Source organism: Clostridium sp. L2-50 (assembly GCF_000154245.1).
Lineage (GTDB): Bacteria > Bacillota > Clostridia > Lachnospirales > Lachnospiraceae > Coprococcus.
The window spans coordinates 57,672-173,014 of sequence record NZ_DS480312.1 but is presented as its reverse complement, the minus strand read 5'-3'; the positions used below and the strand labels follow the sequence as shown (position 1 = coordinate 173,014).

The 115,343-nt window shown below is 39.2% G+C and carries 99 protein-coding genes, 4 pseudogenes and 1 other annotated feature (2 of these 104 cut by a window edge); of the genes and pseudogenes, 88 read left to right on the top strand and 15 right to left on the bottom strand.

What is annotated here, in order from left to right:
* The 14 genes and pseudogenes from CLOL250_RS00950 to CLOL250_RS00880 all read left to right on the top strand — a co-directional run.
* Positions 1–193: the 3' end of a metal-dependent transcriptional regulator gene (locus tag CLOL250_RS00950; protein ID WP_044944563.1), read on the top strand. The gene continues 236 nt to the left of window position 1, outside the view; 193 of the gene's 429 nt are visible here — the last part of the coding sequence; its start codon lies beyond the left edge, outside the window; the stop codon is at positions 191–193.
* A 30-nt stretch (positions 194–223) separates the two neighbouring features.
* Entirely contained in the window at positions 224–943 is a 720-nt protein-coding gene (locus CLOL250_RS00945; RefSeq protein ID WP_008400022.1) for a winged helix-turn-helix transcriptional regulator, read from the top strand.
* A 272-nt stretch (positions 944–1,215) separates the two neighbouring features.
* On the top strand, positions 1,216–1,656 hold the full coding sequence (locus CLOL250_RS00940) for an ECF-type sigma factor (RefSeq protein ID WP_008400020.1): 441 nt from the start codon (positions 1,216–1,218) through the stop codon (positions 1,654–1,656).
* A 56-nt stretch (positions 1,657–1,712) separates the two neighbouring features.
* Complete coding sequence (locus tag CLOL250_RS00935; RefSeq protein WP_008400019.1) at positions 1,713–2,213, top strand: DUF3846 domain-containing protein; 501 nt, start codon at positions 1,713–1,715, stop codon at positions 2,211–2,213.
* Between the two features lie 525 nt (positions 2,214–2,738).
* Positions 2,739–3,464, top strand: coding sequence for a DUF4240 domain-containing protein (locus CLOL250_RS00930; protein WP_008400018.1), 726 nt, complete (start codon positions 2,739–2,741; stop codon positions 3,462–3,464).
* A 21-nt stretch (positions 3,465–3,485) separates the two neighbouring features.
* Entirely contained in the window at positions 3,486–5,462 is a 1,977-nt protein-coding gene (locus tag CLOL250_RS00925) for an ATP-dependent DNA helicase (RefSeq protein WP_008400017.1), read from the top strand.
* Between the two features lie 169 nt (positions 5,463–5,631).
* Positions 5,632–6,750: a tyrosine-type recombinase/integrase gene (locus CLOL250_RS00920; RefSeq protein ID WP_008400015.1), complete on the top strand. Its 1,119-nt coding sequence runs from the start codon at positions 5,632–5,634 to the stop codon at positions 6,748–6,750.
* Between the two features lie 12 nt (positions 6,751–6,762).
* The gene (locus CLOL250_RS00915; protein WP_008400013.1) at positions 6,763–8,514 is read left to right on the top strand and encodes a tyrosine-type recombinase/integrase; all 1,752 of its coding nucleotides are present in this window, start codon (positions 6,763–6,765) and stop codon (positions 8,512–8,514) included.
* On the top strand, positions 8,507–10,024 hold the full coding sequence (locus tag CLOL250_RS00910) for a tyrosine-type recombinase/integrase (protein ID WP_008400012.1): 1,518 nt from the start codon (positions 8,507–8,509) through the stop codon (positions 10,022–10,024). Before CLOL250_RS00915 ends, CLOL250_RS00910 begins: the two co-directional genes overlap by 8 nt.
* Entirely contained in the window at positions 9,990–10,373 is a 384-nt protein-coding gene (locus CLOL250_RS00905) for a DUF6262 family protein (protein ID WP_008400010.1), read from the top strand. Before CLOL250_RS00910 ends, CLOL250_RS00905 begins: the two co-directional genes overlap by 35 nt.
* A gap of 286 nt (positions 10,374–10,659) precedes the next feature.
* Positions 10,660–11,082: a cupin domain-containing protein gene (locus CLOL250_RS00900; RefSeq protein ID WP_008400007.1), complete on the top strand. Its 423-nt coding sequence runs from the start codon at positions 10,660–10,662 to the stop codon at positions 11,080–11,082.
* A gap of 25 nt (positions 11,083–11,107) precedes the next feature.
* Positions 11,108–11,822 (top strand): annotated as a pseudogene (locus CLOL250_RS14350) (carboxymuconolactone decarboxylase family protein).
* A gap of 16 nt (positions 11,823–11,838) precedes the next feature.
* Positions 11,839–12,153, top strand: a pseudogene (locus CLOL250_RS00885) (carboxymuconolactone decarboxylase family protein); the annotation flags it as partial.
* 23 nt (positions 12,154–12,176) lie between these two features.
* Positions 12,177–12,614, top strand: coding sequence for a DUF3783 domain-containing protein (locus CLOL250_RS00880; protein ID WP_008400001.1), 438 nt, complete (start codon positions 12,177–12,179; stop codon positions 12,612–12,614).
* A gap of 92 nt (positions 12,615–12,706) precedes the next feature.
* Here CLOL250_RS00880 and aguA read toward each other — a convergent pair whose 3' ends face one another.
* The 4 genes from aguA to CLOL250_RS00860 form a co-directional block, all read right to left on the bottom strand.
* A complete protein-coding gene (gene aguA / locus CLOL250_RS00875) occupies positions 12,707–13,804 on the bottom strand; it encodes an agmatine deiminase (RefSeq protein ID WP_008399991.1) in 1,098 nt (365 codons plus the stop codon).
* A gap of 205 nt (positions 13,805–14,009) precedes the next feature.
* Positions 14,010–15,302 carry a serpin family protein gene (locus CLOL250_RS00870; RefSeq protein ID WP_044944559.1) on the bottom strand — a complete coding sequence of 431 codons (1,293 nt, stop codon included), beginning with the start codon at positions 15,300–15,302 and terminating at the stop codon, positions 14,010–14,012.
* Positions 15,303–15,468: 166 nt separating this feature from the next.
* Positions 15,469–16,089, bottom strand: a complete 621-nt coding sequence (locus CLOL250_RS13195; protein WP_008399983.1) for a hypothetical protein — start codon at positions 16,087–16,089, stop codon at positions 15,469–15,471.
* Positions 16,073–16,561 (bottom strand): RNA polymerase sigma factor, encoded by a 489-nt coding sequence (locus CLOL250_RS00860; protein ID WP_021944800.1) that lies wholly within the window; start codon positions 16,559–16,561, stop codon positions 16,073–16,075. Before CLOL250_RS00860 ends, CLOL250_RS13195 begins: the two co-directional genes overlap by 17 nt.
* A gap of 160 nt (positions 16,562–16,721) precedes the next feature.
* On the opposite strand from CLOL250_RS00860, the gene crcB reads away from it, so the two are divergent.
* The 17 genes from crcB to CLOL250_RS00775 all read left to right on the top strand — a co-directional run bounded on the left by crcB (position 16,722) and on the right by CLOL250_RS00775 (position 36,391).
* Positions 16,722–17,084, top strand: coding sequence for a fluoride efflux transporter CrcB (gene crcB, locus CLOL250_RS00855; RefSeq protein ID WP_008399981.1), 363 nt, complete (start codon positions 16,722–16,724; stop codon positions 17,082–17,084).
* A 42-nt stretch (positions 17,085–17,126) separates the two neighbouring features.
* Positions 17,127–18,335: a M20 metallopeptidase family protein gene (locus CLOL250_RS00850; RefSeq protein WP_008399980.1), complete on the top strand. Its 1,209-nt coding sequence runs from the start codon at positions 17,127–17,129 to the stop codon at positions 18,333–18,335.
* 544 nt (positions 18,336–18,879) lie between these two features.
* Positions 18,880–19,368 (top strand): pyridoxamine 5'-phosphate oxidase family protein, encoded by a 489-nt coding sequence (locus tag CLOL250_RS00845; RefSeq protein WP_274922216.1) that lies wholly within the window; start codon positions 18,880–18,882, stop codon positions 19,366–19,368.
* A gap of 160 nt (positions 19,369–19,528) precedes the next feature.
* Positions 19,529–20,011, top strand: a complete 483-nt coding sequence (locus CLOL250_RS00840; protein WP_008399977.1) for an HD domain-containing protein — start codon at positions 19,529–19,531, stop codon at positions 20,009–20,011.
* A 508-nt stretch (positions 20,012–20,519) separates the two neighbouring features.
* Positions 20,520–21,926, top strand: a complete 1,407-nt coding sequence (locus CLOL250_RS00835; RefSeq protein ID WP_008399976.1) for an amidophosphoribosyltransferase — start codon at positions 20,520–20,522, stop codon at positions 21,924–21,926.
* Between the two features lie 87 nt (positions 21,927–22,013).
* Positions 22,014–22,278, top strand: a binding site (T-box leader).
* A gap of 133 nt (positions 22,279–22,411) precedes the next feature.
* Positions 22,412–24,133 carry a carbon starvation CstA family protein gene (locus tag CLOL250_RS00830; protein WP_008399974.1) on the top strand — a complete coding sequence of 574 codons (1,722 nt, stop codon included), beginning with the start codon at positions 22,412–22,414 and terminating at the stop codon, positions 24,131–24,133.
* A gap of 619 nt (positions 24,134–24,752) precedes the next feature.
* Entirely contained in the window at positions 24,753–25,316 is a 564-nt protein-coding gene (locus tag CLOL250_RS00825) for a hypothetical protein (protein WP_049941071.1), read from the top strand.
* 315 nt (positions 25,317–25,631) lie between these two features.
* On the top strand, positions 25,632–26,018 hold the full coding sequence (locus CLOL250_RS00820) for a MerR family transcriptional regulator (RefSeq protein WP_044944722.1): 387 nt from the start codon (positions 25,632–25,634) through the stop codon (positions 26,016–26,018).
* A gap of 5 nt (positions 26,019–26,023) precedes the next feature.
* Positions 26,024–27,778, top strand: coding sequence for a 1-deoxy-D-xylulose-5-phosphate synthase (locus tag CLOL250_RS00815; RefSeq protein ID WP_008399968.1), 1,755 nt, complete (start codon positions 26,024–26,026; stop codon positions 27,776–27,778).
* A gap of 343 nt (positions 27,779–28,121) precedes the next feature.
* A complete protein-coding gene (gene ahpC, locus CLOL250_RS00810; protein WP_044944556.1) occupies positions 28,122–28,685 on the top strand; it encodes an alkyl hydroperoxide reductase subunit C in 564 nt (187 codons plus the stop codon).
* A 2-nt stretch (positions 28,686–28,687) separates the two neighbouring features.
* Complete coding sequence (locus CLOL250_RS00805) at positions 28,688–30,433, top strand: FAD-dependent oxidoreductase (protein WP_008399966.1); 1,746 nt, start codon at positions 28,688–28,690, stop codon at positions 30,431–30,433.
* Positions 30,434–30,605: 172 nt separating this feature from the next.
* Positions 30,606–30,953, top strand: coding sequence for a type II toxin-antitoxin system RelE/ParE family toxin (locus tag CLOL250_RS00800; RefSeq protein ID WP_008399964.1), 348 nt, complete (start codon positions 30,606–30,608; stop codon positions 30,951–30,953).
* A gap of 5 nt (positions 30,954–30,958) precedes the next feature.
* The gene (locus tag CLOL250_RS00795; protein ID WP_021944812.1) at positions 30,959–31,270 is read left to right on the top strand and encodes a helix-turn-helix domain-containing protein; all 312 of its coding nucleotides are present in this window, start codon (positions 30,959–30,961) and stop codon (positions 31,268–31,270) included.
* 449 nt (positions 31,271–31,719) lie between these two features.
* A complete protein-coding gene (locus CLOL250_RS00790; protein WP_044944551.1) occupies positions 31,720–32,388 on the top strand; it encodes a response regulator transcription factor in 669 nt (222 codons plus the stop codon).
* A 180-nt stretch (positions 32,389–32,568) separates the two neighbouring features.
* Complete coding sequence (locus CLOL250_RS00785) at positions 32,569–34,068, top strand: sensor histidine kinase (protein ID WP_008399960.1); 1,500 nt, start codon at positions 32,569–32,571, stop codon at positions 34,066–34,068.
* A 23-nt stretch (positions 34,069–34,091) separates the two neighbouring features.
* Complete coding sequence (locus CLOL250_RS00780) at positions 34,092–35,108, top strand: LysR family transcriptional regulator (RefSeq protein WP_008399958.1); 1,017 nt, start codon at positions 34,092–34,094, stop codon at positions 35,106–35,108.
* Positions 35,109–35,275: 167 nt separating this feature from the next.
* A complete protein-coding gene (locus tag CLOL250_RS00775; RefSeq protein WP_044944719.1) occupies positions 35,276–36,391 on the top strand; it encodes a 5-methyltetrahydropteroyltriglutamate--homocysteine S-methyltransferase in 1,116 nt (371 codons plus the stop codon).
* 165 nt (positions 36,392–36,556) lie between these two features.
* Here the strand turns inward: CLOL250_RS00775 and CLOL250_RS00770 are convergent, their stop codons facing one another.
* Positions 36,557–37,885, bottom strand: coding sequence for a sodium-dependent transporter (locus CLOL250_RS00770; RefSeq protein WP_008399956.1), 1,329 nt, complete (start codon positions 37,883–37,885; stop codon positions 36,557–36,559).
* 219 nt (positions 37,886–38,104) lie between these two features.
* On the opposite strand from CLOL250_RS00770, the gene CLOL250_RS00765 reads away from it, so the two are divergent.
* Genes CLOL250_RS00765 through sufU form a run of 6 tightly spaced genes read left to right on the top strand, consistent with a single transcriptional unit; the run spans position 38,105 to position 43,462 of the window.
* Entirely contained in the window at positions 38,105–38,530 is a 426-nt protein-coding gene (locus CLOL250_RS00765; RefSeq protein ID WP_021943695.1) for an RrF2 family transcriptional regulator, read from the top strand.
* 23 nt (positions 38,531–38,553) lie between these two features.
* On the top strand, positions 38,554–39,315 hold the full coding sequence (gene sufC / locus CLOL250_RS00760; RefSeq protein ID WP_008399954.1) for a Fe-S cluster assembly ATPase SufC: 762 nt from the start codon (positions 38,554–38,556) through the stop codon (positions 39,313–39,315).
* A gap of 25 nt (positions 39,316–39,340) precedes the next feature.
* Positions 39,341–40,747, top strand: a complete 1,407-nt coding sequence (sufB, locus tag CLOL250_RS00755; RefSeq protein ID WP_008399953.1) for a Fe-S cluster assembly protein SufB — start codon at positions 39,341–39,343, stop codon at positions 40,745–40,747.
* Positions 40,748–40,760: 13 nt separating this feature from the next.
* Positions 40,761–41,852: a SufB/SufD family protein gene (locus CLOL250_RS00750; RefSeq protein WP_008399951.1), complete on the top strand. Its 1,092-nt coding sequence runs from the start codon at positions 40,761–40,763 to the stop codon at positions 41,850–41,852.
* Positions 41,833–43,050 (top strand): aminotransferase class V-fold PLP-dependent enzyme, encoded by a 1,218-nt coding sequence (locus tag CLOL250_RS00745; RefSeq protein WP_008399948.1) that lies wholly within the window; start codon positions 41,833–41,835, stop codon positions 43,048–43,050. The genes CLOL250_RS00750 and CLOL250_RS00745 overlap by 20 nt, the downstream gene beginning before the upstream one ends.
* Positions 43,040–43,462, top strand: coding sequence for a Fe-S cluster assembly sulfur transfer protein SufU (sufU, locus tag CLOL250_RS00740; protein WP_008399947.1), 423 nt, complete (start codon positions 43,040–43,042; stop codon positions 43,460–43,462). Before CLOL250_RS00745 ends, sufU begins: the two co-directional genes overlap by 11 nt.
* 557 nt (positions 43,463–44,019) lie before the next feature.
* On the opposite strand, the gene CLOL250_RS00735 is transcribed toward sufU, so the two are convergent.
* The 4 genes from CLOL250_RS00735 to CLOL250_RS00720 all read right to left on the bottom strand — a co-directional run bounded on the left by CLOL250_RS00735 (position 44,020) and on the right by CLOL250_RS00720 (position 47,463).
* The gene (locus CLOL250_RS00735; protein WP_008399945.1) at positions 44,020–44,844 is read right to left on the bottom strand and encodes an amino acid ABC transporter ATP-binding protein; all 825 of its coding nucleotides are present in this window, start codon (positions 44,842–44,844) and stop codon (positions 44,020–44,022) included.
* Positions 44,828–45,559, bottom strand: coding sequence for an amino acid ABC transporter permease (locus CLOL250_RS00730; RefSeq protein WP_008399944.1), 732 nt, complete (start codon positions 45,557–45,559; stop codon positions 44,828–44,830). The genes CLOL250_RS00735 and CLOL250_RS00730 overlap by 17 nt, the downstream gene beginning before the upstream one ends.
* 44 nt (positions 45,560–45,603) lie before the next feature.
* A complete protein-coding gene (locus tag CLOL250_RS00725; RefSeq protein WP_044944546.1) occupies positions 45,604–46,476 on the bottom strand; it encodes a transporter substrate-binding domain-containing protein in 873 nt (290 codons plus the stop codon).
* Positions 46,477–46,584: 108 nt separating this feature from the next.
* Positions 46,585–47,463: a YitT family protein gene (locus CLOL250_RS00720; protein WP_044944542.1), complete on the bottom strand. Its 879-nt coding sequence runs from the start codon at positions 47,461–47,463 to the stop codon at positions 46,585–46,587.
* A 246-nt stretch (positions 47,464–47,709) separates the two neighbouring features.
* Between CLOL250_RS00720 and CLOL250_RS00715 the strand changes: the two genes are divergently transcribed.
* From CLOL250_RS00715 to CLOL250_RS13595, 3 genes are all read left to right on the top strand, one after another.
* Positions 47,710–48,933 (top strand): SLC13 family permease, encoded by a 1,224-nt coding sequence (locus CLOL250_RS00715; RefSeq protein ID WP_008399937.1) that lies wholly within the window; start codon positions 47,710–47,712, stop codon positions 48,931–48,933.
* Positions 48,934–49,682: 749 nt separating this feature from the next.
* Positions 49,683–50,447, top strand: a complete 765-nt coding sequence (locus CLOL250_RS00710) for a LytR/AlgR family response regulator transcription factor (RefSeq protein ID WP_008399935.1) — start codon at positions 49,683–49,685, stop codon at positions 50,445–50,447.
* Between the two features lie 2 nt (positions 50,448–50,449).
* Positions 50,450–51,775, top strand: coding sequence for a sensor histidine kinase (locus tag CLOL250_RS13595; RefSeq protein WP_084770623.1), 1,326 nt, complete (start codon positions 50,450–50,452; stop codon positions 51,773–51,775).
* Positions 51,776–51,884: 109 nt separating this feature from the next.
* Here the strand turns inward: CLOL250_RS13595 and CLOL250_RS00700 are convergent, their stop codons facing one another.
* Both CLOL250_RS00700 and CLOL250_RS00695 read right to left on the bottom strand, forming a co-directional pair.
* Complete coding sequence (locus tag CLOL250_RS00700) at positions 51,885–52,817, bottom strand: DDE-type integrase/transposase/recombinase (RefSeq protein WP_044944537.1); 933 nt, start codon at positions 52,815–52,817, stop codon at positions 51,885–51,887.
* 201 nt (positions 52,818–53,018) lie between these two features.
* Positions 53,019–53,552: a hypothetical protein gene (locus CLOL250_RS00695; protein ID WP_008399932.1), complete on the bottom strand. Its 534-nt coding sequence runs from the start codon at positions 53,550–53,552 to the stop codon at positions 53,019–53,021.
* A 470-nt stretch (positions 53,553–54,022) separates the two neighbouring features.
* Here CLOL250_RS00695 and CLOL250_RS00690 point away from each other — a divergent pair, with 470 nt between their 5' ends.
* From CLOL250_RS00690 to CLOL250_RS14005, 23 genes and pseudogenes are all read left to right on the top strand, one after another.
* A complete protein-coding gene (locus CLOL250_RS00690; RefSeq protein ID WP_008399929.1) occupies positions 54,023–55,549 on the top strand; it encodes a Y-family DNA polymerase in 1,527 nt (508 codons plus the stop codon).
* Between the two features lie 15 nt (positions 55,550–55,564).
* A complete protein-coding gene (locus CLOL250_RS00685; RefSeq protein WP_008399925.1) occupies positions 55,565–55,999 on the top strand; it encodes a hypothetical protein in 435 nt (144 codons plus the stop codon).
* Between the two features lie 157 nt (positions 56,000–56,156).
* Complete coding sequence (locus tag CLOL250_RS00680; protein ID WP_044944533.1) at positions 56,157–57,044, top strand: sulfide/dihydroorotate dehydrogenase-like FAD/NAD-binding protein; 888 nt, start codon at positions 56,157–56,159, stop codon at positions 57,042–57,044.
* Positions 57,044–58,432, top strand: coding sequence for an NADPH-dependent glutamate synthase (gene gltA / locus CLOL250_RS00675; protein ID WP_008399923.1), 1,389 nt, complete (start codon positions 57,044–57,046; stop codon positions 58,430–58,432). Before CLOL250_RS00680 ends, gltA begins: the two co-directional genes overlap by 1 nt.
* A gap of 200 nt (positions 58,433–58,632) precedes the next feature.
* Positions 58,633–59,241 (top strand): HD domain-containing protein, encoded by a 609-nt coding sequence (locus CLOL250_RS00670; RefSeq protein ID WP_008399922.1) that lies wholly within the window; start codon positions 58,633–58,635, stop codon positions 59,239–59,241.
* A 221-nt stretch (positions 59,242–59,462) separates the two neighbouring features.
* A complete protein-coding gene (gdhA, locus tag CLOL250_RS00665; RefSeq protein ID WP_008399921.1) occupies positions 59,463–60,809 on the top strand; it encodes an NADP-specific glutamate dehydrogenase in 1,347 nt (448 codons plus the stop codon).
* A 316-nt stretch (positions 60,810–61,125) separates the two neighbouring features.
* Complete coding sequence (locus tag CLOL250_RS00660; RefSeq protein ID WP_008399912.1) at positions 61,126–61,719, top strand: hypothetical protein; 594 nt, start codon at positions 61,126–61,128, stop codon at positions 61,717–61,719.
* A 137-nt stretch (positions 61,720–61,856) separates the two neighbouring features.
* Positions 61,857–62,297, top strand: a complete 441-nt coding sequence (locus CLOL250_RS00655; RefSeq protein WP_008399910.1) for a Fur family transcriptional regulator — start codon at positions 61,857–61,859, stop codon at positions 62,295–62,297.
* 124 nt (positions 62,298–62,421) lie between these two features.
* On the top strand, positions 62,422–63,558 hold the full coding sequence (locus CLOL250_RS00650) for a putative manganese transporter (RefSeq protein WP_147554341.1): 1,137 nt from the start codon (positions 62,422–62,424) through the stop codon (positions 63,556–63,558).
* 27 nt (positions 63,559–63,585) lie between these two features.
* The gene (ymfI, locus tag CLOL250_RS00645) at positions 63,586–64,320 is read left to right on the top strand and encodes an elongation factor P 5-aminopentanone reductase (protein ID WP_008399907.1); all 735 of its coding nucleotides are present in this window, start codon (positions 63,586–63,588) and stop codon (positions 64,318–64,320) included.
* Positions 64,321–64,421: 101 nt separating this feature from the next.
* The gene (locus CLOL250_RS00640; RefSeq protein WP_008399905.1) at positions 64,422–64,664 is read left to right on the top strand and encodes a hypothetical protein; all 243 of its coding nucleotides are present in this window, start codon (positions 64,422–64,424) and stop codon (positions 64,662–64,664) included.
* A 483-nt stretch (positions 64,665–65,147) separates the two neighbouring features.
* Positions 65,148–65,705 carry a LytR C-terminal domain-containing protein gene (locus tag CLOL250_RS00635; protein WP_008399899.1) on the top strand — a complete coding sequence of 186 codons (558 nt, stop codon included), beginning with the start codon at positions 65,148–65,150 and terminating at the stop codon, positions 65,703–65,705.
* A gap of 230 nt (positions 65,706–65,935) precedes the next feature.
* Positions 65,936–66,799, top strand: coding sequence for a YitT family protein (locus CLOL250_RS00630; RefSeq protein ID WP_044944531.1), 864 nt, complete (start codon positions 65,936–65,938; stop codon positions 66,797–66,799).
* 197 nt (positions 66,800–66,996) lie between these two features.
* On the top strand, positions 66,997–68,109 hold the full coding sequence (locus tag CLOL250_RS00625) for an ABC transporter ATP-binding protein (protein WP_008399896.1): 1,113 nt from the start codon (positions 66,997–66,999) through the stop codon (positions 68,107–68,109).
* Positions 68,110–68,317: 208 nt separating this feature from the next.
* Positions 68,318–69,406: a PucR family transcriptional regulator gene (locus CLOL250_RS00620; protein WP_021943137.1), complete on the top strand. Its 1,089-nt coding sequence runs from the start codon at positions 68,318–68,320 to the stop codon at positions 69,404–69,406.
* A gap of 128 nt (positions 69,407–69,534) precedes the next feature.
* A complete protein-coding gene (gene ftsE / locus CLOL250_RS00615; RefSeq protein ID WP_008399894.1) occupies positions 69,535–70,221 on the top strand; it encodes a cell division ATP-binding protein FtsE in 687 nt (228 codons plus the stop codon).
* On the top strand, positions 70,211–71,119 hold the full coding sequence (gene ftsX, locus CLOL250_RS00610; RefSeq protein WP_008399892.1) for a permease-like cell division protein FtsX: 909 nt from the start codon (positions 70,211–70,213) through the stop codon (positions 71,117–71,119). Before ftsE ends, ftsX begins: the two co-directional genes overlap by 11 nt.
* A gap of 15 nt (positions 71,120–71,134) precedes the next feature.
* A complete protein-coding gene (locus tag CLOL250_RS00605) occupies positions 71,135–72,358 on the top strand; it encodes a murein hydrolase activator EnvC family protein (protein WP_119962515.1) in 1,224 nt (407 codons plus the stop codon).
* A gap of 248 nt (positions 72,359–72,606) precedes the next feature.
* A complete protein-coding gene (locus CLOL250_RS00600) occupies positions 72,607–73,854 on the top strand; it encodes a S41 family peptidase (protein ID WP_008399890.1) in 1,248 nt (415 codons plus the stop codon).
* 314 nt (positions 73,855–74,168) lie between these two features.
* Positions 74,169–75,710 carry a glutamine-hydrolyzing GMP synthase gene (gene guaA / locus CLOL250_RS00595; RefSeq protein ID WP_044944527.1) on the top strand — a complete coding sequence of 514 codons (1,542 nt, stop codon included), beginning with the start codon at positions 74,169–74,171 and terminating at the stop codon, positions 75,708–75,710.
* A 226-nt stretch (positions 75,711–75,936) separates the two neighbouring features.
* Positions 75,937–76,047 (top strand): annotated as a pseudogene (locus CLOL250_RS14010) (transposase); the annotation flags it as partial.
* Between the two features lie 462 nt (positions 76,048–76,509).
* On the top strand, positions 76,510–77,898 hold the full coding sequence (locus CLOL250_RS00580; protein ID WP_008399886.1) for a hypothetical protein: 1,389 nt from the start codon (positions 76,510–76,512) through the stop codon (positions 77,896–77,898).
* A 503-nt stretch (positions 77,899–78,401) separates the two neighbouring features.
* Positions 78,402–78,572, top strand: coding sequence for a hypothetical protein (locus CLOL250_RS14005; protein ID WP_274922215.1), 171 nt, complete (start codon positions 78,402–78,404; stop codon positions 78,570–78,572).
* Here the strand turns inward: CLOL250_RS14005 and CLOL250_RS00570 are convergent.
* Both CLOL250_RS00570 and CLOL250_RS00565 read right to left on the bottom strand, forming a co-directional pair.
* Positions 78,567–78,794: a hypothetical protein gene (locus CLOL250_RS00570; RefSeq protein ID WP_008399884.1), complete on the bottom strand. Its 228-nt coding sequence runs from the start codon at positions 78,792–78,794 to the stop codon at positions 78,567–78,569. The genes CLOL250_RS14005 and CLOL250_RS00570 overlap by 6 nt on opposite strands.
* Complete coding sequence (locus tag CLOL250_RS00565; RefSeq protein ID WP_044944526.1) at positions 78,787–80,169, bottom strand: IS30 family transposase; 1,383 nt, start codon at positions 80,167–80,169, stop codon at positions 78,787–78,789. Before CLOL250_RS00565 ends, CLOL250_RS00570 begins: the two co-directional genes overlap by 8 nt.
* Before the next feature lie 278 nt (positions 80,170–80,447).
* Here CLOL250_RS00565 and CLOL250_RS00560 point away from each other — a divergent pair, with 278 nt between their 5' ends.
* The 12 genes from CLOL250_RS00560 (at position 80,448) to CLOL250_RS00505 (ending at position 104,688) form a co-directional block, all read left to right on the top strand.
* Positions 80,448–80,717: a helix-turn-helix domain-containing protein gene (locus tag CLOL250_RS00560; protein ID WP_008399880.1), complete on the top strand. Its 270-nt coding sequence runs from the start codon at positions 80,448–80,450 to the stop codon at positions 80,715–80,717.
* Positions 80,718–80,732: 15 nt separating this feature from the next.
* Entirely contained in the window at positions 80,733–82,004 is a 1,272-nt protein-coding gene (locus CLOL250_RS00555; RefSeq protein WP_008399877.1) for a DNA cytosine methyltransferase, read from the top strand.
* 17 nt (positions 82,005–82,021) lie between these two features.
* On the top strand, positions 82,022–84,610 hold the full coding sequence (gene drmD, locus CLOL250_RS00550) for a DISARM system SNF2-like helicase DrmD (protein ID WP_008399876.1): 2,589 nt from the start codon (positions 82,022–82,024) through the stop codon (positions 84,608–84,610).
* A gap of 9 nt (positions 84,611–84,619) precedes the next feature.
* Positions 84,620–86,140: a site-specific DNA-methyltransferase gene (locus tag CLOL250_RS00545; protein WP_008399875.1), complete on the top strand. Its 1,521-nt coding sequence runs from the start codon at positions 84,620–84,622 to the stop codon at positions 86,138–86,140.
* On the top strand, positions 86,140–88,872 hold the full coding sequence (locus CLOL250_RS00540) for a DEAD/DEAH box helicase family protein (protein WP_008399873.1): 2,733 nt from the start codon (positions 86,140–86,142) through the stop codon (positions 88,870–88,872). Before CLOL250_RS00545 ends, CLOL250_RS00540 begins: the two co-directional genes overlap by 1 nt.
* Positions 88,873–88,885: 13 nt before the next feature.
* Entirely contained in the window at positions 88,886–92,353 is a 3,468-nt protein-coding gene (drmA, locus tag CLOL250_RS00535; RefSeq protein ID WP_008399872.1) for a DISARM system helicase DrmA, read from the top strand.
* Positions 92,353–94,116 carry a DUF1998 domain-containing protein gene (drmB, locus tag CLOL250_RS00530; RefSeq protein ID WP_008399870.1) on the top strand — a complete coding sequence of 588 codons (1,764 nt, stop codon included), beginning with the start codon at positions 92,353–92,355 and terminating at the stop codon, positions 94,114–94,116. The genes drmA and drmB overlap by 1 nt, the downstream gene beginning before the upstream one ends.
* Complete coding sequence (locus tag CLOL250_RS00525; protein WP_008399868.1) at positions 94,098–94,790, top strand: phospholipase D-like domain-containing protein; 693 nt, start codon at positions 94,098–94,100, stop codon at positions 94,788–94,790. Before drmB ends, CLOL250_RS00525 begins: the two co-directional genes overlap by 19 nt.
* A 212-nt stretch (positions 94,791–95,002) precedes the next feature.
* Complete coding sequence (locus tag CLOL250_RS00520) at positions 95,003–100,843, top strand: NACHT domain-containing protein (RefSeq protein ID WP_008399866.1); 5,841 nt, start codon at positions 95,003–95,005, stop codon at positions 100,841–100,843.
* Positions 100,844–101,010: 167 nt separating this feature from the next.
* Entirely contained in the window at positions 101,011–102,669 is a 1,659-nt protein-coding gene (locus CLOL250_RS00515; RefSeq protein ID WP_147554340.1) for an RNA-binding domain-containing protein, read from the top strand.
* A gap of 226 nt (positions 102,670–102,895) precedes the next feature.
* Complete coding sequence (locus CLOL250_RS00510) at positions 102,896–103,939, top strand: hypothetical protein (RefSeq protein WP_044944524.1); 1,044 nt, start codon at positions 102,896–102,898, stop codon at positions 103,937–103,939.
* A 23-nt stretch (positions 103,940–103,962) separates the two neighbouring features.
* Entirely contained in the window at positions 103,963–104,688 is a 726-nt protein-coding gene (locus CLOL250_RS00505; protein WP_049941070.1) for a hypothetical protein, read from the top strand.
* 55 nt (positions 104,689–104,743) lie between these two features.
* Here the strand turns inward: CLOL250_RS00505 and CLOL250_RS00500 are convergent, their stop codons facing one another.
* Both CLOL250_RS00500 and CLOL250_RS00495 read right to left on the bottom strand, forming a co-directional pair.
* The gene (locus tag CLOL250_RS00500; RefSeq protein WP_008399862.1) at positions 104,744–104,995 is read right to left on the bottom strand and encodes a hypothetical protein; all 252 of its coding nucleotides are present in this window, start codon (positions 104,993–104,995) and stop codon (positions 104,744–104,746) included.
* Positions 104,985–105,368, bottom strand: a complete 384-nt coding sequence (locus tag CLOL250_RS00495) for a plasmid mobilization protein (protein ID WP_008399861.1) — start codon at positions 105,366–105,368, stop codon at positions 104,985–104,987. Before CLOL250_RS00495 ends, CLOL250_RS00500 begins: the two co-directional genes overlap by 11 nt.
* 558 nt (positions 105,369–105,926) lie before the next feature.
* Between CLOL250_RS00495 and CLOL250_RS00490 the strand changes: the two genes are divergently transcribed.
* The 13 genes and pseudogenes from CLOL250_RS00490 to CLOL250_RS00440 form a co-directional block, all read left to right on the top strand.
* Positions 105,927–106,646 (top strand): response regulator transcription factor, encoded by a 720-nt coding sequence (locus tag CLOL250_RS00490; protein WP_008399859.1) that lies wholly within the window; start codon positions 105,927–105,929, stop codon positions 106,644–106,646.
* 96 nt (positions 106,647–106,742) lie between these two features.
* Complete coding sequence (locus CLOL250_RS00485; protein WP_446714945.1) at positions 106,743–107,651, top strand: ABC transporter ATP-binding protein; 909 nt, start codon at positions 106,743–106,745, stop codon at positions 107,649–107,651.
* Entirely contained in the window at positions 107,644–108,489 is an 846-nt protein-coding gene (locus tag CLOL250_RS00480; protein WP_008399857.1) for an ABC transporter permease, read from the top strand. The genes CLOL250_RS00485 and CLOL250_RS00480 overlap by 8 nt, the downstream gene beginning before the upstream one ends.
* 111 nt (positions 108,490–108,600) lie before the next feature.
* Complete coding sequence (locus CLOL250_RS00475) at positions 108,601–109,401, top strand: sensor histidine kinase (RefSeq protein ID WP_342413202.1); 801 nt, start codon at positions 108,601–108,603, stop codon at positions 109,399–109,401.
* Positions 109,402–109,568: 167 nt separating this feature from the next.
* The gene (locus CLOL250_RS13855) at positions 109,569–109,706 is read left to right on the top strand and encodes a hypothetical protein (protein WP_008399855.1); all 138 of its coding nucleotides are present in this window, start codon (positions 109,569–109,571) and stop codon (positions 109,704–109,706) included.
* Positions 109,707–109,998: 292 nt separating this feature from the next.
* Positions 109,999–111,204, top strand: a complete 1,206-nt coding sequence (locus CLOL250_RS00470) for an AAA family ATPase (RefSeq protein WP_274922214.1) — start codon at positions 109,999–110,001, stop codon at positions 111,202–111,204.
* Positions 111,194–111,823 carry a hypothetical protein gene (locus CLOL250_RS00465; protein ID WP_008399853.1) on the top strand — a complete coding sequence of 210 codons (630 nt, stop codon included), beginning with the start codon at positions 111,194–111,196 and terminating at the stop codon, positions 111,821–111,823. The genes CLOL250_RS00470 and CLOL250_RS00465 overlap by 11 nt, the downstream gene beginning before the upstream one ends.
* Positions 111,824–111,849: 26 nt before the next feature.
* The gene (locus CLOL250_RS00460) at positions 111,850–112,743 is read left to right on the top strand and encodes a macro domain-containing protein (RefSeq protein ID WP_008399852.1); all 894 of its coding nucleotides are present in this window, start codon (positions 111,850–111,852) and stop codon (positions 112,741–112,743) included.
* 150 nt (positions 112,744–112,893) lie between these two features.
* Positions 112,894–113,172 (top strand): annotated as a pseudogene (locus tag CLOL250_RS14345) (TIR domain-containing protein); the annotation flags it as partial.
* A gap of 21 nt (positions 113,173–113,193) precedes the next feature.
* Positions 113,194–113,823: a hypothetical protein gene (locus CLOL250_RS00455; RefSeq protein ID WP_207665980.1), complete on the top strand. Its 630-nt coding sequence runs from the start codon at positions 113,194–113,196 to the stop codon at positions 113,821–113,823.
* Between the two features lie 56 nt (positions 113,824–113,879).
* On the top strand, positions 113,880–114,434 hold the full coding sequence (locus CLOL250_RS00450) for a TIR domain-containing protein (protein WP_008399848.1): 555 nt from the start codon (positions 113,880–113,882) through the stop codon (positions 114,432–114,434).
* 480 nt (positions 114,435–114,914) lie between these two features.
* On the top strand, positions 114,915–115,298 hold the full coding sequence (locus CLOL250_RS00445; RefSeq protein ID WP_044944522.1) for a C-GCAxxG-C-C family protein: 384 nt from the start codon (positions 114,915–114,917) through the stop codon (positions 115,296–115,298).
* A 23-nt stretch (positions 115,299–115,321) separates the two neighbouring features.
* Positions 115,322–115,343, top strand: partial view of a hypothetical protein gene (locus CLOL250_RS00440; RefSeq protein ID WP_008399845.1) — the start only. 1,688 nt of this gene lie beyond the right edge of the window; only the first 22 of its 1,710 coding nucleotides appear in the window; it begins with the start codon at positions 115,322–115,324; its stop codon lies off the right edge, out of view.

Here is a 115,343-nt window from a genome sequence, read left to right as displayed (position 1 = left end):
CGAACGCCATTGCTTTTTTACTTATCAACTTATAGCCGTTGGAGTTAATCCACAAACTGCAGAAGTGGATGCTTGTCGCATGGAACATGCAGTCAGTGATGAAAGTTTTCAAAAACTGAAAGAGCATGCGATGAGAGGGATTGCTGCACAAAAAATTGACAATACATTTGATAATTTTCCTGTGAAGAAATAGAAAATGTTGCTTTGCTAAAATAGATTAAATATGAAAGACACAAAATACAAGATATTAGCATATTTTGACAATCAATCATATCGAAAACTATTCAATGAGGTAAACTCAGATTATGCAGAAAATCTACAAATTTTACTGCATAATTTGAGTTTATTTTCTTATGATGTGCTTATAATAGGAGTGATCCTTTATAAAGAGAACATAAGTAATATTATATCTGCTATTAGAAAAATAACGCAGATACCAATTATTATTTTGACGGATGCTTCCTCTTTATTGTGTATGTCATGGAAAAAAGAATTAATATACGCTGGTGCAGATTGTGTAATGGATATAAATAGCACTATAGAAGAAGTAGATCTGCAGATTTTTTCATTGGCACGACGAAATAATAAACAAAAAATAACTCAAAAGCAATCCGAAACGATGATTGATAAGGGAAAACTTGTAATGGATCATAAGAAACATAAAGTATTTTGGAATAATGTAGCGTTACATTTAACACGACAAGAATATAATTTTTTATACTTATTAGCGGTGACACCGATGAGAGTATACACATTTGAACAGATTTACCAGCTCGTATGGAAAGATTATTCTGTTGGTGATATTAAAAATATCATCTGGTGTCTGGTAAAGCGATTGAGAAAAAAGTTGAATGTCGTTGAAGACGGTGCCGGGAATTGCATTGTCAGTGTCAGGGATATAGGTTACAAATTTGAATTGAATAATGAAAACGAACAGCAGTAAGGCGAATAATCCGTAAAAAGATTGTTCGTCTTATTTTATTTGTGCTGGAAAGAAGGTGATAAAAATTGACCGTCAATTGACAGGTTTCTGACCGTTAACTGACAGGTGCATCCGATACACTGTGCCTTTGTAAAGATATGATTACAAAGGAGATCCGTGTTTGCAGGGAAACAGCAGAGATGCCGGACATTCCTGTGGACAGGAAGAACGAGCCAGATCACCGCCACACTCCGATTTGATTTCACAAAAATTCAGATCGGAGGAAAAGATAAGTGGCTTATAACAAAGCAAAAGAAGAATATAGATGGAACCAGTGGAAAGCAGAGGAAGAGAAGATCCTGCGTGAACAGGGCGTGGATGAAGAGACGATCCAGAAGCTTCGGGAGTATGACTGGGACGATTTCAATGCAGAGCGGAGATTCCGGGAACACCAGACCTCGCTTCTGGACTGTATGGAACTGCTCCTGGAAGAAAAAGAAACCAAAGAGTCCCAGCCGGAGAGCGTAGAAGCCCTGCTGGATACCGTGGAGAACGAAGAACTGCTTCAGATCCTGTTATCAACTGATAAGAAAACTCTTCAGATGATTGTCCTGAAGATGATGGGATATGCACCAAAAGAGATCAGTCATCACATGGAACTGCCGGAGCAGACTGTTTATACAAGACTGCGGAGGTTACGGGAGAAAATCAAAAAGTCCATGAAATTTGAATAAAACAAAAGGCTCTCATCGGCTGATTATCAGAACGAATAGACAGGAGGATTGATACGATGGATGAGAAAGAAGTGTCCGAAATGCAGGAAGAAATGATGATGGTACTGGTAGTCGAGCCGATGAAAGCACCCTATGTCAAAAGCATCCCCAATGAGCTGGAAGATCTGCAGCAGGCAGTAGGCGGTGACATTGAGATGACTTATCCGTTTGAGGATGAGGTTGGAATTCTTTTAAACGGCAATGGAAAATTTGAGGGGTTGCCGTTAAATCGGGCATTGTACGATGACCGAGGACAGGTCTATGATGCCATTGCCGGAACATTCCTTGTGGTAGGACTGACAGAAGATGATTTTACTTCGCTGACACCGGAGCAGATTGAAAAGTTTAAAGAAAAATATCAGTCACCGGAAGTTTTCACCCTGTTTAACGGGGAACTTCATGTGATGAAGATGCCACCGCAGGAACAAAAAGAGCAGAAGGAAAGTCGGAAGAAGGATGCACAGCAGAAGAATCCGGCAAAAGGAAAAAAGAAAAACAGATCCGGGGAAGCACGATAAAAAATTTTTCTGTGAAGTGAATAAAAAAATACACTGCCATCGGCTAGTAAGCAGAGGGACATCCCTCGGCTGTTCTTTGGCAAGTGAATATCGGCACTACAGGTACGTTCCCAACCGTAGAAGCGTGACAGTATGAGCGCCATGATTAAGTATAGGGTAAAGATTCTTAGACTTGGAGCGAGAAAGCATAGCTGTGAATAAGGCGGTGGCAGCCTTTCGCCAGGATCACGGACGGGGGATAATGATACACGTTACCAGCCAGAGAGCGGAAGATGGACTCCGGGTTGTAATCAGAAAGACCCCTAGGACATCTGTGAGCGGCGGCAGGCCAGCCGCCCGCCTGTAGTGTCCCCTTTCCCAGAAGAAATACAGGGATAGTTCCGGGGGTGCGAGGTCAAATGCGGAACAGCAAGATAAAAAAGAAATCAATGAAGAAGTGTGTCGTTGATATCAGATACCATGCGGCTGTGGGAGACTACAGCCGTATTCTTGTGGTATTAACGTCACATCAAGGGGAGAGAACAGATGGAAGAAACAAAAAGAAGTGGAATGAGCAAGGATCAATTCTGGAATCTGATTGAAAAAGCAAAGGAAGTGTGCGGCACCGATCTGGATGCTTCGGCAGTGTGGATCAAGCAGCAGCTCTTCTATATGACACCGGAGGATGTCCTCCAATTCCACAATCTTGTTTACAGTTACCGGGATGTGGCTTATAAGTACGGCTTATGGACAGCGGCAGGTATTATGATGGAAGCAGGGTGCAGTGATGACAGTTTTTCCGATTTTCGGATGTGGCTGATCGCCCAGGGAAAAGAAGTTTATCTGAATGCCTTAAAAGATCCGGATTCCCTTTCCGGCGTGACTCCGTATGGGTACTGTAGTTTTGAAGCGTTGGGATACATCTCATCGCAGGTCTACAGTGCCATGAAAGGGAAAAATATCTATCAGGACAGTACGGCAAGAATGCAGATGGAATGTTATGAGCAGGTGATCCGGGATGTTGTGTACCATCCCATGATCGAGTATCCGCTGGAATTACCGGAAGCAATGGTGGTATATCCGAAACTCTGTGAATGCCATTTGTCCGAGCAGGTAAGGAAAGCTCCTCAGAAAGTAAGGACATGGAATGTTTCCCGGACGGATATCCGAAGGATGATGGCAAGAGGGAATGCTGCCATAAAGAAAATGCAGGAACAGGGACAGAATACACCGGAAGCGACCAGACCCGTCCGTAAGGGTACGGTAAGATAAGCTTTCTGGCAAGGAGAAGTAATGTGTTATAAAAATGAATATCAGAAAAGGGCACATGGCGAAGTGGAACAGATCTTTCGGGAGCTTCTCCCGAAAGCCGGGCTTCATGTAAGGGAAGAACAGATCCGTCTCTGCCATGAAATGCTGGATGCCCTTATGAAAAATGAAATCACGCTCTGTGATGCAGGAGTCGGCATCGGAAAGACCTATGCCTATCTGACAGCCTGCATCCTGATGCGGAAATATAGTGTACTGCATTCCGGTTATTCGGGATGTGACAGGCGGTCTGTAGTGGTATCCACTTCCAGTATCGCCTTACAGAAAGCCATCATAGAGGAATATGTTCCTTTCTTATCGGACGTACTGTTAAAAGCAGATCTGCTTCAGGGAGAGTTAAAAGCGGTCGTCCGCAAGGGAAAGGAACATTTTGTATGCGATTACAGGCTGGCCCAGAGATTAGAGGCAGTCCGGGACAAGAATAAAAATCAGGCACAGATGGAGGCATTGAAGTCCCTCCGGCATAACTTTGATTTAGATTCCGTACATAACCTGAGCGGTTTTGACCGCAGGCTGGTGTGCGTACCGAAATTCTGCCCCAGGGAATGTCCGGGGAAAGCAGGATGCCGTTATCAGAAGCATCTGGATATTTCCAGGAAAGAGGATATTTTTTTACAGATTTGCAATCACAATTATCTTCTGGCAGATGCCATGCACCGGGCAAATGGGTACCGTCCGCTTCTGGCAGATTACAGGGCTCTGGTCGTGGATGAGGCCCATAAACTCCCGGAAGCCGCCAGCCAGATGTATGGAAGAAGCATTGGAAGGGAAGATGTGCAGGAGATTGCTTACTTTTTAGTCAGAGAGCATAAAGGCACGGATGGAAAACGGCTGCTGGAAGGGGTTTCCGCTCTTCAGATGGAGATTCGAAAGCACCGGAAAGATGGCATCGAGGACATGGCTGGAAAAGAAAGTTTTTATTTTCCGCCGGGAGCTGGCACAGCCTTAGCCCAGATGCAGGAAAGACTTCAGCTTATGATCAAAAGGCTCGCCGGGAATATTCCTTACTGGACTTTCCGGCGGCTGGAAGAGATGGAAGAGCTGTTCGGCTGGTTTTTAAAGAACGACAAACGGTATATTTTGTTTTTACAGCAGGACAGCCGGGGACATTTAACCTTTATGGCAGTCAACCGGGAGATCCCGAAGTATCTGGACGCCACCTTATGGAGCCGGGGATTTCCGGCAATCTTAACCAGCGGCACCTTAAAAGCCGGGAACGGTTTTGCAAGGACCAGACAGATGACCGGGCTGGAAAAAGAAACAGGTGTCCGGGAGTGTGTGGCAGAATCCCCATTCTGCTACCAGGAGAACTGTCTGCTTTACATCCCGGAGCATTTAAAACCAAGAAAAAAGGGGAGCCGGGAAGAGGCCGAGCAGCTTGCCGGGCAGATCCGTGATCTGGTGTGTTCCACTTACGGGCATACGCTGGTACTGTTCACATCTTATACCCTGATGGGAAATGTGCAGCAGCTTTTGCGGGATCAGATCCCGTTTCCGATGGTGCAGGTATGGAGAAACTCCCAGGAAGAGATCGCCCGGTTTAAGAAGATGGAGAATGCCGTGTTGTTCGCAGCCGGCTCCTGCTGGGAGGGTGTGGACTTTCCGGGTGACATGGTATCGTCCCTGATTATCGTAAAACTACCGTTTTCTGTTCCGGACCCTATCCATGAAGCCCAGAGGGAGCAGTACCGATCGCTAAAATCCTACATCCAGACCATCGTGGTGCCAGATATGCAGAAGAAGTTGCGTCAGGGATTTGGCCGGGCAATTCGCACGGAGCAGGACACCTGCGTTGTGTCTATTTTAGATCACCGTGCCACGAAAAAAGGCAGGTATCGGAGTGATGTTCTGGAAGCACTGCCAAAGTGCCAGATGGCAGAACGGATCGAAGAAGTAGAAGATTTTATCCGAAGCCGGAAAGTGGAGCGTTACTACAGCTGAGAGCATCCGTGGCGTTGTTGGTTCTGCCCAGATCCGGGTAGCAGACAGGACAAAAAGTTTAGTGGTATTTCAGGGGCGGTTTGGAGCGAATTGGTAGTATTGGTGATAGCTTTATCGGCATGAGTTGGGTATACTGTGTATAGCGTTAGAGGAAAGGAAGTGAGCAGAAATGAGAAGATATGAGCTGGAAACAGAAAGAGAAGGCTCCACCGTTTATTTCTTTATCAGAGATGTGGAAACACTGGATATCGTCCTGCTTCCAACCAAATATCTGATGCACAAGATACGGAGGAAATGTTCACCGAATACGGTGCGGCGCTCCGCACTTGCAATCCTGTACTATCTGGAATACATCCATGAAAAGAAAAAGGAATTGACAGACGTATATCAAATGCCTTATGTTGAACAGACAAATCACTTTGTGGAATTTTTATACTGGCTGAAAGCCGGGAAGCATACCAGAGATAAAAATCACAGATCTCCAAACAATGGAACCTGCAACGCATACTTAAGAGATGTGTTCAGGTTCTATCTTTTTATAGAAGAAGAGTACCAGCAGTTCGGGGAGCTGAAAGTCCTGTCCTATAATTATTTTGTAGCCGTGGATGCAGTAGGCGTAAAGAAAAGCATACGATCAAAGAGTTTCAAAGGCTATTTAAAAGAGGAAGAGCATAAGGCGAGAGCAGCAAAGAAAGATGAAATTGTGGAAATCTTGAAAGCGTGTACCAATATAAGAGATCGGCTTCTCATGCTGCTTCTGGCAGAGACAGGCTACCGAATCGGTGAGATCTTAGGAATTGATTACAGTAAGGACATTGATTATCAGAACCACATAATCCGGGTATATTTCCGTGAGGACAATGAAAATGGAGCGAGAGCAAAGAATGCAGAATACCGAAGTGCGAAGATCAGCAAAGATACCTTCGGCTTTTTAAATCTGTATATCGCAGAGTACCGAAAACTACTTCAGCACCAGACAAGCCTGTTTGTGAATATTTCCGGGGATAATATCGGAAAACCAATGAACGTGGAAGCAGTATACTCTATGCTAAAAAGAATGGATAAGAAAACAGGGATTAAGATCACGCCTCATATGCTCCGGCATTACTTTGGAAATGAGCGGAGAAAAGCAGGATGGTCGCTGGAACTGATACAGCTGGCCTATGGACACCGCCACATCCAGACAACCATCAATTATCTGGACATTGTGGATGATGAACTGCTGGATGCCAGCCAGGAATTCTACGAGAAACACTCCTCCCTGTATGGGATTGAGGAATTGCTATAGGAGGTGGTTTTTATGCCTGCGTTTTTACAGTCTTTTATAGAGGCAGAACAAGAACGGAGCAGGCGGATTGAGCAGCTACGAAAAGAAATCCGGGAGTTTGCAAAAGAGGAAGCAGGAAGTTCCATTACAGAACAGATTCTGCTGTTTCTGGCAGATGAGATGGTAGAACATCTTTCGGAAATAGATTATGAACTGCGAATGAAATTTGAATTATATATAACACCGCTGATAAAGCGAAATTACATTTACCGATATACCGGAACGTTCGACCGGATACGGCAGGCGTACATCCGGGAACGGATGAAAACTCCGGCTGGACAGAGGGAATGTGAATGGAAATATAAAAATGAAATACTTTTTGTTCCATACCACTCAGATCCTGTAATCGTAAAGAGTGTGGAAACGGTACGGTGTCGGAGTAACATGGTCTGGAATTTTAAAGCGGCAGCCAGTGAGAAACTGAAACGTCAGATTTTTACCGTGCTGGAATATATTCTGGAGAATTATGAAATTTCCAGACTGAGGGAATATAAACTGACCGGGTTACAGCTTTTTTACGAATTTTGCATCCGGGAGCAGATTACAGATATCCAGCTTCTGGAGCTGGAACAGGAAACAGCATTTCAGGACTACCTGAAGCAGAAAGTCGAGAAAGAGCAACGGCGAAAACGACTGAAGAGCATTGTGGAAACTGCCCGTAAAGTGATTTTTATAGAAACTGATGAAACAAGATGGGATGCTACCATCTGGTATTTAGAGCGGTTTCGTATTGCCAAAGAAAGAATAAACCAGAGTGACAGTATAGAAAAAATATCATTTCAGGAAGTTCTACAGCCCAAGAATCGATTGCTGCTTCAGGAATATATGAAGTACGAAATTGGAATCGGAGAACTGGCGCTCAGTACGGTGTACGAAAGATTCCGAACCATTCGAAATTTTTTGCAGGAGATCAGCGAACTGGAAGTTACCAAGTGTGATGCCAGCCTGATTGATGTATATTTAAAGAATTTGCAGAATGGTGCTATGGGAGCAAAGACATTTAATACCAATGTTTCGGGAATACAGTTTTTTATGAAATTTCTGGAAGTAAAGGGGTATATAAAAAAGGTTCCGTTTTATGCATCGTATTACTTGGAAAAACAGATCCCAGTCCACCATGACAGAAGTGTGGAAGAGGATGTGTATATGGAAATTATCCAAAACCTCTCACAGTTTCCTGAACACCTGAGAATGATGTTTTTACATCTCTGGTGTGTGGGACTCCGGATCAGTGAGGTCTGCACCTTAAAAGGGGATGCGTATTATATCCAGAATGGTGACTGCTGGATGAAGGTCTACCAGGTGAAAATGAAAAATTATAAAAGGGTTCCCATTCCGGTAACATTGTATCGTCTGATGCAGGTTTATCTGAAAAAACACCCTACCGAAAAAGAAGCATACATTTTTCGGAATCGGAAAGGTGGAGCATTTTCCAAAAGCACCTTCATGGGGCAGATGAAAAAATACTGCTCCCAGATAGGCATACAGAATGGAGAATATATTTTTAAGTCTCATGATTACCGACATACCGTAGCAACCAATTTTTATGAGCATGGCGTATCAATCCAAAGCATCCGGGACTATCTGGGACATATGTTTGAGGAAATGACCATGCAGTATATAGATTATATGCCAAGAAAAATTGCTAAAGAAAATGACGCATACTTTGAGGAAGAGGAAAACAGCCTGCTTGCCTGTATGCAGAAAGGAGAGAAGCATGGATAATAAACTGAAATTCCAACAACTGGAATGTTATAAGCTGGCTACCGATGAGCAAAAGGAAAAGCTGAATAAGGAACAATATTTTGATCTGGATAAACTGCCGGGAAACCAGCTTCAGACAGAATTTGTCGAATACATTTACTACCGTGGAACGCAGGTATCCATCCTGACCATAAAAAGGGAAAGGCATTATTTTAACAGCTTATGTGAATTTTTTCAGAAGTCATCCCATCAGGAAAACAGCCTGCTTGACAGAGAAAAAGACTTCTGGATAAAGCAGTTGAAAATGTGGATGATACAAAACGGTAGGGCTTTGACGAAGCATAAAGTGACGAACATTCAGACTGAATCGGTGGAAAAAGCTGCCCTGATCCGGTATTTTGAAAGCCTTCTGGAATTTACACTGGACCGATCAGAAACCAATGAGCTGGCAAAGGATATCTGGCATCTGGAAAGGCTTCCGCTTATCCTGCGGACAAATCCGATTGTCAACCATAAGACACTAAATTTCAGAGGAATCCGGCAACCAGATATTCGGGAAGAAGTAAAAAAAGCAATTTACCATCATCTGAAAACCGAAGCCCTTGGCAGTATAAAACGTGAACTGTCCGCCATGAATAAATTTTCAAAGTATTTGGATGAAAAGCATTCCAAGATCAGCACCTGCGAAGAGATTGACCGGGAGATCATAGAACAATTTTTAATCAACATCAAGGTAGAATCAAACGGAGGGAATGGCATCCGGGATGACCTGCTAAAGCTTCGAAATGTGCTGGAAACAATCGGAAAAATTTATGATTTTCCACATCTTACAAAACTGTTTTTAAAATCTGATTTTCCGCCAGAACGGAAAGCAGAATTCAAATCTTATTCGGACAGTGAGCTGAAAAGACTGAATGCCCAGATTGTAAAAATGGAAGAGCAGATAGCAAGGGCAATGATCATCCACCAGATGCTTGGAACCAGAATTTCCGACACGCTGACCTTGCGGAAAGACTGCCTTTATAAACATGACCGTCAGGATATGATTATCATATACCAGCCGAAAACAAGAAGATATGAAAAACCGATCAGCCGGGAGCTGGCACAGCTGATTGGAAAGGCAGTCAGTTATGCAAATGAGCATTATCCTGAAAGCATTTATATCTTTGCGGACGAGAACAAACCGGAGAGACCAATCAGTTACCAAACCTTGCAGGATAAAGTGCTTCGAATGATCTATGAAAAAGATATCCGAGATGACAGCGGGAAATTATTCGGATTTGGAACGCATATGTTCCGGCACTGTTATGGGGTAAAGCTGACAGAACTCCATGTGGATGATTGGACCATAGCAAAGCTCCTGGGTCATAAAGGAGTGAAAAGCGTCCAGTACTACCGGAAAATGAGCAATCAGCGACTGGCAGATGAGACAAGGGAAGTAAGAAATCTTATGTCACAGATTATCTTAGCAAATCTGGACGGATGGGGAGAAGAATATGAGCAAATACGACAAGATTCTGGAATTGAATAAAAGAAAGAGCGAAGAAAAAGTGGAACGGGCAGTCCTGACAATACGGACAATGGTGTTGGAGAGAGAAAAGGTGTCCGTACCAGCACTGATGCAAAAGACTGGTTTATCTAGAGGATTCTTTTACAAGAATCCGATTGTAAGAGGTGAGATTGATGCAGCAATGGAACAGCAGGCTGGTATGGTGGATCCAAGGAGAAACATTATCAGTCAGGCGATGGAAGCGGAAATGAATCTGCTCCGGCAACAGCTACAGAAACTGAAAAGCGAAAATGAGAATCTAATAAAGGAAAACCAGAAGTTAAAAAAAGCACTATCCAAGAAAGAGTTGAATCTTATCAAACAGATTTAAGCTATATCATAATGCAAAGTAGGTCTGCCAGAATACAGCAGATCTGTTTTGCATTGTGATATAGAAACAGATTATGCTTAAAAGGCATTAAGCAACCCATAATAATGGGTATTGGACATAGAAAGCAATATGGGAGTATGATGATACCGATAAGAAATAGAGTGTACCTGAAATGCAAACTGTCACAGAAAAATTATGAACTTTATGTAAAAAGTTGCAAAATCTATTGACCTAGAGCTTACTTCAGGTTGTACCATAAAATAAAAAGAGCAAGGAGGAATTTTTTATGGATATCGAACAGATGAAAAAAGACTTAGGTGGAGGTAACGTATTTCCAATCGGTGAAGAAAACGTAGCATTCGCAAAGTATTTTACAGGTGAATGCTATTTGAATATGCTTACAACAGAGAGAGTACCAGTTGGTCTGGTTACTTTCGCTCCGGGAACAATCAATGCATACCACATCCATCATAAAGGTGGACAGATCCTTCTGGTTACTGGTGGAAGAGGATGGTACCAGGAAGAAGGAAAACCAGCTCGTGAATTGAAAGCTGGAGATGTAGTAAATATTTCACCAGAAGTAAAACACTGGCACGGGGCAGCGAAAGACAGCTGGTTCCAGCATCTGGCTGTTGAAGTTCCAGCAGAGGGAGCTTCCAACGAATGGCTGGAGTTTTTACCGGAAGAAGAGTATAACAAATTACCATAAATAAGAAAGATGGAGGTTTGATATCATGGCAAAGATCACACAGATAGCAGGAAGAAATGCTCTGGGAACATTTGCACCAGATTTTGCACATTTTAACGATGACATTCTTTTCGGAGAGAACTGGAATAACGAAGATATTGATTTAAAAACAAGAAGTATCATCACAGTTGTAGCACTGATGGCACAGGGAATCACAGATTCCTCTTTGAAATTCCATTTACAGAATGCAAAGGATCATGGGGTAACACAGAAAGAGATCGCAGCAATCATCACTCACGTAGCATTCTATGCAGGCTGGCCAAAAGGCTGGGCAGTCTTTAATCTTGCAAAAGAGGTTTGGAATGAGGACGAAGCAGAGAAATAACCTGGCAGAAACTGCTCGTCATGAAAGGGTCGCACAAAACACAGACGTGTATGCCGTTAAAGCCCGTAACTATAAGGGATTGCGGAGGGGTAGTCCAGTTTTATGCCGTAACAATTGGCATATCCATCACGCAACAAAGGGCGGTGGACAGCTTCTGATCTGCACAGCCGGAGAGGGCTGGTATCAGGAAGAAGGAAAAGAGGCAGTCAGTCTTGCACCGGGAACTGTAATTACGATTCCGGCAGAGGTAAAGCACTGGCATGGTGCAAAGAAGGATAGCTGGTTTTCCCATATCGCAGTAGAAGTACCGGGGGAGAATTGCAGTAATGAATGGTGCGAACCGATTACAGATGAAGAATATAATAAGTTAGCATAGGAAAGGTGGATCTATCATGGCAGTAAAGCAGACAGCAGGAAGAACACAGCTTGGAGAATTTGCTCCAAAGTTTGCAGAATTAAATGATGATGTATTATTTGGTGAGGTATGGAGCAGAGAAGATAAACTGTCCCTCAGAGACAGATCTCTTGTAACCGTAGTTGCATTGATGGCGCAGGGACTTACAGACGAATCTTTTCGTTATCACCTGATGAGTGCAAAGGCAAATGGAATCACGCAGGAAGAAATTGCTGAGATCGTTACACATGCAGCATTTTACTGTGGATGGCCAAAGGCATGGGCAGTATTCCGTATGGCAAAAGAAGTCTGGGCAGAAGATAAGTAGGAGACGGCATGGAAAAGTTAGTATTAATACATGTAGATGACATCGAATATCACAAGATACAGAATATTGCGAGCCGGATGAAGATCACTGTAGACCGGATACCGGAAGAAATAGTGACAGCGAATTATAAGTTGGGCGAGCTTGTAAATGGAGTCTATAAAAACACCGCAGATACGATAGATGGAACTGGTCGGGAACAGGAAAATGTGACAGGACATTCTTCAGAGACAGGGGCGGTGAACGCACAGGCAAAGAGCCGTGCAGACAGCTTAATTCTGGTATGCAATCTGAAAGAAAAACGGCTGGATAAGATGTTGTTTGAGCTTCGTCATGCTGAGGTGAAGGTTATGTATAAAGCCATTCTGACACCAAGCAATCAGAACTGGACAGTTCCGATGCTGATGCAGGAGCTTTGCAGAGAAAGATTTGCAATGATGAGAAAGTAAAAAAGAATCGTACAGGGATGAATTTGATTCTCCTGTACGATTATTTTTTATAATACGATTTTAATGTTTGCAGATAAAGTTTCATGCGTCGTTTATGCTTTTGGCTGCTGCTGGGTGATACAGTGGATGTTACCGCCGCCGTAAGCAATTTCTTCGGTACGGACACCGACAACCTTACGTTCCGGGAACATGGACTGCACCTGACGGATTGCAAGAGCGTCATTTTCGTCACCGTACTGTGGCAGGATGATGCCGCCATTTACGATCAGGAAATTCAGATAAGAGGCGATCGCAAGGTCACCGGTTTTTCTTGGAGCGCTTCCGGGAACTGCATCGACTGTTTCCATGCCCTTCAGATAAACCGGAGCTTGGGTTGTACAGAGCTTATGGACGATCAGCTTCCTGCCTTTGGCATCTACAGCATTTGACAGGGTGTGGTAAGCGGCCTGTGCTTCTTTATAGAATGGGTCAGTCGGATCATCCGTATAGATGCAGGCAACTTCACCGGGACGGACGAAGCAGGCGACATCATCGATATGTCCATTTGTCTCGTCGGGATCGATGCCGTCCTTGATCCAGATGATCGTATCGACATTCAGATAATCTTTTAATTTCTGCTCGATCTGAGCTTTTGTGAGATGAGGATTTCTTCCCTTTGACAGCAGGCACATCTCGGTGGTGATCAGTGTACCTTCTCCATCGACATGAAAAGAGCCGCCCTCTAATACGAAATCATCGGTTCGGTAAGAATCAATCTGTTCCAGTTCGCAGATCTTGGATGCGATCTGATCATCCTTATCCCATGGAAAATACAATCCGTCGACCAGTCCGCCCCAGGCATTGAAGGACCAGTCACAGGCGCGGATTTCGCCTTTATCATTTATCAGAAAAGATGGTCCCATATCTCTGCACCATGCATCGTTGCTGCTCATTTCAATGATCCGTACGCCGGCAGGCAGCATGGCTTTTGCATGTTCATATTGTGCGGCAGATACGCACATTGTAACAGGTTCGAATTCTGAGATTGCAGCAGCTACATTTGCAAATGTTTTTTGTGCCGGTTTCGCACCGGCTCTCCAGTTGTCGGTTCGTTCCGGCCAGATCATAAAGATCTGCTTTTGTTCTTCAAATTCTCCCGGCATACGGAAACCGTCAGCCTTTGGGGTCGAGTTTGTAATAAGTTTCGCCATTCCTGTATCCTCCTTGTATCGTAAATAAAATATCCATAGCGTGTTTGAAAAATCATCTCTTGCAGGCAGGAGATTTTTCAGTCTTATATTTGATAAAACAAAAAACGGAGCAACTCATTTTCTGAATTGCTCCGTTGCATGTGTCTGTATTTATTTCTTATTACGATAGCACAGAGATTATTGAAAATCAATATGGAATTGGATCTTACAGATCATTTACCCGTCCCATGAACAGGATCATTCCGGTATCCTGATCTTCAATGACATAGACAAATGGCTGGTCAACGATGAAGTTATAGGTTTCTTCCGGTGGCATCATAGCAGTTTCCTTTATTATGATATCCGTCTCCGCGGCAGCCTTTGTTCCGTTTTCATCAACGATCACTTTTGCTTTGTGAGAAACGGAAGATACCGCGATGCCATCTGCGATCTTTGAGAAATCAGCAAAAGCATATGCAGACCGGATTCCAAGTCTGTTCAGGATATCATCCAGACCGTTGATACTCTGTTCATCTGTGAATTTTGGAAGTTGAATGGTCTCTATCTCAGGAGAATCAGCATTATCCAGAGAGTCGATAAGTGCCTGTTTCTCATCACTGCTTAAAGCATCGAACAGGTTGGTGATCGTATCGCCTTCTTTAGATGGAAGGAATACTTTCATTACAACAGAATCACCATCGTAAGGAAGTACGATTCCTTTTATCGATCCGTTATCCGCATAAGAGAATCGTTCATCGTACAGATGCATCATTGGTACGGTAGAATCTCCGCTGGTTCCGTGGAAAGTATCATCGTATGTGTTATCCTCTGTAAATGGTGTCTGCCATTTTCCTTCAAAGTAAACTGCATTAATGAGCATCATAACAGTATTTGTCGGAAGTTCATTCATGATGGATGGGATCATCTGATTTGTATGTTCATTTACCCAGTTGTTTACATCCTTCACAACCTGATCGGCATGATCCGTAAAATCGGCTTCATATATCTCACCATGGTAATAGGTCTTGGCCGGAAGCAGAAAATCATCTGAGATATTAGACGCCCAGTCTTTTCCGGTGGTCATCCAGATGGAATTTGCAGTATTTACATATGTCTGCTTGGACCAGTCTTTGTTCAGATAGCTTTGCATTTCTGTATTCCAGGTTGAAAGATCTTTGATGCCAAGTGTTGATTCCAGTTCCGTTTTCGTTTCGCCCCCGGCACCCTGATCGAGCATGGACAGTGCGCTGGAAATACTGTAAGGGGAATAAAAACAGTTGCTGTCTTTTGGAAGTGCATCATACAGGTCAAATGCAAAATTGTTGACACCGTTTTTAAGTTCCTCATAGGAATCGACGGGCGCCGGTTTTGCTCCGACTGCGATGTCACTTCCGAGTTCCTTTGATGCTAAAAGTTTTTGTTTGGTGACGCTGCCGCCATTATTATCTGCGTTTCCGCATCCTGCAAGACTTGTGCACAGACATGCACCAAGTAATAAGCTGATTATCTGTTTATTCATAAAAAATCCTCCATTTCTTTCGTGGTTAGATATGAATAATACTAACATATATCAGTGAATAAGAATATTCAAAAATATATATAGTCTTATCAATGTCCGGTTTATTTGCTTCTTTAATTTACATACGAAAGAAAATGGAGGATTTATGGAATTATTTTAAAAATTTTTATTCTTCGGTCACGGAATAGGTGGCAGCTTCATCTGATAAGGATTCCGCATCTACACCGAGATCTTTTTCCGCATTTACAAACCATGCCGGAGTATCGGAAGATACATTCATGTTGTTGAAGATATAAGTACCATCTGCATCAAACAGATATTCGGCATAGCCATAATCATCGGCAGTTCCGCCTATGACGATCACATGTGTGATATGATCGGCATCCGTGTAATCATATCGGAAGTAGGTATCTGTACTGCATTTGTCTGTGATATCGGTCTGCTGTCCGTTCAGGGTGAAATACAGTCTTCCGGCTTTCGCGGTGACATAGGTTTGATCGGTTGATTCGATACGGAAAGACATGGTAGCGTCTTCTGCATCGCATTCGACCTTCGTACCATTTGCAGTAGAGAATACCTTATGCACCCAGGTGCTTCCGGTTGCTGCCAGACAGATGCCATTTGACAGACAGAAGATGGCTGCCAGTCCGGCAACTGCGTAGGAAAGTCTGCGTGTGATCGTGTGGATCCGCAGCTTCTTTGAGCGTTCCGGGGTGATGTTGATGACTGCATCTGAGTGGATCATGTCAAATGTTTTCTTATAGCGTTCTTTATTCTGATTGTTCATAGTCCCAAGCCTCCTTTAGGGTGTCGCGAAGCACGGTACGTCCGCGGTTTAACCGGACCTTTACGTTGCTTTCGCTGATCTTTAGAATGTCTGCAATTTCCTTAATGGAATAGTCTTCATAATAAAACAGATGGATCACTGTCCGGTATTTTTCCGGCAGCTTCATGACTGTTTCAAATAATTCCTGGCTTTCAGTATCAGAAAAATTCAGTTGTTCCATATAATCTTCCAATGATGTCCGGTTCCTGTGCCAGAAGGTGCGAAGCATATTTTTTGACTGATTGATCGTAACCCGGATCAGCCATGCCCGGATATGCATTTCATCGTTAAAATCCACGGCACCTGAATGATAGCGTAGAAATGTTTCCTGAACAACATCTTCGGCATCCTCCCGGTTCTGACAAATGGAAAATGCAATGCGGAACAGATTGTCCTGATACATTTGTATAACAGTTTGTGTTGGTAATCGCATAGTCACATCCTCTTTTCTTGTGTTAAAAGGCCTTTCAATAATAACACAATTCATCCGGTTTAAAGGTTACAAAAATACAAAATTATACTTGCATAAAATTTGTATTGTTTTATCATTTGATAGTGTAGGTATGAAATGACAGAAAGAGAGAAAAGATAAAATGGTAAAATGTTTGTTAGTTGGCGTTGGAGGCGGCATAGGTGCAATTCTTCGATATTTGATTGGTTTAATACCGGTGGGAGCACAAAACAACTTTCCGATAAAAACATTATTGATTAATGTAATAGGAGCATTTGTTATTGGCTTAATTTCTGTGTTGGCAGAAAAGTATCAGGTATCACCACTTCTGGTTTTGACATTAAAGACGGGAGTGTGCGGTGGATTTACGACGTTTTCTACATTTGCACTGGAAACAGATCAATTAATACAGAGCGGGAATTACGGATTTACGATACTTTATATAGGATTAAGTGTGATATTAAGTGTTGCTGCGGTATTTGCTGCACAAATACTTATGAAGTAACGATGAAACGATGAAGATTTATGGGAATAGAGGGCTGACGATATGGATAAGAGAGAGCAATATATAGATAAACAGATTATAGAGCAAATAATGGAACTGCGAAAGCAGCTCCACCGGATCCCGGAGCATTCCATGCAGGAAGTAAAGACAAAACAGTTGCTGATGGATTTCTTAAAATCGCATACAGCATTAGAGATCGTAGATTGTGGGGCATGGTTTTATGCGGTGAAAAGAGCATATGATCGGGTAACCACAGAAAATGATAAAACATTCCATGTGAGTGAAGTGGCTGTGGAAATACCAGAGCAAATGACGGAATATAAGCCACCGATTGCATTCCGGGCAGATATGGATGCGGTATGTGGCAAAGATGGAAAGCCGGGACATTTCTGTGGACATGATGGACACAGCAGTGTGCTATGTGGACTTGGCTTGTATCTGGACAGCAGAAAAGATCCGTTGGCACAGGATGTATATCTGATCTTCCAGCCGGCAGAGGAGATTGGAAAGGGTGCAGAGCTTTGCAGAAGCCTGATCAAAGAAAAGCATATCGGAGAAATCTATGGCTTTCATAATATACCGGGGAAGCCGCTTGGAACGGTACTTGTGAAGGATGGAACATTTGCATGTGCTTCAACGGGCTTAGAGATCCACATGACAGGAACGCCGAGCCATGCAGCATATCCGGAAGCTGGCAGAAATCCTGGATATGCACTTGCCGGACTTCTGCTTCAGATTGAAGAACTGACAAAGCAGTTTAATGAGACGAAGGGATTTGTCCGCATGACTTTGATTGGGATGAAACTTGGAAGTGAGAACTACGGTGTAGCGGCATCGGACGGGTATCTGAGACTTACCGTTCGAAGCGGAGGTGAACAGGTATTTCGTGAGTATCTGGCAGAGATCCGTAAGCTGGCAGAGGTTATGGCACAGAAGGAAGCTCTGGAACTTTCGATAAAGGAGATTGAACGGTTTCCATCTACGGATAATCATGCGGAACAGGTGCAGAAGATCCGGGCGTGTGCGGCTTCTCACCAGATTCCATATATAGAGCTGCCTGAGCCGATGCGCTGGTCGGAGGACTTTGGCTGGTACTTGCAGGAGACAAAGGGCGCATTTTTCGGCATTGGTGATGGAGAGGATTATGTCCAGCTTCACACGGAACATTTTGAATTTCCCGATTCCATACTTGAAACCGCAGTTACTATGTTTGCCGGGTTGTGTGTTGACATAAAAGAGGGGGAATGTTAATATAATATCAAAAGATGCTACCGATAGACGGTTAGCCTTGATAATGTTTTGGTCACAAAAAGGACCGCTCACAGTTTACCGGGCTGGGCGGTTTTTTTGTGCCTATTTATTGCTCTTAGAACCAACGGTATAACCAAGAGCAAAGCAAGTAATGCATAAGCTGATAATGGCTATAAAAAGCTCCGTTGTAAGCATAAGCACCGACCTCCTCAACAGATTTCCATAAATGGATTTCTATGTAAACACAGGCTATAACTCCTGTGGAGAAGACTGACCGCCTACCGAATAGGGTAGCACCGTGATTATTATATCAAACAAATGTTCTGCATGCAACTTTAAATAATTATAAATGCTCACTTGTCAGATAACATAAAGCTGGTATATAATGAAAAAAGAGCAGAGAGGTTCGACGATGTGCGAATTCTCTGTTTTTTTACTTTATAGGAAAGTACGCCCTATTCATAAGTCTATTGTTGATGATTGAGGGATGGGAAATAAGTCTTTAATAATAATTTAAGCCCAATGTGGCTAAAAGGAGAACATAATGAACAGACCAATGAGAAGACAAAAACGTGAAGTTACAGATCCGGTGAAGATCGAGCAGATCATAAAGAAAGCAGGCGTGGTTCATCTTGGGATGGTGGATGAGGGAAAGGCATACATCGTTCCATTGCATTATGGATATATTTATAAGGATGGAGGACTTACGTTATATATGCATGGCGCAACGGAAGGACGCAAATATGACGTGATCGCAGCTAATCCAAATGTATTTATCGAGATTGATACAGATATGGTACTGACCGGTGGTGGTGAAGTTCCATGTGAATATGGTGCATATTATGCTTGCGTGATGGGTGAAGGAACTGCCAGTATTCTGACCGATGTTGATGAGAAGGTTATGGGACTGGAGCTTCTTATGAAGAACCAGACAGGGAGAGATTTTATCATTACAGAGTCAATGACAAAATCAGTAAATGTGATCAAAGTTGTTATTCCCGAATTATCGGTAAAAATGAATCAAAAAAAATGAAAAGAACATTAAGAAAAAGTAATAGTTTACCACATATAAATTGTGCTATCATGGGTAAGAATAAATAGCCGGTTTGAGAAAAAAGCAAGGAATTGGAAAATAGTTGGCAGTAGTTGAATGATGTAAGAGACAGAGATTAGGGAATTCAGGAGAATCCAAAATGGAAGCGAATCGTATCGAAGAAAAAATATATAAATATGGTGCGGATATCCTGGCATCAGAGGGTATGCAGAAAGAAAAAACATTTGTGCAACATGGTTCAATAACCTGTTACGATCATTCCCTGCGGGTGGCGGAGAAAAGTCTGGAGCTTGCAGAGAAATGTTCCGCATATATTGATGAACGGTCGCTGGTGCGTGGAGCACTGCTTCATGATTATTTCTTGTATGACTGGCATGAGAAGGATGGCGGACATCGGCTGCATGGTTTTTTTCATGCAGAACGAGCCTTGCATAATGCCAGACGGGATTTCAATTTGAACTTCATTGAGCGGGATATCATCCGAAAGCATATGTTCCCACTCAACATAACACCTCCAAAGTTCCGGGAGAGCTGGATCGTAACATGGGCGGATAAGTTGTGTGCCGCCGAAGAAACCACCAGAGCCCTTCGCCTTGCCTTTACAAAAACTGCCCGTGGCTGATCATAATACAGCATGCTATATATAGCTATAAAATAACATTGCGCTCGATAAAAAAAGAACAATATCATACACATTTTTATAAGCTGTTTGCAGCCCGATAAATGTATGATGTTGTCTTTTTTTTATTACGTTTTTTGATAGAAATTATTGATTTATGTAAGTACATCCTATAAAATAAAAAAGGTTTTGTAAAAAACGAAGATTTATCACAATAAAAATAGAATCGAATATAACGATATAGGGAAGCGTGAGACAGGCGGTTTTATCTGATTTCTATATGTAGACAGAGCGTATTTCATCTATATTTTTCTGTAACAGACCTCTTTTTACGCCGGTCCTTAGCGATCTGCGATTAGCAGAGAGCTTAGTACCGTTGCGTAAAAATAGAACGCAAGTGTTTTGTGGAAGAAAGAATATAGAGGGAATTCGCTCGTCCGTATTGGAAATAAAACCGCCGTCCGTAGGCGTTATATCGGTTCAGGAGTTTTAGAAAAGCGAGGAAAAGGCAATGGGCGGATTTTTTGGCGTAGCATCAAAGCAGGATTGTGTATTTGATTTGTTCTTTGGTATCGACTACCATTCACATCTGGGAACAAGACGAGGCGGAATGGCAGTATATGGAGAAGACGGATTTAATCGTGCGATCCACAATATTGAGAATGCACCATTTCGTACAAAATTTGACAAAGATGTTCAGGAAATGAGTGGTCATATGGGAATCGGATGTATCTCTGATTACGAACCGCAGCCATTGATCGTACGTTCTCATCATGGCACTTATGCACTTACAACAGTCAGTAAGATTAATAACACAGGTGAACTTACAAAGAAGCTGTTCGAGAATGGACATTCCCACTTCTTAGAAATGAGCGGCGGCGATATCAATGCAACGGAGCTGATCGCAGCACTGATCAATCAGAAGGAAAATCTGATCGAAGGAATTCAGTTTGCGCTTGATTCTATCGATGGTTCTGTATCCATTCTGTTGATGAATCAGGCGGGAATCTATGCAGCCCGTGACAAATACGGCAGAACTCCGGTTGTCATCGGTAAGAAAGAAGATGCCTATTGTATAACCTTTGAGAATTTTGCATATAAAAATCTTGGATATAAGGACTATAAGGAACTTGGACCGGGAGAGATCGCTGTCGTGACAGACAAGAACTGTATCACGTTGGTCAATCCGAATAAAGAAATGAAGATCTGTACCTTCCTCTGGGTATATTATGGTTATCCATCCAGTTCCTATGAGGGCACAAGTGTAGAGCAGATGCGGTATAATTGTGGTAAGGCGATGGCGAAGCGTGATAATGTAAAGCCGGATATCGTAGCCGGGGTACCGGATTCCGGTATTGCTCATGCAATCGGCTACGCAAATGAATCAGGAATCCCATTTTCCAGACCATTTATCAAATATACACCGACCTGGCCACGTTCCTTCATGCCAACGATCCAGAGTAAGAGAAATCTGATCGCAAAGATGAAGCTGTTAGCAGTGGATGAGCTGATCCGTGATAAGAGCCTTCTGCTGATCGATGATTCGATCGTACGTGGAACCCAGCTTCGTGAAACAACTGAATTCTTATATGAGAGTGGTGCGAAGGAAGTACATATCCGTCCGGCCTGCCCTCCGTTATTATACGGATGTAAATATCTGAATTTCTCCCGTTCATCATCAGAAATGGATCTGATCACCCGTCGTGTGATCGATCGTCTGGAGAATGGAAATGTAACCGATGAGGTATTACAGGAGTATGCAGATCCGGAATCTGAGAAATACGAAACAATGGTTGAGGAGATCCGTAAGGAACTGAACTTTACATCATTGCGTTTCAATCGCTTGGACGATATGCTGGAATCCGTTGGAATCGATAAGTGCAAGCTGTGTACTTATTGTTGGGATGGTAAAGAATAGGGAAAAATCATTCAGAAAAAGTCAAAAAAATTTAAAATCGCTCTTGACAACAAAAAAACAGAGTGCTAAATTAGCAGTTAACAAAGAGCAAATGCAACGAACAGAATACGATCATTAAAAAAGGAGTATTTCAGAGAGCCGTCGGGTGGTGTGAGACGGTGTATGTTTTAGTGATTATCCTCTGCGAGCAGTGCACTGAATTCCAGATATGGACATTAGGTGTCACCGGTTTTCTACCGTTACAAAGAAACTTATTTCTACAGTGTGAGCTTATGAGATGAGGTTGAGTGGTCATTTTTTTGAATGGCAAATAAAGTGGTAACGCGGAAGTTTAATGGCTTTCGTCTTTATGAAATTACATGAAGACGAAAGCTTTTTTTAATTTATAGGAAAGGTCGTCCTATAAAAGATATGTTTTTGTATAAACTCTTTGTGAACATACTATAATCAAGTATCTGCCACATGGCGGAAGGAAGGAGAATGATATGAATAGTTTGGTAATTATTCTTATCGCAGTAGTAGTTTTAGGAGCTGGCTATCTGGGTTACGGAAGATGGCTTGCTAAGAAATGGGGCATAGATGCAAATGCAAAGACCCCGGCCGTTGCAAATGAAGATGGAAAGGATTATGTACCATCATCAAAGCTTACAGTATTTGCACATCAGTTTTCATCCATCGCAGGTGCGGGACCTGTACAGGGACCAATCATTGCGGCAATGTTTGGATGGGTACCGGTTTTACTCTGGCTGCTTGTCGGAGGCGTATTCTTCGGTGCAGTGCAGGATTTCGGTTCTCTGTATGCATCCGTTAAAAATGAGGGTAAGTCCATCGGACTTGTTATTGAGAAGTACATAGGCAAGGCAGGAAGAAGATTCTTCTCGCTGTTCTGCTGGCTCTTTACACTTCTTGTTATTGCAGCCTTTACATCTATGGTTTCATCAACATTTAACGGATTTACAACAGGTGCTGACGGAGCAGTAACAAAGAACTTTAACGGCGCAGCAGCCGCTACAGTATCTATGTTATTCATTGTTGTCGCTATGGTGCTCGGTGTTGTTATGAAGACCTGCAAGAATATGAAGGAGTGGGTGAAAGCAATCGTAGCTATCGCCCTCATCGTTGCAATGTTTGCAGTAGGTATGAAGCTTCCTTGGTACTTAAACGGTGACCAGTGGAACTACGTTATCATGGCATATCTGTTCCTTGCATCCGTACTTCCTATGTGGTTACTTATGCAGCCAAGAGATTACATGACAACATTCATGCTTGTTGGTATGTTGGTTGGAGCATTTGTCGGTGTTCTGGTTGGACATCCGAATATGGGACTGAACGCTTTCAATGGTTTCACAATTGTATCGTCAACAGGTGCTAAGAGTTATCTGTTCCCAACACTGTTTGTAACGATCGCCTGTGGTGCGGTTTCCGGTTTCCACAGCCTTGTTTCATCAGGAACATCATCGAAGACGATCAGAAATGAAAAAGATATGTTATTTGTAGGTTATGGCGCAATGATCCTTGAGACACTCCTCGGTGTTATCTCATTGATCGTAGTTGGTGCAGTAGCAGTTGGAGGAAAAGCACCGGAAGGACTTACACCATTCCAGATCTTCTCACAGGGTATCGCAGGTTTCCTTGAGAAGTTCGGACTTCCAAATTCAGTAGCGAATGTATTCATGACCATGTGTGTATCAGCACTTGCTCTTACATCACTTGATTCAGTCGCACGTATCGGACGCATGTCATTCCAGGAGCTGTTCATGGGAGATACTACAGATCCATCCCAGATGCCTGTATGGCAGAAGATTCTTACAAATAAGTATTTAGCTACAGTTATAACATTGTTCTTTGGTTACCTTCTCTGCAAGGGTGGATATTCAAATGTATGGCCACTCTTCGGATCAGCAAACCAGATGCTTGCAGCACTTGTACTGATCGGTGTAGCAGTATTCCTCAAGGCAACAAGCAGAAAGCATGCAATGCTTTATCCACCAATGCTTATAATGCTTGCTGTAACATTTACAGCTATCGTTCTCAACGTAATCGGAAATATCCAGAAGTTCCAGGCCGGAACCGGTACATTCCTTGTTGAAGGACTTCAGCTCATTGTTGCAGTATTCCTTATCGTACTTGGTATCATTGTAGCAATTACATGTATCAGAAAACTTGTTCTTATGAAGAATGAGAAGACTGCTGAAAAGGAAGCATAAAATAATATTCAAATAAAAAAACAATAAACGTAAAATAAATAATAATTCTAAATCGTAAAAAATAATATTCATTAAAAACTGTGGCGTGGAAGATATACAGATATCCTCCCACCACAGTTTTTGCGTTATAGAGAGGTATATAATACAAACAATATAATCAGGAAATTCTTTATATGATATTGGATAATTATTTTTTAAAAGTAAGAGCTGTCCTTAAAATACTATGGAATTGACAATCTTTATCAAAACGCGTATGTTTAATTAAATGTTAGTTTATAACTGGATAAAATCAGTTCAAGATAAAAGCAAATAAATCGTCTATTTAAGCAGATAGAGTTTATAATAAAACATGGCACGGGAATTAGCGGTTACCAGTGTGTTTAGCTGAATTATAGCGAGCATTTCGTAAATGAGGAACACACTAGCAGCGAATGCGGTGTGCTGTTTGAGCCCGAAGGGCGAGTTGCACAAAGAGCATGAGCGGATAAGCGGGTGTGACGAATAGAAAGCGGAGCGTATTTGCTAAATGCACTGGTAACCGCTAAATTCCCGTGCCATGTTTTATCACAAGAGTAGTGGTTAAATAGACGATTTAGCGAAAAAAACAGGAGGTATGAAGATGAAGCTGGTAGTATGTTTTCCGGGAATCGGCTATCACTGCGACAAGCCACTGTTATATTATGGCAGGCGTGTAGCAGAATCCATAGGATATAAAGAATATAAGAACGTAGAATATGTGAATCGGATCGGAAATGTCAAAGGTGATCCGGTAAAAATGCAGGCAGCATTTGAAGACCTGTACGGACAGACAGAGGAAATATTAAAAGATATAGATTTTTCCGGGTATGACAGCATTTTATTCTTATCAAAAAGTGTAGGAACGATCATTGCGACTACTTATGCAGAAAGACATAAGATACCATGCAGGCATGTGCTGTATACTCCGCTTGAGGCGACATTTGACAATTGTTCAGATAATCTGTCGGGGAGAGCGATAGCATTTACGGGAACGGCAGATCCGTGGGTGGAGAGCACCGCTGCAATTACAGATCGGTGTCAAAAAGCAGGGATTCCGGTTCATGTGATAGAGGAAGCAAATCATTCCTTAGAGACAGCCAATGTATGGAAGAATCTGAAGAATCTGGAAGACATCATGAAGCTGACGGCAGAATTTATTAAATAATGTGTATTGTTTATTGTGATATATGCCACTGCCGCCTGTATAGCCTGCAGAATCATAGCGAGCATTTCGTAATGAGGAACACGCTGGCAGCGAATGCGGGTGCCTGTCTGAGCCCGAAGGGCGAGTTGCACAGGAGCATGAGCGGATAGGCACGTGTGACGAGTAGAAAGCGTAGCGTATTCTGCAGGCTATACAGGCGGCAGTGGCATATATCACAATAAACATTTCATCTATAGACTGACAAAAAATATCTTGACTTTGAGCGAACTCTAAGTGTTATAGTAAGGAAAAATCAAATGAAGGATGGTGGCGCAGATGACGATCAAGGAAGTAAGTGAGAAATTTGGTATCTCACAGGATACCCTTCGGTATTATGAGCGCGTAGGACTGATTCCACCGGTTACAAGAACTCCGAGTGGAAACAGAGATTATCAGGAATCGGATCTTGGCTGGGTAGAAAATGCAGTTTGTATGCGGAATGCCGGCGTTCCGATCGAGGCATTGATTGAATATGTGAAACTGTATCAGATGGGAGATACGACGTTTGAAGCAAGACGGCAGCTATTGCAGGAGCAGTATGATGCATTGCGGGAGCAGAAAGAACAGATCGAGGCGACCATGAAGCGGCTTGCCTATAAGGTATCGCGCTATGAGAAAGCGGTACAGACCGGCGTATTGTCATGGGATAAGGAGGATTGTTAGAAATTATGTATATTGAACAGATTAACGGACCTGAAGATGTAAAAAAATTGAATATAGAAGAAATGACAGCGATGGCAGCAGAGATGCGACAGGCATTACTGGTTCGTGCAAGTAAGCATGGCGGACATTTTGGACCGAATTTTGGTATGGTAGAAGCAACGATCGCGATGCATTATGTATTTGAGTCGCCAAAGGACAAGATCGTATATGATGTATCCCACCAGAGCTATCCGCATAAGATGCTGACAGGCAGAAAGGATGCTTATCTCTACGAAGAACATTACGATGATGTATCCGGATATACAAATCCAAAAGAAAGTGAGCATGATTTCTTTGAGATCGGACATACATCTACATCTGTCAGTCTTGCCTGTGGCCTTGCGAAAGCCAGAGATCTGAAAAAGGAAGACAGCAACGTGATCGCTGTGATCGGTGATGGTTCATTAAGCGGTGGCGAGGCATTGGAAGGTCTTGACTATGCGGCTGAGCTTGGTGGCAATCTGATCATTGTTGTAAATGATAATGATATGTCGATCGCTGAGAATCATGGTGGTTTATATCAGAATCTGAAACTGCTTCGTGAGACAAATGGGCAGGCAGAATGTAATCTGTTCCGTGCAATGGGACTTGATTATGTATATGTAGATAAAGGAAATGATATTGCTGCATTGATCGCAGCATTTGAATCTGTAAAAGACAGTAAGAAACCGGTTGTCGTGCATATTAAAACTTTAAAAGGAAAAGGCTATGCACCGGCAGAACAGAATAAGGAACAGTGGCATTGGTGTATGCCATTTGACCTTGAAACAGGAAAGTCTTTGATGGAATTTGACGGAGAAGATTATTCCGACGTAACCAGAGATTATCTCTTAAAGAAAATGAAGGAAGATCTATCTGTAGTTACGATCACATCGGCAACACCTACCGTTATGGGATTTACAGAGGATAAGAGAAAAGAAGCGGGCAGTCAGTTTATTGATGTAGGTATCGCAGAGGAGACAGCGGTTGCACTGGCATCCGGTATTGCGGCAAATGGCGGCAAGCCTGTATATGGTGTATACAGTTCATTTATCCAGCGGACATATGATCAGTTGACACAGGATCTGTGTATCAATAACAACCCTGCAACGATCGTTGTATTTGCGGGATCTGTATATGGAATGAATGATGTGACACATCTTGGATTACAGGATATTCCGATGCTTACAAGTATTCCGGGGCTTGTGTATCTGGCACCGACAACCAAAGAGGAATATCTGGCAATGCTTGACTGGAGCGTGGAGCAGACAGAGCATCCGGTTGCGATCAAGCTTCCGGGAGCTGCGATGGTATCGGACGGAAAGGCTGTAACAAAGGATTTCAGTCAGTTAAATAAATACGAAGTAACTAAAAAGGGAAGCAAGATTGCTGTTATCGGTGCAGGTACTTTCTATCAGCTTGGAACAGATGTGGCAGCACTGATCGAGGAGCAGACAGGAGTTGCGCCAACCATCATTAACCCACTGTATGTTTCCGGTATGGATGAAGAACTTCTGAATGATCTGAAGAAAGATCATGATATCGTGATCACGTTAGAGGATGGTTATCTGGAAGGCGGCTTCGGTCAGAGAATCGCCGGCTTCTATGGTGATTCTGATATGAAGGTTCTGAATTACGGTTTAAAGAAATTCTTCTATGACCGCTACGATGTAAATGAAGTATTAAAAGAAAATCATCTGACAGCAGAACAGATTACAGAAGATGTGAAACGTATTTTATAGATGTTTAAATAGTAAAATGTTCATACTATGTAGAGTATTATTATAAAACAGATAGTCTTGTTTCTATCAGTCAACAGTCTCTATTGATATAACATCAGTGCAATTTCGTTATGAGATGCACATTGCCAGTAAATACGGGTGCTTGTTCGAGCCGGAGGCGAGTTAGCACAGGAGTATTTACGAATAGGGCATGTGCAACGAATAGAAATTACAATGAGTTATTCAATGGAGATTGTTGGCTGACAGAGGTAAAGGATATCTGTTTTTTTATGTAGCAACAGTATAAAAAATCGCTTACAGGTAATATTAATCAGAAATAATGTTTGATAAAGGAGATTAAACAATGTCGATGATTAACAGAGAAGTAAGCGATTTTTTTGTGCATGCATATCAAAATGGTGAATTTAAAACGGTAACCAGAGACGACATATTAGGCGGATGGAGTGTATTTTTCTTCTATCCCGCAGATTTTACATTTGTCTGCCCGACGGAGTTGTCAGATCTGCAGGATAAATATGAGGATTTCAAGGCTGTCGGGTGTGAGGTTTATTCCATATCAACAGATACGCATTTTGTGCATAAGGCATGGCATGATACATCGGAAAAGATTGAAAAGATCACGTTTCCGATGTTGGCAGATCCAAATCATGAATTATGTGAAGATTTTGAAGTGATGATCGAATCAGATGGGATGGCTGAACGTGGCAGCTTCATCATCAATCCGGAAGGGCGAATTGTCTCCTATGAAGTCAGTGCAGGCAATGTCGGACGAAATGCAGATGAACTGTTTCGTAAATTGCAGGCATGCCAGTTTGTTGCGGAGCATGGAGACGAGGTCTGCCCTGCCAAATGGCAGCCGGGAGAAGCTACGCTGCGTCCAAGTCTGGATCTTGTAGGGAGATTGTAAGAATGAAGGATGAAAATATGTATGATGTGGTGATTGCAGGCGCGGGACCGGCGGGGCTTACAGCAGCTATTTATCTGGCGAGAGCCTGTTACCGGGTGCTTGTTGTCGAGAAAGAGAAGATTGGCGGACAGATCACGATAACAGAAGAGGTGGTGAACTATCCGGGAATAGAGAAAACAGATGGAAAATCCCTGACCGCTGCTATGTACAGGCAGGCAGAGAATTTTGGTGCAGAATTCCTGATGGCAGAGGTTGAAAAGCTGGATGTAGATGGAGAATATAAAATCGTGCATACAAATAAGGGCGACTTTTCCTGTTATGGAATTCTGTTCGCAACCGGAGCGCATCCGAGAATGATCGGATTTGAGGGGGAGAAACGGTTTAAAGGACGGGGCGTAGCTTATTGCGCAACTTGTGATGGAGAGTTCTTCACCGGCAAGGAAATATTTGTTGTGGGTGGCGGTTATGCCGCTGCGGAGGAAAGTGTATTCCTTACCAAGTATGCCAGCCATGTGACGATATTGATCCGGGGCGAAGATTTTTCCTGTCCTAAATCATCGGCGGATAAAGCCAGCGCAAATGAAAAAATTACGGTGCTTACCAGTACTGAGATCGTCCGCGCGGAGGGTGAAGATGTCCTGACAACACTGGTGTATAAAAATGTGAAAACAGGGGAAGAAAGTGTATATCATGCGCCAAAAGGAGATACGTTTGGTATTTTCGTATTTGCCGGATACGAGCCGGAGACTTCGTTGCTGCAGGGAAAAGCAGAGATTGATGAAAAGGGATATGTAATTACGGATACTTCCAGACAGACCAGTATATCGGGTGTTTATGCGGCTGGCGATGTCTGCCAGAAAAATCTTCGTCAGGTAGTGACGGCAGTCGGTGATGGTGCAGTTGCAGCGACAGAGCTTGAACGGTATGTGGCAGCCATGCAGAAAAAGAATGGAGCAAAGCCATCACGGAATTTGCAGGGAAATAAACAATCAAAGGAAAAGAATGTTACACAGGAGAAAAAGCGTGAAGGAATGCAGCCTGTGGTCGCTGAAAATACCGGATATGAAATGCATAAAACTGGACAACAGAAACAGCCGGAAGCAGAAGATTCATTGTCGGACGAGTTCTTTGATGAAGAGACGGAAAAGCAGTTAGATGAGGTCTTTGACCGCATGGCGCATCCGCTGATCCTGAAATTATATCTGAATCAGAAGCAGGAGTCAGTGCAGCTAAAACAATATATGGAAGCTATGAGCAGACGAACCGAAAAGCTCAGTGTAATCGTAGCAGAGGAAGGGGCAGGCGGGGATTCTGTTCCGGCAAACGAACGACCATTTGTCAGGATTTTGGGAGAAGACGGAAGTGATACCGGGCTTGGCTTCCATGGTGTACCGGGTGGACATGAATTCACTTCTTTTGTGATTGGCTTATATAATGCTGCCGGACCGGGACAAGAAGTGGATGCACAGATAATGGAGCGTATTCATGCGATCAAAAAGCCGCTTCATATCAAGATTCTTGTAACACTTGCCTGTTCCATGTGCCCCGATCTTGTCATCGCAGCACAGAAAATAGCCGCAGAAAATCCACAGGTTACAGCAGAGATTTACGATGTGATGCTATATCCATCTTATCAGAAACGCTATAAGGTTATGAGCGTACCGTGCCTTGTTGTGAATGATGAACATGTGGCATTTGGAAGAAAGACATTACCGGAGCTATTAGACTATCTGGATGAGATTTTATAAAATAATAGAGCATCTCTTTACTGGATATATATTCGGTAAAGGGATGCTCCTTTTATTTTGAATAATTTGTGATCGTGTAAAATAGGATATTAGACAAAACAGATTAAATAAAAAGATTGACACCCTACAAAATAGGGTATACTATTTAAAAAAAGGAGGGATGAATTAACGAATGATAAGAACATTTATTGAAATACCATTATTTACAAAACGGTGGAAAGAAATAGGGCTTGGGGAAGATGAGTTACGAGCATTGCAAATTATGCTATTAAAAAATCCAGAATCAGGACCGGTAATGGAAGGGACTGGTGGAATACGTAAGGTACGGTTCCCATTAGAAAATAGAGGAAAGAGTGGTAGTGTTCGTGTATGTTATACGGATTTTGCAGAATATGAAGTTACCTATCTAATAACTGCATTTGAAAAGAAAAGTCAGGAAAATCTGACAAATGAAGAAAAAAATGTACTTAAGAAGTTGGTAAAATCTTTGAAAGAGGAAACGGCAAAGAATAGGAGATGATTTCTATGGGTTCATTATTTGATGATTTAAAACAGGGATTGGAAGAAGCAATAGAGTATGAAAAAGGACAGGGAAAAGCTCGCGTAAAAACATATATGATAATGCCAGTGAAGGAATATTCAAATACAGAAATTCGTGAGATCAGGATGCGGGCAGGAATGACACAGGGAGTTTTTGCATCTTATATGGGTGTTTCGAAGAAAACAGTAGAGGCATGGGAGTGTGGCAGAACACACCCAACCGGACCAGCGTTTCGTTTGCTTGATATCTTAGCTTCCGAAGATCTGGATGAAACAGAATTTGTAGTAGCAAAATAATAAGAAGAAAAAATAAAAAGAACGTCCTTCTGCCTGGTATCAATGTTCATTAATATAACATCAGTGAGATTTCGTTGTGCGGTGCACATAACCAGATCAGAGTAAGCTACACTAAGCTCAAACTACGCTAATGCTTGTTTTCACTAAGTGTACTTACATGGCACGCACTAACCTCAGACTTCGCGTTAACGCTCGTCTTCACTAAGTGCTCCGCTCAGCCGCAGGCGAGTTAGCACAGGAGTATTTACGAATAAGTTATGTGCAACAAACAGAAATCGTAACGAGTTATATAATGGGCATTGATACCAGGCAGAAGGACGTTCTTTTCGTTTTGAAAACTTACATTTGTGTACAACAGGATACAAATAGGATATAATTGCCATGTATGATAGGTTCAGAATCTAAGATATCGAGAGATTAAAAAATGAATTCTGGAAATGGGGAGCGCTATGAGTTACAACATTTTACTGGTAGAAGATGAAGCAGGAATTGCAGAGGGCATCATGGATTACATGAAAGAGAGTGAGATCACATTTACCTGGGCGGCGGACGGAGACGAGGCACTTGCTCTGGTGTACGAACATGAATATGATCTGGCACTTTTAGATGTGATGCTGCCGGGGGCAGATGGATTTGAGATATGCAGAGCCATCCGGGCAAAGAGTTACGTTCCGATCATTTTTCTGACCGCCAGAGGCAGAGAAGAAGACCGGCTTTATGGGTACGATCTCGGTTGTGATGATTACGTTGTGAAACCATTTTCCATGGCAGAGCTTCAGGCGAAGATCCAGTCATTTTTGCGTAGGTCGAAAGGCTTGTGGACGAAGAATCAGGTGATCCAGGTGGGAGACATCAAGATGTATCCGGACAGACTGCTTGTTGAGGCAGCAGGAGAAGAGGTCCGGCTTGCACCAAAAGAATATGCGATGCTCAAATACCTGATGGAGCATAAGGGCATGATCGTGACAAGGGATGATATGCTTGTCCGGTTATGGGGGTATGATTACGATGGTGGTGACCGTGTGGTTGACAACCATGTAAAGAAGCTTCGCAAAGCACTTGGTGACAGCGGCAAACTGATAAAGACTGTATTTGCAAAAGGATATCGGATGGAGTAATCAGATCAGAGAGGTGGACTATCATATGAAGAAAAAAGAAAAGAAATATTATGGAAAAAGAAGAAGTTTTATTCCTTCTTTTTAAAGATTTTTATTCCGTTTATTATTGTAACATCGATACTTGGGGGTATCATTACAGCATTTCTAAACCTGACATTTCAGAATAATATATCGAGCAATGTGCAGGCTGCAGAAAAGACGATCCGTCAGGCAGGCATAAAATACTGGAATATTTATCAGACGGAGCTTGAAGAACAAAAAGACGCAGATTACGAGTTCCAGACACCGTATGATCATTATATTGGAAATATGATATATTTGAATAATCTGTCAATGGCTGCGTTAAATGACAGTGAGGTGGTCAATATGCAGGGATTTATTCATCTGTATCAGAAGGACGATGCCGGTAATCTGACAGAGATCACGGATCAGAAGGATAAGGTATTTCTTCAAATCAATGATACATCTGAGAACAAATATATGCTGTATTGTGATAATGATATATTTGAAGCGGCTGTTCCTGAAATAAAGGATATGTCTGCGGATTTTTCACTTGATAAAATGAATGAGATCTATGTATCAGGAATGCAGTTTTATCCGGCTTCCTATACCTGTTTTGCAGATGGGGAGGAGCAGGAAAGAACGGTATCAGAGATACCGGATGGTTATGTGAAGCTGGATCAGAGTTCGGGATTTACCATTCCGCATGGAGTCGTTGGCTGCATACCAACATCGTTAAAGGTTGACCGGTATACAGGTACGGATGAGATCGTGAATGATTATCAGAATAATTCCAATTGGGAATATGTGGAAGATACAGAAAAATGTGCATACGGCACACATGCAGTCTATGCATTTCCTGTCAACAATGATAATACTGCTTTTGCGGTCATAGATTATCATTATAATATTGTAAAGTCACTGATGGGACATATGATCATTTATACATGGCTTGGGGTAGTGCTTGGAAGTGCATTGATCTCACTTCTGATCGCATATGTAATGTACAGATCCTATAAATCAGCGTATGATATGGAGCAGTACAGACGAACAACTTCAAATGCGATGGCGCATGATCTCAAAAGTCCGCTTGCCGTTATTTCTCTGTATGCCGAGAATCTGAAATCAGGAAAGAATCCGGAGAAGAACCAGTATTATATGGATGGGATATTAAATGAAGTAAAGGCAATGAATGAACAGGTTGCATCCATCCTTGATATGGCAAAGGCAGAGGATGTAAACACAGAGCTTCATAAGACTAAAGTTGATATCGGGAACATCATAAATACAGCAGCAGAGGTATATGCGGAAACAATTAAAACTAAAAATATCAGGCTTGACATTCAGGGAAGCTGCCAGATCGAAGCAGACGAGACTCTGATGTATCAGGCAGTTATGAATATGATGGATAATGCGATTAAGTATGTTACAAAGGATGGAAAGATCACAGTTCAGATGAGCGATGAGAGCCTTTCCATTCAGAATACAAGTGAGCTGATTCCGGAAGATATTTTAAGGAATATTTGGAATCCATTTGTCAAAGGGGATAACAGCAGACATGGACACAAAGGAACCGGGCTTGGCTTATCCATCGTCAAAACCATTATGGATCGCCATGGATTTACCTGTGAGATGAAAAATACAGGTGATGGTGTGGAAGTGAAGGTGGACTTCAGATAAGTTAATAATAAGGAGTGCCGGCAATGACATTACAACAGTTAAAATATGTGATAACAGTAGCGGATACTGGAACGATCACGGAAGCAGCAAATAAGCTGTATATTTCGCAGCCAAGTCTGACAAATGCGATCCATGAACTGGAAAAGGAAATGAATATCGTCATTTTCAACCGGACGAATAAGGGTATCAGTCTTTCAAAGGAAGGAGAGATATTCTTAGGATATGCAAGACAGGTTTTAGAGCAGGCGGCTATTTTAGAAGACAAATATAAGGGAAATGATGGTGGCAAGAAACAGTTCTGTGTATCAACCCAGCATTATTCATTTGCCGTTAATGCGTTTGTAGATCTGGTCAAGCAGTATGGACAGGATGAATATGATTTCAGTATACGGGAGACACAGACTTATGAGATCATCGAAGATGTAGCAAGGATGAGAAGTGAGATCGGAATCTTATTCCTGAATGATTTTAATGAAGCAGTATTGCGTAAGCTCCTGCGTTCGCATGATCTGGAATTTCATTTGCTGTTTGTAGCCAGACCGCATGTATTTATCAGCAGAAAACATCCACTTGCCGACAAGACGGTCATAACAAATGAAGAACTTGAGGACTATCCATATCTCTCATTTGAACAGGGAGAGCATAATTCCTTTTATTTTTCAGAAGAGATTTTCTCATCTTTTGAGCGGAAACGGAATATCCGTGTCCGGGACAGAGCTACGTTATTTAACCTGCTGATCGGGTTAAATGGCTATACCGTGTGCAGCGGTGTGATCGATAAGAAACTGAATGGCAGAGACATCATAGCAGTTCCTCTTGCAGATGAGAGTGATATGCGGATCGGATATATCACACATAAGAAAGGAATGATCAGCCGGCTGGGAAATACATATTTGGAGGTTCTGAAAAAATATCTGGGTCCGGAACCGCCCAGACGAAAACTGGAACATCGGGGACGCTTTAATGAACTTGGCAGAGATGGGGAAATGCTGACGGATGTTACAGATAAGATAGATGAACATATAAAGAAGCTGAAATAAAACCAAAAAGGATTTTGTTTTGATATAGTTTAAAACTATGGAAAACAGAATCCTTTTTGTATTATACAGATCTTGTTCATTGCCATATAATAAGCGGGAAATCACGGCTGGAAAATAAGCAGAGTGGTTATTATGGAAATGATTTGAATTATATGGAGGATAAAGCAATGAGTCAGTTACAGACACCATTTCGTTATGATTATGTAGGAAGCTTTCTTCGCCCTGCAAAATTAAAGAAGGCGAGAAGACAGTTTGATAAGGAAAATATCTCATACGATGAATTAAAGAAAGTAGAAGATGAAGCGATCACAGAGCTTATAACAAAGATAAAAGAATCAGGCTATCATGTTATTACAGATGGTGAATTCCGTCGTGCAACCTGGCATCTTGATTTTATGTGGGGATTTGATGGAATCGGACATACACCTACAAAGACAGGCCTTCCATTCCATGGTGAAGCAGCTATGGTTGATGATACTTATCTGGTCGGAAAAGTCGGTATATCCAAAGAGCATCCATTTGTAGAGCATTTTAAGTTCGTAAAACAGTTTGAAGATGAGAATACAGTAGCAAAACAGACAATGCCATCTCCGGCTCAGTTTCTTGCGCAGTTTACGATGCCATTCAACCGTGTGGAGACAGAGAAATACTACACATCCGATGCAGATCTGGTAAAGGATATTGTAGATGCATATGGAAAAGTGATCCAGGATCTGTACAATGCAGGATGCAGAAATATCCAGCTTGATGACTGTACCTGGGGCATGATGGCAGACAGAAGCGGACATCTTGCATATGGTACAACTGCGGAGGGATTAAAGGAAATTCAGAAGATCCATAAGGATATCAATAATCAGGTAATCGCAAATGCACCAAAGGATCTGACGATCAATACACATGTATGTCGTGGTAATTTCCATTCTACTTATGCAAACAGTGGTGCTTATGATCCTGTGGCAGATATCCTGTTTGGAGAGGAAAATGTAAATGCGTATTATCTGGAATTCGATGATGAACGTTCCGGCGGATTTGCTCCGCTTGCAAAGGTTTCCGGTGATAAGAAGGTTGTGCTTGGTCTTATTACAACGAAATCACCAAAGCTTGAAAATAAGGAAGAAGTAATTGCCCGTATAAAGGAGGCTGCAAATTATATTCCACTTGACAGATTGTATCTCAGCCCACAGTGTGGATTTGCATCCTGTGAGATCGGTAATAAGCTGACCGAGAAAGAACAGTGGGATAAGCTTCGTCTTGTAAAAGAGATTGCAGAAGAAGTGTGGTAGAGCTATAATAAAGAATGTGACAGGTCACAGTTATGGGCTGGTCGAAAAACCCAGGTCCAACCAAAAGAACAGGCGGGGGAACTCCCCGCCGTTTTTATATCACATATTTAGAAATAAAGGTATAAAATAAAATCCGCAATGTTTTGATATATTGCGGATTTTGTTTTAAAACGATATATGTTTAAACAACGCAACTGCACATAATACAATGGCAAGTGGTACATAGAGGTAACGTCCGATGGAATACCAGAGTGTGCCACGATTCTTTTTGCTGCCGCAGTTGACAGCTTCGAGCAGGTCATCCTTTTTCATGATATAGAACCATGAGACAGCACCGATGGTTGCGCCGATCGGGATAATGTAGATCGAAACAATATCCATCCAAGGTCCCCATTTGGAGATCGTCTCCATACCGATGCCACAGCCAAGGCATAACACACCGATGATGATCAGGACTGCGGTACGGCTGAGCTTCGGAAACTGGTGTAAGAGTGATTCAGCAACCGCCTCAAACATATTCTGAAGGGAACTTACACCGGCGAAGATCATTGCTATATACAGGATAATTGCAAATAACCGTCCGAGCGGAATATTCTGTAAGATGGTTGGCAGGGTAACAAAGAGAAGGCTTGGACCTGCTCCGACATCAACGCCATAAGAGAAACATGCCGGGATAATGACCAGTGCTGCGACAACGGCAGCAATCGTATCAAAGATCGCAGTATGTCTGGCAACTCCGACAACATCTTCATCCTTTGACAGATAAGCGCCATAGACGATCATGCCGCTTCCCGTAACTGACAGGGAGAAGAATGCCTGTCCCATTGCCCAGATCCAGATCATAGGATCAGCAAGCTTTGACCAGTCCGGTGTGAACATGAATTTATATCCTTCTGCTGCGCCCGGAAGCATAGCAACACGGACTGCAAGGATCAGAAAAATGATGAAGAATAACGGCATCATGATCTTATTTGTCTTTTCTATACTATGTGCACCGAAGAACAGAGTCAGAAGCGTTCCGGCTACCACGATAATGTGAAGCGGGATCACGGAGAACGGTTTGGATGAAAATGAATTAAACCAGGCTGCTGTATCTTCATGCATTAAAGTTCCAATCAGAGAATCAAGGAAGGCTTTTAAAATATACGAAACGATGATCGCATAACCGATCGCGATACATAAGGAGCCTGCAAGTGGAAGCCAGCCAAGCAGTCCACCTGCAGTACCGGCTTTTTTACCTCTTGTTTCCCATGCATATTTATAAGCACCAAGTGTTCCTGTTCCGGCTCTTCGTCCGATTGCAAATTCGGTCGGAAGTGCCACATAGCTGAATATAAAGATAAAAAGCAGGTAGATCAGCAGAAATGCGCCGCCACCATTACTTCCTAATTTATTTGGAAATCCCCAGACATTTGCCATACCAACGGCAGAACCAACAGAAGCCAGAATGAACCCCCATCTGCTTCCAAAACTTTTCGTATTTTTATTACTCATAAACTAACCCTATCTATTTCTTTATTATATAGATGATTGCATAATTCAGATTTATGCATATTAGTAACTAATGCTTACGCAATTATCTATACGTGCCATACTGTTCCAGTTTAAAGGTTTACAGTCGAAAAAGCAACAAAAATATTATTCACCTATTGACATGGTAGGTGAATAGGGATATTATCTTTGTAGCATAATTTGGAAAGAGGGAGAAATACTATGGTCATCTCGTCAAAAGGACGGTATGCATTACGCGTTATGGTTTATCTGGCGGTAAATCATGATGGCAGTTTTATACCATTAAAAGAAATATCACAACACGAAGAGCTGTCACAGAAATATCTGGAAAGTATCACCCGGATGCTGTCAAAAGCACATCTGATCGAAGCGGCAAGCGGACATGGAGGTGGCTATCGTCTGACCAGAGAACCGGAGGAATACAGTGTGGGAGAGATCCTCAAGCTGACCGAAGGGACCCTTGCACCGGTATCCTGCCTGAAGGATGATTCAGTACCGTGTGACCGGTCGGAATTATGTTATACATTACCGATCTGGCAAGGACTTGCCGATCTGATCAATAATTATTTTGATAATATGACACTTGCCGATGTGGCAGGAAAAGCCGGACAAACAGTGAAAGAATAGATGAATATACAGGAGGCACGAATATGTCAGAGAAACAGTTATTAAATGTAAAGAATTTGTATGTAGATGTAGAGGAGAAGCAGATCCTTCATGGTGTAGATCTGTCAATCGGAAAAGGTGAGACACACGTTCTCATGGGACCAAACGGAACAGGTAAATCAACACTTGGCTATGCACTCATGGGAAATCCAAGATACACTATAAAGAGCGGAGAAATCTGGTTTCAGGGTAAAAATATTACAGAGGCTCCTGTCAATGAGCGGGCGAAAGCAGGAATCTTCCTGTCCTTCCAGAATCCATTAGAGGTTCCGGGTGTGACTTTAAGTTCATTTATCAGAAATGCATTGGAGCAGAAGACAGGAAAAAGACAGCGTTTATATGATTTCAAGAAAGAGCTGGAGCGTACAATGGAGATCCTTCAGATGGATCCATCCTATGCAGAGCGTGATCTGAATGTCGGATTTTCCGGTGGTGAGAAAAAGAAGGCAGAGATCTTACAGCTCCTGATGCTGAAGCCTTCACTTGCAATCCTTGATGAGACAGATTCCGGTCTGGACGTTGATGCTGTAAGAACAGTATCTGCCGGTATCGAAGAATACCAGAAGAATTGCAAGGGCAGTCTTCTGATCATTACCCATAGTACGAAGATTCTGGAGTCCTTATCTGTTGATCATACACACGTTATGGTAGAAGGTAAGATCATACAGACCGGTGATGCATCTCTGGTAGAGGAGATCAACCGGAATGGATTTGCAAAATATGAGAAGACAGAGCAGAATCAGTAGTCTTTGAAAGGAGCATCCGATAGATATGAAAGAAAAAACATATGTAGAAGACATAGACAGAAATATATATGACTTCAAAGATGATGAAAAAGATGCTTATAAGATCAAGGCAGGACTGACGCCAGAGATTGTTGAGCAGCTTTCGAAAGAGAAACATGATCCGGCATGGATGCAGACCTTCCGTCTGGAATCCCTGCAGATCTATAATAATATGGAAGTACCGGACTGGGGACCATCGATTGAAGGTCTGAATATGGACAACATCGTAACCTATGTCAGACCAAATACAAATATGAAAGCAAAATGGTCTGATGTGCCGGAAGATATCAAGAATACATTTGAACGACTGGGCATCCCACAGGCAGAGAGAAAATCTCTTGCAGGTGTCGGAGCACAGTATGATTCCGAGCTGGTATACCACAATGTCCGTCAGGAGGTAGCTGAAAAGGGTGTTGTATATACCGATATGGAGAGTGCATTAAATGGCGAATATGCAGATATGGTAAGAAAGCATTTTATGAAGCTGGTTCGTCCCAATGACCACAAGTTCGCAGCTCTTCATGGTGCGGTATGGTCAGGCGGCTCCTTTGTATATGTACCAAAGGGTGTATCCGTAGAGATCCCATTGCAGTCCTATTTCCGTCTGAATGCACCGGGAGCCGGACAGTTTGAACATACCCTTATCATAGTGGATGAGGGCGCGGATCTTCATTTCATCGAAGGTTGTTCTGCACCAAAATATAACGTGGCAAATCTCCATGCCGGGTGCGTGGAATTATTTGTCGGTAAGAATGCAAAGCTTCGTTATTCTACGATCGAGAACTGGTCAAAGAATATGTATAACCTGAATACAAAACGTGCAGTTGTAGAAGAAGGTGGAACGATCGAATGGGTTTCCGGTTCCTTCGGATCCCACGTATCCTATCTATATCCGATGAGTATCCTTAAGGGAAAGGGCGCGAAGATGGAATTTACCGGTATCACATTTGCCGGAAAAGGACAGAATCTGGATACCGGAGCAAAGGTCGTTCACAGTGCACCGGATACCAGTTCCTACATTAATACAAGATCTATTTCAAAGGATGGAGGTATCAGTACTTTCCGTTCTTCCGTTGTAGTAGCAAAGGAAGCAGAGAATTCCAAGGCAGCAGTATCCTGTCAGTCGCTGATGCTGGATTCTATCTCAAGATCTGATACGATCCCGGCGATGGATATTCGTACCAGAAAGGCAAATGTAGGACATGAGGCACAGATCGGCAGTATCAGTGATGATGCGGTATTCTATCTGATGTCCCGTGGTATGAGCGAGGAAGATGCCAGAGCTTGTATCGTCAGTGGATTTGCGGACAACGTATCAAAGGAGCTTCCGCTAGAATATGCTTTGGAAATGAACAATCTGATCCGTCTGGAAATGAAGGGCAGTATAGGTTAGGAGGAAATGAGCAATGGACAAGAAGACGATCAATATTAATAAACTTCCATCCAAAACATGGTACTGGCTTCATATGAATGATACAAAGGTTTCATGGAATCCTGATATAGCACCATGTAAGGTGACGGTAGAGGAAGCATTTGAGGATAAAGAGACAAACAGCCTGATATCCGGGGATGCGGCAGAATTTGCCACAGTTGAGAGTGGAGCAGGAAGAGAGGCTGATCCGATCTTTGCAGATGCGCAGACAGAAAAAACAGTTCTGACTGCTTCGGACAAAGACGCAAAGGCAACGATCCGTCTGGCTGTTGATGGAACGACAGCAGCGTCGGCGGCAGGTGCATGTTATCTGACGGCAGAAGAAGGTACGGATACAACCATAATTGAGACATTTACAAAGAAAAGTGCGCAGGCAGGTTCACTGGCATACCGTACGATGATACAGGCAAAGAAAGACAGCCGTGTTCGTCTGGTACAGGTATTTATGCAGGATGAAGAACAGACTCTGTTAAATGATATCGGTTGTGTCTGCGATGAAAATGCAAAGTTCGATATCCTTCAGATCTTTATCGGAAAAGGTGATCTCTATAACGGAATCCGTACAGATCTTAAGGGTACAGGAGCAGATACACAGGTCGAGATCGGCTACCTTGGACAGAAGACACAGAAGATTGATGTGAACCTGATCATAAATCACTTCGGTAAGAAGACGAATTGTGAGATCCAGGTAGATGGAACCTTAAAGGATGCAGCAGAGAAAGTATTTCGTGGAACGATCGATTTCAAGAACGGTGCATCCGAATCCACAGGTGCAGAGACAGAAAATGTACTCCTGCTTGGTGATGATGTGATCAATAAGACAATCCCGATCATTCTCTGTGCAGAGGAGGATGTAGAAGGTTCTCACGGTGCAACGATAGGTGAACTGGATGAGGAGACATTATTTTATTTTGAATCAAGAGGCATCGACAAGGAGGCTGCGGAGGATATCATGACCCACGGCAAATTCGAGATGTTATATCGCCACATAGGAGATGAGCAGACACAGAAGCTGGTAGAAGCACAGCTTGCGGAGGTAATGGCAGATGATAGAGAAGAATTATAAAGAGGATTTTCCGTTATTACAGACAAATAAAACCATTTATATAGACAATGCAGCTACAGCACAGAAGCCGGCAGTTGTAATTGAAGCAGAGAAGCGTTTTTATGAAGAAAGCAATGCAAATCCGCTTCGTGGCTTCTATCCGCTGAGCCTTGCAGCAACAGAAGCATATGAAGATGCCAGAAAAGTTGTGCGTGATTTTATTCATGCAGATTCGGAAAAAGAAATCATCTTTACAAGAAATACAACAGAGAGTCTGAACCTTGTTGCATACAGCTATGCATGCAGTCATCTGAAAGAAGGAGATGAGATCGCAGTCAGCATCATGGAACATCACAGCAACATTCTCCCATGGCAGATGGCAGCGAGAATGACAGGTGCAACGGTCCGGTATCTGAACTGTGAGAAGGACGGTATTTTGACAGATGAGACACTTGCAGCAGGAATCAATGAGAAGACAAAGCTTGTAGCGATCGGACAGGTATCCAATGTTCTCGGTTGTGTGAATCCGATCAAGAAGATTTCAAAGCTTGCACATGCAGTCGGCGCGGTCATTGTAGTAGATGCAGCACAGAGTGCACCGCATATGCCGATCGACGTCAAAGATCTGGATGCAGATTTCCTTGCATTTTCCGGTCATAAGCTGATGGGACCGATGGGTATCGGCGTGTTATATGGAAAAGAAGCATTACTGGAAGAGATGCCGCCATTTATGACAGGTGGCGAGATGATCCAGTCCGTAACGACAGAAGGAGCGGTATGGGCTGAGCTTCCGCATAAGTTTGAGGCAGGAACTGTAAATGCAGCCGGTGCAGCCGGACTTGAAGCCGCAATTTCATATATTAATAAGATTGGATTTGAGACAATCGAGCAGAGAGAACTGGAACTGACCCGACATGCGATGGAAGGACTTGCAAAGATTCCGCATGTTCATGTGATCGGCTCAGAAGATCCTGCAAACCATACCGGTATTGTGGCATTTACGATCGACAATGTACATCCACATGATGTCAGTGAGATCATGGCAGCAGATGGTATCGATGTCCGTGCAGGGCACCATTGCGCACAGCCATTACTTACTTATCTGAAGGTGTATAATACAACAAGAGCCAGCTTTATGTTCTACAATACGATAGAAGAAGTCGATGCATTTGTAGAGAGTGTTGCAAATGTCAGAAGGAGAATGGGATATGGAGAATAGAAGTTTTTATAATGAGATTCTGACGGAACACAATATCCGTCCGGAATTCAAACATGATCTTCCGGATGCGAACATCGTACTGGAAGGTGTAAACCCGAACTGTGGGGATGATATCTGGTTGAAATTAAAAGTAGAAAACGGAATCATCGAAGACGGAGCATTTGTCGGAGACGGTTGTGCGATCTCACAGGCGTCCGCTGATATCATGCTTGGCATGATCGTCGGAAAGACCGAGGAAGAAGCGTTGAAGCTTGGAAAACTTTTCTTAAAGATGATACAGGGCGAAGCGACCGATGAAGAGATCGATGAACTGGAAGAGGCCTCCGCCTTAAAAGATATCTCCCATATGCCTGCCCGTGTAAAATGCGCAGTCCTTGGCTGGCATACCCTGGAGGAAGCATTAAAGAAATAGTGTTAACAAAAAATAATACAGGGGTCATATATAACATTGTTCCGCAAAACACTCGCGTTCTATTCTACACGTAGCGGTTCTAAACTCTTCACCTGACGGTGAATCGTTAAGTACCGACGTGTAGAAAGGTTTGCTTCACAATGTATATACGCTCCCTGTATTATTTTTTGTTAACATTCAGTTATTCACGTCGGTCTTTAGCGATAATGAAATGTATTTACTATTGAGAAGTGGAAACAAAAATGGAAGAGGGTATTACTATTATGAAGTAAGCCTGCCCACGCTGTGTAACTTCGAACTAACCTCGGCGGAAGCCTCGCTAAGTTCTCAGTTATTCGCGCTGGTGTAGGTTTGTACATATTAATATATGAAGTTAAAGCCATTAAAGTGGATATAAATAAAAGATGATAGATATTTTTGTGAAGCAAACCTATTTGAACGTCGGTTCTTAGCGATCCGCATAAGCGGGAGCTTAGTACCGTTACGTGAAAATAGAGCGAGAGCGTTTTGCGTAACAAAGAGTATCTATCATCTTTTATTTATAATGCCAAGCCGGTCTATAATACTTTCGAAAGGAAATCCTTCAGTCGAGGATTCTTCGGATTGCCAAAGAATTCTTCCGGCGTGCCGGTTTCAAGAATCTGTCCCTCATCGATGAAGAGGACTTTATTGGCAACCTCCTTTGCAAATCCCATTTCATGAGTAACCACGATCATGGTCATTCCCTCTTTTGCAAGATCCTTCATCAGGTCGAGAACTTCTCCAACCATTTCAGGATCAAGAGCAGAAGTCGGTTCATCGAATAGGATCACATCCGGATTCATAGCAAGAGCACGGATGATGGCAACTCGCTGTTTCTGACCACCGGATAAGGTAGAAGGATATACATCTGCTTTATCTTCCAGACCGATCCGTTTCAGAAGTTCTTCTGCCTTTGCTCTTGCCTCGGCAACGATCTGAGATTTACTTGTTGTAATCTCTATTTTCTCCTGCTTCTCTTTGCGGAACAGGTTCGTAAGCGGAAGCATACGATTATGACGCTTCGCTTTTTTCAGATCCTGACAACGCACCAGTACAGGAGCAAGCATGATATTCTGAATAACGGTTTTGTTGTTATACAGATTAAAATGTTGGAATACCATTCCCATATGACGACGGTGGATGTTGATATCAACCTTTGGGTCTGCAATATCGACACCATTGAAGATGATCTGACCGCCTGTTGGGTCTTCCATACAATTTAAACAGCGAAGAAATGTACTTTTACCAGAACCTGAAGGACCGATTACAACCATTATATCGCCTTTATCGATTGTGACATTGATGCCTCGTAAAACTTCATTGTCACCAAAGTGTTTTTCAAGATTAATGACGTCTATCACTCTTTCTCAGGCTCCTTTCCATAAGTTTGATACCAAGGCTGATCAGAAGCACCATCACAATGTAGATCAGTGCCATAACCAGATATGGGATCATGAATTCGTAGCTGTTACTACCAATATAGTTAAATGCTACATATAAGTCAGTAGCACCAACAAAGCTTACAACAGATGTTTCCTTGATCAAAGATATAAATTCATTTCCCAGAGTAGGAAGGATGTTTTTAACTGCCTGAGGAATCACAATCTTACGCATGGTCGTCGCAAAGCTAAGGCCCATGGCACGTCCGCCTTCCATCTGTCCGGGATCCACAGAAAGGATACCGCTTCGCATGATTTCGGAAATATAAGCACCACTGTTTAGACCAAATACAAGCATTGATACCTGTACACCGCTCATATGACCTCCTACGATAGGGAGCAGAACATAGTAAAACAGCAGTAACTGCACGACCATAGGAGTTCCACGGAAGAATCCGACATAGACGCTGCAGATTGCATCTAAAACTCGTGGCAGCCGTTTATATTTTGGAATGACGCGGACAGTTGCAATGATGGTTCCGATCAAAATACCGATGATCAGACCGATTATGGCGATGATAACGGTATTCTTCAGACCTTCAACAACCTTTACATATCCTCTGTTATCAATGAATATTTCTATGAACTTTTGTATTTTACTTGAAATGTCTCCCATGAAATATCCTTTCAATATCATTTATTTTCTTCACGCGAGAAACGCGTGATTCTTATAGCATATTTTTACTGCATAGCATTTAATGATTTTGTAATGGCAGCAGCAGGAGCTGAATCGATGATAACATAATTTAAATTTCCGTTTAATAAATCCTGAACTGCAAGTGAACCGTTCTTATAACCGGTAGATGTCATCTTAAGACCAGCGAATCCCCAGTCATCATCACCTTCGCAGTAGAACTGTCCGGTTGTACCTGTCTGGAAACCAATCTTGCTGCTTGAATCCTTAGCGTTAAGGATTGCATTTACATCATCGGCAGTCTTACATTCGTCAAATTCTGTGTTGTCTGATGGAACGATCAACTTCTGGGAAGCCTTGTAGTAAGAATCTGAGAAAGCTACATATTCTTCACGATCCGGCTTGATTGTAAGACCGGCCATAGCGATATCACATTTCTGCTGACCAACGGAGAGACATACAGCATCGAAATCCATGTTCTGGATAACCAGCTCCTTACCGAGTTTGTCAGCAAGTGCCTTAGCGATCTCCATATCGATTCCGTAGTAGTTCTCACCCTTTGTATACTCAAATGGTTCGAATGCAGCGTTTGTTGCTACAACTAACTGATCCTTGCTTGAGTCTAATGTAGCTGATTCAACAGCAACAGGCTCGCCATCACCGAAGTAGTGGTTGCAGATCTCTTCAAATGTGCCATCTGAATTCATATCTGCGATAAATGTATTAACCTCTTTTAATAAGTCAGGCTGTGTTTTGTCAACACCGAAAGCGTATTCCTCATCTGTGAGGTCAATCTCGATAACCTTAGCAGTCTTCTTATCAGAAGATTTGCTGTCGTCAGTTTTGCTTCCGCATGCTGTTAATGCAGTCATAGCCAGGGCTGCAGACATAGTAATTGCTAAAAATTTTTTAAGTTTCATTTTCATTACTTCCTTTCATTCTTTTCTGAATAAATATACCATTGTGTTTTGAAAAATGCAATTTATATATGCAAAAAAATGCTGAAAATTACAGGTTTTATGCAGGTTTTATAAATGCTTTTCGTATTTTCCGCCAATATGCATACCTTCTTTTACGACAACAAAGGCGTGTTCATCGATGTTTTTCAGTCCGCGGCGGAGATGAACACATTCATATTTGGAAAGGATCGTAACGATCATATAAGTTGTTTCTTCGGTATAACCACCACGCGCCTCCCACCAGGTTGCATCCCGGTGAAATTCGTTTACGATGTAATCAAGGATGGCTTCCGGTTCTTCTTTTGTATAGATCACAACTTCGGTATTGATGTTCTGCGTATGTGCTTTGTCAGTCATCAGAGTACTGACAGCGGAATAGATAATGCTGTATACGGCTGTCGGGATACCAAAAAGGATTGCACAGATGCCGTAGACAACAGCATTGACTGTCAAAGATACCTTTCCCACGCTGAAATTTTTGTATTTCTTGGTAAAGAACATACCGACGATATCCATACCGCCACTGGAGCCGCCGGAGCGTAAGGAGATACCGATGCCTGTACCGGCGAGAAGTCCACCCATAATGCTGGCAGTCAGGCTGTCATTGACCAGAGGTGTAGCCGGAATTGGAAATATACTTAAGAATATCGTCTGACTGATCAGGCAGACCAGTGTCCGGCTGAAGAAACTTTTGCCGATTGAGATATATGCCATGATAAATAAAGGTATATTTAAGATAAAGTTGATAATACCTGCGATATCGGTTCCTGATGCAAGCGATGGAAATACTTGGATCAGTAAGGTTCGTATGATCTGGCTGATACCAAGGACACCGCCGTTATACAGACTGGCGGGGACGATAAAGAAGTTGATTCCGGCGGCAAATAAAACCATGCCGCCGATCGCAGCAGCATTTCTCTGCCAGAGTGTTTTGTCTTTGAGATTCATATGCATGCCCTCCCTTTATTAATATTTGTACAGCTTGTGTAGATTATGAGCTTCAACCTGTTGATACTACCAATACAGGAACGCTTTTGTAAATATTTATATGTAGAGTATAAAATATTTCCGGTAAAAAAGCATCTAAAATATAAGGAAGACTTGATCATAAATTGCAGAATTACAGGTTGTGGGACGAAAGGGAATGCAGTACAATAGTGCAGGCAGTAAATATGTGTTAAGAGGATTAGAAGAATGAAAAAGATTTTATATTTTATAAAGAAGGAAACCGTTTTATCGATCGCGGTCGTACTGGCAGTGATGTCAGTATTTTTTGTAGCCCCTGACAGAGAATATATTTCATATATTGATTTCCGAACACTGGCAATCCTGTTCTGCCTTATGAGTATCGTTGCCGGTTTGAGGAATATTGGTGTGTTTGATAAATTAGCGGAACGGCTGTTAGCAAAGGTGCATGGGATCGGGGGAGTAACGGTGATCCTTATATGCCTGTGTTTCTTTATGTCGATGTTTATAACAAATGATGTATCACTTATTACATTTGTGCCGTTTACAATTATATTAATGAAGAAACGGAACCCGGATGTCGGTGGCAAATGGATGCTAAAAGTAATTGTCATGCAGACGATCGCGGCGAACCTTGGCAGTATGTTGACACCTCTTGGTAATCCTCAGAATCTGTATCTGTATGGAAAAGCAGGTATAGGTATTGCGGAGTTTTTAAAGATCATGCTACCGTATACAGTCTGTGCATTTGCTTTGTTAATTGCATGGATCGGTCTGGCATCCATGGTTCGAAAAAGAAAGTTAAGTCATGAAGAGAAGACAGAAATAAAGCAGAATAAAGGCTTAGACTCTGCTGAAGATAAAGCTTCAACGAAAAGACAGAAAGATCCGTTGGGGGCTTCCGGTTTAAAATGGGGGAAAAAGGATGCGGAATGGATTGAAAAATTTACAGCATATATTATTCTGTTTGTCATAAGTCTGCTTGCGGTTTCACATATTCTTCCGTATGGTGTGCCTTTCGCGTTAGTATTTTTATATTTGCTTCTGCGTGACCGGAAAATCCTGACACAGGTTGATTATTCTCTGTTATGTATTTTTATCGCGTTATTTATATTCATCGGTAATCTTGGACGTATCCCGGCATTCAGTCAACTGCTTTCGGATATATTGACCGGACGGGAGGTGGTCACTTCGGTAATTGCAAGTCAGGTAATGAGTAATGTTCCGGCTGCGATTCTGTTATCCGGATTTACAGACCATATCCGGGAGCTGGTGATCGGAACAAATCTCGGAGGACTTGGTACTTTGATAGCATCAATGGCAAGTCTGATCAGTTTCAAATATGTTGCGAGAGAAGACCGCTCGTTCCGTGGCAGATATTTTCTGGAATTTACAGTTGCAAATGTTATTTTCCTTTTTATAATGATGATTCTTTATCGTTTACTTTCTTAACATAATCAAGTAGAACAGCCGTGCTATGAGAGTAGTAGATATAGCGAACCAAACTGACAAAATTCTCAAGTGAGATAAAAACAGGAATATCGAACCTTTACGCAGAAGCAACAGAACTTCCGATAAATACGGGAGATACACAGTACAAGGCAGCAGTAAGGAATGATCCGAGACACAATTTTGCTAAAGAAGATAAAATAACAAAATATAGTCATTGTTTATACATGATTTTTTTGCTACAGAACAAAAAACGACAGTTCAGAACAAATAAATAGAAAATACCACTTTATCCCTTTAAACTGAAACCATCGTACGAAACAAACAACTGATGGCGCCTAAAGGGAAAGGGGAAATTCATGTTGTATGGACTTGATATTGTAGAGTGGTTAAAGAAGATATTAGGCTGGGGAAAGTAAAAATATAACATATAAAAGTGTTTGTTCGGAAAAATATGAAGCTATATTTGTATTCAACATATACATATAGAGATGACTATTTATTATAGAATAAAGGGGGGCGCAAAGTATTTGCCGGAAAGGGATGTTCTATAATAAAAAGATGCACCTAAGAGATATAGCTAAGTATAAAAAACAATATAGACTGCGGCAGTTGATGGATGCATCAACTGGAAAAATAGTTCAGGAACTCCTGAGCTATTTTTTTTGACTATTTTTGTCTAAGAATGTCGAATAACAAAGTTATTATTGTAAAAAGGAAGAAAACAATTTATTATTTTATATAACTTAAGTATGAAGGGAAAGGGGCAAAAGATGAATATCGTCATTTGTGATGATGAAAGAAAAGTAATTGAAGATGTAGGATCGATATGCAGAGAATGTTTATCTCCGGATGTCAAATTATATGGATTCCAGTCGGCGGAGAGTTTATTGAAAAATCTTGATAAGATAGAGGGGGATATTGATCTCTTTATATTAGATATAGAAATGCCGGGCAGGGATGGCTTATGGCTTAGAAAAGAGTTAGAACGATACAGGTATGGAAGCAGTATTATTTATCTGACAAGTCATGACGAGCTTGTGCAGGAAGCATTTGGAAGATATGTGATAGGATTTGTTGATAAAATCAGTTTTATGAAAAATAACAATAAACTGATTGAAAAGTTAAGGCTTTTTGAAGAAGAAATGAGTAATAGAGAAGTCCTTCATATAAAAAGTGACCAAGGTAATTTATATATTCACAAGGATAGAATTGTTATGATTACAGCGGAACATGTATATTCATATATAGAATACATGGTAGATGAAAAGATAAATGGAATTGGTGTGTTGGAAAGAAGTCTTGTTCGTAAATCATTAAAAGATTGGGAATCAGAGCTTGGGGGTAATTTCTTACGCATAAGTAAGAGTAACATTATTAATATGGAATACATCCAAAACTGCAATAAGAATATTGAGCTGCATGATGGGCGAATTATAAAAATTCCGAAGATGAATCAACTTAGATGTCAGGAAAGTTATTATAAATTTTGTGATAGAAGGATGAAGTGGAAATAAGTATGAAAATATTATTACTAAATAATTTATTGGATATTATGAAGTACATAACAATTTATTCTTTGATTTTTCATGGTAAAATTTATAAAAACAAAGCATCGGTTGTGAAGGCATTTATACTAACAGCTTTCTTGTTTATGCAAACATTTATTTTACAGAGTGGTAGTTTGATTATTTTAGTTTTTATTTCTTGTTTAATATTGTTGTGTTTGTATGAGGGAAAATACAAAAATAAAATTATTTTATTTTTGTTAACATGGATATCAGTGAATTATTTGGATACGATTTGCTACCTGTTTTTAGGTGGAGCTATAAGAGATAATGTTGTATGGTATTATTCGCATGCACCAGTAAATATAAAGTTAATTGAAAATATAGTTGCAGAATTCATAATATTATTAGTAGCATGGATATATACGAGGAATAATCATAAAAGATGGTTTGAAGCGAAACTTAATATTCGACAATGCATATTGTTGTTGGGAGCAATGCTGGGCTTATATATTGTTTTTATCACATTTATACTTTTTATGGCATATGGAGCACCAGATAAAAGAAATTTATTGAATATAATTTTAATTGCTTCTGCAATAATAACAATATCCTGCATCCTTGCCTTTTTCCTATATTCCAACCATTTGAAAAAAGAAAATGATCTGAAAACAAAGAATATTGAAGTTCAGGAAGAAAACGACGGCTTGCGGTTGGCGTTATATGCCAATATGGAAATGATGGATGATGATATGCGGCAATATCGTCATGATAATAGACATCATAGGGCGGTTCTTAAAGAATTGGCTTCTAAAGGAGACTTGGAGGAAATAAAAGATTACCTGGTACAGCTTTCAGAACAAGATGAAGATCTGAAGAAGAAAAATGTGCTATATACCGGAAATTATATGGTGGATGCCATCATAAATGGAATTATTGCGAAAGAGGCTTATTCAGATGTTAAGTTCCATTGTGAAGGTAAGTTGCCACGAAAATTAATGATTCAGGATGTTGACTTGAGCGGACTGCTTTCGAATGGTTTGGAAAACGCAGCGGAAGCCTGTTTGCATAGTAATGGTGATAAGTGCGTTCTGTTCAAAGCTGCAAGTTATGAGAACATGATTCATTTTGAGATTAAGAATACATATGACAGTACAAGATATAAAGCACTTTCAAAAGGAGATTTTGAAACAACAAAGAAGGATAGTGAATATCATGGATATGGAATAGAAAGTATGCGTCGTATTGTAAAGAAATATGATGGTAAGCTGGAGTATATCGTAGAACCGGAGTGGGTGATTACAGATATATACTTACAGCAAAAAGATGAAATATAAAAAATATGCTTAGAAACAAAAAGTCCTATGATCTGTTGCGTGATTGTGTAAGCCGGTTAGCAGACCATAGGATTCTTTTTCCTTGGTTTGTAGGTTTGTCAAACATATGTTACACAGATGCCAGATAATCCTTTAGTACCTGATTTGGAGATTTCCATCCTAATGGACGCATAGGAAAGTTGTTATAATCCCTGCGATTATACACTTTCAACTGTTTGGCAAAGTCCTCAAAAGAATAAAAAGTATGAGTTGCATAAAAACGCTCATTATCCTTTCGGTGGCTTCTTTCAACTTTCCCGTTATGTCGTGGTGTAAAGGGTCGTATAACTTTATGGCGAATCCCATGCTGCTTCAGATGCACCTGAAATAGTGTGGGTTTATCACGGTGAGTGGTAAAACGATTTGTAAATTCTGCTCCATTATCAGTTTGGATACATTGAATGGGTAACGGAAAGGCTTTCACCAGATGCTCTATAAACATAGCAGAAGAATACGTGTTGTGTTCTTCAAAAGCCTCTACGAAACGCCATCTGGAATACTCGTCAATGGCAGTATACTGAAAGAATTGTTTGCCGATGACCTTGGGGTTTTTGAGGCATGCAGAAGGAACAAATTTTACATCAACCTGTATGCGTTGTCCCGGATAATCCATCTGTTCGTAAGGCTTTGGAATATATTTAGGATTTGGCGGATGAACTGCCATAATTCCCTGCTTACGGAGAAATCTGTATAGTCCAGGGATGGAACGGGAGTAACCACGCTGCTTGAGTTTAACCCAAAAGACAACAAGACCGGCATTGGGATTGCGTCTGCGCATATCAAAGATCAGCTTGATCTCTTCAGGGGTATGTTGGTTTGGATGATGATGGGGTCTGCGAGAGCGGTCACGAAGGGACTCAATAGAACCATCATAACGTCGTTTCCAACGATAAATGTATTGACGGTTGGTTTTATATTTGATAGCAGCTTTGGTGACACCAAACCTTTCAGCGTATTTGATTAAGGATAGACGATACCGCATATCTTGTGTTATAGTAGCCATAGCAGAGAACTCCTTTTTTGTTTTTTTGTTGTGGTGACTAAAATATAACACAAAAGAAGCATCTCTGCTTTTTTTATATTCAGTTGTAACACATGTATTGTAATCCTACAACCATAGGATTCTTTTTCCTTGGTTTCTCTTGACAGGAGTAAAATATAATAGTAACATTAAAAATAAGAAATGGGTTTTCACCGTACAGTTTTATAACTCAAGCGGGCTGCTCGTTTCTTTTTTTATTGTTGTAATATCATGGAGATATTTTTTCCCATCTTCGGAGTGTTTTATTAGAAGAATGGCTGTAAATATATTGTATCTGATTAAAAGGCCGGTTTTGTCATCATAAACAGGAATTCCAAATCTGATATCGTATCGATACCAGCCGTATTTAGCGTCCTTGATATGTTTCCTTTCTTTGTTTTCTTCCCATCTCGGATTTTGAGCAATTTGTATTAGTTCAGGAATTCCTTGTGAAGCAGATGCTTTTGCTTTTTTCCTGGCGCCTTTTAAGGCGAGTCGGCTATTTGATCCGGAATATTCGGATGGAAAGTCTGGTCCGATATAAACAAACTCTGAGGTTTCTGTAATTTCATAGCAGTCGGAAATGTAATCTTTAAGATATATTTCAATTTGTTTCCAATCATCTTTTGTTAGTCCTTTAAATTTTTTATCATTAATGATAACAATTTTTCTGTTATTTTCATCTGTTATGATATTTACATTTCTATTTGAAGTCATAAGTAGATATTTTTCTCCTTTATGGATTGTATTTCATTAATTTAATTTCTGGCGCCTGTTTTGTCGACAAGGTCAGCTTACCAGAAATAAAGGAAAAAAGTTTGTAAATGTAATGAATGGTATGTCTGGATGTAATAACTTGCACTTTATAGTATTTTGCTAAAAGTATGGGTGAAAAATTATAAACTTGTTTTCCCTCTGATATCCGTTACAATCAGACTTGGAGAGATGACGGCAGAACAGATAACATGTATATTTTATAGAAGTCCGGATATGGCAGAAATGATGTATCTGGACTTTTTTGCCTCAATAATATCCCTGATATAGCACCGAAAACAGGCGGCGCTTTATTAGGTATCCGTATTTTCCCATTGAGAAAACCAACCATTTTACATATAATTGAAGCGTGGAATAAATGCAGAACAACCGTCGGATGATGGTGATAAGATATACGAAAGGAGCATAGATAAATGGAAGAAAATAAAACGTATATAGCGATTGATCTGAAATCCTTCTATGCTTCCGTAGAATGTAGAGAGCGGAACAGAGATCCCCTGACGACAAATCTGGTAGTGGCAGATCCGAGCCGGACGGAGAAAACGATCTGCCTTGCGGTATCTCCATCCCTTAAGGCATATGGAATACCGGGCAGGGCGAGACTATTTGAGGTTGTTCAGAAGGTGCGAGAAGCAAATAATATAAGAAGACGGAATATACCGGATCATCATTTTACCGGAGCATCGGATGACAGCACGAAGCTGGGGACAGATCCGACTCTTCAGCTGGATTATATTATTGCTCCGCCGCGCATGGCGCTTTATATGGAATACAGTACACGGATCTACGACATTTATTTGAAATACATTGCACCGGAGGATATCCATATTTATTCGGTGGATGAGGTATTTATGGATGTGACCGGCTATCTGAATACCTATCATATGACAGCCAGAGAGCTTGCTATGACGATGATACAGGATGTGTTAAAGACGACAGGAATCACAGCGACGGCGGGAATCGGAACCAATCTGTATCTTTGTAAGATCGCGATGGATATTGTGGCGAAGCATATCGAACCGGATAAGGATGGAGTGCGGATCGCGGAGCTGGATGAAATGTCATACCGCAGGAAGCTCTGGAGTCACAAGCCGATCACAGATTTCTGGCGTGTCGGTCAGGGCTACGCGAAGAAATTAGCCGAATATGGACTATACACGATGGGCGATGTGGCGAGATGCTCGGTCGGAAAGACAAATGAATTATATAATGAAGATTTACTGTATAAGCTATTTGGCATTAATGCAGAGCTGCTGATCGATCATGCATGGGGATATGAGCCTTGCACGATGGAGCAGATCAAGGCATATAAACCGGAGACAAATAGTATTTGCACCGGACAGGTACTGCATTGTCCGTATGATTTTGATAAGACAAGGCTGGTTGTGAAGGAAATGACCGATCTTATGGCGCTTGATCTGGTGGACAAGGGACTTGTTACGGATCAGATCGTGCTTACGATCGGATATGATATTGATAATCTGACAGATCCGGCGAGAAAGAAGAGATATAAAGGCGCTGTTACAACGGATCGTTATGGACGAAAGGTTCCGAAGCATGCGCATGGAACGATCAATCTGAAGCGGCAGACCTCATCGACGCAGATGCTTATGGATGCGGTAATGGAACTGTATGACCGGATCGTTGACAAGGATCTTTTGATCCGGAGGATCAATATTACCGCGAATAAACTGGCGGATGAACATACTGTCGCGAATGACGATGCGTATGAGCAGCTTGATTTTTTTACAGATTATGAGGCTGTAAAAAAACAAAGGGAAAAAGAGGAAGCAGATCTGGATCGGGAACGTCACATGCAGGAAGCTATGCTCAGTATTAAGAAAAAATATGGGAAAAATGCAATTCTGAAGGGGATGAACCTGCAGGAGGGAGCAACGGCGAAAGACAGAAATGCACAGATCGGCGGACATAAGGCATAAAGAGGTATATATAACATGCAGGATCAGAACAACCATAAATATGATGATATCATTCATTTGGAACACCCTGTTTCAAAGACACATCCGCAGATGTCACTCTATGACCGGGCGGCACAATTTGCGCCATTTGCAGCATTGACAGGACATGCGGCGGCGATTCGTGAGACTGCCAGACGGACAGATGAGAAACGGGTGCTCAGTGATGAAGTATTGGAAGAATTGAATGAGAAACTAAACATTATTTCAGCAAATATAGGTACAGAACAGTTAGTGGATATTACCTATTTCGTACAGGATGAGAGAAAAGCCGGAGGAGAATATGTTACGCATTCCGGTATCGTTAAGCGAATCGATCTGTACAGGAGAGCGGTGATCATGGCAGATGCAACGATCATACCGATTGAAGATATCAGTCGGATAGAAAGCGATCTGTTTTCCGGTTTGGAGTAACGTAAAAATCATATGATAATATGATAATGCCTGAAAATTACACCTTTACAGTATTTGTTAATAGATGCTATAATGGACCATATTGTGCGATTTCGGCAGTGTAGTATTCCTGAGTCTTGTGTGGAGAGTCGGGAAAAGAGAAAGGAAGGATAAAAACGTGTTTAAGATTGTTAGAACAGAAGCGTTGACAGATGCAATCTATCTTATGGACGTGGAAGCACCAAGAGTAGCAAAGAATTGTCTTCCGGGTCAGTTTGTAATCGTAAGAGGCTCAGAAGATGGAGAGAGAATTCCTCTTACAATCTGCGATTATTCAAGAGAAGCAGGCACGATCACTATTGTATTCCAGGTAGTAGGTGCAGCAACAGAGATGATGAAGAATTTAAAGGCTGGAGACAGCTTTACAGATTTTGTTGGACCGCTTGGCCGTCCGTCGGAATTAGTAGAAGAAGATTTAGAGACATTAAAGAATAAGAAGATCTTATTTGTAGCCGGTGGTGTAGGAACCGCACCTGTATATCCACAGGTAAAATGGTTACATGAGCATGGAGTAGCCGCTGATGTTATCATCGGTGGAAGATCCAAAGAGCTTATCATTCTGGAAGAGCAGATGAAGGCAGTTGCCGGAAATCTCTACATTACAACAGACGATGGTTCATATGGAAGCAAGGGCGTTGTTACAAATGAGATTCAGAAGCTTGTAGACGCAGGCAACAAATATGATGTATGCGTAGCAATCGGACCGATGATCATGATGAAGTTCGTTTGTAAGCTTACAAAAGAGCTTGAGATCCCTACAGTTGTCAGCCTGAATCCGATCATGGTAGACGGTACCGGTATGTGTGGTGCATGCCGAGTAACAGTTGGCGGCGAAGTAAAATTCGCATGTGTAGACGGACCTGAATTTGACGGACATCTTGTAAACTTCGAAGAAGCTATGGAGCGTCAGCAGATCTATAAGACACAGGAAGGCAGAGCATATCTTGCAGCCAAGGAAGGCGACACCCATCATGGTGGATGCGGACAGTGTGGAGGTGACAAATAATGGACGTTTTAAATAGAGTACCGGTTCGTGAACAGGAACCTGCGGTTCGTGCAAAGAATTTTGAAGAAGTATGTTACGGATATAATGAAGAAGAAGCAATGGCAGAAGCAGCAAGATGTATTGGCTGTAAGAATGCACAGTGTGTAAAGGGCTGTCCTGTTTCTATTGATATTCCTGGATTTATCGCTCATGTAAAGAAGGGCGAATTTGCAGAGGCATTCCAGGTGATCAGCAAATCATCAGCACTCCCTGCTGTATGTGGCCGTGTATGTCCACAGGAGACACAGTGTGAAGGTAAATGTATCAGAGGTATCAAGGGCGATCCTGTATCTATCGGTAAACTGGAGCGTTTCGTTGCTGATTGGGCAAGAGAGCATGGCATTAAGCCGGAACCGGCAGCAGAGAAGAATGGCAAGAAGGTTGCAGTTATCGGTTCCGGTCCATCCGGTCTTACCTGTGCAGGAGATCTTGCAAAGATGGGTTACGATGTAACAATCTTTGAAGCACTTCATGAGACAGGCGGCGTACTGGTTTATGGTATCCCTGAATTCCGTCTTCCAAAAGATGGCGTAGTAAAGAAAGAAATCGAAAATGTAAAATCCTTAGGTGTTAAGATTGAGACTGACGTTGTAGTCGGTAAATCTGTAACGATAGATGAATTAATGGAGGAGGAAGGCTTCTCAGCAGTATTTATCGGTTCCGGTGCAGGACTTCCTAAGTTCATGGGTATTCCGGGTGAGAATGCAAATGGTGTATTCTCAGCAAATGAGTACCTGACAAGAAGTAACCTGATGAAGGCTTACAAGGAAGGCTCTAACACACCTATCATGGTTGGTAAGAAGGTTGCCGTTGTCGGCGGTGGTAATGTAGCAATGGATGCTGCAAGAACGGCACTTCGACTTGGTGCTGAGACACATATTGTATATAGACGTAGTGAAGAAGAACTTCCTGCCAGAGTAGAAGAAGTACATCATGCAAAAGAAGAGGGAATCATTTTTGATCTCCTTACAAATCCAACTGAGATCCTTGAAGACGAAAAGGGTTGGGTTAAGGGCATGAAATGTGTCAAGATGGAACTTGGTGAGCCGGATGCATCAGGCAGAAGAAGACCGGTTGAGATTCCTGGTTCTGAGTTCGTCATGGATGTGGATGCGGTTATCATGTCACTTGGTACTTCACCAAACCCACTGATCTCATCTACAACAAAGGGACTTGATACAAATAAGTGGAAATGTATCGTTGCCGATGAGACAAACGGACAGACCACAAAGACAGGTGTATATGCCGGTGGTGATGCAGTTACCGGTGCAGCTACAGTTATCCTTGCTATGGGAGCCGGAAAGGCAGCAGCAAAGGGCATTGACGAGTACCTCAAAGGACTCAATTAATATATAGTCTTTGAAACAAAATAAAGGATGGTATTATCTATTATTCCGCAAGACGTTTAATAGTAATACCATCCATTTATTTTTGGATTTGTATACCGATTAAAAAAATGGAGTCTATTTTGAGATGCGGTATAAAGTGATAGAACTATGCTCACGAGATATTGAATATAAAATTATTAAAAATATACTGAGAAGAGGTTATGACATTGAAGGAATATATTGCAAGAGATGACGCGTTTGAATTACTGAAGAAATATAATAAAGATCCATTCCATATTCAGCATGCGCTTACAGTTGAGGCTGTTATGAAATGGTATGCAAATGAACTTGGCTATGGTGAAGATGCTGAATACTGGGGCATCGTAGGTCTGCTTCATGATATTGATTTTGAACTGTATCCGGCAGAGCATTGTCTGAAAGCACCGGAGCTGTTAAGAGATGGTGGTGTGTCAGAGGATATTATTCATGCGGTCTGTTCTCATGGTTATGGAATTACAGTGGAATGTGGTACAACCATCGATGTAGAGCCGGTTCATGAGATGGAGAAGGTTCTGTTTGCAGCAGATGAACTGACAGGCCTGATCTGGGCAGCGGCATTGATGCGTCCGTCAAAGAGTACAAAGGATATGGAACTGAAGTCACTGAAGAAGAAATATAAGAGCAAAGGATTTGCCGCAGGTTGTTCCAGAGAAGTGATTGAACGTGGTGCTGCACAGCTTAACTGGGAGCTTGAGAAGCTTCTGACTATGACATTACAGGCAATGGCAGCAACGGAGGATGAGATCAAGGCAGAGATGGAAGACCTGTAAATTCCGCTAATTTGCTAGCACTTTAGCGCATTGCAACTTAAGAAAATCCTGCTTTTTCATTAAAAAGATAAAAAAATTCATAAAAATCATATTTTTACTTGATAAATTCAAGTCTATTGTTTATAATCTTAAGTGGAAATTTTCTTAAAGAGAAAATACTACTCCAAATGAATTTCGCAGAGATGCGATTTACTTATAATTAATTTAAGGAGGATTTTAAGATGTCATACGTTGATGAAGTGCTGGAGATCGTAAAGAAGAAAAATGCTGACCAGCCAGAATTTTTACAGGCAGTAACAGAGGTTCTTGATTCACTTAGACCTTGTATCGATGCAAACGAGGAGCTCTACAGAAAGAATGCGATTCTTGAAAGAATCACAGAGCCGGACAGACAGATCATGTTCAGAGTACCTTGGGTAGATGACAATGGACAGGTTCAGGTAAACAGAGGTTTCCGTGTACAGTTTAACAATTCTATTGGACCATACAAGGGAGGATTAAGACTTCATCCTTCAGTTAATTTAGGTATTATCAAGTTCCTTGGATTTGAGCAGGTATTTAAGAATTCACTGACAACACTTCCAATCGGTGGTGGTAAAGGTGGTTCTGATTTTGATCCTAAGGGCAAATCAGATAGAGAGATCATGGCATTCTGCCAGAGCTTTATGACAGAGCTTTGCAAGTACATCGGAGCAGATGTCGATGTTCCTGCTGGTGATATCGGAACAGGCGGAAGAGAGATCGGTTTCTTATTCGGACAGTATAAGAGAATCCGTGGATCCTACGAAGGTGTTCTTACAGGTAAGGGACTTACATATGGTGGATCACTTGCTCGTACAGAAGCTACAGGATATGGTTTATTATACTTAACAAACGCATTATTAAAGGATCATGGTATTGATATCGCTGGTAAGACTTGTATCGTATCTGGTGCTGGTAACGTTGCAATCTACGCAATCCAGAAGGCACATCAGTTAGGCGCTAAGTGTGTAACATGCTCCGATTCAACAGGTTGGATTTATGATCCGGAAGGAATCGATGTTGACTTACTTAAGGAAGTTAAGGAAGTTAAGAGAGCACGTCTTACAGAGTACGCAGCAGCCAGACCAAGCGCTGAATACCATGAGAAGAAGAACGGCGAGCATGGTGTATGGAATGTTAAGGGTGATATCGCATTACCATGTGCTACTCAGAACGAGTTAGACTTAGACGATGCTAAGGCATTAGTTGCAAATGGTGTTATCTCTGTAACAGAGGGTGCTAATATGCCTACAACATTAGAGGCTACTAAGTACTTACAGGAGAATGGCGTATTATTCGTAGGTGGTAAGGCTGCTAACGCCGGTGGTGTTGCTACATCTGCACTTGAAATGAGCCAGAACTCAGAGAGACTTTCATGGACATTTGAAGAAGTTGACGGCAAGTTAAAGGGAATCATGGAGACAATCTACGCAAACATCAGCGACGCTGCTAAGCGTTACGGTGTAGAAGGCGACTATGTTGCAGGTGCTAACATTGCCGGTTTCGAAAAGGTTGTAGAAGCTATGCTTGCTCAGGGTGTTTGCTAATCAAATACCGGTCAAAATCTAACAATAATTATTATATAGTAAATGTTAATATAAGACCCCGGAATCGTGATATGCGTTTGCAAGAAAGACATTGCAGAAAAGTAATTTCTATAACGCTTTATTTCGGCATATGCAGATAAAATCTATAATGATTTTATGGAAAGTTTTTGATTGAATCTATGGAGACCTTTTCGTATAATATAGATATTGTATGCTTTTTACATAAAAAAGGAGGATCTTGATATGGGGAGAGATATTGTACTGGCAAAAATAAAAAAAAGGTGGAATCACAGCGGTTGTCGGCGGAGCAGTGTTAATGCTGATTTTCGGATTGATCACAATAGGTGTGATGTCAGATAATGCAGATGACGGAATGGGTATGATCATTTTGTTTGGTTTATTTGCATTATTAGGAATTGTATTTATCATAATAGGGATTCGTAATATTGTAAGACCTGAAAAAACCGGCTATTTGAAAAATAACCCGCAGCTTTTGGAGATGGCCGACCAGTTATATTCGCATATAATATATGAAGACCAATATGTATTGATTTCCGATAAGGTGCTTGCGAATAAGAAGCAGCCGACACAGATGACCTGGCTCTGGGATGTATATCTGATCTATCTGCATACTACATCGACGAACTTTATTCCAACCGGAAGTGAATATGTAATCGAAAATCGTTTTCAAAAGAACCGTGTTGCTATTAATGTACTGGCAAGAGGGAAAAAGAGTAAACAGGAGTTGTTGAATGTACTTGCACAGGCATGTCCAAATGCGAGATTTGGATATTCTGATGAGGGGTTGGCATATCTTCAGTATATGAGAAATCAGGATCTCAGAAATATCCCGAATACACCTTATTATCAGGGAGTACCGGTGCAGATGCAGGACAATGTGCAGCAGTAATTAGAATATGCAGTAGGAAGATAAAGTATAGATAGAATGTGTAACAAAAAGCAGATAATGTGACAGCAGATCGATACTGCATAGAATAACAGCTTACATAGTGGAGACTTAAGAACAGATAGAAAGCAGGAATTGAGATGGAACGTAAACATGAATATCAGACAAAGAGCAGACAGATGATCCTTGATTATCTGATCCGGAATAAAGATCGTGCCGTTCATGTGTCGGATATTATACGGCATATGGATCAGGAAGAGTGTTCGGTAAATAAAACAACTGTATACCGATATCTGGATAAGCTGGTCGCAGAGAAGACACTGATGAAATATGTGGCTGATAAGGGCGAAAAAGCAGGATATCAGTATGTAGAACAGCCATCCAGGTGTCAGAAGCATCTACATCTGCAATGCTCCGAATGTGGAAAGGTCATCCATCTGGACTGTGATTTCATGAAAGAGATATCAGAGCACATTTTGTCTGATCATGGGTTCACACTTTGCTGCAAGGATTCCATTTTATATGGTGTCTGCGACGAATGCAGTAAGAAAGAAAAGAAACAGAAAAATAAAACCAGATAACAGGAATTTCCATGCTGAAAATTGAATATTTCTGATAATAGGAGTTGACATTGGGCAAAATAATGCTATAATCTGATAATGCAACTTGGTTGCAAATTATATTTTCAGGAATGAGATGGATAGTATGGAATTGTTATTTGATTCGTTTTCAGATGCACTGATCGATAGTGTAAAATTAATACCATTTTTATTAGTGACATATCTGCTGATGGAATGGTTGGAGCAGAGAACAGAAGAAAAGCAGAAGCAATATATGCAGTCTGCCGGTGCGTTTGGTCCGTTGGCAGGTGGAGCACTTGGAATCGTCCCACAGTGTGGATTTTCCTGTGTGGCAGCGAACCTTTACAGTGGTGGTGTGATCACAGCAGGAGTTGTGCTTGCGGTATTTATGTCAACCTCTGATGAGATGCTTCCAATCTTTATTTCGCATACAGTAAATGCCGGTACAATTATTCGTATCCTGCTTGCAAAAATGTGTATTGCGATCGTTACAGGTTATGCAGTCGATCTTGCAAATAAATATATCCGCAGAAGATATCTGGCAGGAAGAAAAACGAAGCACACAGCGTCTTCAAAAAACGATAATTCTAAAAATACAGACAGTGCAGATAAAGAAAAATATTCGAAGCATTCTGGATATTCCGTTCAGGCAACACAGACAGTCAATGCAGAATGTACACATAATTATAAAGATACTCATACACATAATGGAAAAAGTGTGCATGTGCATGATGAAAAAAATATGCATACCCACGATGAAAAAAGTACACACACACATCATGGACATATCCATTATGATGGTACGGACATAGAAGAAAAACATATCCATGATCTGTGTGAGCAGGAACACTGCAACTGTGAGGATGGAATCTGGATGTCGGCGTTAAAGCACACCTTGAAGATTACGGTATTTATTCTGGCGGTATCCTTTGTGTTAAATATTATTATCGGTATCGCAGGGGAAGATGCGATTGGAAGACTTCTTGGTGATGTACCGTTCCTTGGAGAAGCAATGGCAGCACTGATTGGACTGATACCAAACTGTGCACCGTCTGTTATCATTACAGAGCTTTATCTGGACGGAATGCTCAGTTCTGGAGCAATGATGTCAGGATTGCTTGTCAGTGCAGGCGTAGGACTTCTGGTATTGTTCCGTATGAACCGCCACAGATTAAAAGAAAACATTATGGTCGTTGGAACCTTGTATGTTACCAGTGTGTGCTGGGGATTATTGATCAATCTGTTGGGTATCACATTTTAAATAGAAAGAACAGCGAGAACAGAAAGAATGGAACAGAAAACAGCAATAGTTATCGGGGCATCAACAGGAATTGGTGCAGCAACGGCGGAAGCCCTTGCACAACAATATAAAAAAATAGCCATAACGTCATTTCGCCATCCGAAAAAGTTGAAAGAGGTTCAACAGAAGATACTTGCGCAGGGCACAGATTGTTATGCAGAGATCGGTGATGCCGGAGATTTTACATTTGTAAGACAGTTTATAGAGCATGTAATCGAACATTTTGGTAAGAAGATTGATCTGTTGGTCAATAACGCCGGAATTTCTTATGTCGGGCTGCTGACCGATATGGATGAAACGGACTGGAAAAGAATTATAGATACGAATATAACGTCAGTATTTAATACATGCCGTCAGGTTGTGCCATACATGGTGCATGCACATAAGGGACGTATTATCAACATTTCATCTGTATGGGGCAATGTCGGGGCCTCCTGTGAGGTAGCGTATTCAGCGACCAAAGGTGCGGTCAATGCATTCACAAAGGCTCTTGCGAAAGAGCTTGCACCGAGCGGTATAGCGGTGAATGCAATCGCATTTGGAGCTATCGATACTACGATGAACGGGCATCTGTCATCGGAAGAAAAAAATGCATTGGAAGAGGAAATTCCGTTTGGCAGGATGGGAACAGAGACAGAGGCTGCAGAATTTATCATAACGGTAGCAAATGCCGGCAGCTATCTGACCGGACAGATACTGACCTTTGATGGCGGCTGGCAGTAGATCGGTAAACGTTTTGCAATTTCCCCAATTCTCTATTGAAAAATTGTTCATATTGCTATAAAATAAGCTATGCAAAGTTGCGCAGATATGGGGTAGAGATTATGGGAATAAAGTTTATTAAAAAGAAAAAGGGCGAGGTTGTAGCAGCAAACGTGCCGGCAGATCTAAAGACAACAGTGGATAAAGATGGAAATGTTGAGATCGTATCAAAGAATTTTACAATGACAACGAGCCAACAGCCGAAGCGCGAGCCGGAAATAGTTGAATGGACATGCTGGGGATGTGGGCATGTAAACAGTGGAGATGTTTGTGAGGTATGCGGAAAAAAACGGGTACAGAAATAAGCAGCAGACTGTTTATCAGATTTGATAATTATATAACAGTATATATAAAAGATTCTTGTATGTATATTATATAGGAATCTTTTTTACTTTATAGGCAAGATCGCCCTATAAAGTAAAAAGTGCTCCGCTGAGGGTGCGCACTTCGCGAAGAAGTTAATTGCCTTGTAAATTTGCGTAGGTGCGAAAGACCCGCAAGTGACTCTTTATTTTTATTCGGAGAAAGTAAGAGGGGAATAAGGTTTGAAATTATAATGACAGAATTTATCAGGCAGAGAAAATAAGAAATTAGAAATGCAGGTTGAAATTTAAAAGTACGTTTGGTATACTCATTAGGTAATTTTTCAGGTGCAATAAAGGTGTACAGAAAAGTAATGATTTTGGTGCATTTGTGATGCACGGGATTGATAGTCTGTTTAACAAAAAGAACGGAACGGATATTCCGGGACAAGCATTATATTTTATAAATAAAATGGAGGCCAGAAAATGGGTAAAAAAGTATTGAGATTATTTCTGGAAACAATGCTCAGAGCCGTTGTAATCATTCTTGCAGTTGGCATTGTTGTAATAGGAGCACTGCTTATAAAGACATTAGTAAAGAATAATTCTCTGAAAGACAGTAAGAAGACGACAACAGGAAAAGAAATAGTAACAGAAGCAGAGGATGAAAATGATCCGACGTTTAATAATGGAGATGACGAGAACAGTGGATCGGACGGAGCGGATGAAACCGGTGCGGTTGCATCTACAGATGCTAAAATCCTTGTTATTAATGCAACAGGAACCAGTGGAGTTGCCGGTGCATGGAAGACCGCATTAGAGGGTAAAGGATATACTTCGGTAGAAGTTGGTACTTATAATCAGTCGGCGATCGCGACATCAAAGGTATGCGTATCCGGTTCATATGATGGAGCAGATCTTGCTGCGGAATTTTCATCACCGGAAATGTCAACCACAGATACGTTATCAGCATCCGATTTTGATGTGCCGATTGACGGATATGATATTATTGTAATCGTTGGAACAAGTGATATTAAAAACTAAACAGCAGGATGATCGGATTGCCTATCTATACAGATTGTTCATACAGACAGAGAAGCAGGTGTTATTACAGAAATGTGATGTGCCTGCTTTTTTTGTTTTAAATGTCATCATGTATAAAGAATATTTTACAGGTGCAAGGATGTTTGTGTATAACTGCTATTTATAATCAATGGTGACTATGCCGAAAAAAATCGGACATACTATATAAAAATTGTATGGAAGGCAGTTGCATGAACAAAAATCGAGAAACGATAGAAACGTATGTATTGTTAACGGTGGCGGCGTTTTTGATGTCACTGGGTGTTGTTTGGATTTTTAACAGTGAACAGATAGTTCCCGGAGGCGTGACCGGAATAGGAATTATAATAGAAAATCTGACGGAAAATATGGGAACTGGAATTCCGGTCTGGTTGACGAATTTGGTTATCAATGTTCCGTTATTTATATGGGGGTATTTTCTGCTCGATAGAAAAAGTATGGTAAGGACAGCATATACAACGGTTATTTCTACAGCATTTCTGGCAGTTATTCCTGCACTTCCGCTTGCAACGCATGACAGACTTTTGAATATGATTCTTGGCGGAGTTATATTTGGTTGCGCTTATGGTCTTATGTTTCGTCTGAATGCGTCATCCGGCGGCGTGGATCTTATGGCATTGATATTGAATCATATGAGAAACGATATTGGTGCGCCGTTATTCCTTGGGGGTATAGACATAGTGATCGTAATAGCAGGCGGAATTGCATTTGGCCTGGAAAATATGCTGTATGCTGTTATTGCAATCGTAATATCAACAAAATTATCTGATATGATCGTACAGGGAATCAGACATGGAAAACTGGTTTACATTATTTCTTCCAGATGCGATGAGATCAAATCCTGTATCATAAATGATATTGGAAGAGGTGTAACAGTATTGAAAACAAAGGGTGGTTATACGAATGAAGGGCGTGTAATGATAATTTCGGTTTTGTCAAGTAGACAATTAGTAGAATTAAAGGATAAAATAAGGACAATTGATGAAAAATCTTTTATGATTGTAGGGCAGGTAACGGAGGTTTTTGGTGAAGGTTTCACAAAATTCTCGTCTTAAATCTTCTTAAATCGATGCGAAAATCGTCAAAATGTTAGTTTTTTTGCGGTCGTATACAAAACAAACAAAACATTAAATTTTTTTTTGGGCAATAATCATATGGTTTAAAGAAGGGGAATGTTGTAAAATGACACTATGTTCAGAACGAATGAATAAATAAAACAATACTATATAATATTTACGGAGGTATTTGCAGAATGGCAAGTTTATCACTTAAGAACATCTATAAGGTATATCCTAACGGATTTAATGCTGTTAAGGATTTCAACCTTGAAATTGAAGATAAGGAGTTCATCATTTTCGTTGGACCTTCAGGATGTGGTAAGTCAACAACTCTTAGAATGATCGCAGGTCTTGAGGATATCAGCTCAGGTGAGTTATGGATCGGCGACAAGCTTGTAAATGACGTAGAGCCTAAGGATAGAGATATCGCAATGGTATTCCAGAACTACGCTCTGTATCCGCATATGTCAGTATATGACAACATGGCATTCGGACTTAAGTTAAGAAAGGCTCCGAAGGAGAAGATTGACAAGGCTGTTCATGAAGCTGCTAAGATCCTTGATATTGAACACTTACTTGACAGAAAGCCAAAGGCTTTATCAGGTGGTCAGAGACAGCGTGTGGCTATGGGTCGAGCAATCGTTCGTGAACCTAAGGTATTCCTTATGGATGAGCCACTTTCAAACCTTGATGCGAAACTTCGTGTACAGATGCGTGTTGAGATTTCCAAGTTACATCAGAGATTACAGACAACTATCATCTACGTTACACATGACCAGACAGAGGCTATGACACTTGGTACAAGAATCGTAGTTATGAAGGATGGTATTATTCAGCAGGTAGATACACCACAGAACTTATACGATAAGCCATGTAACTTATTCGTAGCCGGTTTCATGGGTATGCCACCTATGAACTTCATTGATTGTAAGGTAGTTAAGTCCGGAGCAGACATTCTCTTAATGTTTGGTTCACACTCAATTAAAGTTCCTGATAGTAAGGCTGAGAGACTTATTGCACTTGATGCAGTTGATAAGGAAGTTGTTCTTGGTATTCGTCCTGAAGATATCCATGATGAGCAGCTCTTCATCGAGTCATCACCGGAAAGCGTTATTGATGCAAGAATCAATATTTACGAAATGTTAGGTGCTGAAGTTTACTTATACTTCACAATCGATCAGTTCGATATCACAGCAAGAGTTAATGCTCGTACAACAGCTAGACCTGGCGATACAGTACAGTTTGCATTTGACTTAAGCAAGATTCATATCTTTGATAAGGAAACAGAGGAGATCTTAGTAAGCTAATAGATCATACATACTTAAATATTTATAAACAAACAGGGAAAATGCAGAAATTTCTGCATTTTCTCTTTTTTTTTTTCGCAATATGATTTAGAATAGGTACAGTAGTGTATTTTGTTATTCGTATGTTTTCCGGGAGGCTTATCCGTCAGGCAGAATGGATGGGGAAAGAATACGGAATCCGAATATAAGAATAAGGAGTGTAGAATATATGATATCGAACCAGATACTTCAGGATACGATTGATGGATTAAAGAATATTACAAGAACCGATCTGTGTGTTCTTGATACAGAAGGAAAGATTCTTGCATCTACATTTAAGGATGTAGATGACTGTGAAGAAGCAGTACTTGCGTTTGTTGATTCCCCGGCAGAGAGTCAGGCAATTCGTGATTACCAGTTCTTTAAGGTGTTTGATGATAACCAGTTAGAACATATCTTGCTTGCAAAGGGGGAGACAGATGATACTTACATGGTTGGTAAGATCGCAGCGTTCCAGATTCAGAATCTCTTAGTTGCATATAAGGAGCGTTTTGATAAGGATAACTTCATCAAAAATCTGCTGTTAGATAATCTGTTGCTTGTTGATATTTACAACAGAGCAAAGAAGCTTCACATTGATACAGATGTAAGGAGAATCGTATTTATCATTGAGACAAAGAATGAGAAGGATACAAATGCCCTTGAAACAGTTCGTAATATCTTTTCTACAAAGACAAAGGATTTTATTACCGCTGTGGATGAGAAGAACATCATTCTTGTAAAGGAAGTAAAGCAGACAGAATCCTATGATGATATGAATAAGATTGCCAAGGTTGTTGTAGATATGCTGAATACAGAGGTTATGTCTTCTGTTCATGTATCATATGGTACGATCGTAAATGAGATTAAGGAAGTATCCCGTTCTTATAAAGAAGCTAAGATGGCACTGGATGTAGGAAAGATCTTCTACGAGAACCAGAACATTATCGCATATAGTAATCTTGGAATCGGACGTCTGATCTATCAGCTTCCGCTCCCACTCTGCAAGATGTTCATTCGTGAGATTTTCGATGGCAAATCACCGGATGAGTTCGACGAAGAGACCCTTACTACTATTGATAAGTTTTTTGAGAACAGTCTGAATGTATCAGAGACCTCCAGACAGTTATATATTCACAGAAATACTCTGGTTTATCGTTTGGATAAGCTTCAGAAGAGTACCGGTCTGGATCTTCGTGTATTTGAGGATGCGATCACATTTAAGATTGCGTTAATGGTAGTTAAGTATATGAAGTATATGGAGTCATTAGACTATTAAAAGGAAGAATCTGGACTCTTTGTAATATATTGTATGCAGGATTTACACATATATTTCACATTTTACTGCTATACTTGCAAAAGCAAAGAGTGAGAAAGTACAGACGTTAAATTTGAAAGGAAACCATTATGATAGAGTTAGAGAATGTTACTATGACCTACCCAGGTGGTATGACGGCTCTGAAGAATGTTAATATTAATATAGAGAAAGGCGAATTTGTCTTTATTGTTGGTAGCAGCGGATCAGGTAAGACAACATTGATCAAGCTGTTATTAAAGGAATTAGATCCGACCTCTGGGTCTATCCGTGTAGCAGGATATAATTATAAAACTATAAAAAGAAAGAATATTCCGAAGGTCAGAAGAAAGATCGGAGTTGTATTTCAGAATTTCAGACTGTTAAAGGACAGAACCATCTATGAAAATGTTGCATTTGCACAGAGAGTTATACAGACTCCTGCGAGATACATCAGACGTAGAGTTCCGGCTATGCTGACGCTGGTAGGTCTTGCGGATAAGTATAAATCTTATCCGAAGGAGCTTTCTGGTGGAGAGCAGCAGAGAGTTGCCATGGCAAGAGCACTGGTAAACAATCCGGAAATCATCCTTGCCGATGAGCCAACCGGTAACCTGGATCCGAAGAACTCACAGGATATCATGGAACTGCTTGATGATATCAATAAGCGTGGAACAACAGTGGTTGTCGTAACTCATAATAAGGATATTGTAAATGAGATGCGAAAGAGAGTAATCACATTAAAAAAAGGTGTGGTTATCAGCGATGAAAAACAAGGTGGTTATATAGATGAAGATTAGTACATTCTTTTATATCCTGAGACAGGGATTTACGAACATCAGAAGAAATATATTGTTCTCTCTTGCATCAATCGGTACAATTATTTCATGTTTGTTCATATTTGGTATTGTATATGCAGTTGTTGTAAACTTTCAGTCAGGAATGAAGGATTTGGAGAATAATGTAACGATATCGATTTTCTTTGAAGAAGATATTCCGGACGAAACGGTTCAGTTGATCGGTGAACAGATACGAGTCCTTGATTATGTAAATACAATGGATTATATCAGTGCAGATGAAGCATTTGATAAGTTCTGTGAGCAGAATTATGATGATCCTGAGGCTGCAAAGGCAGCATTCGGAGATGATAACCCGTTAAAGAATTCTGCTTCTTATGAGGTAACGTTGAAGGATGTATCCAAACAGGCTGAGTTTGTAGCATTTGCAAAAGGTTTAGACGGAGTGCGAAATGTCAGAAGTTCTGAGGTTACAGCTGACAGTATCTCGACATTGTCCTCATTGGTAGGATATGCTTCTATCGGAATTGTGGTAATCCTGATGTTGGTATCCATCTTCCTGATCAGCAATACGATTACCATTGGCATTACAGTTCGTAAGGAAGAAATTGCAATTATGAAATTGATCGGTGCAACGAACTTCTTTGTACGTGCGCCGTTCATAATAGAAGGTATTATTATCGGAGCAGTCGGTTCTGTTATTCCGCTTTATCTGTTATATGTTATGTATCAGAAGATTCTGGAATATGTGGCAGGACGATTTGCAGTAATTACATCTGTATTCGCATTTGTAAGTAAGGAAGAATTGTTTAAAACAATGATTCCTGTTGGGCTTATTTTAGGTATAGGTGTAGGTTTATTTGGTAGTTTGATCACTACCAGAAAACATTTGAAAGTATAAGAGGAGGTCTTTATTTTGAAGAAAATTCAGATACCGTTAATGAAAAAATTCAAAAAGACGGCGCTTGTTATTGTATGTGCAGTTGCACTTGCTGCAATGCCGCCTGTATCTCGGGTTTCGGCAACGAGTATTCAGGATGCAAAGGACAGCAAGAATGAAGCGGAAGGAAATAAAAAAGAAGCTCAGGGCGTGTTGGATGGCCTTGAAGAGAAGCAGAATAAGTTGATCAGTGATGTAGAAGCACTGGATAAGCAGGTTTCAGATATTCAGACGCAGATTACTGCAAAGGAAGAAGAAGAAGATAAATTAAATACAGAGATTGATGAGACAAAGAAGAATCTTGCAGCAGCGCAGGTTGAGGAAGACAATCAGTATGCAGCAATGATGAAGCGTATTCAGTATCTCTATGAAAATGGAGAAGTTGAGTACATAGATACATTGATGTCATCCGCATCTTTTACGGATATGTTAAATAAGTCAGAATATGTAGAGCAGATCTCAAGCTATGACCAGAAGCAGTTAAATGCACTGATCGATACAAGACAGAAGATCCAAGAATATGAGACAACTCTCGAGACAGATTTGAAAGAGGTTGAATCTGTTAAAGCAGATCTGGAAACACAGAAATCAAATCTGGATGTAGCAATCAATGAGAAGAATCAGAAGATTGCTGAATATTCACAGGATATCGATGCACAGAAATCTTTGGTTGAGAAATATCAGAAAGAAATGGATGCAGCAGATGCCCAGATTGCGGAGATTCAGAGAAAACTTGCAGAACAGCAGGCTGCACAGCAGCAGAGCAGTGGCGGAAGCGGAAGTACTACACCACAGTATTATACACCGAGCGGTGGATCATTTATGTGGCCGGCTACACAGGGAAGCAGAATCAGCTCGTATTTTGGACCGAGAACATCACCTACAGCAGGTGCAAGTTCTAACCATAAGGGAATCGATATTCCATGTCCAACCGGAAGTGATGTTGTTGCATCAGCGGCCGGTACGGTTGTTATCTCGCAGTACAGTTCATCCGCAGGATATTACATTATGATCGATCATGGAAATGGTATATCTACTGTATATATGCACAATTCCCAGCTGGTAGTCGGTGTGGGTCAGACAGTAGAACAGGGACAGGTAATTGCAAAGGCAGGAAGCACCGGATATAGTACAGGTTCACATTGCCATTTTGGTGTAATGATAAACGGAACTTATGTAAATCCACTTGATTACCTGTAAAACAAGATGAAGACCGAAACCGCAGAAATGTGATCACGGTCAGAATTGTGGGATTTTACAGAATTACACATAGGATAAAACAACAGACAGATCGGGTGAAAACTGGATTTGTCTGTTGTCGTTTATAAAAGAAAATTTACAGAATACCTATAGGATTATACATAATTTATGATCTGACATATGGGTAAATGTATATTTTTAAGTTTATGAAAGGACGCTGATGCGAAAAATGCATCACTGGAGGTAACATGAGACATAATTTTAAGAGATGGATTCTCGGTGTGGTGGTTATAGCCGGATGCGCCGGAATGATGGGTTGTTCTTTTACTAAGGATAATTCAAAGAGTGGTGATCTGAATTCAGATGCCGGAAAGCGACATAATAATCTGGATTATGATGGTTCGGTCGTAGACGAAAACACGTTGGAGAAGCTTGCGAGTCTGGAAACGATTATCGATAAGTCCTATTATTTTGACACCTCAGACGAGGATATGCAGAATGGTCTGTATGCTGGCTTGATCGAGGCGTTGGATGATCCATATGCAAAATATTATACACCAGAGGAATATGCAAAACTGCAGGAAGACAGCTCCGGTGAATATGCAGGTATCGGTGTTGTCGTAAGACAGGATGAGGAAACCGGATATGCGATTGCGGTTAGCATTACAGAGGATTCACCGGCTTCCGAAGTAGACATCAAACCTGACGATCTGATCTGTAAGATTGATGATTATGAGATTCAGGAATCCGACGATCTGGACTATCTGGTTACAAAGATACGTGGAGAAGAAGGTACGGATGTTACCCTTGAAATCTATAGACCAAGTGAGAGAAAGTATCATACAGTAACCATTACCAGAAGAAAACTGGAGAACAGTACCGTTTCCTACTTTATGGCAGATGCAGATAAGAAGATTGGTTACGTCCGTGTAACACAGTTTGTAGCAAATACAAATGATTTATTCAGGGATGCTGTAGAAGATCTGAAGTCTCAGGGCATGACAGCACTGATGATCGACCTTCGTTCAGATCCGGGTGGAATGTTAACTACAGTTGTCGATATGTGCGATTATCTGCTCCCTGCCGGAAAAATCGTATATCAGGAAGATAAGAATGGAAATGTCTTATCAACTTATGAATCTACGGACGATGAGCAGCTTGATCTTCCGATGGTAGTGCTTGTAAATGGGGAGAGCGCAAGTGCATCTGAGATCATGACAGCAGCATTAAAGGAATATGGTGTTGCGACGATCATTGGCGAGAACACATATGGAAAGGGAATCGTACAGTCGGTTATTCCGCTTTCTGATGGCTCAGCAATAAAGCTTACAACTGCCAAATATTTCACTCCAAATGGAAATGACATTCATAAGAAGGGTGTAGCTCCGGATATCGAAGTGAAATTACCGGAAGATTATACGGCAGATGATTTCCAAGGCGAGAAGGATACACAGTACCAGAAAGGTCTGGAAGTATTGCGCGGGAAGGTAAAATAGAGCAGGATTAGGTGTAGAAAATAGAATAATTACATGGTATAATATGCGTAAGCATTGAGCCGTGCCAAAATAAACTCTGATGATTCGGCTGCTTGCAGACGAAAGCATTAGAGTTTATTTTGATAGGGCGAAAGCCCGACAACGAGGAAATACGAAGTATTTGCGAGTGCGCACGGCGAAAAGGAAAACCCGTGCGAGAGAGGAAATACGAAGTATTTGCGAGTGCGCACGGCGAAAAGGAAAACCCGTGCGAGAGAGGAAATACGAAGTATTTGCGAGTGCGCACGGGTAAGAAAAATAAAGGAGAAACTTTCATGAATAAGGAATTGATTATCGTACTGGACTTTGGTGGTCAGTACAATCAGCTTATTGCACGAAGGGTCAGAGAATGTAATGTCTATGCAGAAGTACATCCGTACACTATGAGCATTGACGAGATCAAGAAGATGAACCCGAAAGGCATTATTTTCACCGGTGGACCGAATAGTGTATACAAAGCTGATTCACCAAGTTACAGCAAGGAAATTTTTGAACTGGGTATTCCAATCCTTGGAATCTGTTATGGTTCACAGTTGATGGCACATGTGCTCGGCGGTAAGGTAGCAACTGCTCCGGTCAGTGAATATGGCAGAACTGAGGTAACAGTGGATAAGAATTCCATTTTGTTTAAAGATGTAAATAAATCAACAATCTGCTGGATGAGTCATACCGACTATATCGCAGAAGCACCGGAAGGATTTGTATCAACTGCAACGACTCCAAACTGTCCATTTGCGGCAATGGAAAATGCAGAGAAGAACTTGTATGCAACACAGTTCCATCCAGAGGTTATGCATACAGAAGAAGGAATGAAGATGCTTCGTGCATTTGTCATGGATGTATGTAAATGCTCCGGTGACTGGAAGATGGATTCTTTCGTTGAAGATACGATCAAGAGTCTGCGTGAGAAGATTGGAAATGGAAAAGTGCTCTGTGCATTATCCGGTGGTGTAGATTCATCGGTTGCAGCCGTTCTGTTATCCAAGGCAGTCGGCAAGCAGCTTACCTGTGTATTTGTCGATCAGGGACTTCTTCGTAAGAACGAGGGTGATGAAGTCGAAGCAGTATTTGGTCCGGATGGTCCATATGATCTGAACTTCATCCGTGTAAATGCGCAGGATCGTTTCTACCAGAAACTTGCAGGAGTTGTTGAACCGGAAGCAAAACGTAAGATCATCGGTGAAGAATTTATCCGTGTATTTGAGGAAGAAGCAAAGAAGATCGGCGCTGTCGACTTCTTGGTACAGGGAACAATTTACCCTGATGTGATCGAATCCGGTCTCGGAAAATCTGCAACGATCAAGAGTCACCACAACGTAGGCGGACTTCCGGATTATGTTGATTTCAAAGAAATTGTTGAACCGCTTCGTCTCCTGTTCAAGGACGAGGTTCGTAAAGCGGGTCGTGAGCTTGGTATCCCAGAGTATCTGGTAAGCCGTCAGCCATTCCCGGGTCCGGGTCTTGGAATCCGTATTGTTGGGGAAGTAACGGCTGAGAAGGTTAAGATTGTTCAGGATGCTGACTATATCTATCGTGAGGAGATTGCAAAAGCAGGTCTTGATAAAGGACTTGGACAGTATTTTGCAGCGCTTACCAACATGCGTTCGGTTGGTGTTATGGGTGATGAACGTACCTACGACTATGCAGTTGCACTTCGTGCCGTATGCACCAGTGATTTCATGACTGCTGACTGCGCGGATATTCCGTTTGAAGTATTGCAGAGAGTAATGACAAGAATTATTAATGAAGTGAAGGGTGTCAATCGAGTAATGTATGATCTGACGAGTAAGCCACCTGGAACGATTGAGTTTGAGTAGTAAACAGAGCTTCAGAAACAGCGAAAACAAGCCGTTTCTGGAGCTTTTTTGTTAGGGCAAGACCCTGTTTCCAGGATGAAATTTTTCGTGTTCCGAAAAATGGAATGCTGGAAACAAATAAACCACTTGCTATGCGAGTGGTTGGAAATGCTTTAGCTTACAGAAAAAATCTCCAGTGCTATAATAATGTTGGTTCGCCAACCACATTACAAGCAGAGGTATCCATATGGATATGAATAGTTTAGCACACACCAAATGGAATTGTAAGTATCACATTGTATTTGCACCAAAGTATCGTAGAAAAATAATATATGGACAGCTAAAGCGTGATTTAGGTAACTTCCATTTTAAAGAAGGTGGACAGAATTATCATTCTGTAGGTGAGGTGGATGAAATTCAAGTGATTATTCAGGATAGTGGTTCTGTAAAAGCACCTGAATATTCTCATACAGCGAATAGGTCATATGCCATTGTGCAAAATGGTAAACTTAAGCATCTTACATTTTATGATGAAACACACAGTCAGGTAGTCAGTATTGATCTGATGCATCAGCATCACGGCTTGTATTTGCTTAGGCATAACAATCACTCGGGAGATTATTAGTATTGTAAAGATAGAACATGAAATTAATGTCGAGGGAGAGCATAGACAAGAAGATGCAATTAAGAAAATAGAGTCAGAAAGCATTACAAGAATATAATACTCAAGGTTGGTTTTATCAACTGCAGAAATGGATATTACTCACATTTTTTGTAACAATGAAATTTTAGAAGAATACACATAAAGGAGAGAAGGTTTATGTCACATATTAATTTTGATTTTCTGACGGAAAGCTTTTTGTTTGGTTATGGGTTGGAGGACAATTTCAGTGCGTTAAGCGATTATGAATTAGAGAAAGAATTGAACAGATACAGAGAATATGTTATTTCAAACATGGGGGAAATTTGTAGAGAAATAATATTTGATTCAAGAAAAATTGCAGTGACCATAGAATCTTTTTCGGAACGACCAAGAGAAGAATTGTTAAAGCAGCTGGCTCTTTATGTAGATGTAGTAACTATTTCAGATCCATTATTTGAATTAACCGAGAAAAAAAGCAATTCTACTAAAGTTATGGCTGAATATTATGGAATGAATAGTGATAATACTATTGATAGAGAACAGTTGGTAGCTGCTTTAAAATATATGAAGGAAAGCACAATACTGGTTGTATGCAACTATGTAAAATATATTCCCATTTCATATCTACATGAGGCACCAATGAATGTGCCTATTACTTATGATGCAAATAACTATAGCAAGAGTCTGCCTCAACCTATAATGGACTTTCTTAAAAAGAATGTTCAAGTACATAACACAGTTAGGATGGATGGAGGTTTACGTGTTGAGTTAGACAAACCATTGACTAGAGGAACAGGATTATTCATCCATTTCCCTGATTGTGGATTTAGAAATGGAGAAATTGTTCAATATCAAGAGAGTGAAGTAGTTGATTTTGATGAAAATACAAGAAAGGCCACATTTAGGTTTTTTACACCTGACAATATTTCACAGGATACTTTTAATATTTGGTTAGATCAATCGGTAAATAAAGCATGTTTACATATGTATGATGAAACTTTTCAAGAAGTTTATTTAGCAAGTAGATTAAATACAATGTATCTAACGCAATCTACATTGAAGGCACAATTGCTGTCAAAAGAGATGGGGAAACAATCTGTTGATAGCCAGATTGCCAATATGGCTCTTCGACTTGATGTTCCAGTATTAGAGAATAGTAAAATAACTGATATTATTAGTATTCGAAATGATTATGGAGAGAGTTTTGCAAATTTTAGAACTGAACTTGGCGAAAAATTATTACATTTGTCAAATATAAAGGACAATGAACAATTAGAAAATGAATTGCAAGAAGTGACATATGCGATTAATGAAACATATATAAATCAAATAAATCGAGAAACGCGTTCGATAATCAGATCCCTTGGGATAGAAACAACGATAGCAACTGGCTCATTGCTTACAAATAGTATGATGAGTGGAAATAATATGTTAAGCTTAATTGCGGCGTCAGTAGCTGCAATTGGTGGAATAAAAGACACAGTCAAGTTATTTGGTGATGTGAGAGAGAGACCTGGATATTTTCTTTGGAAATTGAATAAAGAAAATAAGCAGAATAAAAGGTAATTGAATGATATATAAGATGTTGGTAGGTTGTGGTGATGAATACTTGGGATTTACCACTTGTAAATTAACTTCATCAGAGTCATAATACCAGTAGGAACATTGATATCCATTCGTGATACCCGAATGATACCTGAAATTTTGAAAACTGAAAATAATAAAGAGAAATAGACGAAAAGACGTTGTTTTCGGAAGCAAAAATCGACTCAAACACAGGAAATAACTTAACCTGTAGGGAGTTTGAATAACGGATTAAAATGCCGAAAACCTGTATTTATGCGTGCTTCCGGCATTTGTTTTATCAAATGGCTCTAGTTTGGCTCTATTTGTGGGCGGGATAAGGGGTCAAATGAAAAACTAAATTCCAGTTCTAACTGACTTGACCTCGTATTTTCGGTTTTGAGCAACTTTTTTGAAGATACCCTATACAAAAGTACCCTGAAAAGTGCTATAATTCGTGTTATGAAGTCTGTTTGTTTGCATGGCAAACAGACGACTGGAGCAGTTTGAGAAAAAATAAATTCCACCCGTCTAACGTCAGAAATGAAGTTGGATTTTGCGCTTCGTGGTCGCTCGGTGGTTATCTATCTGCTTCTTTTATGATTATACCGGCTGGCAAGGGTCAATCGTCTGGGGAGACAAATATCGACTTGCTGGACGGTATTTTTGTTTTATAAAGTTAATCTTGAGAATGGTAAATCTTCGTCATACTTTTCATATGCGTTATTCTTAAAGTACAGGAATTCTTCATTAAGATTTCTCCATTCTATAAAGGCTTCAAGATAACGTAATTCGTTGAGATACCGCTCATTATCATCCGTTATGTCAAGCATGTGTTCATTGAGAATTTCGTAGCGTTCTTCCAGGCGTTTATACTTCTTTTTGTACTTTTTAGCCATTGATATCACCACCTTCCGTAGACGCTTTGTTTCTTTTGGAAACGTTGTCTTCAATAAGAGAAGGCTTCAGACAGACATCGTCAGCTGGAATTCTAACCTGTCCTGCAAGAGCTGGTATCTTTGCATCAAGAAGCAGGGCAGCCAAATCAAAAGGAGTTGCGCCATTTAAGCTGTCTCTTGCGGTAGAGTTGATATGGCTGGTCATAAGATTGATGTCATCTTGTGTGTATCGATACATGCTACGACCTTTGGGAATAACATAGCGAATGTATTCATGATTCTTTTCCAAACGTCCTTTTTGATTGGAAACATAAGGGTCACAGTAGAATACATAGGTTCTGTGGGTTCCGGATTCGGTCTTTTCGATATCCCATGGATTTTTAAATTCAGAACCATTGTCCGTCAGAATTACCGGAAAATACTTCTTAAAGGTTCTGATGCCAAGAACTTCGGTAAGATCATTTATTGCTTTGATTACGCTTCTTTGGGTGCAGTCCGGCATAAGTATTACAATCATAAAACTACAGCTTCTAAAGAGTAGTGTGAGAAGGTATTTTCCTTTATCGCGTCCACCCTTGACTGTATCCATTTCAACAACATCAAGGTCCGGATGAGCCTCCATAAAACGCTCAAAATCCACATAGGTACGTTTGTTACGATATACCTGTTGAAGATTTTTGTTCTTTCTTGGTTCGGACTTTTTCTTCCGTTTTTTGTAACGGACACGGCGAGGTAAATCAATGTTTCTTGCCTGAAACACACGCTGATCCAGATAGTTGTAGAGTGTTCTTCTGCATACAGGAATCTCATCAGCATGTACTGCAAAGATATGACTTAATGGCTGTCCCTTCAAGATAAGGGGAGATATTAAATCGTTGAGTTCCTGCAATTCTTCCGGAGTCATGTTAATGCCTTTACGGGAATTATAAAGATTTTTCTCGTATTGCCTTTGGGCATAAGAAGCATCATATATTTTCTTGTCCAGAGGACAGGATTTGTAATCCTCACAGTAATTACAAACATATGGTGGTTTGTTAATTTTATCGCATTTGTAAGGCAAGAAATACGGACATACATTGGTTGGGTTACGACGATAACAGCGTTTGCAATAGAAGGAGCAGTAGCGATTATGGTAACTTTGACAATGGAGTTCACTACTTAATAAATCACAGTCTTTGTAATGTTTACAGAGATTGCATTTGTAGCTGTGTTTAGCAGGAACAGTTTTAGAGTAACGTTTTACTTCCTTTGAAATAGTAGAAGGATCTTTATGCAAGACTTCACCTATGGAAGAAAAAGTACTCTTTTGCAACAGTTCCTGTTCTATATAAGTCCTGTTGGACAGGGTTAAATGTTTTTGATTATGTTCGCTCATATGGTAATCCTTTCCAACAGACAGATAACCATATGAGATTGTAACAAAAACTATGTGCAAGAGTAAATTCCGGATTTCTGTTTTTGAGGGTAAAAAAACTGGAATTTAAAAATTCACTTTACGATGTGGAATAAGGGCAGAGGGAGATGATTCCTCTGCTGACTTATTTTACAACTTGAAAAAAGTGTTCGAGAAATCAAATAAAATGTTTTACAACGAAATTGAGATAATATATAATAAAATAGTGAAATTGTATTCCTAAAGGCACGGAGGATAATATGGCTGTATCATACAATAAATTATGGAAATTAATGATTGATAAAAAAATAAATAAGAGCCAACTGTGTAAAAAGATAAAAATTAGCAGTAGTACTATGGCTAAAATGACAAATGAAGAGATGGTTGCTATGACCGTATTAGAAAAAATATGTGCTGAATTGGAATGTGATATATCTGATATTATGGAGTTTACTGATTTAGCTGAAGTAAAGAAAAAAATCCATAAAGAGAATACAAGTCCAGATAATGGGACAGTAAATGTGAGATAATGAGGTAGAACAACCATGAATGAAAATGGATTAAATTATATTGATCTCTTTGCTGGTGCCGGTGGACTTTCAGAAGGATTTATACAAAGTGGCTATAGACCGGTTGCACATGTGGAAATGAATGAGCATGCAGCAAAAACAATAGAAACAAGAATAGCATATTATTACCTAAAAGATAATGGCAAAATTAAAAGTTATTATGATTATGAAAAAGGAAAAATAACCAGAGAACAACTTTTGGAGAAAATACCAAAAGAGGAACTTAAGACTGTAATTAATCAAGAAATGTCAGAATCCACAATTAAAGGGATTTTCAACACAATTGATGATATCAAAAGGGAAAAAGAAATTGATAAGATTGATGTAATTATAGGTGGTCCTCCCTGCCAAGCATATTCTTTGGTGGGAAGAGCACAGAGCAGTCATATGATTGTTCCAATGGAAGATGATCCAAGAAATGAATTATATAAGATGTATGTTCAATTCCTTAAGAAGTATAAGCCAAGAATGTTTGTGTTTGAGAATGTGGCGGGCATAAAGACTGCGAGAGGTGGGGTAGCATTTAAAAATCTCCAGACATATATGAAACGTGTGGGTTATGAAATTGATTATCATGAGTTGAACGCTCAGAATTTTGGAGTATTACAAAGTAGAAAAAGAGTAATTATAGTAGGTTGGCTTAAAGGTACAGGTTATGAATATCCGTCATTTGATGTGATCCATAGTAAAGCAGAAGTATGGGATTTATTGAAGGATTTACCACCATTGACTCCAGGTATTGAGGCAAGAGAACATACGATGAATGATATGCGAAGACTAAAAAAATATGTTAAAGATAATGGTATTCGCATGAAATCAGATGTATTAACAGGTCATGCTGCAAGACCACATACTGCACAGGATATTGAAATATATAAGAGAACAATAGACATGTGGTTTGAAAACGAACAGCATGAACGTTTGAAATATGATGATTTACCAGAAGATTTGAAAACACATAAAAATAGAACTTCATTTGTAGATCGATTTAAAGTTGTTGAGGGTGATATGGATCATTGTCACACAATACTTGCTCATTTATCGAAAGATGGACATTATTTCATTCATCCAGATATAGAGCAACATAGATCAATTACAGTGCGGGAAGCAGCAAGAATACAGTCGTTTCCAGATAATTATTATTTTGAAGGACCAAGGACAGCACAATTTGTTCAGGTGGGGAATGCGGTTCCGCCAATGATGGCAAAGGTAATAGCAGATAAAATAAAAGAACAATTAAGAAAATAAAATTGGAGGTTTTGCAAATGGGTATTGTTGAAAGTACATATGCTGAGTTAAAGCAACAAGAATTGAAAAATAATCCATATAGTTGTTTGCATATGGCTGATATTGACATCAATCCTCATCAGGTTGAAGCATTCACATTTGCACTATCTTCATTAAAGCTTGGTGGAGCAATTCTTGCAGATGAGGTAGGTCTTGGAAAAACTATTGAGGCTGGCTTGGTCATCAAGTATTTGCTATGCAGTGGAAAAAATAAAATACTACTTATTATGCCATCAAATCTGCGAAAGCAATGGCAAGTTGAATTAGAAGAGAAATTTGATATTGATTCATTAATTGTGGATAGTTCTAACTGGGAGGATTATCTCGCAAAGGTAAAGAGTAAACAAGCAGTAATTATTGCTTCCTACCACTTTGCCTCAAAAAGAAAAGCAGAGTTCGGAAAGATAGCTTGGGATTTTTGTGTATTTGATGAAGCACATCGGCTTAGGAATGTATATAAGAATGGTTCAAAGATGGCTAACTCATTATATGAATTAACAAAGGGAATTCCAAAGATTCTATTAACTGCGACTCCTATGCAGAATACTTTACTTGATATATATGGACTTGTTCAGTTTATCGATGATAGAGTTTTTTATAGTAAGCAGATATTTTCCGAAAGATATTTGCGAGGAGAAGATTACAATGATTTGAAGGCTTGTTTAGAACCTGTTGTGCAAAGAACTTTACGAAAAGAAGTAGCAGAGTATATCCAATTTTCAGAGCGTAAAGAAATGACAATTGATTTTGAACTATCGCCAATGGAGATAGAACTTTATGTGATGATAAATAATTATCTGAAAAAGGAAATCTTGTATGCTTTGCCCAATTCACACAGAACACTTATTACATCTGTTATTAGAAAATTGCTTGCATCATCAAGTATGGCAGTTGCAGAAACCTTCAAGGTATTAAAAGGCAGACTTGAAACTTTGAAGGAAACAACTAGAACTGAATCAGCGGATGAAAGTATTGATTTTTTCCTTAGTTTTTTTGATGATGATGAAATAGAGAAGGATGATGATAGTAAGCAGGATGAATTATACACAAGAGAAAAGGTAAATGAATTTATTCAGCATGAAATAGATGAGGTAACAGCCATTATTAATAAAGCTGAAAGTATAAAAAGAAATGCGAAGATGACAGCCTTGAAACAGGCAGTGGAGAAAGCTTTTGTATTTCAAAATGAAGCTGGCATAAAACAAAGAATTGTTGTGTTTACGGAATCTATTAGAACGCAACAATACATGTTTGAAGAATTATCTCATGCCGGATATGAAGGTCAGATACTTAAGTTTAATGGTAGTACAAATGATCCTGTTACTAAACAGATTTATAAGGCATGGAAAGCTAGAAACTATGGAAAGTATGTGGGTAGTAGAAATGTTGAATTGAAGAATGCCATCGTAGAAGCATTTAGGGATGAATACAAAATTTTGCTTGTAACAGATTCCGGTTCGGAAGGATTGAATCTTCAGTTTTGTAATACGATTATAAACTATGACCTTCCTTGGAATCCGCAGAAGATAGAGCAGCGAATTGGTCGCTGTCATCGTTATGGACAAAAGAACGATGTTGTGGTTATTAATTTGCTTAATACTCAGAATGTAGCAGATAAGAGAGTATATGAAATTCTTTCAGAAAAATTCGAGTTATTCCAAGGCGTATTTGGTGCATCAGATAAAGCTATTGGATTATTAGAAAGTGGAGCAGATTTTGAAAAAAGAGTTACACTTATTTATCAGGAATGTAAAACGACATCAGATTTTACAAAGCAATTTAAGAATTTGGAAAAGGAATTAGAAAAGAAACGAAACAAGAAAATGGATGAACTGAAATCCATATTTACATATAAGACAGAGGAACAACATAAGTTGCATTTTAATAGTATTATGGAAGAAATAGCGGAATATGATTCACAGTTTGAGTATTGGAATGGTAGAAGTAAAGAGGAAAATGGGACATGTCCAAAGTACTATGAAACTAATATAGACTTGGAAATTCCGGGAATTCAACACGGATATTTACTTGTTGGTGGTTCTTATGTTGGTGAGATTCTTGAAGATGCAGTATTTGAAATTATTGATATAACAGGGAAGATATATGGTGTTTCAGATGAGTTGGCTAGAGAGCTTTGTGAAAAATTGCAGGAGCAGTGCCTGGAAGAAAAGACACCAAATAATCAAGAAATCCTTTCATATATTGACAAAGTGGATGAATTTATGCAGCAGAAATATGCAGAATCTAAAAGAACAGTTTTGATTGCTAATCAGAAAAAATTGGATAATTGGCTACAATTAAGAAAAGAGGAATATTTGCTCAGAGTCAAGGATACATCAGAATTAGACGAGCTTAAAGAAAAATATGCAATTGAAGGCGATTTTAGACAGAAGATTGCATTAAAAAAACAAATAGAAATTTTAGAAGAACAGAAACAAAAAATGGTACGGGCATTTCATGATGAAATGTCGACATTGGAAGAAGAAGCTGTAAATATGCAGAAGCAGTTTGCAGAAGATATATTGGTAAACACACAATTGGTAACAAAGATAGTGATTAAGTTTTAGGAGGCTACCATGGAGAAAAAAGGCAAGTTAGAATTGACTTGGGTTGGTAAATATGAGGAAGAGAAACTTGAACCAAGAATATTAATTGAAGATAAATCAAAATCATATGGTGACCCGGACACAGAAAATATGTTGATTCATGGAGATAACCTTCTTGCGTTAAAAGCGTTAGAGAATAAATTTAGAGGAAGAGTAAAGTGTATATATATTGACCCACCGTATAACACGGGTAGTGCGTTTGCACAGTATGATGACAATCTTGAACATAGTATATGGTTAAGTATGATAAGGAAACGTTTACTTATACTTAAGGAATTATTATCAGAAGATGGTACTATTTGGATAAGTATAGATGATGATGAGCAGGCATATTTGAAAGTATTGTGTGATGAAATATTTATGCGTTCTAATTTCGTTAGTAATGTTATTTGGGAAAAAAAATTTTCTCCTCAAAATGATGCAAAATGGTTATCTGATTCACATGATTTTATTTTAGTCTATGCAAAAAATAAAAACCTATGGAAACCGAATTTATTGCCGAGAACTGCAGGAATGAATAGTAGATATAAAAATCCGGACAATGATCCAAGAGGACCATGGACATCAAGCGATTTTACAGCTCGAACATATAGTGGAAATACGGATTATCCAATTACAACCCCAAGTGGTAGAGTTGTAACGCCAACAAAAAGTCGTAGTTGGATTTCGTCTAAAGAAGAATTTGACAGGTTAGTGAGTGATAATAGAATTTGGTTTGGCATTAATGGTAATAATGTGCCAAGAAAAAAGACGTTTTTAAGCGAAGTTAAAAGTGGAAGTGTGCCAATGACTATCTGGAAATATGAAGATGTAGGTTCGACGCAGGATGCAAAAAAAGAAGTGAAGCAGATTAATCCTGAGGATCCATTTGCTACACCAAAACCAGAAAAGTTAATTGAACGTATTCTAGAAATTGCCACAAAGCCAGGAGATATTATCTTGGATTCTTTTTTGGGATCAGGTACAACTATTGCAGTTGCTCATAAAATGAACAGAAGGTGGATTGGAGTAGAAATTGGAGAACAAGCATATAACCAATGCAAATTAAGATTGGATAAAGTTATTGATGGAAATGATGGTCTTGATATATCTAAAAAATTAGGTTGGCAAGGTGGTGGGGGATATAAATTCTACGAACTTGCAGAACCATTACTTGTAAAGAACAAAGTTCTTCCAGTTTATCAAATAAATCCATCCTATACATGGGATATGGTATGTGAAGCTATTTGCAAGATAGAAGGATTTACCTATGAACCATCTGGGGAGTTTCAAGGACATTCATCAGAGAATCGATTCATACATATTACGGAAGAATTTGTTAATACAAAGTATGTGATGTCGATAATGAAGAACTTAGGGGATAAGCAGAGTTTACTTATCTATTGTAAGAAAAATCAAGCTGACATGATTCTTCCAGAGAATGTGGAAGTGAAAAAAATACCAAAGGATTTATTGGATAAATGTAATTTTGAAAGTGAGGTGCAGGAATAATGAGTTCAGTAGATAAAATCAAATGGGCTATGAGCCTGCGTGATCCTCAGTATGAAGCGCTACAATACTTTGATGCAATCAGTTCCAAGATTGAGTATAGAACTAGTTCAAAAGCTGAAGCAGAGAAAATAGCATCAGAGAATTGCCAAGCTCCACATACAATATCTGTAGATAAGGAATTTGATTTTCCATCATTCTGCTTTGATATGACAACCGGTATTGGTAAGCCCCGTTTAATGGGTGCATGTATTTATTATTTATACAAAACAAAAGGGTACAAACATTTCTTTATTCTGGCACCAGGAAATACGATTTACGACAAGATGCGTCGAGAGGCGGTCCCGGGACATCCAAAATACATGTTTAAGGGACTTGAAGCAGAGATGGGAAGACCCAAAGTTTATGATGGGGAAAATTATTTATCATACCCGGTAAGATATATCCAAGAGGAAATGGTGGTAGAAAAAACATCTGATATTCAGATATTTATCTTTAATATTTCAAAGATTTTTACTAGGGGAGATATCGAATTTAAATTTCACAAGTTTAATGAAAATTTGGGTGGCTCTTTTGCGGATGTGTTACGTTCGTTTGATGACTTGGTTATTTGTATGGATGAAGCGCATCGTTACTATGCCCCAGCATCAAAGAAAGCGATTAATTATCTTAATCCAGTGTTGGGATTAGAATATACTGCTACACCTAAAAGTACAAATAAGAATATTATTTATCACTACGGATTAGAGGATGGAGCTGGGAAGTTTTTGAAGATTCCGGTTGTTATGGGAAGAACAAATACAGCAGGATATTCAGTTGATGATATAGAGGAAATGAAGTTGAAAGATGGAATCAAGCTTCATGAGAGAAGAAAGTCCATCGTATATAAATATTGTATAGATAATCAATTAGAACAAGTAAAGCCAATTGTTTTGATAGCTTGTAAAGATACAACACATGCTAGAAAAATAAAAGAAAAAATAGATTCCGATGCTTTTTTTGGAGGTCGTTATGTTGGTAAGGTTATTGAAATTGACTCCAGCACAAGTGGTGCAGAGACAGAAGAAAACATTCAGAAATTACTAACCATTGAGAAAAATACCAATCCAATTGAGATTGTGCTGCATGTATATAAGCTGAAAGAAGGTTGGGATGTAAATAATCTGTTTACGATTATCCCACTTAATGCTGCAAAGAGTGATATATTGGCACTTCAAACTATTGGTAGAGGATTGAGGCTTCCTTTTGGTGAGATAACGGGTATTGAGGAATTAGATACCTTGGATATTGTTGCTCACGATCATTATCGAGAGATTGTGGATGATATCAAAAATAACCCTGTATTTAAGAAGAGAAATCTTGATGAGGAAGATATACCGAACACAAAAACAGTTATGGTAGAGCCAGCAGTTGAGAACCAGCAGATTTCATTATTTGATGAAGCGTTATGCGAAAGTAAAGTGAAATCATACCAAGATTTGAATAATGAAAATGTGGTGGAGAATCTGTTTGCTGAGTATCAGAAAGCATTTGTAAAGAAAGTAGCACCCAAGAAGTCCGAAAGTGATAGTGGACAGATGTCTATTTTTGATTATTTTGCTAACGATAATGAAAAAGAAACAAATGATGGCACAGCATCAGAGCACAAAATGACACAGACGGGCATGGGCACTGATGCAGTTGATACATCATTTACTGTACATCAGGGGGATGCTTCATTACAGATTGATTTACAGAAGTCATCTGGCAGTAAGAATGTATTGCCATATGCAAAACAAGAGTTTATCAAGAAAGTTGAAGAGTTAAAGAAAGTTGCTATCTCTGTTCCAAAGATTGGAATTAGCTATAGTTCAACAATTACATTTAAGTCTTTTACTGTTAAACGAAATATTATGGATTTTGATGTTGCGGCATCGAGAATCGAGAGATATGACGCTGTAAATGGTAAGTTGCTGCAAGTGCTGGATGCAGATGCACTTATTGTAGAAAATCCTGAGAATATGCTTGCAGTTTCTTTATTGGAGAGTATTCCGGAGTTTAGTTCTGATGATGCAGAATTTATTCTTGAGGTGGTTGATCAGTATCTCGCATTAATCGAAGGTACGGATGAAGAAAAAAAGAAGATTGTCCGTAGATATGCAACTGTTATAGTAGAGGACTTAAGAAAACAGATATATGCGTCAAAGGAAGAAAGCACTGAGTTTGTATTTAACGTTCAGAAAGACCTTATTGTATTCAAATCATTTGCGAAGAATATGAAGGAAAATGGACGACTGAATTTTAAGAAGGAAGTGCCAGATAAGAAAAATATTAAGCAATATTTGTTTGAAGGCTATAAAAAATCATATTATGCAGAGAATGCATTTGATAGTGATGATGAGAGAAGGTTGTCCGTGGTATTAGAAGAGGATTCAGAAGTTATTAGATTTATAAAGCCGCCTTTGAATCAGTTAGGACTATTTTATAAGGCAGCAAAACAGTATAATCCTGATTTCTTAGTAGAGACGGCTGATAAGAAATATATGATTGAAGTGAAGGCTGCAAATCAAACAGATAATGAAGATGTACAGGAAAAAGCAAAGGCTGCAATTAAGTGGTGCGAATGTGCATCACAGGTGGATGCGGACGGAAAGACTTGGGAGTACCGCCTAGTGCCAGGGGATAAGATTATAGTAGGTAATACATTCAAATATGTAATTGGTATGGCAATTCCTGTTGTAGTAGACGGAGAATAAACGGAGGTTGTAGATGGCTGATATAAAGGATTTTAAACATGCTATTGTTCGACAGAAGATTTTAGATGCAGTACGAAAAGACTTAATAGGACCAACATCAGATTGTGAACAATTGAATGAAGTACCAACGAGTAGTTATATTACGGGATTATTATATCCGGCTGATACAGATGTAACGGAAGATGAAAATTACAATGATGTAGAGTTTACAGAAAAGAATTTCGATGCTGATGGAGAAACTTTGGAGGCAGGAATTTTTGAAGAAGAGGAACCAGAGGATAGAGTAAAAGGTGGTTTTCAGAAGCCGTCTTCTATAGGTGTGTCTTTCTATGTCTCTGATGATGTTCAAAAGGTTAATGCTTATATTAATTGGGGAAAGTATTATGCAGAACAGGTGCAAGGTGAAGTAATAGATGAAACCTTAGAAGAAGATGCAGAGAATAAGAAAAAGAAGAAACATACCATATATATTCGTGAGCAGATGAATGATGTTGTGGAAATCGATTTTAATCTGATGGGGCGTTCGAAGCAGATTCCACTTGAGTCTAATGGAAACATCTATATTTATGTTATGAAGATGCAGTTAGACAATGGATACAAGATGGTATCGGTTTATTTGCATAATAATGATAAGTTAGATGGCGATGAAAAAGAATATGCAAAGGTAATGTTCCAAGTGGAGATGCTCATAGCAGATGATTTGATGAGTCCTATTTTTGTACCAGAATATCTCTGTAGAAAAGTTGAATTAGAGGATGAATATTATTATAAAGGCAGACCAGTTTATGCAAGAGGAAGAGGTTGTGCTGCTACTTGGGAAAAGAAAGCAGAAGAGATAAATGCAACTGCTATAAAATCATCATTTATTCCAGATTATGAAATTCCAAGTGTAAGTGCACAGATAGATGATATGCCGGAGCATGCCTTTTCGATGCTTCAGATGGGCTCACCAAGGAAAAAGTCAGAAGTTATTCAGAATCTTCGTACATTGACAGAAATGTATGGAAGTTGGATTACAGATGCATTGACAAACGACGAAGCTATGCATGATGATAAATTTAAGGCAACAGGTCAGACTATTATTGATAAATGCAATGATGCAAATCGTAGGATGAATGCTGGAATTGATTTGATTGAAAACAATGATAAGGTATATCAAGCGTTTGTATTTATGAATCAAGCAATGTATTTACAGAGAAGTATTACAGCTTTTTCAAAAGATTATGGTAATGGCATTCCTTGCAGCTTAAGAGATTATATGACTGATATGCCAGAAAAAGGAAGAAAGAAAGATCACAGTGAGTGGAGACCATTCCAGATTGCATTTGTTCTTTTGAATTTGTATGGGATTATGGATGGTGAGTCTCCGGAACGAAATATTGTTGATTTATTATACTTCCCTACTGGTGGTGGTAAGACAGAGGCATATTTAGGGCTGATTGCTTTTACTATAGCATATAGGAGACTGACAGCTTCAGATGAAACCGATTATGAGAAAGATGGTGGAGTAACAGTATTTTTAAGGTACACGCTTCGTTTACTTACAACTCAGCAGAGAGACAGACTGATGCGTCTTATTGTTGCAATGGAACAATTGCGTGAGAAGAATGAAAAATTATATGGTAAGGAAAGAATTTCAATTGGATTCTGGGTTGGAGGTAATGTTACCCCAAATAAATTTAGCGAATACAGCGATTCTGATCAATTTAAGAAGAAAGAATTTATAAGGAAGCTTACAAAGCAGATTATTAAATGCCCTTATTGTGGTAAGGAAATCACACGGGATGAATATGACATCAATGAAAAGGGAAAGTATGTCAAAATTCACTGTGCAGATAAGAATTGTATGTTTTCGTTAAAAACAGGAAGAACCATACCGGTTTATCTTGTTGATGAGGAAATTTATGCAAAGTGTCCTACTGTGATTATTTCGACTGTAGATAAATTTGCGAGACTTCCATGGTCTGAACGAGTTGGTTTGCTATTTGGCAGAACAGATAGATATTGTAGTAGATGTGGACATATTGCTATTGGAGAAAAGCATGCAGGAAGACATAATGCAGATGTCGCAGCGGGATTGGAAAGGGCTGAAACGGTTGCATGTAAACAATTCTATCCTCCTGAGCTAATTATACAGGACGAGCTTCATTTAATTACTGGTCCTCTTGGAACGATTTATGGTGGATATGAAACTGTTGTAGAAGAGATGTGCTGTATTGAGAAGAATGGAAAGAAGATTCGACCTAAGTATATTGTTTCAACAGCAACTATTAGAAATGCTGGGGAACAGATTAAGTTTCTTTATGGGAGAAATGAATTTGCACAATTTCCGCCAAGTGGCTTTGATACAAGAGATTCATTTTTTATTAAGGAAGTACCGCTTCCAACTGAAAATTTAGTTGATGCTTCAGAAGAAAAAATCAGTAGAATGATTAGTGATGGAAAAAAGCCATTTCGTCAATATGCTGGTATATGTGCGAGCGGACAATCTGTAAAAACAACGCTTATTCGTTTGTATTCGATTATTTTGCAAACAGCACTAGATATAGCAAAGAATCCGGAATATGAGGATTATATTGATCCATATTACACATTGATTGGCTACTTTAATAGTATTCGAGAATTGGGTGGTGCAGTGCGCCTTCTTGACGACGATATAGCAAGCCGTATTCGTGTTGTAAAGAATAAATATAATAGCTCAGAACAGAGATATCTCAGTTTTGAGGGAAAGAAGGAAATTACATCTCGCATACCTTCATGGGAGATTGCGCAGGTTCTTGAAAAGTTAGCAATTTCTTATGATAAAAACAAGGAGAAGCAAGGCTGTTATGATGTTGTCATTGCAACTAATATGATAGCGGTAGGTATGGATGTTGACCGTTTAGGACTTATGTCAGTTGTAGGTCAGCCAAAGCAGAACTCTGAATATATTCAGGCAACAAGCCGTGTGGGTCGACAGCATCCTGGAATTATTTTTACTGTTTATAATCCTTACAGACCAAGGGATTTGTCTAATTATGAGAATTTTGTTGGTTTCCACTCACAGATGTATAGATATGTAGAAGGAACTACAGCAACGCCATTTGCGGCTAGAGCTAGAGACAGAGTATTACATGCATTGGTAGTTTCTTTACTAAGATTACAGGTAGAGACGATGGCTGATAATGGTGGAGCATCAAACATTAATGATATTTCTGATGAACAAATCAAAGATATAAAAGACAAAATTCTTGAGCGAGTTAAGATAACTGCACCATCGTCTTATGTAGATACAGAGAAAGAAATGGATGAGTTTATCAATACTTGGAAGAACATTGCAAAAGACGAAAAGCTATATTATTTTGTTCCAGCAGTAGCTGATGATAAGAAGAGGCTACTTACATACTATGGCGAATATTATGGAGACAAAGAAAAACCAACACTAAGTTCTATGCGTGATGTTGAGCAATCATCAACAGTTTTTTATTGGGAGGGTGTCTGATGAATTTTTATAAAAAATTGGGCGAGATTCGTCCGAATCAGTTAATAACTACATATGGACCAGGCTCGATAATGGATGCTGTAAATGATTCATTGACAGTTTTAGATATAGAGTACTGGGATACTAACAATATTGGTAAAGAAATTAGAGATGCAAGATTGGCTAGTTATATGAATGTTCGACGATTCTTTATGCCAAAGACAGGTGGAAAAGAGGATATTCCAGTTGTGTCATTTCCATACTATCATGTGTGTTCAAAGGGAACATGTAAATTCTTATTTGATATGAGAGATTACTTTGATATGGACCAGTACAAAAAGAATCAAGGTGAAGTGAAATGCCCTAAGTGTGGATTTCCAGCATACCCTTCGAGATTTATAACGGTATGCGAAGATGGGCATATGGACGATTTCCCTTGGAGATGGTGGGTACATCATGGAGAAACAAGTTGTAAAGAAGATATGTACCTAAAATCAATGGGTAATACTTCATCACTTGCAGAACTCCGTGTTGAGTGTAATTGCGGTGCAAGGAGAGTTATGTCTGGAGCAATGCAGAAGGAAAAATTTGCTGGTCTATGCTGTTCAGGAAACCATCCGCATAGACCAGGAGCAGAGGCGAAAATTTGTAAGAAGAGTGTAATACCTAGCCAGCGTGGTGCATCTAATGTGTATTTTACAGTCACAAGAAATGCAATATCAATTCCACCTTGGACAAATCCTATTAATGATATCATGGGTGCACAAAGAGCAACTATTGAAACATTGGTAGAGGCTATGGGAGAAGAGGCAGGTCTTTCATTTGCTTATCAGAAGTATTTTGGAGATAAATATTCTTATGAAGACTTTATAGCTGCCTATGATAGATTAAGCCAAAATATCAAAGAGTTTACTGAACTTAAAGAAATGGAGTATGCAGCTATTACGCATCATGAGGATGTCGAGTATCAACATGATGTTAAGTATTTCAAAGCAGAAGAAGTTACTTTGAGTGAAAGTTTAAAAGAGTATATTTCTAGGATTATTAAAATACATAGATTACGTGAAGTACGAGTTTTGACAGGTTTTACAAGATTGGAAGCACCAGAACCAGAAGTGGATGAGCAGTCACATATCGTAAAATTGAAGTGCTCTTCGGGAGAAAAATGGCTTCCGGCAGTCGAAATCAATGGTGAAGGTGTATTCATTGAATTAAATAAGGAAAAAATAAACCAGTGGATGCAGATAGAGACTGTGAAATCTCGTTCTGATAAATATGAGGAATGTTATGCAGCATATTGTCAGAAAAAAGGATGGGAGAATTTTAAACCAAGAAATGCAGAGTATGTGTTGTTACATACACTTTCACATATGTTGATTAAGGAAATGTCTATGCAGTCAGGATATTCATCATCTGCATTACATGAACGCATTTATAGTAGTGAAAATATGTGTGGAATTTTAATTTACACAGGTGCGGCGGATAAGGAAGGTTCACTAGGTGGACTTGTTGAACTTGGCGGAATGAATAAGTTTTTGCCGCTTTTAAAAGGGGCACTGGAGAATGGTTTAACATGTACAACAGACCCAGAATGCTTTATGAAGAATCCGACGAGTGAGAGATTAAATGGGGCTGCCTGTCATTCTTGTACTATGATATCAGAAACTGCATGTGAAAATGGTAACCGCCTACTTGATAGAGCATTAGTAGTACCGGTACCGGAGCATGAGAAAATGGGATATTTCAGAGAATTGGTGAGAGATTTATGTGGAATACAAGTGTAAAAATTGAGTACATTGCAGGGCTGATAGTAGATGCACTTGAAAATTATTCTGTTAATGGAGAGAGTGCACAGTTTTATCGTGTGATTAAAGAACTTAGAAAACATTTTACTAATTGTTCGGAAGGGGAGATAATAGATATAATTAGCCTTTGCATGAAAATGTATTCGTCAAAGAAAATTGAACACGCAGAGCTTGTCCTTACTGCACCAGATTCATTCCGTGTGATAGCATTAAGAACCAAAGATACAATGCGTAATCTGATAGAGAATACAGAAAAGAGTCTTACTATAACTGGTTATTCAATCTCAGATTATTTTGCCGAAATGCTTGATGTTATTATTGAAAAAAGCCAGCAAGGAGTATATGTTCGTATATATGTGAATGATACAGAAAAGCAGAAGGAAGTGCTTGACAGACTGATGTCATATCGTTCGCGATTCTTACAGATATATGAATATCAAAAGCAAGAAGATGACAAGATGGCAGCATTGCATGCGAAACTTATTGTATCAGATGTAAAGAAATCACTGGTGTCGTCAGCTAATCTTTCATATCACGGAATGCAAGGAAATATTGAAATGGGATTCTTGATTGAATCCCATGACAAGGCAAAGCAGATAGAGGAGGTTATGAAGGAAATGGTAAGGATGAAGGTGTTTGGAAAACAAAAATAATTACGAAAAAGATAAATATCCGTTCCTCATATATGGGATAAAATATTTTCGTAAGTATTTATGTGATTTGCAAATTGAAATTATGGAAACTATTGTCAGTGAGTTACCTTAAAATTTCTTATACTGTGTGGGCAAAAAGAATCGTATGATTTAATGATAGGGGAAGAATTAATAGGTTGATTTACTGAATGTTGATGTGAGGAGGTCATAAAATGCAGAGTCCAATCCATGAAGGATATGAATATCAGGATTATTTTACTGTTTCAATAATTCTACAACTGATGCTTCAACAGATAGATGCTGAGCTGATTATCGATCGTAAGGATTTCAGCGGAGATAAATTTGATGATTTAAAGTTGAAGATGTCTAATGGTAACATTGAATTTCAAATTAAGTATTCTGATGATGAAAGCTCCCATAAACTTACTAAAGATGACTTGGCAAATGGCAATGGACATGATACTGCGTTGTGTGATCTTTTCGCTTCTTGGAAAATGAGAAAAGAATCCGAAAATGATACTCAAATAAAGTTATGTCTAGCGTGGAACATGCCTACTGATGATGATCCAATTACAGAGTATTTGAAGCCTATTCAAGAACAATCTCTGCCTTTTTCGGTTGCTGCATATTCGTTTGACGGTGACGTGTTTTGGCCAGCAGAAAAATTACCACCAAAAAGTTGGAGAAAGTTTAATACGGCGATTAAGTCAGGACTTATTGATAGAGAAGCCTTTTTAGCTTTTTGTAATGATCTCACGATTATTTTAGAAATGCCTAAAGCAAGTCTGGATTTAAAGAATCCTGGAGCCCTAGAAAATGTAATTATTCGGCAAACTGAGAAATTGGGGGTAGGAATATATCCAAATGATGCTCTCAACGTGGAGGATATTATTTATAAACTTGCAACGGAAGTAAAACATTCTAGAGCGATAGGAAACAGACTTTATACAAATATATTAGTGGGGCGCCTTGGATTAATAATGGATTACGGGAAATTTGATCAAAGATTTCCGGTGGATTCAACGCATCAGATTATACTTGGTGATGAAATTGAAAGGTTACACAGAGTAATTCTTGATTCAAAACGTGTCATTATTTCAGGCAACCCTGGATCTGGAAAGTCTTGGCTTGTTGATGAATACGTAGATAAACTTACGAGTGAAGATAGTAAAGTTATACATTATAATTGTTTCCAGTCTTTACAGGATACAAATAGTCTTGAGAGAATACGTGTCACTTCCTTATATGGAAATCTAGTTTCGCAGATAGTGGAACAATGCCCAGAGCTAGTTGTACATAAAAATACAATCTTTGGTGCTAATAAAGCAGAGCTTGAAAATTTGCTTTGTTTCATTGAAGAAGAATTCTATTTAGTGGTAGATGGTCTTGATCATATAGCTAGAGAATATGAGCTAAATAAAGATTTTATTTCCCACTCTGAAATTGAAATCATTTCGGAACTGTTGGAAATCGATTTTCCTGATAACTGCTATGTAATAATATCATCGCAGCCAATAAATGAAATAGAGAAGTTTAAAAGCAAGAACTACAGTGTATTTGAGATTGAGCCTTGGGGAATAGAACAAGTAAAATCCTTGATGACGACTTTTCAAATTAGTGATGATACTATTGAAGATGATGATATTTCATCAATAAGTGCATATATACTTAAGAAATCTCAGGGAAATGCTCTATACCTTAGTTATATCCTGCGCCAATTACGAAACTTAGATGAGAATAAAAAATTAATAGACGAAATACCTGACTACGATATCAGTCTCTCTAAGTATTATTCCTATTTGTATACAAAAGTTCATAATAACCGCACGGTTAATGCACTTTGTGGGGCAGATTTCTATCTTGGTTTAAATGATTTAATGGAGATTACAGGGGACGGCAAATATGTAGAACAAGATATATCGGTGCTTCATCCATTATTGATAGAAAATACACTAAGCGGTGGCTTTTCAATCTATCATGAAAGTTTCCGCCGTTTTGTTTTAGATTCATTGAAAGATAAAAAAGTGGATTTAGAGCGAAATGTCTATGGTATTCTTGCTGATTGGTTACAGAAGAAACCATTTTTTGAATTTGATAAGTCATTTTATTATCTTACTGAATTGCTATATAAAATCAAGAGAGATGCAGAAAATATTGAATTGATTGAGAAAGAATTTGTTCTTAAATCAGTATCAGAGGGTTATTCTCGAAAACGTATAAGAATGAACTTGAATTGTATTATCCGAAGTGCGGGTAGAATTAGAAATTTAGTTGCGTTGGCAACAGCAGGTGAGTTGTTGGCAATGCTCGATGATATGAACGAATTCGATAGTACTGGAGAAGAGTACTTCCAAGCAATATGTGATATAAAGGGTGCTTCTAAACTAAATCAATTAATGCAAATTGATGGAAAACCAACCTTTGATATGAATACAGGCCGAATTGCGTGTTATATTTCTTCGAAAGCGGGTATTACACCTTGGTGGGAACTGTATTTAGATACAGAGGCTAAACAGTATAAAATTGAGGAACTTAAATACTATTATAGATATTATCTTGATGAACAAGGAGTTAGTATCATTCCTAAGCTTATGGAGGCAATAGAAAAAGAAAAGGTTTCAATAAGAAACCAATGTATTGAGATTGCGTATGATGAGTTACAGGACTATATAGAATTTGATGAAATTGCTTCAATTGCGGAGGAGCAACAACTGATTAATTGGAAAAACTATCTTTCGTATATTGAGACTGGATATTATCCGCAAAGTGAAGTTTCCTTTGAGGTTACAATTGGAAACTTGGAAAAAATCAAAACATTGAGGATGCCAGGAGAAAAAGATATAATGATTTTTAAAGAATTTTCCTCACAAATATATTATTTGGCTGTAGCGGGGGATAGGAAAGTAATAGAGAAAGTCTGTGCGGATTGTAAAAATATTAACTGGTTCTATAATTGGATAATATATTCTGTCAAGATGTCAGAATTGTGTGCACACACAACACAAATGGATTCTAAAACAATCTGTGAAACAGCACTTACTAATTTGAAACTATTGCTACAGGATACGGAAGTTTTCAAAGGAGAACCACGTACTTGTGATTTGTATTTTCTACAGAATGAATTAACAAGGTCATATGAACTGGCAGTAGAGCTGATTGTCAAAAATGGAACAGTAGAGGATCTGGAGAAAGCCCTAGGGATTCTCGAACGGCTTGATGATGAAACTGGAACAAGTTTGGATCATAGTATGGGAGGTCCATTAACTGATGCTGAATTTTTGGGCTTAATATCTCGTTTTCTGACAATTGATAATTATGAGATCGTAAAACCTTATTTATTAAGAACTCAGGAGAAAATAGAAAAAAATGAGGTATATGATTGCATAGCTGCAGCAAAGTTACGCTTTGTTAGTCTTATTTCAAAGTATAATCAGTCTGAGGCTTTAGAGCATTTTGATATATGTATACATTATCTTGTTGCATATGGATATCACAAGGATATTATTCTGTTGCAAATTATGGATTCTTATAACATTTTTTTTGAAGCTGTTGCAGGAAATCCAGAAGAGGAACGTGATACAATAACAAAAATGACAATGGCTCTTTGGAATCATACTGATGGAAGAGAAACAAAGCACTTTCTAAATCGCTGGTTTGATGAATTGCTTAAGATAGACTCGAAGTATGCACTTGCATTCCTGTCAGGGCTACAAATCAAGTTCGGAAAAAGCTGGGTTGTGGAGGGTATGTTACGTTCTGCTATAAAAAAGTATAGCAATGATTTGGATTGTTTAGATATTGTAATTGAACTGATTGAGTCGCTTCCAAATGATACAAGCCCAAGAATAATTGATGCATCCACATCTGTATTCAGAACACTAGAGCAGATATACACAGGAGCAGACGATGATGAAAGATTACTAATCAAGCGCCGTATGAATGAACTTGTTATCAATGTTGTTTCAAGATTTAATATTCTTGATAGTCCTTGGCCGGACAATGATTCGTGTAAAGATGGAAGCATTAAAGAATTTTTATTAACAGTTGAGTCATCAGGATTTGATGTTTCACAGTATATAGAATATTTCCATATAAAAAAAGCCGACGATATGGAAAACAAAGAAGTTAAGAAAACAGTGGATGTTTTTGAAGCTAATCAAACACGTTTTGAAGCTTTAACTACAGAGGATGCAAAGAAATGGTTTGAAACACATGATTTAATTGAGCGAGATGTACAAGATATCTGTAGATTCCTTAGAAATTATCAGAATGATAAGGACTCTCTACTTGAGATAATGAGATTTATAATTACTGAATACGGTGGATGGAGGTATAGTAAGAAACGTAAGGATATTGTTCTACAAATCATTGAGCAGTTGGAACTTGACGATAAAGAACTGTCAGAAATTCATATGTTGATGTACCTTTATTCATATGAATGGGGAAGCTCGTTAATTGATAAGGATGAATTTCTCAATAGTATACGACTTAGTTCTGATATAGCTCGTAACATATTTTATAGTGAATTACCTGAAGTTATTATTTCACATTCGGGCAGAATTACAAAAGGTCTTTTGGATGCACTTTTTGCGGTTGGGTATGATAAGAACAGCATTATTACGATTTGGAGAAATGCATTTGATATTATGAAACTTCGTTTCCCAAATCTTGATCATTATCCTATTGATAATGTTTTGGAAGAAACAGATGAACTATTAGGACTGCGTAATTGCTTATTAATGCGGTTTATTGATGGAGGTAAGGAATCGTTTCTGGCAACGTATGCTTATTTGGCGAATGCTGCTGAAGAAGAGAATTATTCAGAATTTACAGAAGCAATAGTATTTTGTCTAGAACATTATGAACAGTATAATCTTGTGACACAAATAGCAATTGCTGATTTAGTAAGATGTTATGGATATCGTTTGAAAGATTTGAATGTTGATCGAATGATAAATGCAATTAATGCTGTTTATCCAACCAGAAATTTGCTTTTGGACGTCATATTTTCGGAATTTACAATATATAAGAGCTATCTTTTAAAGTGTGTAGATAAGCATTCACCAGATTATTTGGAACAAGAAGATATTGAGTTTTACTTAGCTGAGCAACTATATGATCTTGGAAAAGAAGAGGCTAGAGAAGGAACCGATGAATACGCTAAGAATTCAGTATATAGAGATCCAATTATGCAGGTGGTCGATACTTGTGGTATTGACTATGTAGAACTGTACAAAAGGCTACATGCATCAAGTAGATTGAATAATAAAATACGCGCTTTTGTTGGTGGGGAAAGTAAGATGCCTGAAACAAATACCGTGTACAAATCATATGTAATTCAATATGCGCTCCACGCAATCATTGAAAAAGCTTATCGTGACAGAAAACCAGAGTTGATTCCGCAGAATTTGTTTCGGTTGATACCTGACTACCAGGGGATATATAGATTATTCAAGTGCCGTGAAATTCAACCTCGAAATCATCTATATGATAAGAGTAATTCGTGTGTTCCTTTTCTTAAAAATAATGAGGAGGAATACATTCTAATCGGATGCTATGAGACAAGAACAAGAATTGATTATCATCAGGCGTCTTTTACTTTTGCATATCAAGGTATAGTAGGAGATAGTAATGAAGAGAATCAGATCCCATTCCGACGATATTTAGCTCTAGCGGTTGGAAAAGGAGAAACTTATATGATTTCAGATAATTCGGAATCTCTTATTAATATTGTTAGAACATTTGATAGAGAATTAGAAGATGCAGATTACCTGTGGCCTAGTATTTCGATTTCTAAACTTTTTAACATTCATATGGAATTTGATTTTTTGAATGGAAGATATATTGCAGTTAATCAGGATAATGATATTGTTTGTATTATGAAAAAATGGTTATCGAGTTACAAAGGTGACAGCGAATATCCAGGCAATGCAATTCCATTATATAGTGGTACCGAGTTGTATATAAAGAAAGAGTATATCGAAATGTTGGAGAAACAATTTGGAACATTGATGATGAAAACTTGCGTGGAATCATATACGCAGACTTACTGATTTGTAAGAATTGTATATTGTATATAAGATGTGCAGTGGAAATCAGCTTGATGTATGAAAGGGATGAAATTGTTTGTAAAAGTAGATAATTTGTAGGAGAAATTTATGTGAAAGATTTTTTACCAGATTAGACAAGAGTGTTTATTGGGAAAGAAGGTGTAACACGAATGACCGAAAAAGAATTTAAAGAAATATTAGATGCTGAGGAAACTGATACAGTTGAATTTAAGTCTTGGATAAATGCAAGAAATATGAAAGAAATTATTTCCCTTGCTGTTGATGAATTAATTGCATTTGCAAATACTAAGGGCGGAACAGTTTATTTTGGAGTAGAAGATAAGCCTGTTGAAGTTACTGGTTGTGATAGAAATTATGATGGTCAGCGTATTATTGAGGGAATTTATGACAGGACGGTACCACCATTATTTACAGAAATATCAGACTTCGAGTATCAAGGAAAACTTGTTATTGCAATATCAGTCAAAGCAGATGGAAAGACATATACAACTACAGATGGCAGATGCCTGAAGCGATTAGGTAAGAATTCAAAACCTGCATATCCGGATGAGTTGAGCAATGTTTATTCTTCTGCACAGAATCCGGATTTTTCTGGCAGAATTATAGGTGAGAGTACTCTGGATGACGTAAATAAGTTAGAAGTGTATAGTCTGAAGGAAAAGTTAAGAGTCAGGGATTCTAAATCCACATTACCAGATTTGGATGATATAGATTTTTTGAGAGATTTACAGCTTATAAAATATGATGGAGATGTAGAACGACTGACTATTGCAGGTCTGCTCTTTGTGGGAAAAGAAACCTCAATTCAAAGATTGTTACCGCAGGCGGAAGTTATATATTTGCATTATTCAGCTGATAATTTAGAAGAATACGATGCAAGACTTGATTTGAAGTTGCCATTAATAAGTGTCATTGACAAGCTGACAGAGAGAGTACAAGCATACAGTAAGATAGAGAACATTCAGGTAGGATTATTCAGACTTGAGGTAGAAGATTTTCCAGAGAGAGTATTTCAGGAAGCACTTCTCAATGCGTTGTCCCATAGAGACTATCAGAGCAATGCAGCAGTTTATGTAAAACAATATCCGGATCGAATTGTTATTGAAAATCCAGGAGGATTCCTTGATGGAATTACAGAGGACAATATCATAACGCATCCATCTATACCAAGAAATAAACTGATAGCAGAGACACTGCAAAATTTGAAATATGTTCAGAGAACAGGTCAGGGAGTAGATATCATCTTTAAGGACATGGTTTCAATGGGTAAGCCTTATCCAAGATACAGATCATTTAATGATGCAGTTTCTTTGACAATATTTAGTGCAATAGATAATACAGAATTTGTTAAGTTTATTACGGAAGTACAGGATAAAAATAGTAAAATTATGCCTTTGGCTGAGATGATGATATTAAGAGACTTAATGGACAACAGAAAAGAGCAGTTATCAGAGCTATCAAGGAAAGTTCAAAAATCTCTGGATGAAACAAAAAAGTCATGTAATGAGCTGGTTAGCAGAGGTCTGATTGAGATTGTAGGCAAAGAATATATGCTGACTGCTAAGGTTTATGAGGCACTAAAATCAGATGTGGAATATACAAGAGATAAAACGGTTCAGTATATCAAGGCAAAAAATATGATTTTAGAATATCTACAGACAAATGACCAGATAACATCTGCTAAGATACAGGAGATGTGCGGATTTACTAAGCAGCAGGCAAGAAGTGTCATTGATAAAATGAGGAGTGAAAATCTGATTACTTTAACAGGTAAAGGACCAGCAGCCAGGTATGTTGTGTATAAATAATTGAGTGAAAATTGAGTTTTGTTTTATAAAAAAACTCAATTTCCACTCAATTGAAATGAAATATTATGCGGCATTGTAGAGTGATTGAGGATATAATTAAGTTAAGTTTTATGATAAAACTCGATTGCAACTCATTATAAAACTTCTCCATTAAGAAAAAATATTCAAGTTGTAAAGTGATTATGGAGAGTTCAAAGAGGATTCATAATGGATAGGTGGTGTTTAATTGACAAATTCAGAAAAGTTATTGAGTTCATTTTCGGAGAATTATTTTTATAAAGAACTGGTGTATTCACAATTGAAATTTGTTCCGGATGGTGGGACAGAGATAGAATTAGCAGATTTAATAATAAATTTAGAGGATGTTATTCTAGCTATTCAGTTAAAGGAGCGGAATGAAGAGGATAGGACACAAGATAAAAATATAGAAGAAAAGTGGTTGAAAAAGAAATGTAAAAAAGCCAAGGAACAGATAAAGGACACTATTTCATATATTAAGACAGAAAAAGTCTCTTTTGTAAATGCCAGAGGTAAAAGAACAATGATTAACTCAGATGCGGAGATTGTTCCGCTTGTAGTTTTTGAAAATAAAAGTATATGTAAATATGAACATTTGCTTAGAAGTCATAGAAATGATGGCTTAACTGTTAATTGTATGTCACTAGATGACTTTAAGTATATGTGTAGGCAACTGTTGTCTCCGTTCGAAATTATTGAATATATTAAGTGGCGGAAAGAGTTCTATAATAAAAGCGGATCAATTAACTTGTTAGTTACTGAAACACATAAAGGATTTTTATTAAGTAAGCCACAGAAAAATGAGATGTTGGTGCAACAATACCTATATGAGCAATATGGAGAGGCTGTGTTGTCTGAAGATAAATTATATTACGAACTTTTTAGGCAATATGTATCAGTCTTATATGAACATATGAAGGTAGAATCGGAATTAAATGGCTGCTATGAGGTAGTAAAATTATTGGCACATTTATTTAGGGATGAGATTAAGTGCTTTGTTGAAAGAGTAGAAAAAGCACTTTTAATAGCAAAGAGTAAGAGGTTTGAAATAGTGGGGACACTACGTAATGTCAAGAAAGAGTATGCTATAGTGTTCACCGCAACAGAGCAAGGAGAACAGATTCCATCTGAAAAATTGTTGAGTGTAGTTTTTGATAAGCAAAAGGTTAATACATTATTACAGGTTATAACATATTGGATAAATGATGACGAGTATAGAATAGATTTTGTTTTGTGGTTAGATGGATATTAATACATAATGAAGAGGTGATTTGTATGCAAAAAATAGTTGATAAAATAAGTGAAAAATCTTTAAACTTTATAACTGAGTACATATCAAAGTCAGTAAAAGAATATAAAAAGATGGATTTATGGGAAAAAGCTGTAAAGAAAGCGTGCGATGCAACTGAAGGAATAGATGATTCATTTGCTGATGATATTTTAAAATCTCTTGCTATACAAAGACATTATGTATGGCTTATAAGCAACAAATCATTAGATGATATATATCGTAGTTTTATTCTTACCATGGCTATTGAATTATGTTCGTTAAATGCTGAAAAAAAACATGCAGTATCGTTAGGAATGGCAATACTAGATAATTGGTTTGAAGTGAATGGAATAGAATATCAAGATATAAGTAATCAGTTAGCAGGAGATGAAATTGTAAATATTGTAAACGATAGAGAAAAATTATATCGAGAATATTTTTTATTGTATAATGAGCCATTTGCTCAAGATACAATAAGAGTTTATTATCCTAAAAATGGCGAAAGCTGGATTAGATGGGATAAAAACTGTAGTGTAGATATAAAAGTTAATTTATCAAAAGGAACAGAATATGGTTTTTGTAGGATAGGATTTTCTTATAGTAGAATAGATAATCAGGCTTGTGAAAAGTCTCTAAAAGTAGCATATATCAAGGAAGATAAGGAAATTTATAGATTTGAACATGAGGATTTGCTTGGCATAGATGATAAAAAAATACTTTGGGTGTGGTAAAAAATGTGTATTGTAGCTGCACAATTTAATTATGTGTGCAGCTACATGAGAATATTTAATTAAATTCATTCATAGCATCAACATATCCTTGCAATCCATCTGCTTTGAGAGCAAGTTCTGCATACAGTAGAGGAGTATCCTGCGCAAGTCTGTAAAGATATACAATATCATCAGGATTATCAAGCATGACAGATGAATTATATTTCTGACAATTGATTATGAATGTTTTACTGTCATTTGCATATACAACGATGGAATCTGTGTCAGGTTCATACATGCCGAACAGATAAATAAGATTATTGCTCATTGTGAGTGCCTCCTTCCCAGAGATACTTAGCACCATCAAGCAGATCAATGATGGCAGAAAGCATATTGTTATAGCTGGTCTGCAGCTCTGTGATTTCATCGTTTGTAGGAAGATTATCGGTATTTTGCTCTTGATAGTAATTAACAAATGCCTTTTGCATTTCAAGTAATTGCAGATACAATGCATTTACAGTATGTACCAGAGAATATATAGTTTCTTTCTTACCTACAACGCAGATTCGGTTATATATGCAGGAACGGACAAAGTAATCTTTCTTCATCATACCGCTGCCAAGGATACGGGCTTCGATTTGTTTACGTTCAGAATCAGAAACTCTAAAACTAATAGTTGGGTGTTTGTGTTGGTTACTCATGGTAATGCTCCTTTCGTTTTGAATGGCAGCAGAGTGATGATTTTGAATCACTCGCAAGCCACAGTTGATTATTCACAATTAGTAGTAAAAATGTAGATTATATCAAGTCTTCAGATAAATTGATGTCTGAAATTGTGCTACTAATTTGCTACTAAAAAGTTTCAAAACGATATGAAAAGCGTAACATTTGGCGAAGCAGACATGCCTGAAATGTAGGAAATATCAGCCTTTGCTGGATGACGATAAAATATAGGGGAAGAGTTTGAATAACGGATTAAAATGCCGAAAGCCTGTATTTATGCGGGTTTCCGGCATTTGTTTTATCAAATGGCTCTAGTTTGGCTCTATTTGTTGGCGGGATAAGGGTTGCGAAAGCACTGATGGAGAAATAAAGGCATAATGGTAAGGAAAAAGTGATATATGCATCTTGGAAGCACAGCAATACTGAAAATTATAAGTTCAGCTGGAACAAAAAGTATGTTATGTACTGGAGAATTCCGGGGATCTGTGGGGAGTAATTGCGGAAAAAAAGGGAAAAGCGTATAATGCAAGAAAATAATGTTTTCACAGTGTAAAATAGAGGAGAGAACTATCATGCAGAAAATACTGATTGTAGAAGATGATACAAATATCAATAATCTGCTTCAGGAAGCATTATCCAAAGCAGGCTATTCCTGTGAGCAGGCGTTTTCCGGAACTGAGGCAAAGCTGCTTTTGAATATGCAGGAGCATAGCTATGCACTGGTGTTGCTGGATTTGATGTTGCCGGGAATTACAGGAGAAGCAGTTCTGGAGGAAATACGGAAAAAGGGAAATCTTCCGGTTATTGTTTTGACTGCGAAAGATAGCTTGGATGAAAAGGTAAAGGTTTTAACTAGTGGGGCTGATGATTATATAACGAAACCTTTTGAAATCAGAGAGGTACTGGCAAGAATTCAGGTACAGCTTCGTCATACAGAAGAAAAGGAAATAAAAGAATCTAACCTTTCGTTCAGAGAGATGGTATTGAACAAAGCTACTTTTCAGGTCAGCATTGGTGGAAAAATACTTCCTAAGATAACAAGACAGGAGTTTGCGATTTTAGAATTACTGCTCAGAAATCCGAAGCAGGTTTTCAGTAAAGAGGACATTTTTGAATATGCGTGGGACGAACCATATATGGGTGAAACAAAAACTCTGGATGTACATATAAGCAATATTCGTAAAAAGATAAAAACAGTTACATCTGAGGAATATATTGAAACAGTCTGGGGAATCGGTTATCGTCTTCATCTATAATCTTTACTCTTTTTTTACTATTTATTTGCGTTTGATTAGGATTATTCCTTTATGATAAATGCAGATAAGAAAAAGGAGATGAAAAACTTGAGCGAAATGTTATTGGAAACAAGAAACTTGACTAAGCAATATGGACACCATAAAGCTGTGGACAGTGTCAATATGCATATTAAAAAAGGTGCTATTTATGGTTTTATCGGTCGGAATGGAGCTGGGAAGACAACTTGTCTGAAGATGATCAGTGGACTTTCCAAGCCAACTTGTGGAGAAATCGAGATGTTCGGATACAAGGGAAAGGATTTGCAAAAAGTTCGATCACGGATAGGATGTCTGATTGAGGCACCGGGACTTTATGGAGATATGACTGCATATGAAAATCTGAATATCAAATGCAAGCTGTTTGGAATAAAGAAAAAAAGTTATATTGAAGAAATATTGAGAATTATCGGTCTGGAGGATGTGGGAAAGAAAAAAACAAAACATTTTTCACTTGGAATGAAACAGCGTTTGGGAATTGGTCTTGCTTTGGTTGGAGAACCAGATTTATTAGTTCTTGATGAGCCAATCAATGGATTGGATCCACAGGGTATTGCAGAGATCCGGGATACGATTCAGAGACTTCAGAAAGAGAAGAATATGACAATATGCATTTCCAGTCATATTCTTGAGGAATTATCGAAGATTGCTACTGATTATGGAATTATTCATAATGGAAGTTTATTACAGGAAATTACAAGAGAAGAATTAATAAGAAGATGCAGTGAACGGATAGAGTTGACATTGGATCATCCGAAACAGGCGATTCCGGTGATGGATTCTATGGGATTTACCAACTATCAGGTAACAGATAAAGAGCATATTCATATTTTTGAACGATTGAATGAAAGTGCAGCGTTGAATATGGAACTTGCAAAGTCAGGAATTCCGGTAAAAGGGATTTCCATAACCAGTGAAGAACTGGAAACTTATTTTCTGAATCTGACGGGAGGTGCGGATCATGCTTAATATAATAAAAATGGATTTATACCGGATGCTTAAAACCAAAAGTATGTATGTAATCTGGATCGTACTGGCAGCAATATTATTGATTACAACATCTTTATGCAAGACAGATTATGAGCTTTTGACTGAAAAGGATGCCATGAAACAGGAGCAGGTTACTGAACCTACTGTGGATAATATTAATGTGGGAATGATGGTAACGCTGCCTACGGAGCCGGGAGAAAAGGTGACGGTATATGATATCTTTTTTGCCAATTCCCAAGGAAAATTGTATGCACTGCTTTTGGTGATTTTTACTGTTCTGTTTTCAACAGCGGATATCAGTAGCGGATATATTAAGAATATAGGAGGTCAGGTTAGAAATAGAGGAACTCTGATTTTTTCCAGAGCAATTGCCTTGGCTGTCTTTACGGTACTGACAATGGCAGGTGCATTCTTATTTCAGGCAGCGGCGAATGGTATTGTTTTCGGGGAATTGGAATGGGGAAATACAAAGGCAATTTTATCTTATTTTGTGACTGAACTGGCTCTTCATTATGCACTTGTGCTGATTTGTATGGCGATTGCAATTATTTTGAAAAATAATGTAATCAGCATGGTCATTGCTGTCTGTCTTAGCATGAATGTAATGACCATTGTGTATGGGGTGATCAATAGTGCTATTCAAAAAATAGGAATTCAGAATTTCCAGATTTATAAGTATACGATAACAGGAAAATTATCACTGCTTCCTATGGATCCGAGTGGAAATGAGTGTTTGGCGGCATTTGGTGTGGCAATAGTGTTCATCGTTATGATGATATCAGTAAGCAGCGTTGTTTTTCAAAAGAGGGATATTTAACGGATGTATATCGTAATTGGGATATTAGCAGGAATTATTATCTTACAATTTATTATTATGTGGAAATACCAGCGGCAGGTGAAAGACATCTGCCGCCAATTGGCGTTTATGATGAAACATGACAGTAACATGTTGATTAACCATGAATTTGATGTGGGTGGAATAGGAAAGCTTTCTGACAAGTTGAATGAGCTTCTGGAACTGCGAAGAAAAGAGAAGCAGCATTATCAGGAGAAAGAAGCTCTGATTGCGGACACTTATACAAATCTTTCTCATGATATCCGTACACCACTGACATCTTTGGACGGATATTTCCAGCTAATGGAAGAATGTGAAAATATAGAGGATCAGAAACGTTATTTAAGCATTATCCACGAAAGAATTCATAGTCTGAATGAAATGTTGGAAGAACTTTTTATGTTTACAAAGTTAAAAAACGAATCTTACAGTTTGAAATTGACATTGTGCTGTATGAACCGGATTTTGAAAGAAACAGTTTTTTCATACTATGATGAATGGGTAAGAATGGAAATTCAGCCGGATATTCAGATTACGGAAGAACAGTTGTATATACATGGAAACAGGCAGGGACTCCGCCGTGTTATCCAGAATGTGATAAAAAATGGGCTGGATCATGGAGAAAAGAAGATTAGCATTGTGTTGGAACGTGATCAAAATCAGGCGGTGCTTAGAATCAGCAATCAGGTTACACATCCAGAACAGAATAATATAGATCAGGTATTTGAGCGATTTTATAAAGCAGATGCCGCCAGAAGTAAAACATCTACTGGATTGGGACTATCTATTGCAAAGGAGTTGGTTAGTCGGATGGATGGAGAGATTGAAGCAAAAATAGAAAAAAAAGAGTTTATTGTTGAAATGAACTTTCCGATTGGAACCGATGCTAAATAGTATTTTGCAACGTAGAGGGATAATCAATAATTTTTATTTATCCTTGCAGAAGCATTAGCTCTTATGTTAGGATACTATCTAAGGAAAGTACCCATGACAGGGCGTTAAGCGTCCGGGGGGGGACGATTGTTTAGCGCCGACCGGAGCGGAGCGTAGAGGTGGCGTCGATGACGACTTATGAGATCATTTCGATTTTCATTGGGATATTAGCATTGCTGATGTCCTTTGGTAGAGAAATATTGGAACGAAGGATGATGAAAGAACTAGACTTGTTATATACAACAAATGTGGAAGCAGATATTTAAGTAGAAATTTCACCAATGCATTAAAAAGATCAGCGTTCATCTCCGAGTATTGTTCTGTTAGTAAATGATGACAAGAGGGCAGCCAAGAGGCTGTCCTTTTTTAATGGATGAGATTTTGGTAATTCTTAAAATAATATTTAGTGAAAAAAAGTTGCATAAAAAATAATCAATGATATAATAATGATAAGTAAATAGAAAAAGTGACTTGGAGGAATGAGCCATGATTATAGAGGTAAGAGCAAAAAACTGTTATGCATTTGAGGATGATATTACATTTTCAATGAAAGCAGATATGCGAAATAAGAAATTTGGAGCCAATGTTCACAAAGAAAACAATTTTAATGTCCTTAAAACGGTAGGAATATATGGACCAAACAATGCAGGGAAAACATGTTTAATTAAGTGTATTAGGGCAATAAGAAATGTGCTTTTAAATAAGAAAAATGGACTGATGCCGAATATATTTACTGATAGTGATGTATGCGAATTAGGTGTTACATTTATGGCATCTGGAAGAAAATTTTCTTATGATTTTAAGTATGACGCAGAAAAAGAAGAATATATATATGAGTCATTTTCGGAGATATTTAAAGATAAGTACAACAACGAAAAGGAAGTTTGTTGGTTGAAAAAAGATACTGTTAGTGAAATATATGAGTGTATTGATGAATCTGTTCAGACTATGATTTCAGTTGTATCAAAGAATAATTTGTTATGCTATGTGGTAGATACAAGTAAATTCGAACATATCAATGAGATGAAGCAGATTCTTGTCGGATTTGCAGAAAAAATTGATATCATCAATATGAATAACATACCTATGCAGCACACGATTGAACTCATGAAGAATAAGAATCAGTTGCAGCAGAAGGTTGTTGGGTTCATAAAAAATGCTGACTTATACATGGATAATTTTGAATATGTGGATATGGATAGGATACAGCTGAAAACTGGTGAAGGCGTCGAAAAGCCAGATGAGAAAGTGCTAGATATTCCAGAGAACATTATGGATCAAATCAGATTGGTATCTACTTATAAGGGAGTCCATGTGCCAAGCATGATGTTTGACTCCACAGGAACAAAGAAGATTGCGGCTATTGCCAGCTATGTAATTGAAGCACTTGAACAAGGCAGGATTTTAGTCGTGGATGAGTTGGATAGCAGTATTCATTTTAAGCTTACTAGGGCGATTGTTGCTATGTTTAATAATGAATTGAATACAAGTGCACAGATGATATTTACAGTACATGATATAAATCTTATGGATTGCAAAAGAATGTTCCGGAAGGAGCAGATTTGGTTTGTTCATAAGGATGCAGACGGCGTATATGTGTATTCACTTGCAGATTTTACAGCACAGCAGGGCGTACGAGATACGACAGATGTTATGGAAAAATATCGGAAAGGTGCTCTTGGAGCATTGCCTGATCCAGAACTAATCAATTCCTTGCTTAGTATTAAAGGTGATGTAAAGGGGGATGATGCCGATGCCAAATAAGCTCCCTAAGTTCTTTGATAAGCATAAAATTTGCATTATCTGTGAAGGCAATGAGGAATATGAATATCTAAATCGGTTAAAGAATTTAAAAATGTGGAATGAGCAATATGATATCTCATTGGTTAATGCCGGTGGAAATGGGAATATTCCAGCGAGATATCAGGACCGCTATCAAAATGGAGCAGACGAACTTGTACTTGTATTCTGCGATACAGAAAAGAAACCGCATGAGCAGTATGAAGACATTAAACGTAAGATTAATGAGTTTCATGGTGTGGATAATGCTGCAGATGAAGTGATTATGTTTGGGAATCCTTGTACGATGCAGATTATATCTAAGCACTGGACCGATGAAAATCTGAAATCTCCGGCAAAACCAGTGAACGCTCCCTTGATAAAGGAATATACCGGGGTGGAGAATTACAAAGGAAGAGCAGACCAGGTTCATGAGGTTATGGAACATGTTACTGCGGAGAATTACAAAGATATGAGTCGCCGAGTGAAAGATTTGGATTCGGATGATTCTGTTACTGGTAGCAGTAATTTTGGAAAGTTCATAAAGCTGTTTGAGAGTGATGACAGTGGGTGGATTGAGAAGATTAATGAACAAATAGAGTAGTATAAGGAGAGTACGAAAGTTATATTATGAACAAAGTAAATGTGATAAAACAAAATTTGGAGTTCATAGGTAAAACGTGGATTAAGTGTATTGGTACATTTGCAAGTATATTATCGCTTTTCTTTTTGTTTTGGACTTGGGATGATATACGCATTACGTCAACACGATATAAATGTGTGATAATAATATTATTATGTGTGCTTGCGCTCATACTTGCAATTCTATGGACGTGTATTTTTAAGAGAACAAAGACAATTTGGGAAAGTCCATCTGGGAAAATAAAAGTATGTTATTCTGATATTATGAAAGATGGGTTTGACAAAAGGAACAAGGAAGAAAAGTTATTTGTAATTCCGGTTAATTCATGTTTTGACACTATTGTAGATGAAGATATATCAACATGTTCAAAGCCATTGGTATCACCTAATTCGCTACATGGAAGATGGATAAAAACAATGGTTAATAAGGGATTTACTATAGAAGAAATAGACAACAAGATACATAATTGCTTGGAAATGCAAAATTTAGTGCCCAAAAGTATTATTGCTGACGAAGATAAGGAACGTGGGAAAAGAGAAGTATATGAGTTAGGTACAGTGGCGATGATTAGGGGAAATAACAATAGTACCTTTTTGTTACTTGCAATTTCGGAATACGATAAAGATAATATCGCTCATACTTCTGTCGATGATTTAGAAATGTGCATAAAATCACTTCTTAATTTTTACGATCAACATGGTCAAGGGCATAGATTGGTAATTCCATTGATGGGAACAAACCTTTCGAGAGCAGGATTGTCACATAATGATTCACTGAGAGTAATAACATCGTTATTTCAATTGTATGGAGATAAAATACATGGAGAAGTTGATGTTGTTATATATAAAGGAGATAAAGATAAAGTAACATTAGACATATAGTAAAGGAGGAATTTAATATGTCATATCGAAATGCAAATTATAGTGCGTTTTATGTTTCGGAACCATTTAGTGAAAGTAATTTAGGGGCAAATTCAACACATGATTTTGTTTACTACAATATGCTAAGATTGTGGAGGGGATAATAGTTTTCCCTTTAATGATGCACATGATAAGACATATAATGTGCGAGATGGTAGTGATTGGGAAAAGACTCTTAAGCCTAGACTTCATACAAGACTTGACAATTCTAAGAACATTATTTTATTTTTAAGTTCCATTACTGCCAATAGTCGTGCATTGAGGGAGAAAATGAATTACGGAATAGGTACAAAAGGTTTACCGGTAATTGTAATTTATCCAGATTACGACAAGAAGTCAGATATAGTTGATAGTAATAGCGGCATAGCTAATTGCCATGTAATCACATGATAAAGATGAGAGGGATACAGTATGGGATTAAGTTCTTTGACAAGATATAATCTTTTTATGGAAAGCGGAGATTCAATAGAAAGTGATGATGGAATAGTACGCTTTAGGGATTACTTATCAGTTAAGAATATGTATTATGATTCTGCAAGACTCATACGGGGCTTTGAAGACATTATTAATAATGAGGAAAGAATGTCTCAAATGGAAGAATATCAAGGAATCTTTGATCGTAATGCAAACGAAGTCCAAGATTTATTGTTCGTGCAGAGAATAACAAATCAAATACAGCAACAAATGAGTAAAAAAATGGAAAAAGAACAGTCTTCTTCCAATTCATTTAAAATATACTTTAGATACTTGTTAAAGGCTATTGCAGATTATCAAGAAGAAGTTATAGAAACCAATTTTATTGGGCTTTCGGACAATGAGATCATTCGTACCGCGAGAAAGCAAACCTTTTTGCCATACGCATATTACGACAAGGGGTTAACTCAAGCTTTGTTTTACTATTTTTGGCTTCGCTCTGGCTTTTTATATGTTAATTGGATGTGGGATGGAGCAAATAATCACAGTTCCGCCACCAAGGAGAAATTGGAAGATGCTTTAAAAGATAGCAATCAGTTTTTGTTCCTGAGAATGACGAATAAGTGATAAAGAAGAAAAATTAGGTTTGATGAACCTGAAAATGTTATAGGGAGGAACCACACGTGAACAGAACAGGTACATATGTTGCCTTTGACGGGCAGGGATCGACAGATCCTACAGAAAGCGATATTCATTATTTTAACTTGCTGAAGGCATGGAATAAATCTGGAAGTATAGATTTTAGGTTTACTAATTCACATGAAAAAACTTATCAGGTACGTGATAGCTCATCAAAAGCAACGCTTTTTAACAGATTAGAAACTAGATTATCAGCGAGTAAGAATTTTCTTCTGATTATATCGGATAAGACAAATTATGACAGAGGAATTCTTAATTGGGAAATTGAAAAGGCCGTTGATTATTATGAGTTGCCAATCATAATAGCATATCCAGGGTATTCTAAGATTGGCGCACCTTCTGAATTGAATAGCATGTGGACAAAATCTTTGGCGGAACGAATAAAAAATGAAAGGGCACATTGTATACATATACCGTTTAAAAAAGAACCGATATTTGACGCGATTAATCAGTTTTCTGTTGTTAATTCAAAGTATCCTAAGGGAGGCGCTTTGGGGTTTTACTCAGAGGAAGCGTATAAAAGCTGGGGTATTGTTTAGCAACGTGAAAACGAGCTTCGGCTTATATGCTATTCTGGGTATAATTTGGATACAGCAGCTTTGTAACCACATTAATAAGATACAAAACCGTATCAAAATAATGCGGTTTTGAAACACAATAACAATAAAGTAACATGAAAAAGTAAACCCGAAAAAGAGTTTGAATAAGAACCACAAGTCTTGGAACCCGCTAAATAAGCAAATTCCGAGACTTTTTCTTTTGCTCTGCTACTAATTTGCGACTAATAGCAACTACTCTATTTCACATCGTTTTGTTTTTTTAGATAGCTTTTCTTTGAGGCATGTGAAAAAATGATGAAAAGGTATTTGCGATGGTATTTGTATCTTGTATAATAATTTTACAATTATATTTTTTAATTCAGCAGATGATTTTTACCGAAAAGTATGCTGCTCATTAAAAACAATGGCAAATGGGTATTTTTATATCCAGATATACAAATGATAAACAGGAGGTTTTTTATGGATAAACACATAGAAAAAGCAATGCAGTTAAGAAGTAATGCGATGTGCCCGAACTGTGCGGAAACGATAATGATGACCTATGCAGAGGAGCTTGGTTTGTCGGAGAGCCAGATGAAGGCACTTGGTACAAATTTTGGTGGAGGAATGAAGTCAGGCAGTACATGTGGAGCTGTGACAGGAGCACTGATGGTACTTGGCGCATTGGGAATCTCAGATCCTCATATCGTAGGAGAGTTCCAGAGAAAGATGAAAGAGAATCATAATGGTATGATAAATTGCTTTGATCTGTTAAGAGCAAATGCACAGGCGGGCGGTCAGAAGAAACCGCATTGTGACGGTATGATCAAAGAAGCCATTGAACTGATAGAAGAATATAGGTAATACCCTGGGAGGAGAAACATTATATGAGAGGAAAACGAGGACTTT

Bases quoted from the DNA above. Each gene is read 5' to 3' on its own strand.
- CLOL250_RS00945 (WP_008400022.1), top strand. From the start codon at position 224: ATGAAAGACACAAAATACAAGATATTAGCATATTTTGACAATCAATCA.
- CLOL250_RS00935 (WP_008400019.1), top strand. From the start codon at position 1,713: ATGGATGAGAAAGAAGTGTCCGAAATGCAGGAAGAAATGATGATGGTA.
- CLOL250_RS00930 (WP_008400018.1), top strand. From the start codon at position 2,739: ATGGAAGAAACAAAAAGAAGTGGAATGAGCAAGGATCAATTCTGGAAT.
- CLOL250_RS00925 (WP_008400017.1), top strand. From the start codon at position 3,486: ATGTGTTATAAAAATGAATATCAGAAAAGGGCACATGGCGAAGTGGAA.
- CLOL250_RS00920 (WP_008400015.1), top strand. From the start codon at position 5,632: ATGAGAAGATATGAGCTGGAAACAGAAAGAGAAGGCTCCACCGTTTAT.
- CLOL250_RS00915 (WP_008400013.1), top strand. From the start codon at position 6,763: ATGCCTGCGTTTTTACAGTCTTTTATAGAGGCAGAACAAGAACGGAGC.
- CLOL250_RS00910 (WP_008400012.1), top strand. From the start codon at position 8,507: ATGGATAATAAACTGAAATTCCAACAACTGGAATGTTATAAGCTGGCT.
- CLOL250_RS00905 (WP_008400010.1), top strand. From the start codon at position 9,990: ATGAGCAAATACGACAAGATTCTGGAATTGAATAAAAGAAAGAGCGAA.
- CLOL250_RS00900 (WP_008400007.1), top strand. From the start codon at position 10,660: ATGGATATCGAACAGATGAAAAAAGACTTAGGTGGAGGTAACGTATTT.
- CLOL250_RS00880 (WP_008400001.1), top strand. From the start codon at position 12,177: ATGGAAAAGTTAGTATTAATACATGTAGATGACATCGAATATCACAAG.
- aguA (WP_008399991.1), bottom strand. From the start codon at position 13,804: ATGGCGAAACTTATTACAAACTCGACCCCAAAGGCTGACGGTTTCCGT.
- CLOL250_RS00870 (WP_044944559.1), bottom strand. From the start codon at position 15,302: ATGAATAAACAGATAATCAGCTTATTACTTGGTGCATGTCTGTGCACA.
- CLOL250_RS13195 (WP_008399983.1), bottom strand. From the start codon at position 16,089: ATGAACAATCAGAATAAAGAACGCTATAAGAAAACATTTGACATGATC.
- CLOL250_RS00860 (WP_021944800.1), bottom strand. From the start codon at position 16,561: ATGCGATTACCAACACAAACTGTTATACAAATGTATCAGGACAATCTG.
- crcB (WP_008399981.1), top strand. From the start codon at position 16,722: ATGGTAAAATGTTTGTTAGTTGGCGTTGGAGGCGGCATAGGTGCAATT.
- CLOL250_RS00850 (WP_008399980.1), top strand. From the start codon at position 17,127: ATGGATAAGAGAGAGCAATATATAGATAAACAGATTATAGAGCAAATA.
- CLOL250_RS00845 (WP_274922216.1), top strand. From the start codon at position 18,880: ATGAACAGACCAATGAGAAGACAAAAACGTGAAGTTACAGATCCGGTG.
- CLOL250_RS00840 (WP_008399977.1), top strand. From the start codon at position 19,529: ATGGAAGCGAATCGTATCGAAGAAAAAATATATAAATATGGTGCGGAT.
- CLOL250_RS00835 (WP_008399976.1), top strand. From the start codon at position 20,520: ATGGGCGGATTTTTTGGCGTAGCATCAAAGCAGGATTGTGTATTTGAT.
- CLOL250_RS00830 (WP_008399974.1), top strand. From the start codon at position 22,412: ATGAATAGTTTGGTAATTATTCTTATCGCAGTAGTAGTTTTAGGAGCT.
- CLOL250_RS00825 (WP_049941071.1), top strand. From the start codon at position 24,753: ATGAAGCTGGTAGTATGTTTTCCGGGAATCGGCTATCACTGCGACAAG.
- CLOL250_RS00820 (WP_044944722.1), top strand. From the start codon at position 25,632: ATGACGATCAAGGAAGTAAGTGAGAAATTTGGTATCTCACAGGATACC.
- CLOL250_RS00815 (WP_008399968.1), top strand. From the start codon at position 26,024: ATGTATATTGAACAGATTAACGGACCTGAAGATGTAAAAAAATTGAAT.
- ahpC (WP_044944556.1), top strand. From the start codon at position 28,122: ATGTCGATGATTAACAGAGAAGTAAGCGATTTTTTTGTGCATGCATAT.
- CLOL250_RS00805 (WP_008399966.1), top strand. From the start codon at position 28,688: ATGAAGGATGAAAATATGTATGATGTGGTGATTGCAGGCGCGGGACCG.
- CLOL250_RS00800 (WP_008399964.1), top strand. From the start codon at position 30,606: ATGATAAGAACATTTATTGAAATACCATTATTTACAAAACGGTGGAAA.
- CLOL250_RS00795 (WP_021944812.1), top strand. From the start codon at position 30,959: ATGGGTTCATTATTTGATGATTTAAAACAGGGATTGGAAGAAGCAATA.
- CLOL250_RS00790 (WP_044944551.1), top strand. From the start codon at position 31,720: ATGAGTTACAACATTTTACTGGTAGAAGATGAAGCAGGAATTGCAGAG.
- CLOL250_RS00780 (WP_008399958.1), top strand. From the start codon at position 34,092: ATGACATTACAACAGTTAAAATATGTGATAACAGTAGCGGATACTGGA.
- CLOL250_RS00775 (WP_044944719.1), top strand. From the start codon at position 35,276: ATGAGTCAGTTACAGACACCATTTCGTTATGATTATGTAGGAAGCTTT.
- CLOL250_RS00770 (WP_008399956.1), bottom strand. From the start codon at position 37,885: ATGAGTAATAAAAATACGAAAAGTTTTGGAAGCAGATGGGGGTTCATT.
- CLOL250_RS00765 (WP_021943695.1), top strand. From the start codon at position 38,105: ATGGTCATCTCGTCAAAAGGACGGTATGCATTACGCGTTATGGTTTAT.
- sufC (WP_008399954.1), top strand. From the start codon at position 38,554: ATGTCAGAGAAACAGTTATTAAATGTAAAGAATTTGTATGTAGATGTA.
- sufB (WP_008399953.1), top strand. From the start codon at position 39,341: ATGAAAGAAAAAACATATGTAGAAGACATAGACAGAAATATATATGAC.
- CLOL250_RS00750 (WP_008399951.1), top strand. From the start codon at position 40,761: ATGGACAAGAAGACGATCAATATTAATAAACTTCCATCCAAAACATGG.
- CLOL250_RS00745 (WP_008399948.1), top strand. From the start codon at position 41,833: ATGATAGAGAAGAATTATAAAGAGGATTTTCCGTTATTACAGACAAAT.
- sufU (WP_008399947.1), top strand. From the start codon at position 43,040: ATGGAGAATAGAAGTTTTTATAATGAGATTCTGACGGAACACAATATC.
- CLOL250_RS00730 (WP_008399944.1), bottom strand. From the start codon at position 45,559: ATGATATTGAAAGGATATTTCATGGGAGACATTTCAAGTAAAATACAA.
- CLOL250_RS00725 (WP_044944546.1), bottom strand. From the start codon at position 46,476: ATGAAACTTAAAAAATTTTTAGCAATTACTATGTCTGCAGCCCTGGCT.
- CLOL250_RS00720 (WP_044944542.1), bottom strand. From the start codon at position 47,463: ATGAATCTCAAAGACAAAACACTCTGGCAGAGAAATGCTGCTGCGATC.
- CLOL250_RS00715 (WP_008399937.1), top strand. From the start codon at position 47,710: ATGAAAAAGATTTTATATTTTATAAAGAAGGAAACCGTTTTATCGATC.
- CLOL250_RS00710 (WP_008399935.1), top strand. From the start codon at position 49,683: ATGAAGGGAAAGGGGCAAAAGATGAATATCGTCATTTGTGATGATGAA.
- CLOL250_RS13595 (WP_084770623.1), top strand. From the start codon at position 50,450: ATGAAAATATTATTACTAAATAATTTATTGGATATTATGAAGTACATA.
- CLOL250_RS00700 (WP_044944537.1), bottom strand. From the start codon at position 52,817: ATGGCTACTATAACACAAGATATGCGGTATCGTCTATCCTTAATCAAA.
- CLOL250_RS00695 (WP_008399932.1), bottom strand. From the start codon at position 53,552: ATGACTTCAAATAGAAATGTAAATATCATAACAGATGAAAATAACAGA.
- CLOL250_RS00690 (WP_008399929.1), top strand. From the start codon at position 54,023: ATGGAAGAAAATAAAACGTATATAGCGATTGATCTGAAATCCTTCTAT.
- CLOL250_RS00685 (WP_008399925.1), top strand. From the start codon at position 55,565: ATGCAGGATCAGAACAACCATAAATATGATGATATCATTCATTTGGAA.
- gltA (WP_008399923.1), top strand. From the start codon at position 57,044: ATGGACGTTTTAAATAGAGTACCGGTTCGTGAACAGGAACCTGCGGTT.
- CLOL250_RS00670 (WP_008399922.1), top strand. From the start codon at position 58,633: ATGACATTGAAGGAATATATTGCAAGAGATGACGCGTTTGAATTACTG.
- gdhA (WP_008399921.1), top strand. From the start codon at position 59,463: ATGTCATACGTTGATGAAGTGCTGGAGATCGTAAAGAAGAAAAATGCT.
- CLOL250_RS00660 (WP_008399912.1), top strand. From the start codon at position 61,126: ATGCTGATTTTCGGATTGATCACAATAGGTGTGATGTCAGATAATGCA.
- CLOL250_RS00655 (WP_008399910.1), top strand. From the start codon at position 61,857: ATGGAACGTAAACATGAATATCAGACAAAGAGCAGACAGATGATCCTT.
- CLOL250_RS00650 (WP_147554341.1), top strand. From the start codon at position 62,422: ATGGAATTGTTATTTGATTCGTTTTCAGATGCACTGATCGATAGTGTA.
- ymfI (WP_008399907.1), top strand. From the start codon at position 63,586: ATGGAACAGAAAACAGCAATAGTTATCGGGGCATCAACAGGAATTGGT.
- CLOL250_RS00640 (WP_008399905.1), top strand. From the start codon at position 64,422: ATGGGAATAAAGTTTATTAAAAAGAAAAAGGGCGAGGTTGTAGCAGCA.
- CLOL250_RS00635 (WP_008399899.1), top strand. From the start codon at position 65,148: ATGGGTAAAAAAGTATTGAGATTATTTCTGGAAACAATGCTCAGAGCC.
- CLOL250_RS00630 (WP_044944531.1), top strand. From the start codon at position 65,936: ATGAACAAAAATCGAGAAACGATAGAAACGTATGTATTGTTAACGGTG.
- CLOL250_RS00625 (WP_008399896.1), top strand. From the start codon at position 66,997: ATGGCAAGTTTATCACTTAAGAACATCTATAAGGTATATCCTAACGGA.
- CLOL250_RS00620 (WP_021943137.1), top strand. From the start codon at position 68,318: ATGATATCGAACCAGATACTTCAGGATACGATTGATGGATTAAAGAAT.
- ftsE (WP_008399894.1), top strand. From the start codon at position 69,535: ATGATAGAGTTAGAGAATGTTACTATGACCTACCCAGGTGGTATGACG.
- ftsX (WP_008399892.1), top strand. From the start codon at position 70,211: ATGAAGATTAGTACATTCTTTTATATCCTGAGACAGGGATTTACGAAC.
- CLOL250_RS00600 (WP_008399890.1), top strand. From the start codon at position 72,607: ATGAGACATAATTTTAAGAGATGGATTCTCGGTGTGGTGGTTATAGCC.
- guaA (WP_044944527.1), top strand. From the start codon at position 74,169: ATGAATAAGGAATTGATTATCGTACTGGACTTTGGTGGTCAGTACAAT.
- CLOL250_RS00580 (WP_008399886.1), top strand. From the start codon at position 76,510: ATGTCACATATTAATTTTGATTTTCTGACGGAAAGCTTTTTGTTTGGT.
- CLOL250_RS00570 (WP_008399884.1), bottom strand. From the start codon at position 78,794: ATGGCTAAAAAGTACAAAAAGAAGTATAAACGCCTGGAAGAACGCTAC.
- CLOL250_RS00565 (WP_044944526.1), bottom strand. From the start codon at position 80,169: ATGAGCGAACATAATCAAAAACATTTAACCCTGTCCAACAGGACTTAT.
- CLOL250_RS00560 (WP_008399880.1), top strand. From the start codon at position 80,448: ATGGCTGTATCATACAATAAATTATGGAAATTAATGATTGATAAAAAA.
- CLOL250_RS00555 (WP_008399877.1), top strand. From the start codon at position 80,733: ATGAATGAAAATGGATTAAATTATATTGATCTCTTTGCTGGTGCCGGT.
- drmD (WP_008399876.1), top strand. From the start codon at position 82,022: ATGGGTATTGTTGAAAGTACATATGCTGAGTTAAAGCAACAAGAATTG.
- CLOL250_RS00545 (WP_008399875.1), top strand. From the start codon at position 84,620: ATGGAGAAAAAAGGCAAGTTAGAATTGACTTGGGTTGGTAAATATGAG.
- CLOL250_RS00540 (WP_008399873.1), top strand. From the start codon at position 86,140: ATGAGTTCAGTAGATAAAATCAAATGGGCTATGAGCCTGCGTGATCCT.
- drmA (WP_008399872.1), top strand. From the start codon at position 88,886: ATGGCTGATATAAAGGATTTTAAACATGCTATTGTTCGACAGAAGATT.
- drmB (WP_008399870.1), top strand. From the start codon at position 92,353: ATGAATTTTTATAAAAAATTGGGCGAGATTCGTCCGAATCAGTTAATA.
- CLOL250_RS00525 (WP_008399868.1), top strand. From the start codon at position 94,098: ATGTGGAATACAAGTGTAAAAATTGAGTACATTGCAGGGCTGATAGTA.
- CLOL250_RS00520 (WP_008399866.1), top strand. From the start codon at position 95,003: ATGCAGAGTCCAATCCATGAAGGATATGAATATCAGGATTATTTTACT.
- CLOL250_RS00515 (WP_147554340.1), top strand. From the start codon at position 101,011: ATGACCGAAAAAGAATTTAAAGAAATATTAGATGCTGAGGAAACTGAT.
- CLOL250_RS00505 (WP_049941070.1), top strand. From the start codon at position 103,963: ATGCAAAAAATAGTTGATAAAATAAGTGAAAAATCTTTAAACTTTATA.
- CLOL250_RS00500 (WP_008399862.1), bottom strand. From the start codon at position 104,995: ATGAGCAATAATCTTATTTATCTGTTCGGCATGTATGAACCTGACACA.
- CLOL250_RS00495 (WP_008399861.1), bottom strand. From the start codon at position 105,368: ATGAGTAACCAACACAAACACCCAACTATTAGTTTTAGAGTTTCTGAT.
- CLOL250_RS00490 (WP_008399859.1), top strand. From the start codon at position 105,927: ATGTTTTCACAGTGTAAAATAGAGGAGAGAACTATCATGCAGAAAATA.
- CLOL250_RS00485 (WP_446714945.1), top strand. From the start codon at position 106,743: ATGTTATTGGAAACAAGAAACTTGACTAAGCAATATGGACACCATAAA.
- CLOL250_RS00480 (WP_008399857.1), top strand. From the start codon at position 107,644: ATGCTTAATATAATAAAAATGGATTTATACCGGATGCTTAAAACCAAA.
- CLOL250_RS00475 (WP_342413202.1), top strand. From the start codon at position 108,601: ATGAAACATGACAGTAACATGTTGATTAACCATGAATTTGATGTGGGT.
- CLOL250_RS13855 (WP_008399855.1), top strand. From the start codon at position 109,569: ATGACGACTTATGAGATCATTTCGATTTTCATTGGGATATTAGCATTG.
- CLOL250_RS00470 (WP_274922214.1), top strand. From the start codon at position 109,999: ATGCGAAATAAGAAATTTGGAGCCAATGTTCACAAAGAAAACAATTTT.
- CLOL250_RS00465 (WP_008399853.1), top strand. From the start codon at position 111,194: ATGCCAAATAAGCTCCCTAAGTTCTTTGATAAGCATAAAATTTGCATT.
- CLOL250_RS00460 (WP_008399852.1), top strand. From the start codon at position 111,850: ATGAACAAAGTAAATGTGATAAAACAAAATTTGGAGTTCATAGGTAAA.
- CLOL250_RS00455 (WP_207665980.1), top strand. From the start codon at position 113,194: ATGGGATTAAGTTCTTTGACAAGATATAATCTTTTTATGGAAAGCGGA.
- CLOL250_RS00445 (WP_044944522.1), top strand. From the start codon at position 114,915: ATGGATAAACACATAGAAAAAGCAATGCAGTTAAGAAGTAATGCGATG.